This window comes from Pseudomonas sp. NMS19W, from assembly GCF_051554255.1.
GTDB classification, from domain to species: domain Bacteria; phylum Pseudomonadota; class Gammaproteobacteria; order Pseudomonadales; family Pseudomonadaceae; genus Aquipseudomonas; species Aquipseudomonas kribbensis.
Genome location: NZ_CP136718.1, coordinates 921,777 through 1,036,490, shown reverse-complemented (window position 1 = coordinate 1,036,490; position 114,714 = coordinate 921,777). Strand labels below are relative to the sequence as shown.

The 114,714-nt window shown below is 60.9% G+C and carries 105 protein-coding genes and 4 pseudogenes (2 of these 109 running past the window's edge); 57 read left to right on the top strand and 52 right to left on the bottom strand.

The window, feature by feature from the left end; translation table 11 throughout:
- From rnc to lptF, 5 genes are all read right to left on the bottom strand, one after another.
- On the bottom strand, positions 1-605 hold the 5' portion of the coding sequence (gene rnc / locus R1A29_RS04560) for a ribonuclease III (RefSeq protein WP_085711665.1). 85 nt of this gene lie to the left of the window's left edge; only the first 605 of its 690 coding nucleotides appear in the window; it begins with the start codon at positions 603-605; its stop codon lies off the left edge, out of view.
- Between the two features lie 182 nt (positions 606-787).
- A complete protein-coding gene (gene lepB / locus R1A29_RS04555) occupies positions 788-1,642 on the bottom strand; it encodes a signal peptidase I (RefSeq protein ID WP_065261873.1) in 855 nt (284 codons plus the stop codon).
- A 9-nt stretch (positions 1,643-1,651) separates the two neighbouring features.
- Positions 1,652-3,448, bottom strand: coding sequence for a translation elongation factor 4 (lepA, locus tag R1A29_RS04550; RefSeq protein WP_085711666.1), 1,797 nt, complete (start codon positions 3,446-3,448; stop codon positions 1,652-1,654).
- 173 nt (positions 3,449-3,621) lie between these two features.
- Entirely contained in the window at positions 3,622-4,683 is a 1,062-nt protein-coding gene (gene lptG / locus R1A29_RS04545; protein ID WP_305836765.1) for an LPS export ABC transporter permease LptG, read from the bottom strand.
- Positions 4,676-5,797, bottom strand: coding sequence for an LPS export ABC transporter permease LptF (lptF, locus tag R1A29_RS04540; protein ID WP_438300775.1), 1,122 nt, complete (start codon positions 5,795-5,797; stop codon positions 4,676-4,678). The genes lptG and lptF overlap by 8 nt, the downstream gene beginning before the upstream one ends.
- A 308-nt stretch (positions 5,798-6,105) precedes the next feature.
- On the opposite strand from lptF, the gene R1A29_RS04535 reads away from it, so the two are divergent.
- The 5 genes from R1A29_RS04535 to rlmF all read left to right on the top strand — a co-directional run bounded on the left by R1A29_RS04535 (position 6,106) and on the right by rlmF (position 12,688).
- Positions 6,106-7,596, top strand: coding sequence for a leucyl aminopeptidase (locus R1A29_RS04535; RefSeq protein WP_114881502.1), 1,491 nt, complete (start codon positions 6,106-6,108; stop codon positions 7,594-7,596).
- 60 nt (positions 7,597-7,656) lie between these two features.
- Entirely contained in the window at positions 7,657-8,085 is a 429-nt protein-coding gene (locus R1A29_RS04530; RefSeq protein WP_438300774.1) for a DNA polymerase III subunit chi, read from the top strand.
- 8 nt (positions 8,086-8,093) lie between these two features.
- Positions 8,094-8,501 (top strand): DNA polymerase III subunit chi, encoded by a 408-nt coding sequence (locus tag R1A29_RS04525; RefSeq protein WP_438300773.1) that lies wholly within the window; start codon positions 8,094-8,096, stop codon positions 8,499-8,501.
- A gap of 184 nt (positions 8,502-8,685) precedes the next feature.
- The gene (locus tag R1A29_RS04520; protein WP_438300772.1) at positions 8,686-11,532 is read left to right on the top strand and encodes a valine--tRNA ligase; all 2,847 of its coding nucleotides are present in this window, start codon (positions 8,686-8,688) and stop codon (positions 11,530-11,532) included.
- A 133-nt stretch (positions 11,533-11,665) separates the two neighbouring features.
- A complete protein-coding gene (gene rlmF / locus R1A29_RS04515; RefSeq protein WP_085711673.1) occupies positions 11,666-12,688 on the top strand; it encodes a 23S rRNA (adenine(1618)-N(6))-methyltransferase RlmF in 1,023 nt (340 codons plus the stop codon).
- Between the two features lie 122 nt (positions 12,689-12,810).
- Here the strand turns inward: rlmF and R1A29_RS04510 are convergent, their stop codons facing one another.
- Positions 12,811-13,092, bottom strand: a complete 282-nt coding sequence (locus tag R1A29_RS04510; RefSeq protein ID WP_003221909.1) for an HU family DNA-binding protein — start codon at positions 13,090-13,092, stop codon at positions 12,811-12,813.
- 395 nt (positions 13,093-13,487) lie between these two features.
- Here R1A29_RS04510 and yejK point away from each other — a divergent pair, with 395 nt between their 5' ends.
- Together yejK and R1A29_RS04500 are read left to right on the top strand one after the other, a co-directional pair.
- Positions 13,488-14,492 carry a nucleoid-associated protein YejK gene (gene yejK / locus R1A29_RS04505; protein ID WP_438300771.1) on the top strand — a complete coding sequence of 335 codons (1,005 nt, stop codon included), beginning with the start codon at positions 13,488-13,490 and terminating at the stop codon, positions 14,490-14,492.
- A complete protein-coding gene (locus R1A29_RS04500; RefSeq protein WP_423204961.1) occupies positions 14,492-14,842 on the top strand; it encodes a glutaredoxin family protein in 351 nt (116 codons plus the stop codon). The genes yejK and R1A29_RS04500 overlap by 1 nt, the downstream gene beginning before the upstream one ends.
- A gap of 31 nt (positions 14,843-14,873) precedes the next feature.
- On the opposite strand, the gene R1A29_RS04495 is transcribed toward R1A29_RS04500, so the two are convergent.
- From R1A29_RS04495 to R1A29_RS04475, 5 genes are all read right to left on the bottom strand, one after another.
- Positions 14,874-15,809, bottom strand: a complete 936-nt coding sequence (locus R1A29_RS04495; protein WP_438300770.1) for a glutathione S-transferase family protein — start codon at positions 15,807-15,809, stop codon at positions 14,874-14,876.
- 740 nt (positions 15,810-16,549) lie between these two features.
- The gene (locus R1A29_RS04490; RefSeq protein WP_085647749.1) at positions 16,550-16,852 is read right to left on the bottom strand and encodes a GIY-YIG nuclease family protein; all 303 of its coding nucleotides are present in this window, start codon (positions 16,850-16,852) and stop codon (positions 16,550-16,552) included.
- 39 nt (positions 16,853-16,891) lie between these two features.
- Positions 16,892-17,365, bottom strand: coding sequence for a nuclear transport factor 2 family protein (locus R1A29_RS04485; protein WP_438300769.1), 474 nt, complete (start codon positions 17,363-17,365; stop codon positions 16,892-16,894).
- Between the two features lie 100 nt (positions 17,366-17,465).
- Complete coding sequence (locus tag R1A29_RS04480) at positions 17,466-18,770, bottom strand: CynX/NimT family MFS transporter (protein ID WP_438300768.1); 1,305 nt, start codon at positions 18,768-18,770, stop codon at positions 17,466-17,468.
- Positions 18,760-19,419 carry a FadR/GntR family transcriptional regulator gene (locus R1A29_RS04475; RefSeq protein ID WP_438300767.1) on the bottom strand — a complete coding sequence of 220 codons (660 nt, stop codon included), beginning with the start codon at positions 19,417-19,419 and terminating at the stop codon, positions 18,760-18,762. The genes R1A29_RS04480 and R1A29_RS04475 overlap by 11 nt, the downstream gene beginning before the upstream one ends.
- A gap of 165 nt (positions 19,420-19,584) precedes the next feature.
- On the opposite strand from R1A29_RS04475, the gene R1A29_RS04470 reads away from it, so the two are divergent.
- Complete coding sequence (locus tag R1A29_RS04470; RefSeq protein WP_085711681.1) at positions 19,585-19,893, top strand: type II toxin-antitoxin system MqsR family toxin; 309 nt, start codon at positions 19,585-19,587, stop codon at positions 19,891-19,893.
- Complete coding sequence (locus R1A29_RS04465) at positions 19,890-20,378, top strand: type II toxin-antitoxin system MqsA family antitoxin (protein ID WP_085711682.1); 489 nt, start codon at positions 19,890-19,892, stop codon at positions 20,376-20,378. The genes R1A29_RS04470 and R1A29_RS04465 overlap by 4 nt, the downstream gene beginning before the upstream one ends.
- A gap of 52 nt (positions 20,379-20,430) precedes the next feature.
- Here the strand turns inward: R1A29_RS04465 and R1A29_RS04460 are convergent, their stop codons facing one another.
- The 4 genes from R1A29_RS04460 to R1A29_RS04445 form a co-directional block, all read right to left on the bottom strand.
- Positions 20,431-21,195 (bottom strand): amino acid ABC transporter ATP-binding protein, encoded by a 765-nt coding sequence (locus tag R1A29_RS04460; RefSeq protein ID WP_003221897.1) that lies wholly within the window; start codon positions 21,193-21,195, stop codon positions 20,431-20,433.
- A gap of 11 nt (positions 21,196-21,206) precedes the next feature.
- Positions 21,207-22,304 carry an amino acid ABC transporter permease gene (locus R1A29_RS04455; protein ID WP_438300766.1) on the bottom strand — a complete coding sequence of 366 codons (1,098 nt, stop codon included), beginning with the start codon at positions 22,302-22,304 and terminating at the stop codon, positions 21,207-21,209.
- Between the two features lie 10 nt (positions 22,305-22,314).
- Complete coding sequence (locus R1A29_RS04450; protein WP_085711684.1) at positions 22,315-23,496, bottom strand: amino acid ABC transporter permease; 1,182 nt, start codon at positions 23,494-23,496, stop codon at positions 22,315-22,317.
- A 65-nt stretch (positions 23,497-23,561) separates the two neighbouring features.
- Positions 23,562-24,593 carry an amino acid ABC transporter substrate-binding protein gene (locus R1A29_RS04445; RefSeq protein WP_265812250.1) on the bottom strand — a complete coding sequence of 344 codons (1,032 nt, stop codon included), beginning with the start codon at positions 24,591-24,593 and terminating at the stop codon, positions 23,562-23,564.
- A 467-nt stretch (positions 24,594-25,060) separates the two neighbouring features.
- Between R1A29_RS04445 and R1A29_RS04440 the strand changes: the two genes are divergently transcribed.
- The 5 genes from R1A29_RS04440 to R1A29_RS04420 all read left to right on the top strand — a co-directional run bounded on the left by R1A29_RS04440 (position 25,061) and on the right by R1A29_RS04420 (position 30,252).
- Positions 25,061-25,717, top strand: a complete 657-nt coding sequence (locus tag R1A29_RS04440) for an alpha/beta hydrolase (RefSeq protein ID WP_085711686.1) — start codon at positions 25,061-25,063, stop codon at positions 25,715-25,717.
- A gap of 110 nt (positions 25,718-25,827) precedes the next feature.
- Positions 25,828-27,306, top strand: coding sequence for an ATP-dependent RNA helicase RhlB (gene rhlB / locus R1A29_RS04435; RefSeq protein ID WP_085711687.1), 1,479 nt, complete (start codon positions 25,828-25,830; stop codon positions 27,304-27,306).
- A gap of 124 nt (positions 27,307-27,430) precedes the next feature.
- Complete coding sequence (locus R1A29_RS04430; RefSeq protein WP_438300765.1) at positions 27,431-28,375, top strand: ornithine cyclodeaminase family protein; 945 nt, start codon at positions 27,431-27,433, stop codon at positions 28,373-28,375.
- Between the two features lie 14 nt (positions 28,376-28,389).
- Positions 28,390-29,517, top strand: a complete 1,128-nt coding sequence (locus R1A29_RS04425) for an NAD(P)/FAD-dependent oxidoreductase (RefSeq protein ID WP_438300764.1) — start codon at positions 28,390-28,392, stop codon at positions 29,515-29,517.
- Positions 29,518-29,610: 93 nt separating this feature from the next.
- A complete protein-coding gene (locus R1A29_RS04420; protein ID WP_438300763.1) occupies positions 29,611-30,252 on the top strand; it encodes a helix-turn-helix transcriptional regulator in 642 nt (213 codons plus the stop codon).
- 40 nt (positions 30,253-30,292) lie between these two features.
- Here the strand turns inward: R1A29_RS04420 and R1A29_RS04415 are convergent, their stop codons facing one another.
- From R1A29_RS04415 to R1A29_RS04390, 6 genes and pseudogenes are all read right to left on the bottom strand, one after another.
- Positions 30,293-31,069 carry an ABC transporter substrate-binding protein gene (locus R1A29_RS04415; RefSeq protein WP_085711691.1) on the bottom strand — a complete coding sequence of 259 codons (777 nt, stop codon included), beginning with the start codon at positions 31,067-31,069 and terminating at the stop codon, positions 30,293-30,295.
- Between the two features lie 187 nt (positions 31,070-31,256).
- On the bottom strand, positions 31,257-31,709 hold the full coding sequence (gene moaE / locus R1A29_RS04410) for a molybdopterin synthase catalytic subunit MoaE (protein WP_119429970.1): 453 nt from the start codon (positions 31,707-31,709) through the stop codon (positions 31,257-31,259).
- A 3-nt stretch (positions 31,710-31,712) separates the two neighbouring features.
- On the bottom strand, positions 31,713-31,955 hold the full coding sequence (gene moaD, locus R1A29_RS04405; protein ID WP_438300762.1) for a molybdopterin converting factor subunit 1: 243 nt from the start codon (positions 31,953-31,955) through the stop codon (positions 31,713-31,715).
- Positions 31,952-32,425: a cyclic pyranopterin monophosphate synthase MoaC gene (gene moaC, locus R1A29_RS04400; protein WP_007957321.1), complete on the bottom strand. Its 474-nt coding sequence runs from the start codon at positions 32,423-32,425 to the stop codon at positions 31,952-31,954. Before moaC ends, moaD begins: the two co-directional genes overlap by 4 nt.
- Positions 32,426-32,610: 185 nt before the next feature.
- Positions 32,611-34,004 (bottom strand): annotated as a pseudogene (locus tag R1A29_RS04395) (PhoH family protein).
- A gap of 351 nt (positions 34,005-34,355) precedes the next feature.
- Complete coding sequence (locus tag R1A29_RS04390) at positions 34,356-35,480, bottom strand: polysaccharide deacetylase family protein (protein ID WP_438300761.1); 1,125 nt, start codon at positions 35,478-35,480, stop codon at positions 34,356-34,358.
- Between the two features lie 139 nt (positions 35,481-35,619).
- On the opposite strand from R1A29_RS04390, the gene yaaA reads away from it, so the two are divergent.
- The 16 genes and pseudogenes from yaaA to R1A29_RS04310 all read left to right on the top strand — a co-directional run bounded on the left by yaaA (position 35,620) and on the right by R1A29_RS04310 (position 56,549).
- Positions 35,620-36,399 (top strand): peroxide stress protein YaaA, encoded by a 780-nt coding sequence (gene yaaA, locus R1A29_RS04385; protein ID WP_438300760.1) that lies wholly within the window; start codon positions 35,620-35,622, stop codon positions 36,397-36,399.
- Positions 36,400-37,209: 810 nt separating this feature from the next.
- Entirely contained in the window at positions 37,210-38,526 is a 1,317-nt protein-coding gene (locus R1A29_RS04380; RefSeq protein WP_438300759.1) for a nucleotide sugar dehydrogenase, read from the top strand.
- A gap of 106 nt (positions 38,527-38,632) precedes the next feature.
- A pseudogene (alg8, locus tag R1A29_RS04375) lies at positions 38,633-40,113 on the top strand (mannuronan synthase).
- 35 nt (positions 40,114-40,148) lie between these two features.
- On the top strand, positions 40,149-41,318 hold the full coding sequence (locus R1A29_RS04370; protein WP_438300758.1) for a PilZ domain-containing protein: 1,170 nt from the start codon (positions 40,149-40,151) through the stop codon (positions 41,316-41,318).
- A gap of 9 nt (positions 41,319-41,327) precedes the next feature.
- The gene (algK, locus tag R1A29_RS04365; protein ID WP_438300757.1) at positions 41,328-42,734 is read left to right on the top strand and encodes an alginate biosynthesis TPR repeat lipoprotein AlgK; all 1,407 of its coding nucleotides are present in this window, start codon (positions 41,328-41,330) and stop codon (positions 42,732-42,734) included.
- The gene (locus tag R1A29_RS04360) at positions 42,731-44,212 is read left to right on the top strand and encodes an alginate export family protein (protein WP_134825559.1); all 1,482 of its coding nucleotides are present in this window, start codon (positions 42,731-42,733) and stop codon (positions 44,210-44,212) included. The genes algK and R1A29_RS04360 overlap by 4 nt, the downstream gene beginning before the upstream one ends.
- Positions 44,213-44,238: 26 nt before the next feature.
- Positions 44,239-45,825, top strand: coding sequence for a mannuronan 5-epimerase AlgG (gene algG / locus R1A29_RS04355; RefSeq protein WP_085711702.1), 1,587 nt, complete (start codon positions 44,239-44,241; stop codon positions 45,823-45,825).
- Positions 45,826-45,835: 10 nt separating this feature from the next.
- Positions 45,836-47,287 (top strand): alginate O-acetyltransferase, encoded by a 1,452-nt coding sequence (locus tag R1A29_RS04350; protein WP_438300756.1) that lies wholly within the window; start codon positions 45,836-45,838, stop codon positions 47,285-47,287.
- Positions 47,288-47,295: 8 nt separating this feature from the next.
- A complete protein-coding gene (locus R1A29_RS04345; RefSeq protein ID WP_438300755.1) occupies positions 47,296-48,420 on the top strand; it encodes a mannuronate-specific alginate lyase in 1,125 nt (374 codons plus the stop codon).
- A 283-nt stretch (positions 48,421-48,703) separates the two neighbouring features.
- Positions 48,704-50,269, top strand: coding sequence for an MBOAT family O-acyltransferase (locus tag R1A29_RS04340; RefSeq protein ID WP_438300753.1), 1,566 nt, complete (start codon positions 48,704-48,706; stop codon positions 50,267-50,269).
- Positions 50,270-50,279: 10 nt separating this feature from the next.
- Entirely contained in the window at positions 50,280-51,455 is a 1,176-nt protein-coding gene (locus R1A29_RS04335; protein ID WP_438300752.1) for an alginate O-acetyltransferase, read from the top strand.
- A gap of 14 nt (positions 51,456-51,469) precedes the next feature.
- Entirely contained in the window at positions 51,470-52,126 is a 657-nt protein-coding gene (locus R1A29_RS04330) for an alginate O-acetyltransferase AlgF (RefSeq protein ID WP_085711707.1), read from the top strand.
- 95 nt (positions 52,127-52,221) lie between these two features.
- Entirely contained in the window at positions 52,222-53,673 is a 1,452-nt protein-coding gene (locus R1A29_RS04325) for a mannose-1-phosphate guanylyltransferase/mannose-6-phosphate isomerase (RefSeq protein WP_438300751.1), read from the top strand.
- 135 nt (positions 53,674-53,808) lie between these two features.
- Positions 53,809-54,273, top strand: a complete 465-nt coding sequence (locus tag R1A29_RS04320) for a multidrug transporter (RefSeq protein ID WP_438300750.1) — start codon at positions 53,809-53,811, stop codon at positions 54,271-54,273.
- Positions 54,274-54,308: 35 nt separating this feature from the next.
- Complete coding sequence (locus R1A29_RS04315) at positions 54,309-55,136, top strand: SDR family oxidoreductase (RefSeq protein ID WP_438300749.1); 828 nt, start codon at positions 54,309-54,311, stop codon at positions 55,134-55,136.
- Positions 55,137-55,304: 168 nt separating this feature from the next.
- Complete coding sequence (locus tag R1A29_RS04310; RefSeq protein ID WP_438300747.1) at positions 55,305-56,549, top strand: hypothetical protein; 1,245 nt, start codon at positions 55,305-55,307, stop codon at positions 56,547-56,549.
- A 140-nt stretch (positions 56,550-56,689) separates the two neighbouring features.
- On the opposite strand, the gene R1A29_RS04305 is transcribed toward R1A29_RS04310, so the two are convergent.
- The 4 genes and pseudogenes from R1A29_RS04305 to R1A29_RS04290 form a co-directional block, all read right to left on the bottom strand.
- Positions 56,690-57,556, bottom strand: coding sequence for an efflux RND transporter periplasmic adaptor subunit (locus R1A29_RS04305; RefSeq protein ID WP_438300746.1), 867 nt, complete (start codon positions 57,554-57,556; stop codon positions 56,690-56,692).
- Positions 57,557-57,566: 10 nt separating this feature from the next.
- Positions 57,567-57,767, bottom strand: a complete 201-nt coding sequence (locus R1A29_RS04300) for a DUF1656 domain-containing protein (RefSeq protein ID WP_003221811.1) — start codon at positions 57,765-57,767, stop codon at positions 57,567-57,569.
- Positions 57,757-59,950 (bottom strand): annotated as a pseudogene (locus R1A29_RS04295) (FUSC family protein). The gene R1A29_RS04300 and the pseudogene R1A29_RS04295 overlap by 11 nt, the downstream one beginning before the upstream one ends.
- 10 nt (positions 59,951-59,960) lie before the next feature.
- Positions 59,961-61,472, bottom strand: a complete 1,512-nt coding sequence (locus tag R1A29_RS04290; protein ID WP_438300745.1) for an efflux transporter outer membrane subunit — start codon at positions 61,470-61,472, stop codon at positions 59,961-59,963.
- A gap of 182 nt (positions 61,473-61,654) precedes the next feature.
- Between R1A29_RS04290 and R1A29_RS04285 the strand changes: the two genes are divergently transcribed.
- From R1A29_RS04285 to R1A29_RS04275, 3 genes are all read left to right on the top strand, one after another.
- On the top strand, positions 61,655-62,623 hold the full coding sequence (locus R1A29_RS04285; RefSeq protein ID WP_085711718.1) for a LysR family transcriptional regulator: 969 nt from the start codon (positions 61,655-61,657) through the stop codon (positions 62,621-62,623).
- Positions 62,624-63,223: 600 nt separating this feature from the next.
- Positions 63,224-64,198: a 2-hydroxyacid dehydrogenase gene (locus tag R1A29_RS04280; RefSeq protein ID WP_438300744.1), complete on the top strand. Its 975-nt coding sequence runs from the start codon at positions 63,224-63,226 to the stop codon at positions 64,196-64,198.
- Positions 64,199-64,389: 191 nt separating this feature from the next.
- The gene (locus R1A29_RS04275) at positions 64,390-64,893 is read left to right on the top strand and encodes a DUF2165 family protein (protein ID WP_438300743.1); all 504 of its coding nucleotides are present in this window, start codon (positions 64,390-64,392) and stop codon (positions 64,891-64,893) included.
- Between the two features lie 2 nt (positions 64,894-64,895).
- Here the strand turns inward: R1A29_RS04275 and R1A29_RS04270 are convergent, their stop codons facing one another.
- On the bottom strand, positions 64,896-65,798 hold the full coding sequence (locus R1A29_RS04270; protein WP_438300742.1) for a DMT family transporter: 903 nt from the start codon (positions 65,796-65,798) through the stop codon (positions 64,896-64,898).
- A gap of 143 nt (positions 65,799-65,941) precedes the next feature.
- Between R1A29_RS04270 and R1A29_RS04265 the strand changes: the two genes are divergently transcribed.
- The gene (locus R1A29_RS04265; protein ID WP_438302008.1) at positions 65,942-66,817 is read left to right on the top strand and encodes a helix-turn-helix domain-containing protein; all 876 of its coding nucleotides are present in this window, start codon (positions 65,942-65,944) and stop codon (positions 66,815-66,817) included.
- On the opposite strand, the gene R1A29_RS04260 is transcribed toward R1A29_RS04265, so the two are convergent.
- The 4 genes from R1A29_RS04260 to R1A29_RS04245 form a co-directional block, all read right to left on the bottom strand.
- Positions 66,818-69,247, bottom strand: coding sequence for a TonB-dependent siderophore receptor (locus tag R1A29_RS04260; RefSeq protein WP_438300741.1), 2,430 nt, complete (start codon positions 69,245-69,247; stop codon positions 66,818-66,820).
- Positions 69,248-69,351: 104 nt separating this feature from the next.
- On the bottom strand, positions 69,352-70,341 hold the full coding sequence (locus tag R1A29_RS04255; protein WP_438300740.1) for a FecR family protein: 990 nt from the start codon (positions 70,339-70,341) through the stop codon (positions 69,352-69,354).
- On the bottom strand, positions 70,338-70,904 hold the full coding sequence (locus tag R1A29_RS04250; RefSeq protein ID WP_119426751.1) for an RNA polymerase sigma factor: 567 nt from the start codon (positions 70,902-70,904) through the stop codon (positions 70,338-70,340). Before R1A29_RS04250 ends, R1A29_RS04255 begins: the two co-directional genes overlap by 4 nt.
- A 66-nt stretch (positions 70,905-70,970) precedes the next feature.
- Positions 70,971-71,276, bottom strand: a complete 306-nt coding sequence (locus tag R1A29_RS04245; protein WP_134825537.1) for a DUF3649 domain-containing protein — start codon at positions 71,274-71,276, stop codon at positions 70,971-70,973.
- Between the two features lie 175 nt (positions 71,277-71,451).
- Between R1A29_RS04245 and R1A29_RS04240 the strand changes: the two genes are divergently transcribed.
- The 3 genes from R1A29_RS04240 to fecA all read left to right on the top strand — a co-directional run bounded on the left by R1A29_RS04240 (position 71,452) and on the right by fecA (position 75,291).
- Complete coding sequence (locus tag R1A29_RS04240) at positions 71,452-71,940, top strand: sigma-70 family RNA polymerase sigma factor (protein ID WP_438302007.1); 489 nt, start codon at positions 71,452-71,454, stop codon at positions 71,938-71,940.
- Positions 71,937-72,866, top strand: coding sequence for a DUF4880 domain-containing protein (locus R1A29_RS04235; protein WP_438300739.1), 930 nt, complete (start codon positions 71,937-71,939; stop codon positions 72,864-72,866). Before R1A29_RS04240 ends, R1A29_RS04235 begins: the two co-directional genes overlap by 4 nt.
- A 91-nt stretch (positions 72,867-72,957) precedes the next feature.
- Positions 72,958-75,291, top strand: coding sequence for a TonB-dependent Fe(3+) dicitrate receptor FecA (fecA, locus tag R1A29_RS04230; RefSeq protein WP_438300738.1), 2,334 nt, complete (start codon positions 72,958-72,960; stop codon positions 75,289-75,291).
- A gap of 116 nt (positions 75,292-75,407) precedes the next feature.
- On the opposite strand, the gene R1A29_RS04225 is transcribed toward fecA, so the two are convergent.
- Together R1A29_RS04225 and R1A29_RS04220 are read right to left on the bottom strand one after the other, a co-directional pair.
- Positions 75,408-75,815 (bottom strand): HPF/RaiA family ribosome-associated protein, encoded by a 408-nt coding sequence (locus R1A29_RS04225; RefSeq protein ID WP_085711730.1) that lies wholly within the window; start codon positions 75,813-75,815, stop codon positions 75,408-75,410.
- A 200-nt stretch (positions 75,816-76,015) separates the two neighbouring features.
- A complete protein-coding gene (locus R1A29_RS04220) occupies positions 76,016-76,963 on the bottom strand; it encodes a LysR substrate-binding domain-containing protein (protein WP_438300737.1) in 948 nt (315 codons plus the stop codon).
- A gap of 135 nt (positions 76,964-77,098) precedes the next feature.
- On the opposite strand from R1A29_RS04220, the gene R1A29_RS04215 reads away from it, so the two are divergent.
- The 3 genes from R1A29_RS04215 to R1A29_RS04205 all read left to right on the top strand — a co-directional run bounded on the left by R1A29_RS04215 (position 77,099) and on the right by R1A29_RS04205 (position 80,357).
- Positions 77,099-78,475, top strand: a complete 1,377-nt coding sequence (locus R1A29_RS04215; RefSeq protein WP_438300736.1) for an L-serine ammonia-lyase — start codon at positions 77,099-77,101, stop codon at positions 78,473-78,475.
- Between the two features lie 63 nt (positions 78,476-78,538).
- Entirely contained in the window at positions 78,539-79,840 is a 1,302-nt protein-coding gene (locus R1A29_RS04210; RefSeq protein ID WP_408986665.1) for an HAAAP family serine/threonine permease, read from the top strand.
- A 199-nt stretch (positions 79,841-80,039) separates the two neighbouring features.
- Positions 80,040-80,357, top strand: coding sequence for a DUF3509 domain-containing protein (locus R1A29_RS04205; RefSeq protein WP_085711734.1), 318 nt, complete (start codon positions 80,040-80,042; stop codon positions 80,355-80,357).
- Here the strand turns inward: R1A29_RS04205 and R1A29_RS04200 are convergent.
- A complete protein-coding gene (locus R1A29_RS04200; protein ID WP_003221775.1) occupies positions 80,354-80,854 on the bottom strand; it encodes a phosphate-starvation-inducible protein PsiE in 501 nt (166 codons plus the stop codon). The genes R1A29_RS04205 and R1A29_RS04200 overlap by 4 nt on opposite strands.
- 292 nt (positions 80,855-81,146) lie before the next feature.
- On the opposite strand from R1A29_RS04200, the pseudogene R1A29_RS04195 reads away from it, so the two are divergent.
- A pseudogene (locus R1A29_RS04195) lies at positions 81,147-81,404 on the top strand (YebG family protein); the annotation flags it as partial.
- A gap of 153 nt (positions 81,405-81,557) precedes the next feature.
- Here R1A29_RS04195 and R1A29_RS04190 read toward each other — a convergent pair.
- On the bottom strand, positions 81,558-82,577 hold the full coding sequence (locus R1A29_RS04190) for a Glu/Leu/Phe/Val dehydrogenase family protein (RefSeq protein WP_085711736.1): 1,020 nt from the start codon (positions 82,575-82,577) through the stop codon (positions 81,558-81,560).
- Positions 82,578-82,761: 184 nt separating this feature from the next.
- On the opposite strand from R1A29_RS04190, the gene R1A29_RS04185 reads away from it, so the two are divergent.
- Complete coding sequence (locus R1A29_RS04185; RefSeq protein WP_438300735.1) at positions 82,762-83,565, top strand: SirB1 family protein; 804 nt, start codon at positions 82,762-82,764, stop codon at positions 83,563-83,565.
- Here R1A29_RS04185 and R1A29_RS04180 read toward each other — a convergent pair.
- The 4 genes from R1A29_RS04180 to hmgA form a co-directional block, all read right to left on the bottom strand.
- Positions 83,489-84,886 carry an MFS transporter gene (locus R1A29_RS04180; RefSeq protein ID WP_438300734.1) on the bottom strand — a complete coding sequence of 466 codons (1,398 nt, stop codon included), beginning with the start codon at positions 84,884-84,886 and terminating at the stop codon, positions 83,489-83,491. The two genes, R1A29_RS04185 and R1A29_RS04180, sit on opposite strands and share 77 nt — an antisense overlap.
- 81 nt (positions 84,887-84,967) lie before the next feature.
- Positions 84,968-85,606, bottom strand: coding sequence for a maleylacetoacetate isomerase (gene maiA / locus R1A29_RS04175; protein ID WP_438300733.1), 639 nt, complete (start codon positions 85,604-85,606; stop codon positions 84,968-84,970).
- 12 nt (positions 85,607-85,618) lie between these two features.
- Complete coding sequence (gene fahA / locus R1A29_RS04170) at positions 85,619-86,923, bottom strand: fumarylacetoacetase (RefSeq protein WP_438300732.1); 1,305 nt, start codon at positions 86,921-86,923, stop codon at positions 85,619-85,621.
- Positions 86,924-86,926: 3 nt separating this feature from the next.
- Entirely contained in the window at positions 86,927-88,222 is a 1,296-nt protein-coding gene (gene hmgA, locus R1A29_RS04165; protein ID WP_438300731.1) for a homogentisate 1,2-dioxygenase, read from the bottom strand.
- A gap of 163 nt (positions 88,223-88,385) precedes the next feature.
- Here hmgA and R1A29_RS04160 point away from each other — a divergent pair, with 163 nt between their 5' ends.
- The gene (locus R1A29_RS04160; RefSeq protein WP_438300730.1) at positions 88,386-89,168 is read left to right on the top strand and encodes an IclR family transcriptional regulator; all 783 of its coding nucleotides are present in this window, start codon (positions 88,386-88,388) and stop codon (positions 89,166-89,168) included.
- Positions 89,169-89,172: 4 nt separating this feature from the next.
- Here the strand turns inward: R1A29_RS04160 and R1A29_RS04155 are convergent, their stop codons facing one another.
- The 8 genes from R1A29_RS04155 to R1A29_RS04120 form a co-directional block, all read right to left on the bottom strand.
- A complete protein-coding gene (locus R1A29_RS04155) occupies positions 89,173-91,719 on the bottom strand; it encodes a LuxR C-terminal-related transcriptional regulator (protein ID WP_438300728.1) in 2,547 nt (848 codons plus the stop codon).
- Positions 91,720-91,857: 138 nt separating this feature from the next.
- A complete protein-coding gene (locus tag R1A29_RS04150; protein WP_413038517.1) occupies positions 91,858-93,225 on the bottom strand; it encodes a DUF1329 domain-containing protein in 1,368 nt (455 codons plus the stop codon).
- Positions 93,226-93,248: 23 nt separating this feature from the next.
- The gene (locus R1A29_RS04145; RefSeq protein ID WP_265812292.1) at positions 93,249-95,042 is read right to left on the bottom strand and encodes a DUF1302 domain-containing protein; all 1,794 of its coding nucleotides are present in this window, start codon (positions 95,040-95,042) and stop codon (positions 93,249-93,251) included.
- A gap of 533 nt (positions 95,043-95,575) precedes the next feature.
- Positions 95,576-96,487, bottom strand: coding sequence for an SDR family oxidoreductase (locus R1A29_RS04140; protein ID WP_438300727.1), 912 nt, complete (start codon positions 96,485-96,487; stop codon positions 95,576-95,578).
- 152 nt (positions 96,488-96,639) lie between these two features.
- Positions 96,640-97,542: an alpha/beta fold hydrolase gene (locus R1A29_RS04135; RefSeq protein WP_265812294.1), complete on the bottom strand. Its 903-nt coding sequence runs from the start codon at positions 97,540-97,542 to the stop codon at positions 96,640-96,642.
- A complete protein-coding gene (locus R1A29_RS04130; protein WP_438300726.1) occupies positions 97,542-98,324 on the bottom strand; it encodes a class II aldolase/adducin family protein in 783 nt (260 codons plus the stop codon). The genes R1A29_RS04135 and R1A29_RS04130 overlap by 1 nt, the downstream gene beginning before the upstream one ends.
- A 131-nt stretch (positions 98,325-98,455) precedes the next feature.
- The gene (locus R1A29_RS04125) at positions 98,456-99,142 is read right to left on the bottom strand and encodes an LrgB family protein (protein WP_438300725.1); all 687 of its coding nucleotides are present in this window, start codon (positions 99,140-99,142) and stop codon (positions 98,456-98,458) included.
- Positions 99,132-99,518, bottom strand: a complete 387-nt coding sequence (locus R1A29_RS04120) for a CidA/LrgA family protein (RefSeq protein ID WP_438300724.1) — start codon at positions 99,516-99,518, stop codon at positions 99,132-99,134. Before R1A29_RS04120 ends, R1A29_RS04125 begins: the two co-directional genes overlap by 11 nt.
- Positions 99,519-99,613: 95 nt before the next feature.
- Between R1A29_RS04120 and R1A29_RS04115 the strand changes: the two genes are divergently transcribed.
- Entirely contained in the window at positions 99,614-100,501 is an 888-nt protein-coding gene (locus R1A29_RS04115; RefSeq protein ID WP_438300723.1) for a LysR family transcriptional regulator, read from the top strand.
- Here the strand turns inward: R1A29_RS04115 and R1A29_RS04110 are convergent.
- Positions 100,491-100,946 carry a flavodoxin gene (locus R1A29_RS04110; protein WP_408986652.1) on the bottom strand — a complete coding sequence of 152 codons (456 nt, stop codon included), beginning with the start codon at positions 100,944-100,946 and terminating at the stop codon, positions 100,491-100,493. The two genes, R1A29_RS04115 and R1A29_RS04110, sit on opposite strands and share 11 nt — an antisense overlap.
- 150 nt (positions 100,947-101,096) lie before the next feature.
- On the opposite strand from R1A29_RS04110, the gene R1A29_RS04105 reads away from it, so the two are divergent.
- Together R1A29_RS04105 and R1A29_RS04100 are read left to right on the top strand one after the other, a co-directional pair.
- On the top strand, positions 101,097-101,573 hold the full coding sequence (locus R1A29_RS04105; protein ID WP_438300722.1) for a PAS domain-containing protein: 477 nt from the start codon (positions 101,097-101,099) through the stop codon (positions 101,571-101,573).
- Positions 101,574-101,627: 54 nt separating this feature from the next.
- Positions 101,628-102,233 carry a hypothetical protein gene (locus R1A29_RS04100; RefSeq protein ID WP_114881443.1) on the top strand — a complete coding sequence of 202 codons (606 nt, stop codon included), beginning with the start codon at positions 101,628-101,630 and terminating at the stop codon, positions 102,231-102,233.
- A 3-nt stretch (positions 102,234-102,236) separates the two neighbouring features.
- On the opposite strand, the gene R1A29_RS04095 is transcribed toward R1A29_RS04100, so the two are convergent.
- Complete coding sequence (locus R1A29_RS04095) at positions 102,237-103,196, bottom strand: MerR family transcriptional regulator (protein WP_438302006.1); 960 nt, start codon at positions 103,194-103,196, stop codon at positions 102,237-102,239.
- Between the two features lie 213 nt (positions 103,197-103,409).
- Between R1A29_RS04095 and R1A29_RS04090 the strand changes: the two genes are divergently transcribed.
- The 6 genes from R1A29_RS04090 (at position 103,410) to R1A29_RS04065 (ending at position 106,430) form a co-directional block, all read left to right on the top strand.
- Positions 103,410-103,979: an antibiotic biosynthesis monooxygenase gene (locus tag R1A29_RS04090; RefSeq protein ID WP_438300721.1), complete on the top strand. Its 570-nt coding sequence runs from the start codon at positions 103,410-103,412 to the stop codon at positions 103,977-103,979.
- 56 nt (positions 103,980-104,035) lie between these two features.
- Entirely contained in the window at positions 104,036-104,746 is a 711-nt protein-coding gene (gene folM, locus R1A29_RS04085; RefSeq protein ID WP_438300720.1) for a dihydromonapterin reductase, read from the top strand.
- Between the two features lie 22 nt (positions 104,747-104,768).
- Positions 104,769-105,329: a GTP cyclohydrolase I FolE gene (folE, locus tag R1A29_RS04080; protein WP_085711759.1), complete on the top strand. Its 561-nt coding sequence runs from the start codon at positions 104,769-104,771 to the stop codon at positions 105,327-105,329.
- Positions 105,330-105,701 (top strand): dihydroneopterin triphosphate 2'-epimerase, encoded by a 372-nt coding sequence (gene folX / locus R1A29_RS04075; protein WP_007957207.1) that lies wholly within the window; start codon positions 105,330-105,332, stop codon positions 105,699-105,701.
- Between the two features lie 101 nt (positions 105,702-105,802).
- The gene (locus R1A29_RS04070; RefSeq protein ID WP_438300719.1) at positions 105,803-106,099 is read left to right on the top strand and encodes a DUF1244 domain-containing protein; all 297 of its coding nucleotides are present in this window, start codon (positions 105,803-105,805) and stop codon (positions 106,097-106,099) included.
- Complete coding sequence (locus R1A29_RS04065; RefSeq protein ID WP_438300718.1) at positions 106,092-106,430, top strand: HopJ type III effector protein; 339 nt, start codon at positions 106,092-106,094, stop codon at positions 106,428-106,430. The genes R1A29_RS04070 and R1A29_RS04065 overlap by 8 nt, the downstream gene beginning before the upstream one ends.
- A 64-nt stretch (positions 106,431-106,494) precedes the next feature.
- Here R1A29_RS04065 and trxB read toward each other — a convergent pair whose 3' ends face one another.
- Positions 106,495-107,457 carry a thioredoxin-disulfide reductase gene (gene trxB, locus R1A29_RS04060; RefSeq protein WP_085711762.1) on the bottom strand — a complete coding sequence of 321 codons (963 nt, stop codon included), beginning with the start codon at positions 107,455-107,457 and terminating at the stop codon, positions 106,495-106,497.
- A gap of 312 nt (positions 107,458-107,769) precedes the next feature.
- On the opposite strand from trxB, the gene cysZ reads away from it, so the two are divergent.
- Positions 107,770-108,522, top strand: coding sequence for a sulfate transporter CysZ (cysZ, locus tag R1A29_RS04055; RefSeq protein WP_114881439.1), 753 nt, complete (start codon positions 107,770-107,772; stop codon positions 108,520-108,522).
- A 42-nt stretch (positions 108,523-108,564) separates the two neighbouring features.
- Positions 108,565-109,785, top strand: a complete 1,221-nt coding sequence (locus tag R1A29_RS04050; RefSeq protein WP_438300717.1) for a glycosyltransferase family 4 protein — start codon at positions 108,565-108,567, stop codon at positions 109,783-109,785.
- On the opposite strand, the gene R1A29_RS04045 is transcribed toward R1A29_RS04050, so the two are convergent.
- The 3 genes from R1A29_RS04045 to R1A29_RS04035 form a co-directional block, all read right to left on the bottom strand.
- On the bottom strand, positions 109,754-110,857 hold the full coding sequence (locus tag R1A29_RS04045; protein ID WP_438300716.1) for an NADH:flavin oxidoreductase: 1,104 nt from the start codon (positions 110,855-110,857) through the stop codon (positions 109,754-109,756). The two genes, R1A29_RS04050 and R1A29_RS04045, sit on opposite strands and share 32 nt — an antisense overlap.
- A 158-nt stretch (positions 110,858-111,015) precedes the next feature.
- Positions 111,016-111,498, bottom strand: a complete 483-nt coding sequence (locus R1A29_RS04040; RefSeq protein ID WP_007959082.1) for a glutathione peroxidase — start codon at positions 111,496-111,498, stop codon at positions 111,016-111,018.
- Between the two features lie 122 nt (positions 111,499-111,620).
- Positions 111,621-112,106, bottom strand: a complete 486-nt coding sequence (locus R1A29_RS04035) for an FKBP-type peptidyl-prolyl cis-trans isomerase (protein WP_085711766.1) — start codon at positions 112,104-112,106, stop codon at positions 111,621-111,623.
- Here R1A29_RS04035 and R1A29_RS04030 point away from each other — a divergent pair.
- From R1A29_RS04030 to R1A29_RS04020, 3 genes are all read left to right on the top strand, one after another.
- A complete protein-coding gene (locus R1A29_RS04030; protein WP_085711877.1) occupies positions 112,075-112,401 on the top strand; it encodes a DUF3565 domain-containing protein in 327 nt (108 codons plus the stop codon). The genes R1A29_RS04035 and R1A29_RS04030 overlap by 32 nt on opposite strands.
- Before the next feature lie 61 nt (positions 112,402-112,462).
- A complete protein-coding gene (gene pta / locus R1A29_RS04025) occupies positions 112,463-114,562 on the top strand; it encodes a phosphate acetyltransferase (RefSeq protein ID WP_119426715.1) in 2,100 nt (699 codons plus the stop codon).
- A 4-nt stretch (positions 114,563-114,566) separates the two neighbouring features.
- Positions 114,567-114,714, top strand: the start of a protein-coding gene (locus R1A29_RS04020) for an acyltransferase (protein ID WP_438300714.1). Its footprint extends 758 nt past the window's final position; the window shows 148 of its 906 coding nt (coding positions 1-148); its start codon is at positions 114,567-114,569; its stop codon lies beyond the right edge, outside the window.

Sequence of the window (114,714 nt, the reverse complement as noted above, 5' to 3'; positions counted from 1 at the left end):
CCCCGGCTTTTTTCATTCAATAGGACAACTTCGCACTCGACGAAGAAGGTACGGCAGTGCGGCTCGCCCTGGATATCCACGACTTCGTAGCGCGGCAGCTCGCAACCGCGCGATTGCAGGAATTCCTGCAGGCGGGTCTTCGGATCCTTGTTGGTGTCGACCAGCGTCAGGCCTTCGAACTCGCCGGCCAGCCAGGCCAGGACGCGCTCGCGGGCGACTTCCATGCCGGCGTCGAGGTAGATCGCGCCGATCAGCGCTTCCAGGGCATCGGCCAGAATCGACTCGCGACGGAAACCGCCGCTTTTCAGCTCACCGGAACCCAGACGCAGGTATTCACCCAGATCGAACCCACGGGCCAGTACAGCCAGGGTCTCGCCCTTCACCAGACGTGCGCGCAAACGCGACAACTGGCCTTCGCGGGCCAGCGGGAAGCGCTCGAAGAGGGCTTCACCGGCGACGAAGTTGAGGATCGCATCGCCGAGGAATTCCAGACGCTCATTGTTGCGTCCGGCAAAACTGCGGTGCGTAAGGGCCAGGACCATCAGTTCCTGATCCTTGAAGGTGTAACCGAGCTGACGCTCGAGACGGCTGAGAGAAACGCTCACGGTTTGACCACGCTGAGTTCGTGGCTGGATTCCACCGCCATCGCCGGGATACGGCGCAGGCCTGGGACAATTAACGCTGTGTTCAAAAATGACGTCCTGAATATCGTGGCTTCATGCCCCGGAGCCGGTTGTGCCGACGCCAGAAATGCATTCGGCGCTGTGGTCAACAGCGCCGTGATTGTTTACTTGATCAGGCCGACCCGCGAGAAATTCGGCAGGTGGCTGAGTTTCGGTTCCGGCCAGCTCATCCAGACCGCGAAGGCCTTGCCGACGATGTTCTGGTCGGGAACCATGCCCAGCAGATCCTTGGGAATGTTCGGGTCATCCCAGTAGCGACTGTCGTTCGAGTTGTCGCGGTTGTCGCCCATCATGAAGTAGTGCCCGGCCGGCACGGTCCAGGTATGGTCCGGCGTGGCGCGGTAGCGGCTCATTTCCTTGCGGATCAGGTGCTCGGCGGCGCCGAGTTTTTCCTTGTAGAGTTCCGCACTGCCGAGGGTGCCCGGCTCGGAGCCGACCAGTTGCTCGGCAATCGACTCGCCATTGACGAACAGACGCTTGTCGGCGGTGTAGCGCACCGTGTCGCCCGGCAGGCCAACCACACGCTTGATGTAGTTGACGTTCGGGTCGCTCGGGTAGCGGAACACCATCACATCGCCGCGTTGCGGATCACCGACTTCGATGACTTTCTTGTCGATCACCGGCAGGCGGATCCCGTAAGAAAACTTGTTCACCAGAATGAAGTCGCCGACGTCCAGGGTCGGTTTCATCGAGCCGGACGGAATCTGGAACGGTTCCACCAGGAACGAACGCAGCACCAGCACGATGAACAGCACCGGGAAGAACGACTTGCCGTATTCGACCAGCAGCGGCTCCTTGTTCAGCTTCTCCACCACCAGCACATCAGGCTGGCTGACGCTGCCCTGATAGGAAGCGATGGCGGCGCGCCGACGCGGTGCCAGGATCAACAGATCGAGCAACGCCAACAGGCCGCAGACGAACACGGCGATAACCAGCAACAGCGGGAAATTTAGTGACATAGGACCTGACTATTCCAACCTGAGCACAGCAAGGAAGGCTTCTTGTGGAATTTCCACGTTGCCGACCTGCTTCATGCGTTTCTTACCGGCCTTTTGCTTCTCGAGCAGTTTCTTCTTACGACTGACGTCACCGCCGTAGCATTTGGCCAATACGTTCTTTCTGAGCGCCTTGACGGTTGTCCGGGCGACGATCTGACCGCCAATGGCAGCCTGGATGGCCACGTCGAACATCTGACGAGGAATCAGTTCTTTCATCTTCTCGGTCAACTGACGACCTTTGAAGTGCGAATTGTCACGGTGCACGATCAACGCCAGGGCATCGACCTTGTCGCCGTTGATCAGCACGTCCAGTTTCACCAGATTAGCCGATTGGTAACGATCGAAATGGTAGTCCAGCGAAGCATAGCCGCGGCTGGTGGATTTCAGACGGTCGAAGAAGTCCAGGACCACTTCGTTCATCGGCAGGTCGTAGGTCACCTGGACCTGATTGCCGAGGAACAGCATGTCGACCTGGACACCGCGTTTTTCGATGCACAGGGTGATGACGTTGCCCAGGTGCTCCTGCGGCACCAGGATGTTGGCCCGCACGATCGGCTCGCGCATGTCTTCGATGGACGACACGTCCGGCAGCTTCGACGGGTTGTCGACGTAAATCGTTTCACCGGTTTTCAGCACCAGTTCGAAGATTACCGTCGGCGCCGTGGTGATCAGGTCCAGGTCGTATTCGCGCTCCAGGCGCTCCTGGATGATTTCCATGTGCAGCATGCCGAGGAAGCCGCAACGGAAGCCGAAGCCCAGGGCGTCGGAGCTTTCCGGGGTGTACTGCAGCGACGAGTCGTTAAGGGTCAGTTTCTGCAGCGCTTCGCGGAAATCCTCGAAGTCGTCGGAGCTGACCGGGAACAGGCCGGCGTAAACCTGTGGCTGGATGCGTTTGAAGCCTGGCAGCACTTCAACGTCCGGGGTGGAGCTCAGGGTCAGGGTGTCGCCGACCGGTGCACCGTGAATGTCCTTGATGCTGGCGATGATGAAGCCCACTTCGCCGGCCTTCAGGTCAGCGGTGGCGGTGTGTTTCGGGTTGAACACACCGACGCTGTCGACTAGGTGCACCTTGCCGGTGGACTTCACCAGGATCTTGTCGCCCTTCTTCACGCGGCCATGACGCACGCGCACCAGGGAAACAACGCCCAAGTAGTTGTCGAACCAGGAGTCGATGATCAACGCTTGCAGCGGATCTTCGATGTTGCCGGTCGGCGCAGGAATGGTCGCGACCAGACGCTCGAGCACTTCATCGACACCCAGGCCGGTCTTGGCGCTGCAGGTGACGGCGTCGGTGGCGTCGATGCCGATGATCTTCTCGATCTCGTCCTTGACGCGGTCAGGCTCGGCCTGTGGCAGGTCAATCTTGTTCAGTACCGGCATGACCTCAAGGCCCTGCTCGATGGCGGTGTAGCAGTTGGCCACGGACTGGGCTTCTACGCCCTGACCCGCGTCGACCACCAGCAAGGCACCTTCACACGCGGCCAGGGAACGGCTGACTTCGTAGGTGAAGTCGACGTGGCCCGGGGTGTCAATGAAGTTCAGCTGGTAGGTGACGCCGTCTTTGGCCTTGTAATAGAGGGTAACGCTGTGGGCCTTGATGGTGATCCCGCGTTCGCGCTCCAGCTCCATGGAATCCAGTACCTGGGCTTCCATTTCACGCTCGGCCAGGCCACCGCACATCTGGATGAATCGGTCAGCCAGCGTCGACTTGCCATGGTCAATGTGGGCGATGATGGAGAAATTGCGGATATGACTCAAATCACTCACGGATCAACACTCAAAAAGGCTGCAGGCTTGGCCCGCCGAAAAATAGCCGGGAATTGTACCTGATACACGGCGCAAGCGTCACGTTCGCCTGTCACCCGGATTGCATGCAAAAACGCCCCGGTCTGGCGACCGGGGCGTTTTTCAAGGTTGAAGCAAGGGTGAAACCTTGTTCATCAACCGGCTCGACGCAGCAACCAGACACCCGCCAGCGCACAGACGCCGGCCGGCACCAGCACCGCGAACAGCGGCGAGAAGCCGAACACCAGACTGGATGGACCCAGCAGATCCTGGACGATCCGGAAGGTGAACCCCACCAACACACCGGTGAACACTCGCTGACCCAGGGTCACCGAACGCAACGGACCGAAAATGAAGGAGATCGCCATCAGCACCAGCGCAGCGGTCACCAGCGGCTGCAACACCTTGACCCAAAACGCCAGCCAGTAACGGCCGTTGCTCAGCCCCTGATCCGCCAGGTAATGGATATAACCCCACAGGCCACTGATCGACAGCGCTTCCGGCGCCATGACCACAGTATTCAGCAGTTCCGGACTGATAGAAACATCCCAGTCTTCCGTCGGCTTGTTGACGACTTCGGTGCTGCGTTCGTGGAACAGCGTGGTGGTGACATCGGTGAGCTGCCAGCGCTTGCCATCGAATTCGGCGCGTTTGGCGAAGCTCGAACTCTGCAGATGACGCTCCTTGTCGAAGTGATAGCGGGTCACGCCATACAGCAGGCCATCGGGCTGAACGGCGTTGATATGGATGAACTCGTCACCCTGACGGTGCCACATACCGTGCTTGGCGCTCTGTGCGTCGCCGCTGCCCTGAGCCAGCGAGCGATTGGCCTGGGCCATGCTCTCGGTGGCCGGGGCAACGTATTCACCGATCAGCACGCCGGCCAGCATCAGAACCAGCATCGGCTTCATGACCGCCCAGACGATACGCCCGATGGACACACCGGCGGCACGCATGACGGTCAGTTCGCTGCTGCTTGCCAGACTGCCGAGGCCGATCAGGCAACCAATCAGCGCCGCCATCGGCAGCATGTCGTAGAGCCGGCGCGGTGCGGTCAGCAGTACAAAGCTCAGCACATCGACCAGCGTGTAGGTTTCGCTGACGTCGCCCATTTCGTCGATGAAGGCAAACAGGGTGGCCAGGCCAAGAATGATCGCCAGCACCGCGATGATCGCGATGAATACGCTGCTGCCGATGTAGCGGTCGAGTTTAACCACGGGCCACCTCCAGCGCAGCGCTGCGACGGCTGGCCATTTTCAGGCGCAGCGGTTCCCAGTACAGCAGGCCGATACCGATGGCCAGGAAGATCCCGTGCACCCACCACAGGCCCAGGCTCGCCGGGATCTTGCCTTTTTCGAGGGCGCCGCGGGCGGCAATCAGGATGGTCAGGTAAGCCATATAAAGAAGAATCGCCGGCAGCAACTTGAGGAAGCGCCCCTGGCGCGGATTGACCCGCGACAGCGGAACCGCCATCAGGGTCACGATAAATACCAGCAGCGGCAGCGACAGGCGCCATTGCAGTTCGGTTTTCGCACGGATGTCGTCGCTGGCCATCAGGGTCGAGGTCGGCATCGCGTCACGATCAGTGACTTCCTCGCTGACATCAGGCTTGGGCAGCAGCACGCCATAGGTTTCGTAATGGATGGCACGGTAGTTGGCCAGTCCCGGGCTGCCGTCGTAGCGGTAGCCGTTGTGCAGGATCAGGTAACGGTTGCCGTCGGGACGGATTTCCTGCCGGCCTTTTTCGGCCACCAGCACGGAAATCCCGCGATCCGCCTGGTTGGCGCCGAGGTTTTTCTGCGAGATGAACACGCTGCCCAGATTGACCCGGTCATCGCTCAGGGTTTCGGTGTAGGTCACCCGGGTGCCGTCGCGCAACGCCTGGAAACGGCCCGGCTCGAGGGTGTCGAACTCGGTCAGGGCATCCTGCTTGTTCAGCAGCAGCTGGAACTGGTTGGCGCCTTGCGGGGCCAGGCTCAGGCTGAGCCATGCCACCACCAGTGCCACCAGGGTGGCCGGGAACAGGGTCATGCGGAACAGGCGCTGCTGGCTCATGCCAGTGGCCGACAGCACGGTCATTTCGCTTTCCAGATACAACCGGCCGTACGCCAGAAGGATCCCGAGGAACAGGCCCAGTGGCAGGATCAATTGCATGAAACCCGGCAGACGGTAGCCCATGATCAGGAACAGCGATCCCGGATCGAGCTGGCCCGCAGCGGCCTGGGCAAGGTATTTGATGAAGCGACCGCTCATGATGATGACCAGCAGCACGGCGCTTACCGCACTCAGGGTCAACAGGACTTCGCGGGACAGATAACGGAAGACGATCAAACCAGACACTCCAGGGTTGTCAGGCTAAGGCGGCCAAACAAGCAAACGTATCGACAGGCCCGCAAGGCAGAGCCGTCGAAAAAAGATGCGGCATTATCCTGTGATTGAGGGCGCCTGTCACTGCGCACACTCACGCAAGCGTGCAATCCGTTGAAGATCGTACAACCGAGGGTTGTCAGGCGCGGTGAGCGAGGTTCAAACTGCCGCCTCTGTCGCAGGCACTGGCCTGCGCCTCTTCTCTCTATAAGCAGGCGACGGCGGACACCGTCGAACGCCTGCGTGTTGACCATTCATTCAGGGATCCGGACATGGAACTGGTTGTAAAAAGCGTTAGCCCAGAAACGTTGAAAACCGCCACCCTGGTGGTTGCCGTCGGCGAAGGCCGCAAACTCGGCGTCGCGGCCAAGCAGGTCGACGAACTGAGCGGCGGCGCCATCAGCGCTGTCCTTAAGCGTGGCGACCTGGCCGGCAAGGTCGGTCAGAGCCTGTTGCTGCACAGCCTGCCAAACCTGAAAGCCGAGCGCGTGCTGCTGGTCGGCGTGGGCAAGGATGAAGAATTGGGCGACCGCCCGTTCCGCAAGATCGTTGCCGGCATCCTCAACACCCTCAAGGGCCTGGGCGGCAGCGATGCTGTGCTGGCGCTGGATGAAATCATCGTCAAGGGTCGCGACAGCTACGGCAAGACCCGCCTGCTGGCCGAGACCCTGGTCGACGGCGAATACACCTTCGACCAGTTCAAGAGCCAGAAAGCCGAACCCCGCGCCCTGAAGAAAATCACCCTGCTGACCATCAAGGCTGCACAAGCCGAAGTGCAACGCGCCGTGAACCACGCCACCGCAATCGCCAACGGCATGGCCTTCACCCGCAACCTGGGCAACCTGCCGCCGAACATCTGCCACCCGACTTTCCTCGGCGAGCAAGCCAAAGACCTGGGCAAAGAGTTCAAGGATCTGAAAGTCGAAGTCCTCGACGAGAAGAAGATCAAATCCCTGGGCATGGGTTCGTTCTACGCCGTCGGCCAGGGCAGCGCCCAGCCGCCGCGCCTGATCGTCATGCAATACAACGGCGGCAAGAAATCCGAGAAGCCATACGCGCTGGTCGGTAAAGGCATCACCTTCGACACCGGCGGCATCAGCCTGAAGCCGGGCGCCGGCATGGACGAGATGAAGTACGACATGGGCGGCGCCGCCAGCGTGTTCGGCACACTGCGTGCCGTGCTGGAACTGAAGCTGCCGATCAATCTGGTGTGCATCCTGGCCTGCGCCGAGAACATGCCGAGCGGCACCGCTTCGCGTCCGGGCGACATCGTGACCACCATGAGCGGCCAGACCGTGGAAATCCTCAACACCGACGCCGAAGGCCGTCTGGTGCTGTGCGACGCCCTGACCTACTCCGAGCGTTTCAAGCCGCAAGCGGTGATCGACATCGCCACCCTGACCGGTGCCTGCGTGGTTGCCTTGGGCGCCCACACGTCGGGCCTGCTGGGCAACAACGACGAACTGATCGAGCAACTGCTGAGCGCCGGCAAGGCTGCCGACGACCGCGCCTGGCAACTGCCGCTGTTCGATGAGTATCAAGAGCAACTGGACAGCCCGTTCGCCGACATCGCCAACATTGGCGGGCCGAAGGCCGGCACCATTACTGCTGCATGCTTCCTGTCGCGCTTCACCAAGAACCTGAACTGGGCGCACCTGGACATCGCGGGCACCGCGTGGACCAGCGGCGGCAAGGACAAGGGCGCCACCGGCCGTCCGGTTCCTCTGCTGACCCAGTACCTGCTGGATCGCGCCAAGGCCTGAAACCGATGACGGCAAGCGCCGCACCTTTCGAGGGGCGGCGCTTGCTGCTCAGGAACCGCAATGACCAAAGTCGACTTCTATATCCTGCCCAGTGCCGATCCTTCGGCGCGTCTGGATTTTGCCTGCAAGCTCACCGAGAAAGCCTGGCGCATGGGCCACCGCATCTACCTGCATTGCAGCGATGGCGCCCAGCGTGATGACCTCGATGCGCGGCTGTGGGCGTTCAAGGGCGAAACCTTCGTGCCCCACGGCCCGGCCGAGAGCGAACCGGAAGGTTTGATCGTGCTCGGACTGGGGGATGACTGCGGCCAGCATCAGGATTTGCTCGTCAACCTGGACCTCAAAGTCCCGGCCTTCGCCAGCAAGTTCGCCCGCGTGGCGGAAGTGGTGGTGGAAGATCCGACGATCCGTGCGGCTGCGCGGGAGAGTTTCCGTTTCTACCGGGAACAGGGCTATCCTCTGCAAGACCACCGTTTACAGCGACTCTGAGTACGCCGATGGACACTCCAAAACCGCTGCAAAAACCCGCGCACCTGCTGGATGACCTCGAGTCGATCCGCCAGTTGCTCGGCGATGACAACCTGCAACCGCCGCTTTTGACCGACACGGTCGATGATGGCGAACAGGAACAGATTCCGATGCTGTTCGACTCGGTCACCACCGAGCCACCCGCTGTAGAACCGCCGCCAGCCCCCGTCGCGAAACCCGCCACCGCGCCCGCCGCATCTGTGGATAAAGGCCCCGACGCCCTATTGCACCTGGACAGCGAACTGCGCGCCGCCGCGCAATTGATCATGCAAGACGTGATCGACGACTTCGCCCCGCACATTGAAAATGAAATCAAACGTCGCCTCGAGGCGCGGATGGAACGGCTGGTCGCCGCAGCTTCGAGCGGCAAGCTCTAAGCTGCAAGCAAGAGCCGGAACAGACCCGCCACTCTACTCTTGCAGCTTGTGGCTTGCAGCTTGTGGCTTGTGGCTTGTGGCTTGTGGCTTGTGGCTTGTGGCTTGTGGCTTGTAGCTTGCAGCTGTCCCCGCGGCTATACTTCCCGGCTTTTCCTGAATAAATGCCAATAGGGTCCCGCCGCGCATGGATAAGACCTACCAGCCGCACGCCATTGAAACTTCCTGGTACAACACCTGGGAGTCCGAGAACTACTTCGCCCCGCAAGGCGCGGGCGACTCCTACACCATCATGATCCCGCCGCCGAACGTCACCGGCAGCCTGCACATGGGTCACGGTTTCAACAACGCGATCATGGACGCCCTGATCCGTTTCCGCCGCATGCAGGGTCGCAACACCCTGTGGCAGCCGGGCACCGACCACGCCGGTATCGCCACGCAGATGCTGGTGGAGCGTCAACTCGAAGCCCAGGGCCAGAACCGCCACGATCTGGGCCGGGAAAAATTCCTCGAGAAAGTCTGGGAATGGAAGGATCAGTCCGGCGGCAACATCAGCCGTCAGATCCGCCGTCTCGGCTCGTCCGTGGACTGGAGCCGCGAGCGCTTCACCATGGACGACGGCCTCTCGGAAGCCGTTAAAGAAGCGTTCGTGCGCCTGCACGAAGACGGCCTGATCTATCGCGGCAAGCGCCTGGTCAACTGGGACACCAAGCTGCACACGGCGATTTCCGACCTCGAAGTGGAAAACCACGACGAGAAAGGTTTCCTGTGGAACCTGAAGTACCCGCTGGCCGACGGCGCGAAAACCGCTGAAGGCAACGACTTCCTGATCGTCGCGACCACCCGTCCGGAAACCATGCTCGGCGACTCCGCCGTCGCGGTGAACCCGAACGACGAGCGCTACAAAGCCCTGATCGGCAAGTTTGTCGAGCTGCCGCTGGTCGGCCGCCGCATTCCGATCATCGCCGACGATTACTGCGACCCTGAATTCGGCACCGGCTGCGTGAAAATCACCCCGGCCCACGATTTCAACGACTACGAAGTCGGCAAGCGTCACAACCTGCCGCTGCTGAACATCTTCGACAAGAACGCCAACGTGCTGCCGGCGGCCCAGGTGTTCAACCTCGACGGCACTCTGAACGACAGCATCGACGGCAAGATTCCGGCGGAGTACGCCGGTCTCGAGCGTTTCGAAGCGCGCAAGCAGATCGTGGCCGCGTTCGACGCTGCCGGCCTGCTGGTCAGCGTCGACGATCATGGCCTGAAAGTACCGAAAGGCGACCGCTCCGGCACCGTCATCGAGCCGTGGCTGACCGACCAGTGGTACGTGTCCACCAAGCCGCTGGCCGAGCCTGCGATTGCCGCCGTTGAAGACGGCCGCATCCAGTTCGTGCCGAAGCAGTACGAAAACATGTACTTCTCGTGGATGCGCGACATCCAGGACTGGTGCATCAGCCGTCAGCTGTGGTGGGGCCACCGGATCCCGGCCTGGTACGACGAGTCGGGCAAGGTCTACGTCGGTCGCGACGAAGCCGAAGTGCGCGCCAAGCACAACCTGGGCGCCGACGTTGCGCTGCAACAGGACAACGACGTTCTCGACACCTGGTTCAGTTCGGGCCTGTGGACCTTCTCCACCCTGGGCTGGCCGGAAAAGACCGAGTTCCTGAAGAAATTCCACTCCACCGACGTGCTGGTGACGGGCTTCGACATCATTTTCTTCTGGGTTGCCCGGATGATCATGCTGACCATGCACCTGATCAAGAACGAGGACGGCACGCCGCAGGTTCCGTTCAAGACCGTTTACGTACACGGTCTGGTACGTGATGGCCAGGGCCAGAAGATGTCCAAGTCCAAGGGCAACGTCCTGGATCCGCTGGACATCATCGACGGCATCGAGCTCGAAACCCTGGTGCAGAAACGCACTTCCGGTCTGATGCAGCCAAAACTGGCGAAGAAGATCGAGAAGCAGACCCGCGAAGAGTTCGCCGACGGCATCGCCAGCTACGGCACCGACGCCCTGCGCTTCACGTTCTGCTCGCTGGCGTCCACCGGCCGCGACATCAAGTTCGACATGGGCCGCGTCGAAGGCTATCGCAACTTCTGCAACAAGATCTGGAACGCTGCGCGCTATGTTCTGGACAAGGGCGAAGACTGCGGCCAGAACGGCGAAGCCTACGAGCTGTCGCTGGCGGACCGCTGGATCATCTCGCAACTGCAACGCACCGAAGCCGAAGTGACCCGTCAACTGGATCAGTTCCGTTTCGACCTGGCGGCGCAAGCGCTGTACGAGTTCATCTGGAACCAGTACTGCGACTGGTACCTGGAATTGTCCAAGCCTGTGCTGTGGGACGAAAACGCACCGGTCGAGCGTCAGCGTGGCACCCGTCGCACCCTGGTTCGTGTACTGGAAGTGGCGCTGCGTCTGGCGCATCCGTTCATGCCGTTCATCACTGAAGAAATCTGGCAGCGCATCGCGCCGCTGGCCGGCATTCAGGGCAAGACGATCATGCTGCAAGCGTGGCCGGTGGCCAACGAAGAGCGCATCGATCCGGCGGCCGAAGACGACATCGAATGGCTCAAGGGCCTGATGCTCGGCACCCGCAACATCCGTGGCGAAATGAACATCGGCCCGGGCAAACCGCTGCCGATCTATCTGAAAAACGTCACCGCTGAAGACCAGCGCCGCCTGACCGAGAACGAAGCGCTGCTGAAGAAGCTGGCGCGTCTGGAATCGATCACCGTACTGGCGGCCGGTGAAGAAGCGCCGCTGTCCGCCACCGCGCTGGTTGGCGAGATGGAAGTGCTGGTGCCGATGGCCGGTCTGATCGACAAGAACGCCGAGCTGGCGCGTCTGGACAAGGAAATCCTGCGTCTGCAGGGCGAAGTCCAGCGGGTCGGCGGCAAGCTGTCCAACGCCGGTTTCGTTGACAAGGCCCCGGCCGAAGTCATCGAGAAGGAACGCGCCAAACTGGCCGAAGCCGAACAGGCTCTGGGCAAACTGGCCGAACAGCACGCGCGGATTGCCAGCCTGTAACGGCAAATCGCACTGAAAAAGGGAGGCCCGCAACGGCCTCCCTTTTTTGTGCCCGGCACTTTTCCGGCCAACGACACGGCTCCCTGTGGGACAATGGCCGCCACTTTCAGCCCTACCCGAATCGACCACGCCCATGAACGCCCCACGTACACCGAAACCTGCGCGCAAGAAGCCTGACTCCGCCACCCCGGCCAAGCCCGTGGAACCGCGTAAAGAAGCCAGCCTGCACCCGCGCAATCGCCATCAGGGTCGTTACGACTTCCCGGCGTTGATCAAGACCACGCCAGAACTGGCGAAATTCGTGATCACCAACCCGTACGGCAAGGAAAGCATCGACTTCGCCAGTCCCGATGCGGTGCGTGTGTTCAACCGGGCGTTGCTCAAGTCGTTCTACGGCATCCAGCATTGGGACATCCCGGCCGATTACCTCTGCCCGCCGGTGCCGGGGCGTGCCGACTACATCCACTTCCTGGCCGACCTGCTGGCCAGCAACAACGACGGCGTGGTTCCGCGCGGCGCCATCGTCAATGTGCTGGACATCGGCATGGGCGCCAACTGCGTGTACCCGTTGATCGGCAACAGCGAATACCGCTGGCACTTCCTGGGCTCGGAAATCGACCCGACGGCCGTGGCCGCCGCCAGGGCCATCGTCCAGTCCAACGATCTAAGCAAGGTCATCAAGCTGCGCCAGCAAGAGAACCGCAAGCACATCCTGATCGACCTGCTGGAGCCCGGTGAGCGTTTTGACCTGACCATGTGCAACCCGCCGTTCCACGCCTCGATGGAAGAAGCCACCAAGGGCAGCGAGCGTAAATGGCGCGCCTTGGGCAAGGCCGATCCGAAACGCAAGTTGCCGGTGCTGAACTTCGGCGGCCAGTCTGCCGAACTGTGGTGTGAAGGCGGCGAAGCCCGTTTCGTGACGCAACTGATCGCCGAAAGCGCGACCCTTGCGCACAAGGTGTTGTGGTTCAGCACCCTGGTCTCGAAAGCTTCGAACCTGCCCGCCATCGAGACAGCGCTGAAAAAGGCCGGCGCGCTGGAAAGCCAGGTAGTGGAGATGTCCCAGGGCCAGAAGCAGAGCCGCTTCGTCGCTTGGACCTTCCAGACCAAGTCCGAGCAGCAGATCTGGCGGCGTGAGCGCTGGGTGCGCAAGTAATACGTTTCAACCGGGGCGGCGCTTGATCGGAAGCAGCCGCCACTACTGCCGAACACAATCGGCAGGCACAAAAAAACCGTGCCCGGATCACTCCGGCGCACGGTTTTTTTTATCGCTGCGTCTTACTTGTTCACAGCGTCGGTCAGGCCTTTGGCCACAACCAGCTTGATCACTTTCTTGGCAGGGATTTCGATGGCAGCGCCAGTCGATGGGTTACGGCCAGTGCGGGCAGGACGCTCGGTCACTTTCAGCTTGCCGATACCTGGCAAGGTGATTTCGCCGCCGTTTTCCAGCTGATCAGCAACGATTTGGCCCAGTTGGTCCAGAGCGTTACGCGCGGTGGTTTTCGGCGCGTCGATAGCTTCAGCGATGTCGGCGATCAGTTGGTCTTTAGTAAGAGCCATGTAGTGTTCCTTCCCTATCAAATTCATATGGATTGCAGAGTGCAGTGTCAGCCATCGAGCCCGATCTTCTGGATCTGGCACCCTCGGCGATAACCACGACGAGTCGGGGTTATAGATGCCGAAATCAGGGTTTGGTTCGACCTGACAAATGCTGAATGCACGCTTAACGCAGTGACTACGCGTAAGACCGGGCAAAACTAGCACAGAGACAAGGAAATATCCGCCTCTAGCTAGCCAAATGGTCAGGTTTATTGCGCTAAATCGGTAAATAAATGCATAAGCGCCACCCCATGACCCCGAATTGCCCTTCAACCCGCGCCAAAACCAGTGGTTGCGGTACACTGAGCGCTTTTTCGGGGAGCCCGCCCTCCTCCCTTTCACTTGCCGAGAAGCCCATGCCGATCCGTCATTGCATCGTCCACCTGATCGACAAAAAACCCGATGGCACGCCCGCAATCCTGCATGCCCGTGACTCTGAACTGGCCGAGTCCGCCGCCATCGAGAACATGCTCGCCGACCTCAACGAGAGCTATAACGCCAAACAGGGCAAAGCCTGGGGCTTGTTCCATCCGGAGTCCGGTGCGTTCCCGTTCAGCGGCTGGCTGAAGGAATACATGGAAGGCGGCAAGGACTTCACCGCGTTCAGCAAAGTCGCGGTCGAGCACCTGCAAAAGCTGATGGAAGAGTCGAACCTCTCCGTCGGCGGCCACGTGCTGTTTGCCCACTACCAGCAAGGCATGACCGATTACCTGGCCATCGCCCTGCTGCACCACAGCGAAGGCGTGGCAGTGACCGATCAACTGGACGTGACCCCGTCGCGCCACCTCGACCTCGGTCAACTGCACCTGGCGGCGCGGATCAACGTTTCCGAGTGGCAGAACAACAAGCAGTCCAAGCAATACATCTCGTTCATCAAGGGCAAGAACGGCAAGAAGGTCTCGGAATACTTCCGCGACTTCATCGGTTGCCAGGAAGGCGTCGACGGTCCGGGCGAGACCCGTACGCTGCTCAAGGCCTTCAGCGACTTCGTCGAGAGCGAAGACCTGCCAGAAGATTCCGCCCGCGAGAAGACCAAGACCTTGGTCGACTACGCCAGCAGCCAGGCCAAGCTCGGCGAGCCGATGGGTCTGGAAGAACTCTCGGAGCTGATCGACGAAGAACGCCCGAAAGCCTTCTACGACCACATCCGCAACAAGGATTACGGTCTGTCGCCGGAAATCCCGGCGGACAAGCGCACACTCAACCAGTTCCGCCGCTTCACCGGCCGCGCCGAAGGCCTGTCGATCAGCTTCGAAGCGCACCTGCTGGGCTCGAAGATCGAATACGACGAAGAAGCCGGCACGCTGGTCATTAAAGGCCTGCCAACTTCGCTCACCGATCAGCTGAAGCGTCGCAACTGATGCTCGGCAATGTGCTGAAGAAGGTCGCACTGGTTCTGCTGGTGGTCGTGGTCTATCAGAACTGGGGCAAGATCGAGCGGGTGTTCAACCCGTCTCAGATGGCGTCCGAGCAGGTTCGCGCCAACGCCAGGGTCGTGTTGTACACCACAGACTGGTGCGGCTACTGCAAGCAGACCAAGCGTTTTCTCGATCAGAAAGGCATTCCGTTCAAGGAATTCGATATCGAGAAGGACGCCGAGGCACGCAAGGCGTACGAAGCGCTGGGCGGACGCGGGATCCCGCTGATCGACGTCAATGGCACGCTGATTCGCGGATTTGATCCGGACGACATTCTCGCCGCACTGAAATGAACGAGGGAGCCAATCGGCTCCCTCGTTCATTTCAGCGTTTCTCGATCCGGAAACCGAATCGCGGGAAGTGCACATGCACCACGCCACCGCGTTCGTCTTCACGGCGCAGGATCAACTCTTCACGACCGGCAAATACCAGCTCTCCGGCAACCGGATCAACGCCATAGTCAGTGGCCGCAATCACGACTTGCTGACCCGCTGCAAATCCGTTCGGATCGACAAACTGCTCATCAGGCAATGCCGCTGGTGTCGAGTCGCGCGCAATCTCCAGTGCCTCTTCGGAGCTCATCGCACTCGCCGCACCATGGCCGAAGCCCAGCACCCGCCCAAGCCACGCAGACACCGCCGGGTAGTCATCCACCAACGGCGCCGTCACATGCGTAGCCTTGAGGAACCACAGTGGATGCGCCATGGCGAAGTCGGCAATCGACGGCTCACCGAACAGGAAGTCACCCTCCTCGCGCTGCAGCTGCTGCTCCAGGCGCGCCATGATGGTCGGCCACTGATGTTTGGCTTGCTCGGCCGACAGCTTGGTTGCGCTGCCACCGCTGAACAGTCCGGCACGATCGGCGAGAAACGCCTTGATCGCTTCCGGCGGCAACTTGCCGAAACGTACCGCCACCGATTCCGGCTGGAACACCAGGCTCACTGCGTGCTGGAACACCACAGAATCAGCCCAGGCTGCAAAACTGGCGGCGATCATTTCCTGACCTTCCGGGAAGAACGAAGGCTGGGCCTTTTCCTGCTCCAGACGACGAGCGATCAGCGAAGTGTCGCAATAGATATCGGCGCCAATCTGCAGGACCGGGGTCTTGCGGTAGCCACCGGTCAGGGCCGTCAGGTCCGGCTTCGGCATCACCGGCGAAATGTGCACCGAACGCCAGGACAAGCCCTTGAAACCCAACAGCAAGCGGGCCTTTTCGGCGAATGGAGAGGTCGGGTAATGATGGAGGATCAACTCGGACATGCTCGGCTCCGCCGCACAGAAAGTGAACCAGCAGCTTAGCGCGCAATTCGTTCGCAGCCTACGGATCCGGCTGATGGGAACTGATCAGTCAGGTTGATAAGGCACCTGAGAGTTCTCGAAAAAAACCGTCTCAGCCGAAACCGAGACGGTTTTTCCACTGCAATGGCCTTACATCAGGTCATCGAAGTGATCTCGCAGGAACTCGTAAAAACGAAACGCTTTGAACGACCTCCATGCGAGGCTCAGAGTACGCAGCAAAAGCTTCATACGTTTTGGCCTCCGGTTGGGGGCCAAACCTCCAGCGTGCTTACCGGACCACATACGCCTTCGGAATACACGCTAGTGTGTCCAGTGAGGCGGCCGGTTGTGACACCCTCTGAAATATCATTCCGGCACGGGAGCAACTCCGTGTCAGAGGGCATGAAACCGTTACGCCAATCGGCCAGACCTCAATGGTTGCACTGTCATGCGAGCGGACAGATCGTAATCGGGTTTCTGACCCGTTGCTTAAACAAATGAATAAAAAACCGCATTTTTCCGAATGAGTGTTTTTAGGCTTGCTCGATGACATAAAGACGAATAATCTTCGCCCACGCTAGTGTGTCCGGTGAGACACAGTAAGCCCGGCCGCAAACCGAGGCTTACAGAAAAAACCGCCCCGCAAAGGCGGTTTTTTTTCGTCTGTCATTTGTCAGAACGCGCCGCCTCGACGTGCAGGTATTTCTACCGCTCGCACCCGATCAATCAGGCCGATAAGACGCCACCAGACACTCCTTCGCACTCTTCCTGAGCTTCTTGATCAACCGCTCCTGGCGCAACGCATCACTCTTGTCGCGGCAACGCTCGGTGTAGACCAGCGCCATCGCCGGGCTTGAGAGAAAGAATCGCGCACCCTTGCCGCTCTGGTGCTTGGCGAAACGGCGCACGGGATCATCACTGATCCCGCAGTACAGCGAACCGTTGGCGGCACGAACGAGGTAGACGAACCAGGACTTGCTCACTGGAACGTCGGCATCGAGGGGATTTTCGCTGAGGCTGGTCACTGGGCAATAAAGGAGTGTGAAGAACAGGCCGCGATCTTATCAGCGACTCGCCTGAAATGCCTTCAGCCCTTTCAGCGCCTGGGCGCGGACGGCGTTGCGCACCAGCGGCGTCCAGCCCAGCAGCAGGCCTTTGAAACCCAGGGCCTGGCGCGACCAGCGCCACAAGTCGAAGTGGTCATGGTGTTCACAGATCTTGCCGTCGCGGAAGACGAAGCGCGCCTGGATGTCGTTGATCACGACGTTGCCGGTCTGGCTGAACAGGTAGGTTGCGACCCAGTGGGCGCCGCCGCTGCGCTCGTCGGCGCGGACGTTGTCGAAGGTCAGGGAGAAGTCCTTGGCCCGGGTGGTGAGCATGCGCCACATGTCGCCGGCATCACGGCCGCGCAGCTCGCCGAAGGCCGGGTCGCTGAACACCACGTCGTCGGTGTAGCAGGCGGCCATGGCCTCGGCGTCGAGGCGCTGGAAAGCCTGGTAGAAACGGGTGATCAAGGCGCTATTGGCTTCTTCGCTCATGGGCAATCTCCAGGAAATGTACAGATTGCCAGCACGATAATCCGCAAACGCCCGAAACACTATCGGCATTCGCATTCCGAATACCGACAGTGTGTGCACATCAGACCTTTTCGCTTTCAACCTGCACGTACAACGCACGCCCGGCACCGAGACCGGCAAGGATCGCACCGGCACCGACGATGCCGAAGATCCAGCCCACGGCGTTCCAGCCGCCGGTCCAGTCGTGCACCACGCCGACCGCGAAAGGGCCCATGGACGCGAGGGTGTAACCGAAGCCTTGGGACATGCTCGACAGGTTCGCCGCGACATGGGAGTCCCGCGAGCGCAATACAATCAGGGTCAGCGCCAGGCTGAACGTACCGCCCTGCCCCAGGCCCAGCAGGATCGCCCAGCCCCACAGGCCTTCGATCGGCGCATAGAGGCAACCGAACAGGCCGCCGAGGGTCAGCGCCATCACCACCACGATCGCCAGCCGCTGATCCTTGCCGCGCGTGGCCAGCCACGGCGCCGCCAGCGAACTGGCGAGCTGGATGATCACCGAGCCGGACAACACCAGACCGGCCTGGGTCGGCGTCAGCCCGCGACCGATGAGGATCGACGGCAACCAGCCGAACACGATATAGGCCAGCGACGATTGCAGGCCCATGTACAAGGTCACCTGCCAGGCCAGTGGATCTCGCAGCAGCCCGCGCACTCGGTACGCGACGTTGTGCGCGCCGTGCTTCTGGCCGATTTGTGGCAACCAGAACACTGCAGCAACCAGCGCCGGAATCACCCAAAACCCGAGGCCCATGGCCCAGCTGTGATCGAAGTGCTCGCTCAACGGCACGGTCGAACCCGCCGCCATTGCCGCGCCCAGGCACAGGGCCATGGTGTAGACACCGGTCATGGTGCCGGCATGCCTGGCGAAGTCACGCTTGACTATACCCGGCAGCAACACGCCGATGATGCCGATGCTGGCGCCGCCCAGAACGCTACCGGCGAACAGACCGATTTCGCCGAAGTTGCTGCGCAGGATGATGCCACCAGCCAGAGTCAGAAGGATCCCCAGCACCACCCGCTCGGCACCGAAACGCCGCGCCAGCACCGGAGCCAACGGAGCGAACAGACCGAGACACAGCACCGGCAACGTCGTCAGCAACCCCGCTTGCGCAGCAGTCAGACCAAGACTTTTCGACACTTCACTGAGCAGCGGCGCCATGCTCGACAGCGCCGGGCGCAGGTTCAACGCCACCAGAATCAGCCCCAGCAGCAACAGCCACGGGCGCCGCACCAGCGGATGACTTTGCTGCACCTGCTCATCGTCAGCCTCGGCATCGATCAGCAGCTCCTCCAGTTCGGCGGTGCGCTTGGGGGCGTTGGAAGCTTCAGAGCGGGACATGGTTTTCTCGGTTTCAGGGTTCATTGATCAGTTGCCTCGACAGGGCCTTGGCCCGTTCCGGATCACGCTGTTCGACGGCTTCGAACAAGGCGATGTGCAAATCGAAGACTTCCTGTCGACGAGGGACGATGTTCAGGGTCTGGCGCAATTGCGCGCCGACGATGCTGGAGAAATAGCGATACAGCTCGCTGAGGGTCGGGTTGTGCGCGGCGTCCACCAGACGGCGGTGAAACACCAGGTCACAGGCGATGTAGCTGTCGAGGTCACCGTGATAGTGGCTGCCGGCAACGCCAAGCGCCTCGCGCAAACCGGCCAGATCCTCATCGGTGCGACGTAACGCCGCCAGGCCGATGGCCTCGACTTCAAGGATGTGCCGGGTTTCCCGGGCCTGATCCAGCGAGCACCTGGACAGCGCCTTGAGCGTGTCCATCGGATCGACCACCGCCCGCAGATAGCTGCCGTCACCCTGGCGGATTTCGATCAGCCCGGAGAACGCCAGCACCCGCATCGCCTCGCGCACGGTATTGCGACTGATGCCGAGCTCGGCGCACAGCTCGGGCTCGGTTGGCAGACGCTGTCCGACCTGCCAGGTGCCATCGGTGATGCGTTGGCGCAATTGATCCAGGGCCTGATCGACCAGGGATCGCTTAATGAGTGGAGAAATGTCTGACATAGGATTCGCCCTTTCATCCAATCATGGGATGAATTTTCTGACATGTTAGTCAGCTCCGTGTAGGACGGCAACCACCTAGGTTGATTGGGAGGGAAATGAAGCGGGATTTTCGATTGGTCAAAATTACCCTTTAAGGGTAATTTCAGGGACAGGGTTTGGTTTCTTATGGAAAAGAACACACCCCATTACGACTTGGTGGTGATCAAGGCTGAGGTCAGGCGACTTGGCAAAAAAGCCTTCACCAGGTCTTCGGCAAAATCCGGTGAGAAGCTCGGCTTCAGCTTCAGAGAGATGCAAGAAATCGTTTTCGAGTTACAGAACAGGATGTTGTACAAATCCATGACCACTTATGACGATCATCGAGTCTGGCAGGACGTGTATCACATCACTTCACAAGATCAGGAGATTTACATCAAGGTGACCTACCGCCCAGGCGGCCCACCGGTAATTTCCTTCAAGGAGAAAAACCCATGAAAACCCAGCAATGTGTCAGCTGCGGTGCACGTGAGGGAATGAGGCATTTCGAGGGTCGCGCCGAAACCTTGAGTGTCAAAGGCATGGAGCGCCGTGTAGATAATCTTTCTGGCTGGGAGTGCCAGAAGTGCGGTGAGGTCGAGTGGGACTTCGACACTGACAGCGCAGAACGTTTTGGGGAAGCAGGGGATGAACTGGTATTCGCTGCCAGGCAAATGATCGGTGACGAGATGAGGCGTATCCGTCGAAAATTGCACCTTACGCAAAAAGAGACGGTGCAATTATTGTCGGGTGGTGGACATAACGCTTTCTCTCGCTACGAGCGCGGCGAAATATTGCCGCCCAAAGCACTGATACTGCTGATGCGACTGTTGGATCGTTACCCGTACTTGCTGACCGATGCAAAGTCTCTCGGTGAAGGGGCAGACTTGAGAGGCTTCACGCACACCGTCCACAAAGAACACGAAACCCTCACCGTGTCCTGATCCCCAAAAAATCAACCCGGCACAAGGCCGGGTTGGTTTTATGCATCAGATCTCAATGCAAAATCTGACTCAGGAACAGCTTGGTCCGATCATTCTGCGGATTGTCGAAGAAGTCGTTTGGTGCCGCCTGCTCGACGATCTCGCCCTTGTCCATGAAGATCACGCGGTTGGCCACGGTGCGGGCGAAGCCCATTTCGTGGGTCACGCAGAGCATGGTCATGCCGTCTTCGGCCAGGCCGATCATGGTGTCGAGAACCTCTTTCACCATCTCCGGGTCGAGTGCCGAGGTCGGCTCATCGAACAGCATGATTTTCGGTTTCATGCACAGCGCACGGGCGATAGCCACACGTTGCTGCTGACCGCCGGACAGTTGCCCCGGAAACTTGTGCGCCTGCTCCGGAATGCGTACGCGCTCCAGATAGTGCATGGCGATTTCCTCGGCCTTGCGCTTGGGCATCTTGCGCACCCACATCGGCGCCAGGGTGCAGTTCTGCAGAATGGTCAGGTGCGGGAACAGGTTGAAGTGCTGGAACACCATGCCGACTTCACGGCGGATCGCTTCGATCTGCTTGAGGTCGTTGGTCAGTTCCACACCATCGACCACGATGCGGCCCTGCTGGTGCTCTTCCAGACGGTTCAGGCAGCGAATGGTGGTGGACTTGCCGGAACCCGACGGGCCGCACAGCACGATACGCTCGCCCTGTTTGACGTTGAGGTTGATGTCTTTCAGCACGTGGAACTGGCCGTACCACTTGTTCACGCCCTGCATCTGAATGATGCCTTCAGGGCCCACTGGCTTTTTGATTGCTTCGCTCATCGAAAAAACTCCTAACGCTTGTGGCCAGTGTCGAGCTTGCGTTCCAGGTGCATGGAATAGCGCGACATGCCAAAACAGAAAATCCAGAACACCAGGGCGGCGAACACGTAGCCTTCGGTGGCCATGCCCAGCCATTTCGGATCGGCAGCGGCTTGCTTGACACTGTTGAGCAGGTCAAAGAGGCCGATGATGATCACCAGGCTGGTGTCCTTGAACAGCGCGATGAAGGTGTTGACGATGCCGGGAATCACCAGCTTCAGGGCCTGCGGCAGAATCACCAGGCCCATGGCGCGCCAGTAACCGAGGCCCATCGCGGCCGCGGCTTCGTACTGGCCTTTGGGGATCGCTTGCAGACCGCCGCGCACCACTTCGGCGACGTAGGCCGACTGGAACAGGATCACGCCGATCAGTGCCCGCAGCAGCTTGTCGAAATTCATGCCTTCAGGCAGGAACAGCGGCAGCATCACCGAAGACATGAACAGCACGGTGATCAGCGGCACGCCGCGCCAGAACTCGATGAACGTCACGCAGACCACACGAATGGCCGGCATGTTCGAGCGTCGTCCCAGAGCCAGCATGATCCCCAGCGGCAGCGCGCCGGCGATACCGACGGTGGCGATCACCAGCGTCAGCATCAGGCCGCCCCACTGGCTGGTGGCAACGGCGCTCAGGCCGAACACGCCGCCATGCAGCAGGCACCAGGCAACGATCGGATAGATCACCAGGAAGCTCAGCCCGTACACCGCTTTACGCGGCACACGCTTGATGAACAGCGGCGCCACGCCGATCACCGCCAGCCACACAGTCAGATCCACGCGCCAGCGCAGCTCCGCCGGGTAGTAGCCGTACATGAACTGGCCGAAACGCTGCTCGATGAACACCCAGCAGGCGCCTGCCTTGGTGCAGTCGGCGCGGGTGGTGCCGACCCAGTTGGCATCGAAGATCGCCCAGCTGAGCAGTGGCGGAATCACCAGGTAAATCAGATAGAACGCAAACAGGGTCAGCAGGGTGTTGAGCCAGCTGGAGAACATGTTTGCGCGGATCCACGCCATCGGGCCGAAGACCTTGGCCGGCGGTGGCATGTCGGGTTTGAAAGTATGAGTACTCATGCGCTATTCCTTACCGCTCGATCAGCGCAATGCGCTTGTTGTACCAGTTCATCAGCAGGGAAATGCTGATACTGATCGCCAGGTACACGCTCATGGTGATGGCAATGACTTCGATCGCCTGGCCGGTCTGGTTCAGCACGGTGCCGGCGAACAGCGAAACCATTTCCGGGTAACCGATACCGGCCGCCAGCGAGGAGTTTTTCGCCAGGTTCAGGTATTGGCTGGTCAGCGGCGGAATGATCACCCGCAGCGCTTGCGGAATGATCACCTTGCGCAGGGTCGGGCCGTTGCGCAGGCCGAGGGAACGGGCCGCTTCGGTCTGGCCGTGGCTGACCGACTTGATCCCCGAACGCACGATCTCGGCGATGAACGCCGCGGTGTACACGGTCAGGGCCAGGGTCAGGGCCAGCAGTTCCGGGATCAGCACCCAGCCACCGACGAAGTTGAAGCCTTGCAGCTTCGGCATTTCCCAATGCAGCGGAGCGCCGAAGATCAGCGCGCACAGCGTCGGGATCACCAGGAACATCGCCAGGCCGACCCAGAACTTGTGGAACGGCTCGCCGGTTTCCTCGAAACGTTTGGTGGCCCAACGGCTCATCAGCACGATGGCGACAATAGCCACCACGACACTGATCACAAACGCCCAGAAGCCGTCAGCCATTTGCGCGGCCGGCATGTTCAGGCCACGGCTGCTGACGAAGAAGGTGTCGCCGAAGTTGTGACTGTTGCGCGGCCCCGGCATGGTCAGGAACACCGCGAAATACCAGAACAGGATTTGTAGCAGCGGCGGAATGTTGCGGAAGACTTCCACATACACGGTCGCCAGTTTGCTGATGATCCAGTTCGGCGACAGCCGCGCCACACCGATGATGAACCCCAGCAAAGTCGCCAGGATCACGCCGATGAAGGTCACCAGCAAGGTGTTGAGCAGGCCGATCACGAACACGCGGGCATAGCTGTCCGCTTCGGTGTAGGAGATCAGGTGTTGAGCGATGCCGAACCCGGCACTGCGCTCCAGAAAGCTGAACCCGGACGTGATGCCCCGGTGCTGCAGGTTGGTCTGGGTGTTGTCGAACAGATACCAGCCCATGGCGACCACCGCCACGACGGTGATGATCTGGAATAGCCACGCACGCACACGCGGATCGCTGAGGCTGAACCTCTGCTTTGGTGCGCCGATTGAATTTTGCATGAAGTGCCCCGCAAGAAATGGAACAGAACATCACCCGGCGGTTGGCCCGCCGGGTGATAGAACCATTAGCGCACTGGTGGTGCGTACTGAATGCCGCCGTTGTTCCACAGCGCGTTCAGGCCACGGTCGATTTCCAGCGGAGTGCTCTTGCCGAGGTTTTTCTCGAAGATTTCGCCGTAGTTACCCACCTGGGAAACGATTTTCACCACCCAGTCCTTCGGCAGTTTCAGGTCCTTGCCGTACTCGCCGTCGCCACCCAGCAGACGGGCAACGTCCGGGTTCTTGGTGGACTTGGCTTCATCGAGTACGTTTTTCGAAGTGATGCCGGCTTCTTCAGCGTTGAGTAGCGCGTAGCCGACCCAGCGCACGATCGCCAGCCACTCGTCGTCGCCGTTACGCACGACCGGGCCCAGCGGTTCCTTGGAAATGGTTTCCGGCAGAACCACGTAGTCTTTCGGCGAAGCCAGCTTGCTGCGCTGGGCGAACAGCTGGGACTTGTCGGAGGTCAGCACGTCGCAACGACCGGATTCCAGCGACTTGGCGCTTTCATCGGAGGTGTCGAAAGTGATCGGGGTGTACTTCAGGCCGTTGGCGCGGAAGTAGTCGGACACGTTCAGCTCGGTGGTGGTACCGGCCTGAATGCAGATGGTTGCACCGTCGAGCTCCTTGGCACTTTTCACGCCCAGCTTGTTGTTGGCCAGGAAGCCCACGCCGTCGTAGTAAGTGATGAAGCCAGGGAATTTCAGGCCCATGCCCGCGTCACGGGAGCTGGTCATGGTGGTGTTGCGCGACAGGATGTCGATCTCGCCGGACTGCAGCGCGGTGAAGCGCTCCTTGGCGTTCAACTGACTGAACTTGACCTTGGTCGCATCGCCGAACACGGCAGCGGCCACGGCACGGCAGACGTCGGCGTCGATGCCGAGAATCTTGCCGGTCGAATCCGGTACGGAGAAGCCTGGCAGACCGTCGCTCACGCCACACTGCACGAAACCTTTCTTCTGTACCGCATCCAGGGTTGCACCCGCCTGAGCGAACCCGCTGACACCCAGTACTGCAGCAGCAGTCACGATCGCCAGCGTGGATTTCAACATCTTCATTCAAACCTCCAGTTTTGCTCTTGTTGTGTCGGAGCTTGAGCCCAGTCGCACCCTTTTGAGGCGTTGTTGACCCGTGTTGGCTTTTTATGGGGTCAACCGACGCAGGACCTTCGCTATGAGTCTAGTAGGAGAAAATCCACATCATGGACAACTCACTTCTCACCAGTCGGCCGAACGGGCGGTAGCCCTTTCACGTTCGCTAAGCCCGTTGCGGCCATTGGCGAACATCCATCACCGGATTCTTTGCTATCCCGTCGCCGGGCGTTCACTGATAGTGTTACCGCCAGGCGCGAGATCGATTGCACGACTACCTCATAGCAAAGCCCGTACCACACCGCTCGCTGAAGCGATTGAGCGACAGGTCAATAGCAAAACTTGTAGCCTTGCGACATCTTCTTAACGGATCAACCGGGCGCGCACCCCAATCACGCACTTAATGAGAGCGCCCGCACATTTTTGGAGCAGCCATGACCGAGCCCTTGATTCTTCAGCCTGTTAAGGCAGCCGACGCCTGCGTGATCTGGCTGCACGGCCTCGGCGCCGACCGCTATGACTTCCTGCCGGTGGCCGAGGCCCTGCAGGAAAGCCTGCTGAGCACCCGCTTCGTCCTGCCTCAGGCACCGACCCGCCCGGTGACCATCAATGGCGGATATGCCATGCCGAGCTGGTACGACATCAAGGCCATGAGCCCGGCACGGGCCATCGACCGCGATGAGCTGGAAGCATCCGCCGATCACGTCATCGAATTGATCGAACAACAGCGCGCCAGCGGAATAGACGCTTCGCGGATTTTCCTCGCTGGTTTTTCCCAGGGCGGCGCCGTGGTCTACCACACCGCGTTTCTGAAATGGCAGGGACCGCTGGGCGGCGTGCTGGCGTTGTCGACCTACGCGCCGACCTTCAGCGACGAACTGGAGCTGTCCGCGAGCCAGCAACGGATTCCGGCGCTGGCGCTGCACGGCCAGTTCGACAACGTGGTGCAGAACTCCATGGGCCGCACGGCGTATGAGTATCTGAAGGCCCATGGTGTCACCGTGACATGGCAGGAATACCCAATGGAGCACGAAGTGTTACCCGAAGAAATTCGCGACATCGGCGTATGGCTGAGCGAACGTCTGCGCTGATCGTCCGGGGCTCGATTTTCCGGTGGTCGGGCCCCTTTGATCATCCCACTACGCCGCGCCCGTTTCTTGCATTACACTGGCCGGCGTACATTCCTTAACCAATTGATGAGATGACCGTGCTCAAAGCACTCAAGAAGATGTTCGGTAAAAGCGAGGCTGAGCAGCTCGCGCCCGCTCCCAGTGCGCCGTCGCACGCCCCCGGCCATCGCAGCGATGGCAAACAGGCCGACCGCCAGGCTCCCGTAGCCACACCGAAACGCGAACCGAAAACCGACCCTGTCGCCGCACCGGTCACTGAACCGGCCCGCAGCGAAGCACCCAAACCGGCCAAGCCACGCCGCGAACCGAAGCCCAAGGCGCCGGTCATTCCCTGGAAACTCGAAGATTTCGTCGTCGAGCCACAGGAAGGCAAGACCCGTTTCCACGATTTCAAACTCGCCCCGGAACTGATGCACGCCATCCACGACCTGGGTTTCCCCTATTGCACGCCGATCCAGGCCCAGGTGCTGGGTTTCACCCTCGCCGGCAAAGACGCCATCGGCCGCGCCCAGACCGGTACCGGCAAGACCGCCGCGTTCCTGATCTCGATCATCACCCAGCTGTTGCAGACCCCGCCGCCGAAAGAGCGCTACATGGGCGAGCCTCGGGCGCTGATCATCGCGCCGACCCGTGAACTGGTGGTGCAGATCGCCAAGGACGCCGCCGACCTGACCAAGTACACCGGCCTCAACGTCATGACGTTCGTCGGCGGCATGGACTTCGACAAGCAGCTCAAGCACCTTGAAGCCCGCCACTGCGACATCCTCGTCGCGACCCCGGGCCGTCTGCTCGACTTCAACCAGCGCGGCGACGTGCATCTGGACATGGTCGAAGTGATGGTGCTGGACGAAGCCGACCGCATGCTCGACATGGGCTTCATCCCGCAGGTACGGCAGATCATTCGCCAGACCCCGCCGAAAAGCGAACGCCAGACCCTGCTGTTCTCCGCGACCTTCACCGATGACGTGATGAACCTCGCCAAGCAGTGGACCACCGACCCTGCCATCGTCGAAATCGAGGTCACCAACGTGGCCAACGAAAACGTCGAGCAGCACATCTATGCGGTGGCCGGCGCCGACAAATACAAACTGCTCTTCAACCTGGTCAACGACAACGGCTGGGAGCGGGTCATCGTGTTTGCCAACCGCAAGGACGAAGTGCGCCGCATCGAAGAACGCCTGGTACGTGACGGCATCAACGCCGCGCAACTGTCCGGTGACGTGCCGCAGCACAAGCGGATCAAGACCCTGGAAGGCTTCCGCGAAGGCAGGATCCGCGTGCTGGTCGCCACCGACGTGGCCGGTCGCGGCATCCACATCGACGGCATCAGCCATGTGATCAACTTCACCCTGCCGGAAGTGCCGGACGACTACGTGCACCGCATCGGCCGTACCGGTCGCGCGGGCGCCGATGGCGTTTCGATCAGCTTCGCCGGTGAAGACGACTCCTATCAGTTGCCGTCCATCGAAGAAAAACTCGGTCGCAAGATCAGCTGTGAAACCCCGCCGACCCATCTGCTGCGGGCAGTAGAGCGCAAGCGTCCACAGTAAACGACGCCATAAAGAGAAGCGCAGCCGGCAATGGGCTGCGCTTTTTTTTCGCCCGGATATTGTTCAACAAAACTAAAAGTCCATAATGGACAAATTAGTTTAGCAACTGTCTCCGGAGTCCGACATGTCCAGCACGCCGTACGTGATTGATCAAACCCAGGCCTGGGCGCTTCTGGCCCGGATCGATGTGATGCAGATCCTGCGCAAGCTGTTCCGCGATCTGGCGGCCGGGCATGCGGTGCAACCGGCGCAGCAACTGGTGGAGTTTCCCCAGGGCGCCGGAGACTTCATCAACTATCTGGGCGTACTGGCCGAAGACGGCGTGTACGGGGTCAAGACTTCGCCCTACATCGTTCGCGAGCAAGGCCCGCTGGTGACCGCGTGGACGCTGCTGATGTCGATGCAGACCGGCCAGCCGCTGCTGCTCTGCGATGCCGGCGAGCTGACCACCGCCCGCACCGCGGCAACCACAGCGGTCGCGGTCGATGCCCTGGCCCCTTCGAACGCAAAGCGCCTGGCAATCATCGGCAGCGGCAAGGTCGCCCAAGCGCATCTGCATTACGCCAGGAATCTGCGCGAGTGGCAGAGCATCAATGTGTACTCGCCCACTCTGAGCGAAGACTCGAAAACCGCCAGCCTGCTGCAAACCCTCGATCCACGGGTGAGCATCGCCGACAGCCGCGAAACCGCCATTGCCGACGCAGACGTGATCATGCTCTGCACCTCCTCCGCAGGACCTGTGATCGACCCGGCAACCCTGAGCAAACCGGCGCTGATCTCCTCGATCAGCACCAACGCACCACGCGCCCACGAAGTACCGCCACAGAGCCTCAACGACATGCAGGTGTTCTGCGACTATCGTCTGACCACACCGGGTTCGGCCGGCGAAATGCTGATCGCCAGCGAACAGCATGGCTGGGACAACGGCGCGATCCTCGGTGACCTCGCGGACCTGCTCAGCGAAAAAGTGCCGCGTCCGGATTACAACCGTCACGTGTTCTTCCGCTCCATCGGCCTGGGCCTGGAAGACATCGCCCTGGCCAACGCCGTCTATCAATTGCAGCGCTGACACCGGAGATTTTCATGAGTCATGCAGATTTCATCATCATCGGCGGCGGGATTGCCGGCGCGTCCACCGGTTTCTGGCTGTCGCAGCACGGCAAGGTCGTGGTGCTGGAACGTGAATCGCACCCGGCCTATCACTCCACCGGGCGTTCGGCTGCGCTGTTCACCGCTGCTTATGGCACTCCGCAGGTTCGGGCGCTGACCCAGGCCAGCCGGGCGTTTTTCGATCACCCGCCCAGTGGTTTTTGCGAACATCCGCTGCTGACCCCGCGCGGCGAAATGACCGTGGATTTCACCGGTGACGCCGCCGAGCTGAACAATCAATACCTCAGCGCCAAAGCCACAGTGCCGGAGATGCAATTGCTCAGCGCGGAAGAAGCCTGCGTGCGATTGCCGATCCTGCGCCGGGAAAAGGTCCACGGCGCGATCTACGACCCGACCGCCAGCGACATCGACACCGATGCTCTGCATCAGGGCTATCTGCGTGGTATCCGTCGCAACAACGGGCAAGTCCTGACCGATTGCGAAGTGCTCGGGCTGAGCCGTGATGCCGACGGCGTCTGGCAAGTGCAGACCAACGGCCAGACCTTCAGCGCTCCCATTGTGATCAACGCGGCAGGTGCCTGGGCCGACAAAATCGGCGCCCTCGCCGGCGCCCGGTCGCTGGGCCTGCAACCGAAACGCCGTGCCGCGTTCATCTTCGCCGGCCCCGAAGGCGTGGATATTCATCACTGGCCGATGCTGGTCAGCCTCGACGAATCGTTCTACATGAAGCCCGACGCCGGCATGTTCCTCGGCTCCCCGGCCAACGCCGATCCGGTCGAACCCCACGACGTGCAGCCTGAAGAACTGGACATCGCCATGGGCATCTACCAGATCGAAGAAGCGACGACCCTGACCATCCGCCGCCCGACCCGCACCTGGGCCGGCCTGCGCAGTTTCGTGGCCGACGGCGACTTGCTGTCCGGGTTCGATCCGCAGGTGCCGGGGCTGTTCTGGGTCGCGGCCCAGGGCGGCTACGGCATCCAGACTTCGCCGGCCATGGGCATGGCCAGCGCAGCGCTGGTGCGCGGTGACTCGTTGCCGGAGCACCTCAAGCAGTTCGGCCTGAGCGCCGCCATGCTTTCCCCTGCCCGCCTGTCCTGACCGCCCACCCGGATGACTCGCCCAACGGATTACGGCACACTCGCAACGCCCCCGGACCACGGGGGCGTTGACGTTGCCTGGAGCTCCACAGTTATGACCGCCCCCGAACAAACGCCCGAGCCGAATGACGCCGCGCTGGATAACTACCACGCCATCGCCGATGCCATCGCGACCCTGTTCTTTCCCCACGCCGAAGTGGTGCTGCATGACTTGCGCACGCAGAAGGTCGACTACATCGCCAACAACCTGTCGAAACGGGTGATCGGTGATGAATCGTCGCTGGAAGAAATGCTCAGCGACGACGTCAGCGAACGGAACATCGGTCCGTACGAAAAGCTCAACTGGGACGGCCAGAAGATTCGCAGCCTGAGCACCGTGCTGCGCGACAGCGAAGGGCGTCCGCTGGCGGTGCTGTGCATCAACCTGAATATTTCACTGTTCGAGAACGCCAAGGCTGCGCTGGATCTGTTCCTCTCGCCGAGCAAGCTGATTCCGCAACCGGACTCGCTGTTTCGCGATGACTGGCAGGAGCGGATCAACACTTTCCTGCACGCCTGGCTGCGCGAGCGGCAATTGAGCCTGAACCTGCTGACCCGCGATCACAAACGCGAACTGGTGCTGGCGCTGCACGCCGAGGGGGCGTTCAAGGGCAAGAGCGCCTCGAACTACGTGGCCAATGTGCTGAACATGGGGCGGGCGACGGTGTACAAGCATTTGAAGGAATTGAAGGGCTGAAAGCGTGCAGCCTGCGATGGCAGGCTGCACATTTTGAAACTCAGTCGCCGTAGATGTCGGACTTGAAGTACTTCTCGGAAATCTTCTGATACTCGCCACTGGCGCGAATACCGTCGATGGCCGTGTTCAACTGGCTGACCAGCTCGGTGTTGCCCTTGCGCACCGCGATCCCGGCTCCCTCACCCACGTATTTCGGGTCTTTAAGCTCAGGCCCGACAAAGGCGTAACCCTTGCCGCGCGGCATCGACAGGAAATCGGTCAGCGGAATGGTGTCGGCGAAAATCGCGTCGAGACGGCCGGCCGCCAGGTCCATGTAGATTTCTTCGTTGTTGCCATAGCGCTTGACGTTGATGCCCTTGGGCTCGAACACCTCGGTGGCGTAACGGTCGGTGGTGGTCGCACGCTGCACGCCGACGGTCTTGCCCTTGAGGCTGGCGTACTGATCATCCACCGTGGCGCCTTCCTTCATCACCAGCCGCGACGAGGTGAAATAGTACTTGTGGGTGAAGTCCACGGACTTCTTGCGGTCCTCGTTGATGGTCATAGACGACAGCGCCATGTCGATTTTCTTCACTTTCAGGGAAGGAATCAGACCGTCGAACTCGCCCTCGACCCACACGCACTTGACCTGCATCTGCGCGCACAGGGCATTGCCGATGTCGTAGTCGAAACCGACGATTTCACCCTGGTCGGTCTTTGAGGCGAAGGGCGGATAGGCCGCTTCGATACCGATGCGCAGGGTTTTCTCGGCGGCGAACACGCTGCTGCACGCCAACAGGCTCAGCGCCAGACCGGTGATGAGGGGGAGTTTCTTCATGTTCGTTCTCTCGCGGGTTGTTGTTGGTTTGGCAAGACGAAGAAGTGCAGCTGCAAGCAGCAAGCCTGGAGCTTCAAGCATGAGACTATTTTTGTACTTGGAAATCCATATTGGACTTTCATGTACAAATCGTCAATCAGGCAAAAGCCAATGGTCGGCTGATGCACTAGAGGGGATAAAAGAAGATTTACTGCTTCCAGCGATCCGCCGCCGCATGATCGCTGTCACGGCCTTCGACCCAGCGCGGGCCGTCGCTGGTGTTCTCTTTTTTCCAGAACGGTGCGCGGGTCTTAAGGTAATCCATGACAAAGGCGCAGGCGTCGAATGCCGCCTGACGGTGGGCGCTGGCGGCGCCGACGAACACGATCGGTTCGCCCGGTTCCAGCGCGCCGATGCGGTGCAGCACTTCCAGCTTCAACAGCGGCCAGCGCTGTTCGGCCTCGACGGCGATCTTGCCCAGGGCCTTTTCGGTCATGCCCGGATAGTGTTCGAGGAACATTCCGGCGACATCGAGGCCATCATTGAAGTCGCGCACATAGCCGACAAAACTCACCACCGCGCCGACGCCGACATTGGCCGCGTGCATCGCGTTGACTTCAGCGCCCGGATCGAACGGTTCGGACTGCACCCGAATGCGCATGGCTCAGCCTCCGGTCACGGTGGGGAAAAACGCCACTTCGTCGCCATCGACCACTGGCTCGTCGAGCTGGCACAGGTCTTCATTGCGCGCGCACATCAGGTTCTGTTCGCTCAGCACCTCGGCGCCTTCACGCTTGGCGAGCAAGGCGCGTACGTCTTCGACCGTCGCGAAATCCCCCTCGACCTTCACCGAATCCACGCCCAGCGCCTCGCGGTAACGGGCAAAAAACTTCACGGTCAGGTTCATGGCTGCTCCGCCTGGAAATGCCCGCTTTTGCCGCCGACTTTCTCCAGCAGGCGCACGCTTTCGATAGTCATGCCGCGATCCACGGCCTTGCACATGTCGTAGATCGTCAGCGCGGCGACGCTGGCGGCGGTCAGCGCTTCCATCTCCACGCCGGTCTGCCCGGACAGCTTGCAACGGGCCACGATGCGCACGGCGTCGTCGCCTTCGGCGCTGAGTTCGACCTTGACGCCGGTGAGCATCAGCGGATGGCACAGGGGAATCAGGTCACTGGTTTTCTTCGCCGCCTGAATGCCGGCGATGCGCGCCACGGCGAACACGTCGCCCTTGGGATGGCCGCCGCTGACGATCATCTGCAGGGTGTCGGGCAGCATGCGCACCAGCGCTTGGGCCGTCGCCTCGCGGAACGTCACGGCTTTTTCGGTGACGTCGACCATGTTGGCGCGACCTTGGGAATCGAGATGAGTCAGCACGAGGCCTCCTTGAGGCAGCTACAAGCGGCAAGCTACGAGCGGCAAGTGAAAAGCGCAGTAGTCTGTAGGTATGGAATGGCTGCATTTAAGCAGCTGCAAGCGGCAAGCGGCAAGCTACAAGGCAAGAGAGAAACACTCCCTGCGCGTGTAACTTGCCGCTCGTCGCTTGTGGCTCCTAGCTGCTTTTAGAGGTGGGATTCGGCGTATTCGGCCAGAATCGAGCGAGGCACCCCTTGCAGGGTGATGTGCACTCCGTTGGGGAAGTCTTTGAAGCGTTCAGTCAGGTAGGTCAGCCCGGAACTGGTCGCGGACAGGTAAGGGTGTCGATCTGTGCCAGGTTGCCCAGGCACACCACTTTGGAACCGGCGCCGGCCCGGGTGATGATGGTTTTCATCTGGTGCGGCGTGAGGTTCTGGCATTCGTCGATCAGGATCAGGCTCTGCTGGAAGCTGCGACCGCGAATGTAGTTGAGCGATTTGAACTGCAACGGCACTTTGCTGAGGATGTAGTCGACGCTGCCATGGGTGTTTTCGTCATCCATGTGCAAGGCTTCGAGGTTATCGGTGATGGCGCCCAGCCAGGGCTCCATTTTTTCCGCTTCGGTGCCGGGCAGGAAGCCGATTTCCTGGTCCAGGCCCTGCACGCTGCGGGTGGCGATGATGCGGCGATAACGCTTGCTGACCATGGTCTGCTCGATTGCAGCGGCCAGCGCCAGGATGGTCTTGCCGGAACCGGCGGCGCCGGACAGGTTGACCAGGTGGATGTCCGGGTCGAGCAAGGCGTACAGCGCCAGACTCTGATAGATGTCACGCGGCTTGAGGCCCCAGGCTTCCTGATGCAGCAGCGGTTCCTGGTGCAGATCGAGGATCAGCAGACGGTCCTCTTCAATCTCCTTGATCCAGCCGACAAAACCCTGCTCATCGATGATGAACTCGTTGATGTGCACGGCCGGCAGGTTGTCGATCAGTTGCACCTGATGCCAGGTGCGGCCATGGTCCTGACGGGTTTCGACCTTGCTCACGCGGTCCCAGAAGGAGCCGGTCATGTTGTGATAGCCGTTGGGCAGCAGGGACACGTCATCGACCAGCTGGTCGGTGCTGTAGTCCTCGGCGTCGATCCCGCAGGCCCGCGCCTTGAGACGCATGTTGATGTCTTTGGTGACTAGCACCACCGGTTTCTTCGGATCGCGGGTGTGCAGGTCGATCAACTGGTTGATGATTTTGTTGTCGTTCAGGTGCTCGGGCAGAATCAGGTTCGACTCTGCCTGTTTGCTCATCAGAATTGACAGCAAGCCCTTCGGTCCACTCTTGCCGCGCTGGATCGGCACCCCTTGCTCGACGTCTTCGGGCGAGGCATCGCCCAACGTCTTGTCGATCAGCCGGATGGCCTGACGGCATTCGGCGGCCACGCTGTGATGCCCGCTCTTGAGCTTGTCCAGCTCTTCAAGCACGGTCATCGGGATCGCGACGTGGTGTTCTTCGAAATTCAGCAGGGCATTTGGATCGTGAATCAGTACGTTGGTATCGAGTACATAAAGGATTGGCTGGTTGGAGGAAGGGCTACGTCCGTGATCATCCATACTCGGTCACCTTTGTGGGAGCCATTCGACGCAATACCTGGGCGGTGCTGCGCCTCGAAGTGACTGCCGAATCCACCTGCGAAGCTTTTGTTCGGAATAGCAGGTGAATTGCACACAAAATGGGTCTTGGAAGACGCCACCTGTGTTGCAGGTTTCGGCGGTCTGACTTCGTAATACTCCAAAACCCGTGACAGAAAAAAGCACTTTGACGCTTTTTTTGAAGTTTATTTTGCAAAGTGACGAAAAGCCCTTGGCGGACCGCCGCGCCCCCGTTAGAGTCGGAAGTCCGCTCGCATCGAATCCTGCAAAAAATTCACCCCAAGCCCAATGTTTCCGGGCTCTTGCCGTTTGTCAGCGAAACGCGTCCTGACAGTCTTCCCAGCCGATGCCGCTTTGCGAGGTTTGCGCGATCAGCCACGGCAACGCAGTCTTCACCGCATCCTGCTTCATGTTGAAATTGATCACTCCGTGGCGCCACAACAGCATCAGGGTCAGCACCCGCTGTGCGCTCGGATTGCCCTTGAGTTTGCCGGCGCCGTCCTGGGCATCAATGTCCCACAGCGCCACTTGCAGGCCCTGATTGCGCAAGAAACCGCCCGCATCGCTGCGACGCTGGCCATCTGGCGGTCGGAACAGCGGAACGTAGTTTTCCGGCAGTTTGCTCTTCACCAGATCGCTGCTGCGGCGCACCGAGTCCTGCCAGTCCTGCCAGTGGCTGTGGGAGCGGAATTCCCAGCCCTGCACGCCCACGCAGAGTTTCGAGAATTCCGATTGCAGGTTGTTCACCGAGCGATCCGCCAACCGTGCCTGCACATCCTTGCCCAGCAAAAAGAAGGTGCCGCTCAGACTGGATTTGCGCAGGTAGTCGGCGATCCAGTCGGTGTTGTCCGGCTGCAGGTTGGCGGCGCTGTCGAAACTCAGCAGGAACAAGCGGTCATGCATGTCGTCGCCGTTGCGCTCGTAGTCACCGAAATGATCGACTTCGCTGGTGGTCTGCGGCGACAGCGCCGCCTTGCGCAGCAGTTCATCCAAATACTGCTGATGGAAGATCCGGCTCGGCTCGGCCCACTTCGTGTAATAACTTTCATCGCTGACCACGAACTTGGCAGCCTGCTCGCGCAGGGTCGGCAGGTCTTCGACGAGGAAGCAGAACGAAGCGTCCTGATCACAGCTCTGCTGGGCGTAGTTGTAGCTGGTCAGCAACCGCTGCCACAGACGCTCGCGCAGGCTGTTGATCGCGTCCAGATTGACCGTGCGCAGCCCCAGACGCTGGGCCAGCGCGGCCTCATCCAGTGCTTCGCTGCCCAGCAGGCCCCGGGCGAACATCAGGACTTCCGCCCGGGAGGCGACGTCGAACAGGGTCGGGTTGTCGAGTTTCTCCGGCCAGGTGCTGCGATCGAGCGTGGCAATATCGCCCGGCGCCGCAACGGCCCCGAAGCTCAACAGCCACACGGTGAATAAAAGAACAATGCGCAAAGGGGTGTCTCCATAACAAAACCCGCGCGGCACTATAGCTGATCCGGCTGGTGAACCGCCGATCACCTATGGACCTGATAGCTGGAGTCATCCGCCCCAACCCCCTAGAATCGCCCCCACGATTAAAGGAGACGACTTCATGCTGATGGTGATTTCCCCCGCCAAGACCCTCGATTACGAAACACCGCCGGCGACCCAGCGCTTCACCCAGCCGCAATACCTCGACCATTCCCAGGAACTGATCCAACAGCTGCGCGAACTGAGCCCGGCACAAATCAGCGAACTGATGCATGTCTCCGACAAGATCGGCGGCCTCAATGCTGCACGCTTCGGCAGCTGGACTCCGGCGTTCACCCCGGCCAACGCCAAGCAGGCACTGCTGGCCTTCAAGGGGGACGTCTACACCGGCCTCGACGCCCAGAGCTTCAGCGAAGCCGATTTCGATTACGCGCAACAGCACCTGCGCATGCTCTCCGGTCTTTACGGCCTGCTGCGCCCGCTCGACCTGATGCAGCCGTATCGGCTGGAAATGGGCACCAAACTGGCCAATGCCCGGGGCAAGGACTTGTACGCGTTCTGGGGCACGCGCATCAGCGAATGGCTGAACGAAGCGCTGGTCGATCAGGGCGATGACGTGTTGCTGAACCTGGCGTCCAACGAGTACTTCTCGGCGGTCAAGCGCACAGCCCTGAACGCGCGGATCATCAACACCGAGTTCAAGGACCTGAAGAACGGCCAGTACAAGATCATCAGTTTCTACGCGAAAAAGGCTCGAGGCCTGATGAGCCGCTTCGTAATCCAAGAACGCATCAACGATCAGGCGGCCCTCAAACAGTTCGATGTGCAGGGCTATCGCTACAGCGCCGAGCAATCAAAACCGGACAATCTGGTGTTTCTGCGCGATCACGCACCCGAATAAAGCATGCCCATTGCACGACTCTTTATATAAAGAGTCGTGCACCTCGCACGACGTCAAAAAAACCTCCCCTCTTTTCGCCGACTTCTTGGCGCCATAAAAACATCACCCTCATTTCTATCTTTTCTTTCACTCGACAGTTGTCATTTTTTTCAGTAGTGGCACCCAAATTTTTTCCGGGTAGTGGCACAAAACCATCTAACGCGATTATCTGCCTATTAATAAAGGGCGAAATGGAAAGTGCTATCAATATGAGAGCAGTGCCATCTTTCTCAATATTTCAAAAAATTTCAGATTTCGCGATGAGTGGACAGGAACTATGTCCAAATGCATAGCTCATACCACCGGTAACGATTCTCGCCGACTATGTACGAGATAACTTACGCAGAGATAAAAACCATGTAACCAAGTTGTCACAGCAACTTGCCTGAATGGATAACAACTCTGAACAACTAGCGAAGGACAGGAGATACGCACCATCAATATCCCCTACAAGGCCAAGGCCGCGCCCTTATAAACGTGCTCGCCTGAGCACCCAACCGCCCGTTCTACAGGCCTGCGCCTGACATCGGGCGCGCAATACGAGATTGCACAAGAGTCCTCTTTCCGGAGGATCCGCTGCATAACAGGGCATGTCACAACAATAAGGCCTGGTTGCGCACATCTTGAGTGCACTTATTTAGACACTCGAAACTTAGTATGCCTGCACACGGCATTGTGACGCCTGCAAGTCACACTTTCGAGTGCACTAAGACCGCTGAACACCATTAACTCCGGCCCTCTAACGGCCTGATATATACAGAGGTAATTGCGATGCGCATCAGCATATTTGGTTTGGGTTACGTCGGTGCAGTATGTGCCGGTTGCCTGTCTGCTCGGGGCCATGACGTGGTTGGCGTCGATGTTGCCAAAGACAAGATCGACATGATCAACGCTGGCAAATCCCCCATTGTCGAACCGGGCCTGGGCGAGTTGCTGGCGCAAGGGATCGAGACCGGTCGTCTGCGCGGTACGACCAACTTCGCCGAGGCGATTCGCGACACCGACCTGTCGATGATCTGCGTCGGCACGCCGAGCAAAAAGAACGGCGACCTGGAACTGAACTACATCGAGGCGGTGTGCCGCGAGATCGGTTTTGTCCTGCGTGAAAAATCCACCCGCCACACCATCGTCGTGCGCAGCACCGTGCTGCCGGGCACCGTGGCCAACGTCGTGATCCCGATTCTTGAAGACTGCTCCGGCAAGAAGGCCGGCGTCGATTTCGGCGTAGCGGTCAACCCTGAGTTCCTGCGTGAATCCACCGCGATCGCCGATTACGACTTGCCACCGATGACCGTCATCGGCGAATTCGACAAGGCTTCGGGCGACGTTCTGCAATCGCTGTACGAAGAACTCGACGCGCCGATCATCCGCAAGGACATCGCCGTCGCCGAGATGATCAAGTACACCTGCAACGTCTGGCACGCGACCAAAGTGACCTTCGCCAACGAGATCGGCAACATCGCCAAAGCGGTGGGCGTCGATGGCCGTGAAGTGATGGACGTGGTCTGCCAGGACAAGACCCTCAACCTGTCCCAGTACTACATGCGTCCGGGCTTTGCCTTCGGCGGCTCGTGCCTGCCGAAAGACGTGCGTGCCCTGACCTACCGCGCCGGTTCGCTGGACGTCGAAGCACCGCTGCTCAACTCGCTGATGCGCAGCAACGAATCGCAAGTGCAGAACGCCTTCGACATCGTTGAAAGCCACGACAAACGCAAGGTCGCCCTGCTCGGCCTGAGCTTCAAGGCCGGCACCGACGACCTGCGCGAAAGCCCGCTGGTGGAACTGGCCGAGATGCTGATCGGCAAGGGTTACGACCTGAGCATCTACGACAGCAACGTCCAGTACGCCCGTGTCCACGGCGCGAACAAGGATTACATCGAGTCGAAGATCCCTCACGTGTCGTCCCTGCTCAATGCGGACTTCGACTCGGTGATCGACAACTCCGACGTGATCATCCTCGGCAACCGCGACGAGAAGTTCCGTTCCCTGGCTCAACAGGCACCGCACGGCAAACAGGTCATCGACCTGGTCGGCTTCATGGCCAAAACCACCGATGCCGGCACGCGCACCGAAGGGATCTGCTGGTAAAGCAGCCCCAAGCGGCAAGCCTCGAGCTGCAAGCCAAAGCGTTTCACTTGCAGCTCGAAGCTTGAAGCTTGTCGCTTAAAGCTCCCATTACCTTCGGATGACGGTCATGTCCAAGCTCAAACATTTTTTTCTGCAATCCGCCGGCTGGCTTTTTTTCTGAGCCTGCTGATGGGCCTGGCCCTGATGCTGCCCGAGTCCACGTTCGACTCCGAGTCGAAGGACTTCATTTTCCTGATTGGCGCCGTGGGTATCTGGCGCTACTCGATGGGTGCCACGCACTTTGTGCGCGGCATGATTTTTCTCTACATCGTCTACCCGCACCTGCGCCGCAAGGTTCGCAAGCTGGGCAAGGCGGCGGACCCGTCCCATGTGTTTCTGATGGTCACCAGTTTCCGCATCGACGCGTTGACCACCGCGCAGGTCTACAGCTCGGTGATCCGCGAAGCCATCGACTGCGAATTGCCGACCACCGTGGTCTGCTCCATCGTCGAAATGTCCGATGAACTGCTGGTCAAGGCGCTGTGGGCGCGGATGAATCCGCCGGACCGAGTCAAGCTCGACTTCGTGCGCATTCCCGGCACCGGCAAGCGCGATGGCCTGGCTTACGGCTTCCGCGCGATCTCCCGTCACCTGCCCGACGACCGCGCCGTGGTCGCCGTGATCGACGGCGACACCGTGCTCGGCGAAGGCACCGTGCGCAAGACCGTGCCGTGGTTCCAGCTGTTCGGCAACGTCGGCGGCCTGACCACCAACGAATTCTGCGAAGTACGCGGCGGCTACATCATGAGCGAGTGGCACAAGCTGCGTTTCGCCCAGCGCCACATCAACATGTGCTCGATGGCCCTGTCCAAGCGCGTGCTGACCATGACCGGGCGCATGTCGGTGTTCCGCGCCACCGTGGTGACCGACCCTGAATTCATTGCCGACGTCGAAAGCGACTCGCTGCAACACTGGCGTCTGGGCCGCTTCAAGTTCCTGACCGGCGACGACAAGTCGAGCTGGTTCAGCCTGATGCGCCTGGGCTACGACACCTTCTACGTGCCGGACGCGGCGATCAACACCGTTGAGCACCCGCCGGAAAAGAGCTTCATCAAGGCCAGCCGCAAACTGATGTTCCGCTGGTACGGCAACAACCTGCGGCAGAACTCGCGAGCCCTGGGCCTGGGTGTGAAACGCCTCGGCGCCTTCACCTCGGTGGTGCTGTTCGACCAGCGTGTATCGATGTGGACCTCGCTGCTCGGCCTGACCGTGGCGATCATCGCCAGCTTCAAATACGGCGGCGCGTTCATTCTCGCGTACCTGCTGTGGATCGGCATCACCCGCCTGATCCTGACCCTGCTGCTGTCGTGCTCCGGCCACCGCATCGGCCCGGCCTACCCGGTGATTCTCTATTACAACCAGATCGTCGGTGCGCTGGTGAAGATCTACGTGTTCTTCCGCCTCGACCAGCAATCCTGGACTCGCCAGCCCACTTCCCTGACCCGTGATCTCGCCAGCTTTCAACGTTGGTTCAACACCTGGTCGTCTCGGACCATGACCTTCTCCGCCGGCAGCATTTTCGTCGCCGTGCTGCTGATGATGGTCTGACCTGCCCCTCTTGAATTAACAAGGAAATCGCCCCCATGAATACCGCCGTCAACGTCAACGTAGTGCATGAATCCGAAGCCCAGCGCCAGCACGCCCGGGTGAAAATCCCGGCCAAGCTGCGGTTCTTCGGCCCTGACCGCACACCCGTCGAAGCGCGGGTCATCGACCTGTCCGCCGGTGGTCTGGCGTTCAACGCCGGGCAACTGCCGCTGACCATCGGCCAGGTGTACAAGGCGCGCCTGCAATTCGTCATCGACAACCTCGGCATCGCCATGGACGTTGAACTGCAAGTGCGCTCCTACGACCGCCAGACCGGCCGCGCCGGTTGCCAGTTCCAGAACCTCGAACCGCAGGACATTTCCACCCTGCGCCACCTGATCACTTCGCACCTGGCCGGCGACATCGTCAGCATCGGCGAAGTGCTGGCGACCCTGCAGCGCGACAACTTCACCAAGGCACGCAAAACCAAGGACAGCGGCCACGGCATGACCCCGTTCGGGCGTCTGAAAGCCGTGACCTTCAGCGCCGGTATCTTCGCGATCGGTCTTGTGGCGGCGGGTTTCGTTTTCAAGTCGGTGTACAGCATGTACTTCGTCAGCCATGCACAGGCCGGTCTGGTCAGCGTGCCGGGGATGAACATCACCATGCCCCGCGACGGCACCGTGCAGAGCCTGGTGAAGTCCGACGGCGTCGCCGCCAAGGGCGCACCGCTGGCGACGTTCAGCACCAGCATGCTCGACGTGCTCAAGGGTCATCTGGACGAAGATCAACTGCAACCGGCCAAGGTTGAAGAACTGTTCGGCAAGCAAATGACCGGCACCCTGACCTCGCCGTGCGACTGCACCGTGGCCCAGCAACTGGTGGCTGACGGTCAATACGCGAGCAAGGGCGACGTGATCTTCACCCTCGTACCGCGCAACACCCAGGCCACCGTCGATGCACGTTTCTCCTATCGCCAGTTCGGCGACGTGCGTCCGGGTACTCCGGTGAGCTTCCAGATCGCCGGCGAAGACAAGACCCGTACCGGCAAGATCATCAGCAGCACCAGCCTGAAAAGCGCCGATCTGTCCTCCGACATCCGCGTGCAGATCCAGCCGGACGAGCCGCTGGACAGCACCTTCGCCGGCCGTCCGGTGGAAGTGAACAGCGACCGTGGCCCGAACCTGAACTGGCTGATCGACAAAGCCATGGCTGCCGGTCTTTAAGTCGAGGACATGCCCGTGACGAGCCCTATCAGAATCCTGCCGGTCCCGCTGACCCTGGCCATGGCAATCGCTTTGGCCGGTTGCGCCGGCCTGCCCGACCAGCGTCTGGCCAACGAAGCGCTGAAGCGCGGCGACACCGCGACCGCCGCGCAGAACTACCGTGCGCTGGCCGATCTGGGTTACAGCGAAGCTCAGGTGGGCCTCGCCGACATCCAGGTCGACAGCCGCGACCCTGCGCAGATCAAACAGGCGGAGGCGACCTATCGCGCAGCCGCCGATGTGTCGCCGCGTGCCCAGGCCCGACTCGGTCGCTTGCTGGTGGCCAAGCCCGGCTCCACCGAAACCGAGCATCACGAAGCCGAAACCCTGCTGAAGAAAGCCGCTGCCAACGGCGAAGGCAACACGCTGATCCCGCTGGCGATGCTCTACCTGCAATACCCGCACAGTTTCCCGAACATCAACGCCCAGCAGCAGATCGACCAGTGGCGCAAATCCGGTTACTCGGAAGCAGGCCTGGCGCAGGTGCTGCTGTATCGCACCCAGGGCACTTACGACCAGCATCTGGATGACGTGGAAAAGATCTGCAAGGCCGCGCTGCACACCACCGACATCTGCTACGTCGAACTGGCCACGGTCTATCAGAAACGTGCCCAGCCGGACCAGCAAGCCGAGCTGATCAAGCAACTTCAGGCCGGTTACAGCCGTGGCAGCGTCACGGCCCAGCGCGTGGACTCCGTTGCCCGTGTGCTCGCCGATTCGACCCTCGGCAAGACCGACGAAAAAACCGCGCAATCGTTGCTCGAACCGATCGCACCGGGCTACCCGGCATCCTGGGTGACGCTGGCGCAACTGCTCTACGACTTCCCGGAACTGGGCGATGTCGACCAGATGATGAAGTACCTGGACAACGGCCGCGCCGCCGACCAGCCCCGCGCCGAACTGTTACTGGGCAAGCTCTACTACGAAGGCAAACTGGTGCCGGCCGACGCGAAAGTCGCCGAGGAACATTTCCAGAAAGCCGTTGGCCGCGAAGTCGCCGCCGACTACTACCTCGGCCAGATCTATCGCCGTGGCTACCTGGGCAAGGTCTACCCACAGAAGGCCCTCGACCATCTGCTGACCGCTGCGCGCAACGGCCAGAACAGCGCCGACTTCGCCATCGCCCAGCTGTTCTCCCAAGGCAAGGGCACTCAGCCCGACCCGCTCAACGCTTACGTATTCAGCCAATTGGCCAAGGCCCAGAACACGCCGCAAGCCGATGAACTGGCGACCACCCTCGCGGCGCAATTGCCCCCCGAGCGCCTGGCCGAAGCCCAGCGCCTGTTGCAACAGGAACAGGCCAGCCGTGGCGCCCTGAATCAGAACACGCTGCAACTGCACGCCCTGCAAGAAGAAGACGGCGAGGAAAAATTATGAAGTTGAATCCATTCGTGAAGGCCGGCATTGGCCTTACGTTCGCGCTGATCTGGTCTTGCCCGACACTGGCCGCGATCACTGAAACCAAGAACTTCGGCCTCGAAGTAAAAATCACCGGCCAGTCCGAAGACGACCGCGATCTCGGCACCGCGCCCGGCGGCGACGTCAACGGCGTCGGCCTGGATCTGCGCCCGTGGATCTACGGCGAAAGCGGCGCCTGGAGCGCCTACGCCATGGGCCAGGCCGTGACCTCGACCGACATCATCGAGACCGACACCCTGCAACAGTCCGACGGTGCCGAAACCACCGACAGCGGTGATCGCAAGACCAAGAAAAACTACCTGGCGATGCGCGAGTTCTGGGTCGGCTACAGCGGCCTGACGCCCTACCCCGGCGAGATCCTCAAGTTCGGTCGCCAGCGCCTGCGCAACGACGACGGCCAGTGGCGCGACACCAACATCGAAGCGCTGAACTGGACCTTCGACACCACCCTGCTGCGCGCCAACGCCGGTGTCGCCGAACGCTTCAGCGAATACCGCACCGACCTGAAAGAGCTGGCGCCGAAAGACAAGGATCGCCTGCACGCCTACGCCGATGCGGCGTATCAGTGGACACCGGGCAACTGGGTCGGCATTCGCGGCCATCACACCCACGATAACGGCAAACTCGATTACGCCGAGCCGGGCGTGCCCCGCGACACCCTCGACAAAACCCAGAACGGAGACATCAGCTGGCTCGGCCTGACCGCCGACAGCGACGCCTACAACTGGCGCAACACCAACACCGTTAACTACTGGGGCAGCATCACCGGCATGAGCGGCGACCGCGATACGGTCAACCCGCTGAACGCCGACGGAACCCGCCCGGCACAAGCCAAGCGCAGCGAAGACATCAACGGCTGGGCCACCGACATCGGCGTGCGCCTGCGCCTCGATCCGCAGTGGCAAGTCGGTGCGGCCTATGCCCGCGCCAGCGCCGATTACCAACAGAACGGTCTTGAGAGCAACCGCTCGAACTACACCGGTACTCGCTCGCGGGTTCACCGTTTCGGCGAGGCGTTCCGGGGCGAAATGAACAACATGCAGACCGCCACGCTGTTCGGTTCCTGGATGCTCAATGACCAGTACGACGCCAGCCTGATCTACCACAAGTTCTGGCGCGTGGACGGCAACAAACCGGTGGGCAGCAACGGCATCAACGCTGTGGAAAACAACACCGACGACGTGACCGGCGCAATCCTCTCCAGCACCTCGCTGCCACTGCAGGACGGCAACAAGGATCTGGGCCAGGAAATGGATCTGGTGGTCACCAAGTACTTCAAGCAAGGCCTGCTGCCGGCGGCGTTGAGCCAGTCAATCGACGAGCCTTCGGCGCTGGTGCGTTTCCGTGGCGGCGTGTTCAAGCCGGGTGACGCCTATGGCAGCCAGGTCGATTCGTACATGCACCGCGCGTTTATCGACGTGATCTGGCGCTTCTGATGCAAACCGCGAAGGGAGTGCCCGACATGAACAACCCAAGGAAAGGCTCGCTCAGCCTGTTGGCCGGCGCGATGCTGCTGGCCTCGACTGGCGCCTTCGCCACGGTCGAACCGGCGGCCCCTCAGCCAGGCAAGCCGGTCACCATCGCCAAGGAGCTGCAACAGGCCAAGACCTACACCGTCAGCAGCGCGCCAACTGAAGCGCTGGAGCTGGCCAAGCCGAAACTGCCCGACCTCTCCGGCTTCACCGCCGAGGCCGCTGCCGCGAAGATCGTGCGCAGCAAACCGGGCAAGATCAGCGTGCGCCGGATGATGCAGGAAGACGCCCTGAAGGACTTCATCGGCGGCGACAACAAGATGGCCGAATGGGTGGTGCGTCAGCACGGCATCCCGCAGGCGATCTTCGTCGACGACGGCTACATGAACCTGAAAGAGCTGGCGCAGAAACTGCCCAAGCAGTACTTCAGCGAAACCTCGCCGGGCGTGTACCTGGCCAAGTTGCCGATCGTCGTGGGCCGCAAAGGCATCCTCGAAATCGACGGCCAGACCCAGGAATTGCGCCTGTCCCAGGAGGCCGGTTCGTTCCTGGTCAACGACGGCCAGTTGTTCGTGCGTGACACCAAAGTCACCGGCTGGCGCGAGAAGGACAACGGCCCGGCGACCTTCCGTTCGCCGAAAGAATTCCGCCCGTTCCTGCTGGCCTGGGGCGGCACCGAGACCTACATCGTCAACAGCAAGATGGCCAGCTTCGGCTACGCCAACAGTAAGTCCTACGGCGTGAGTATTTCCCAGTACACGCCGAACATGGCCAAGGTGCTCAAGCGTCCCGAGCCGACCGGCTGGATCGTCGGTTCCGAGTTCTCGGACATGTGGTACGGCTTCTACTGCTACGAGACCCGCGACTTCGTGGTCAAGGGCAACACCTACAAGGACAACATCGTCTACGGCATCGACCCCCACGACCGTTCCCACGGCCTGATCATTGCCGAGAACACCGTCCACGGTACGAAGAAGAAGCACGGGATCATCATTTCTCGAGAGGTGAACGACAGCTTCATCTTCAACAACAAAAGTTTCGACAACCACCTCTCGGGCCTGGTGATCGACCGTAACAGCGTGAACAACATCGTTGCCTACAACGAGATCTACAAGAACCACACCGACGGCATCACGCTTTACGAGTCCGCCGACAACCTGCTGTGGGGCAACAAGGTCATCAGCAACAAGCGCCACGGCATCCGCATTCGTAACAGCGTGAACATCCGCCTCTACGAAAACATCGCCATGGCCAACGGCCTGACCGGCGTCTACGGCCACATCAAGGACCTGACCGACACCGACCGCGACATCAAGCTCGACCCGTTCGATGCTCAGGTTTCGTTGATCGTGGTCGGCGGCGAACTGGCGGCCAACGGCAGCGGCCCGATGGCCATCGACTCGCCGCTGAGCGTCGAGCTGTACCGCGTGTCGATGCTGGCGCCGACCAAATCCAGCGGCATCAGCTTCAACGGCGTGCTGGGTGACCGACAGGATGAAATTCTCGACCTGCTGGTGCGCCAGCAGAAAGCCGTGCTGATCGACCCCGTCGAACGCCAGACCGAAATGCGGGACTGAGGATAATTTTATGCACCCACACCTGATCAAATTACTCAGCCTGTCGGCCCTGACCGTGGGCATTCTGGCGGCCAGCAATGGCGCCCGCGCGGATGAGGTCCAGCCACCGAAATTCACCGCCGAACCCTGCTGCAGTCTGTGTCCGGCCGCTCATGACGCGAAGAACTACACCACGCGTTATCAGCAGAACTTCACCACGCTGGTGCAAGCCCAGGGCGACTGGCTGTTCCGGACCCAGGAGGACCTGCGCACCGAGTTCAACACCACCCCGGCCGGCTACAAGCGCCTGCAACAGCTGCACGATGCGTTCAAGGCCAAGGGCGTCGAACTGGTGATCGTCTACCAGCCGACCCGTGGCCTGGTGAACCGCAACAAGCTCAACCCGGCGGAAAAAGCCGCGTTCGATTACGAGAAGGCGCTGGGCAACTACAAGACCATGCTCGGCCGTTTCGCACAGATGGGTTACGTGGTGCCGGACCTGTCGCCGCTGACCAACGAATCGCTGCCAGACACCCTGCCCGCCCACGATTTCTACTTCCGTGGCGACCAGCACTGGACGCCGTACGGTGCGCAGCGCACGGCGAAAATCGTCGCCGAGAAGGTCAAGCAGATCCCGGCCTTCGCCGACATTCCCAAGCGTGAATTCGAAACCAAACGCTCCGGGCGCATGGGCAAGACCGGCACCCTGCACAACATGGCCGGGCAGCTGTGCGGCACCAGTTACGCGATCCAGTACATGGACCAGTTCACCACCGAGCCGAAAGGCGAAGCCGGTGACGGCGATCTGTTCGGCGATTCCGGCAACCCGCAGATCACCCTTGTGGGTACGTCCCACAGCGGCAAGAACTACAACTTCGCCGGCTTCCTCGAAGAAGCCATCGGCGCCGACATCCTCAACGTCGCCTTCCCCGGCGGCGGTCTGGAAGGTTCGATGCTGCAATACCTGGGCAGCGACGAATTCCAGAAGACGCCGCCGAAAATCCTCATCTGGGAATTCTCGCCGCTGTATCGCCTCGACCAGGAAACCATCTATCGCCAGATGATGTCCCTGCTCGACAACGGCTGCGAAGGCAAAGACACGCAAATGTCCGCCAGCACCACGCTCAAGCCCGGCGGCAAACAGGAACTGCTGGTCAACAGCAAGAACCTGAACCTGCAGAACAGCGGCCATCAGGTCGACATCCGCTTCGCCGACCCCTCGGTGAAGAAACTGCAAGCCACCCTCTGGTACATGAACGGTCGCCACGAGGACATCAAGATCGAGAAACCGGAAACCTCCGACACCGACGGTCGTTTCGCCTTTGAGTTGCGCACGGACGAAGACTGGGCCTCGCAGAACCTGCTGGCAGTCGAAGTCCAGGGCCCGGATGCGGGCACCGCGCCACAGAAAGTCGAAGCGAAAATCTGCAAACGCAACGTATTCCCGGGCGCTGGGCAACAAACCGCTCAGCTCGGGCAATGAGGTCTGCCATGCGAAACCGAACGATCAAACACCTGCTTGCGCCGTCCCTGCTGACCCTGGCGATGTTCGCCGGGGCCACTCAGGCCGCCGCGCCACTGCGTCCGCCCCAGGGCTACTTCGCTGCCGTGGATAAATTCAAGACCGGCGACAAGAGCGAAGGCTGCGATGCGATGCCGGCGCCCTACACCGGCCCGCTGCAATTTCGCAGCAAATACGAAGGCTCGGACAAGGCCCGCGCCACGCTGAACGTGCAGTCGGAAAAAGCCTTTCGCGACACCACCAAAGACATCACCACGCTGGAACGCGGCACCGCCAAACGGGTGATGCAGTTCATGCGCGACGGTCGCCCGGAGCAGTTGGATTGCACGCTGAACTGGCTGACCGCGTGGGCCAAGTCCGACGCATTGATGTCCAAGGACTTCAACCACACCGGCAAGTCGATGCGCAAATGGGCGCTGGGCAGCATGGCCTCTTCGTACATTCGCTTGAAGTTCTCCGACTCCCATCCGCTGGCCCAGCACCAGCAGGAAGCGCAGTTGATCGAAGCCTGGTTCAGCAAGATGGCCGATCAGGTGGTCAGCGACTGGGACAACCTGCCGCTGGAAAAAACCAACAACCACTCGTACTGGGCAGCGTGGTCGGTGATGGCGACGTCCATCGCCACCAACCGCCGCGACCTGTTCGATTGGGCGGTCAAGGAATACAAGGTCGGCGTCAATCAGATCGACGCCGACGGCTACCTGCCGAACGAACTCAAGCGCCAGCAACGCGCCCTCGCCTACCACAACTACGCCCTGCCGCCGCTGGCGATGATTGCCAGTTTTGCCCAGGTCAACGGCGTCGATTTGCGTCAGGAAAACAACGGCGCATTGAAGCGTCTGGGTGACCGGGTGCTGGCCGGGGTGAAAGATCCCGAGGACTTCGAGAAGAAGAACGGCAAGGAACAGGACATGACCGATCTGAAAGAGGACATGAAATTCGCCTGGCTTGAGCCGTTCTGCACGCTCTACACCTGTTCGCCGGATGTGCTGGAGAAGAAACACGGGATGCAGCCGTTCAAGACGTTTCGGCTCGGTGGCGACCTGACCAAGGTTTATGACCCGTCCCATGAAAAGGGCAACAAGGGATCGTGAAAAGCGAAAGGCAAAAGCCCCTCACCCTAGCCCTCTCCCGGAGGGAGAGGGGACTGACCGAGGTGCTTATGAGAAATCCGCCGACCTGATACATCGAGTCGATCTCGATATTGGCAGCACCAGAGATCAGGCTCCCTCTCCCTCCGGGAGAGGGCGGGGGGTGAGGGTTGCGGTCGCAAGGCCACCCACAACCTTCGAAGAAACACCGTTTCACCCCTCCAACACCACGGGGGTTTGGGGGGCTTTGGCCCTTGACTGTTGGTTCAAACATGGAGAGATCGGGATGGTATTTTCATCCAACGTGTTCCTGTTTTTGTTCTTGCCGATCTTTCTCGGCTTGTACTACCTGAGCGGGCAACGCTATCGCAACCTGCTGCTGCTGATCGCCAGCTACGTGTTTTATGCGTGGTGGCGGGTGGACTTCCTGGCGCTGTTCGCCGGCGTCACCCTGTGGAACTACTGGATCGGCCTGAAAGTCGGCGCCGCCGGCGTGCGCACCAGACCGGCCCAGCGCTGGCTGTTGCTCGGCGTGGCGGTGGACCTGTGCATCCTCGGCTACTTCAAGTACGCCAACTTCGGCGTCGACAGCATCAACGCGATGATGACGTCGGTCGGTCTTGAGCCATTCATCCTGACCCACGTACTGCTGCCGATCGGCATCTCGTTCTACGTCTTCGAGTCGATCAGCTACATCATCGACGTCTACCGCGGCGACACCCCGGCCACCCGCAACCTGATCGACTTCGCGGCGTTCGTGGCGATCTTCCCGCACCTGATCGCCGGTCCCGTGCTGCGCTTCCGTGACCTGGCCGACCAGTTCAACAACCGCACCCACACCCTCGACAAGTTCTCCGAGGGCTGTACGCGGTTCATGCAGGGTTTCATCAAGAAGGTGTTCATCGCCGACACCCTCGCCGTGGTCGCCGACCATTGCTTCGCCCTGCAAAACCCGACCACGGGCGATGCCTGGCTCGGCGCGCTGGCTTACACCGCGCAGCTGTATTTCGACTTCTCCGGCTACAGCGACATGGCCATCGGCCTGGGCCTGATGATGGGTTTCCGTTTCATGGAAAACTTCAAGCAGCCGTACATCAGCCAGTCGATCACCGAGTTCTGGCGCCGCTGGCACATCAGCCTGTCGACCTGGCTGCGCGACTACCTCTACATCACCCTCGGCGGCAACCGCAAAGGCACGCTGATGACCTATCGCAACCTGTTCCTGACCATGCTGCTCGGTGGTCTGTGGCACGGCGCGAATATCACATACATCGTCTGGGGTGCGTGGCACGGCATGTGGCTGGCGATCGAGAAAATGCTCGGCCTCAACACCTCGCCGCGCAGCCTCAACCCGATCCGCTGGGCGCTGACCTTCCTGCTGGTGGTCATGGGCTGGGTGATCTTCCGCGCCGAGAACCTGCACGTCGCCGGGCGCATGTACGGCGCGATGTTCAGCTTCGGCGACTGGTCGCTGTCGGAACTCAACCAGGCCAGCCTCACCGGTCTGCAAGTGGCGACGCTGGTGGTGGCTTACGTGACCCTGGCGTTCTTCGGTCTGCGTGATCTGTACACCCATCAGCCTCCGGTGAAGACCAAACCTGTGGTCAACGTCGAAAGCGACGGCCCTGCCGGTGCTCAACCGGGTCTGATCAAGGCTGCCCCCGGCGAAAACCCGGCGAGCATCCACGAACCTGGCTACACCGTCGGCGTCGACGCCCAGGTGCAACCGGCGTACTGGACGGCGGACTGGTCGCGCTACGTGATGCGCGGGCTGATCCTGCTGCTGTTCATCGCCTCGATTCTCAAACTCTCGGCGCAAAGCTTCTCGCCGTTCCTTTACTTCCAGTTCTGAGGGATCTGCCATGACCCGCTCATTACGCATCTTCTACATCGCGCTGTTTCTGGTGACCCTGCTGGTGCTCGGTCTGTGGTCGGTGCGCAGCTTCTTCGGCTTCAGCACCAACGCCGACGCGACGGTGCTCAACGGTCGCTGGACCAAAGCCGTGGAAACCCATTACGACGATGAGTTCCCGATCAAGCGTCTGGGCACCAACCTCTGGGCCGCGCTGGATTTCAAACTGTTCAACGAAGGTCGTCCGGGCGTGGTGCTCGGTCGTGATCAGTGGTTGTACAGCGATGAGGAATTCAACCCGATCGTCAACGAAGAGCTGAATCTGCAAGGCAACTACGCGCTGGTCGAAGGCGTGCGCCAGACCCTGAAAGAGAAAGGCGTGAAACTGGTGATGGCGATCGTGCCAGCCAAGGTTCGCCTGTACCCGGAACACCTGGGTGAAGTGAAACCGGCGAGCATCCACGCCAACCTCTATCAGGACTTCCACGCCCGTGTCGCGGCCGACAAGATCCTCGCCCCCGACCTGCTCGGCCCGCTGCAAAAGGCCAAGCAGAACGGTCAGCAAGTGTTCCTGCGCACCGACACCCACTGGACCCCTGAAGGCGCGGAAATCGCCGCCAACACCCTGGCGAAAACCATCGCCGACAAGTTCCCGCTCAGCGGCGAGCCGCAGCGTTTCGTCACCACTCCGGCGGAGAAAGTCACGCACAAGGGCGACCTGCGTCTGTTCCTGCCGCTGGATCCGCTGTTCGAAAACCTGATGCCGGCCAAAGAGCCGCTGCAAAAGCGCAACACCGTGGCCGCCGCCGAGCAGCCTGCCGGTGATGACGCGCTGTTCGCCAACAGCGAAGTGCCGGTCGCGCTGATCGGCACCAGCTACAGCGCCAACCCCAACTGGAACTTCGTCGGTGCGCTCAAGCAAGCGCTGCACAGCGACGTCGTGAATTACGCCGAGGACGGCCACGGCCCGATCCTGCCGATGCTCAGCTACCTGAAAAGCGATGACTTCAAGAACAGCCCGCCACAGGTGCTGATCTGGGAGTTTCCTGAACGATATCTGCCTGTGAACAACGAAATCGGCGACGCCGACCCGCAGTGGGTCGCAGAGCTTAAACAAGCCGGCGCGCGCCAACAAAACGTAGCAAGCAACACTAACTCCGAGACGCCCGATCGGGCGCAAAACTGAAAGAGAGGTACACCATGACTTTCACTACAACTCCTCGTCGTCTCGCCAAACGCATTGCTCTGGTCGCTGGACTCAGCGTGCTGTCGGTCCAGGCCTTTGCCGGTGGCGACGCCGCGCTGTACGGCCCGACCGCACCGAAAGGCTCGACCTTCGTGCGGGTCTACAACGCCAGCAACGCCGAAGTCAGCGCCACCGTCGGTAGCACCAATCTGAGCGACGTTGCGCCGCTGGCCAGCAGCGACTTCAGCTTCATGCCGGGCGGTGACTACAGCGCCAAGGTCGGCAGCCAGACCTTGCCGGTGAAACTCGCCGGTGACCACTACTACACCCTGGTCAACAACGCTTCCGGCGCACCGCAACTGATCGAAGAACCGCCGTTCAAGAACAAGCAGAAATCCCTGGTCCGCGTACAGAACCTCAGCGACAAGCCGCTGACCCTGAAGACAGCCGACGGCAAGACCGACGTGGTGCCGAACGTGGCCGCCAAGGGCCGTGGCGAACGTGAAATCAACCCGGTGAAAGTCAGCCTCGCGCTGTACGAAGGAGACAAGAAAGTCGGCGATGTGAAACCGGTCGCCCTGGAGCGCGGTGAGGCCGCGGTGCTGTACGTCACCGGTAACGGCAGCAACCTGTCGCCAGTCTGGGTGAAACGCCCGGTGTCGACTCGCTAATCGCTCGAGCTATTAGCTACAAGCCTCAAGCTGCAAGTGAAGTGTTTCTAACTCGCCGCTTGCAGCTCCCAACTGCATTTTTAGGAGTAAACAATATGATTCCGGTGATCTTGTCAGGTGGTAGCGGTTCACGTCTTTGGCCGCTTTCGCGCAAGCAGTTTCCCAAGCAGTTTCTCGCCCTGACCGGCGAACACACACTGTTCCAGCAAACCCTCGAGCGTCTGGTGTTCGAAGGCATGGATACCCCGATCGTGGTCTGCAACAAGGACCATCGCTTCATCGTCAACGAGCAGTTGGCCAACCGCAATCTGGAATGCCAGCGCATCCTGATGGAACCGTTCGGTCGCAACACCGCGCCGGCCGTGGCGCTGACCGCGATGATGCTGGTCAATGAAGGTCGCGACGAACTGATGCTGGTGCTGCCGGCCGACCACGTCCTCGAAGACCAGAAAGCCCTGCAACGCGCGCTGGCCCTGGCCACCGTGGCGGCAGAAAACGGCGAGATGGTGCTGTTCGGCGTGCCGGCCACCAAACCGGAAACCGGCTACGGCTACATCAAGTCCACCGGCGATTCACTGCTGCCGGAAGGCGTCAGCCGCGTCTCGCACTTCGTGGAAAAACCCGACGTCAAACGCGCCACCGAGTACGTTGAGTCCGGTGGTTACTACTGGAACAGCGGCATGTTCCTGTTCCGCGCCAGCCGCTTCCTCGAAGAGCTGAAAAAGCACGATCCGGACATCTACGACACCTGCCTGCTGACCCTGGAGCGCAGCGCTCAGGACCCGGACACCATCACCTTCGACGAAGCCACTTTCGCCTGCTGCCCGGACAACTCCATCGACTATTCCGTGATGGAAAAAACCCAGCGCGCCTGCGTGGTGCCGCTGACCGCCGGCTGGAGCGATGTCGGTTGCTGGTCGTCGCTGTGGGAAGTCAACGAGAAGGATGCCAACGGCAACGTCAGCAAGGGCGACGTGGTGATCCAGGACAGCAAGAACTGCATGATCCACGGCAACGGCAAACTGGTGTCGGTGATCGGTCTGGAAAACATCGTCGTGGTCGAAACCAAGGACGCCATGATGATCGCCCACAAGGACAAGGTTCAGGGCGTCAAGCAGATGGTCAACACCCTCAACGAGCAGGGCCGCAGCGAAACCCAGAACCACTGCGAGGTCTACCGTCCGTGGGGCTCCTACGACTCGGTGGACATGGGCGGTCGCTTCCAGGTCAAGCACATCTCGGTCAAACCGGGCGCGTGCCTTTCGCTGCAGATGCACCACCACCGCGCCGAACACTGGATCGTGGTCAGCGGCACCGCCGAAGTGACCTGCGACGAGAACGTGTTCCTGCTCTGCGAAAACCAGTCGACCTACATCCCGATCGCCTCGGTCCATCGCCTGCGCAACCCGGGCAAGATCCCGCTGGAAATCATCGAAGTGCAGTCGGGCTCGTACCTGGGCGAAGACGATATCGAGCGCTTCGAAGATATCTACGGTCGCTCCACCCCGATCGAACGCGGCGTGTCGGTGAAAACCATCGCGCAGTGATCGCTCTGTAATAAAAAGCCCTCGCCCGCCCCACTGCGTCCCCTATCCGCAGTGGGTTGGGCGGGGGCTTTTTTTTCGCCAACCTCATTCAGGCTTAGGTAGGATGAAGCTTCCCTGCCCACGAGGTTTCGCGACATGTTCATCGGCGTCTTGCTGGTCATCACCTGGCTGATCCTGCTGTTGCGCTATCCGGCCAAAGCCTTGCCGGTGTCCATGGCGGCCGCCGTCGGCCTCGGGCTGGTGGCGATGTGGGTGGTGTGGCTGGACAACCGCGAGATCAAGCAACTGGCGCGGCTCGAGTTGCGCATCAGCTATTCACCCGGGCAATGCCCGGCGGACCGTCCGCTGCAACTGAAGATGAACAACGGCAACGACGTGCCGCTGACCGAGCTGCGCTGGCGTATTGCAGCTTATGCGCCGGGCGACACGGTGAATCTGGCCGACAATCAATACGCCGCCCCGCGCTATCGCGGCCCCGGCGAACTGCAGGCCGGCGGCAACTGGGAAGACTGCTTGCCGCTGCCACCGCTGCGTCCCGGCTATCGCCCGCAAACCCTGGAGTTTCGCGCCGAGCGATTGCAGGGTAGTTTCTCCGACTGATCCCCTCCCCTCACACTTTGCACAAGGAATGCGCCATGCCCGTTGCGTTGATTACCGGTTGTTCCAGCGGCATCGGCCGCGCCCTCGCCGATGCCTTCAAAAGCGCTGGCTACGAGGTCTGGGCCAGTGCGCGCAAGGCTGAAGATGTCGCGGCGCTCAGCGCCATCGGGTTCACGGCGGTGCAACTCGACGTCAATGACAATGCAGCGCTGGAACAACTTGCCGAACGGATCAACCAGCAACACGGCGGCCTTGATGTGTTGATCAACAACGCCGGGTACGGCGCCATGGGGCCGTTGCTCGACGGCGGTGTTCCTGCCATGCAGCGCCAGTTCGAAACCAACGTGTTTTCGATTGTCGGCGTGACCCGCGCCCTGTTCCCGGTGCTGCGCCGGGCCAAAGGACTGGTAGTCAATATCGGCAGTGTTTCCGGGGTGCTGGTCACGCCGTTCGCCGGCGCGTATTGCGCCTCGAAAGCGGCCGTGCATGCGTTGAGCGATGCATTGCGCATGGAACTGGCGCCGTTCGGGATTCGCGTGATGGAAGTACAGCCGGGGGCGATTCAGTCCAGTTTCGCCAAGAATGCCGGTCATGAGGCCGAACAGTTGATCAACGAACAATCACCGTGGTTTCCGTTGCGTGAAGGCATTCGGGCGCGGGCCAAGGCCTCTCAGGAGCACCCGACCCCGGCTGCCGATTTCGCCGCAGTCGTCCTCCGGGCCGTGCAATCAAAAAACACGCCACGACTGTTGCGCGCCGGCAACGGAAGTTCAACCCTGCCATTACTCGCCGCCCTGATGCCCACCGCCTTACTTCAACACATAATCTCCAGAAAATTCGGACTCAGCAAAAAACTTAACTAAACAACAACTAACACCAAGCAGGAAACATCACAAAACAAACTCCACAAACATAAAAATAGACAAACCAAAGACCTCACTATAAGTTCATCTTCAGCGAGCAAAAACACCGCTCGCCTTTTTTAAAAAGTTGGCAACTCAACTTTAATCATGGACAGAAAGAGAACTTATATGGACATTTCAAAACTGCTTGACCGCACCTTTGCATTCAATGGCGTTGCAACTTTGATGGACCTCCCGGACACGATTGACTCCGATCGCCACATCAAGGACATCAAAGTAACTACAAATGACAAGATTGTTGTCAGCGCCCAGTTTGCAATAGAGCTGATTGGCCTGCGGGGCCTCACCCGTCTGACCGCCGATGGCCAGATCGATCGCACTTTTGGAGTCGATGGCCTGGCAGCCAACAGCATCCCTTCTAGCGAGTATGTCGCCGCAGGCAAAATCGCTCTGCAGCCAGACGGCAGTATCGTCATGCTGGTAGGCCTCTACCCACACGGAGCTTCGGGCCTGATCCTCGGAGTCGAGCGCTATGACAGTGAGGGTATTCTGGATCAGCAATTCGGTGATAACGGCCTCGTTATTCTTGACGATTCTCCCGTTGGCGAACTAGAGATTGATCTGTGCCAGGTCAGCGTGCAAGCCGATGGCCAAATTCTGGTCTGCGCTACTTACTGGGATAGTTTCGAAGTTTCGTCCTGCTATATCACACGCCTGACCTCCACCGGTCAGCTGGACAAAACTTTCAATGGGTCCGGCCGGGTTAAAGTAGAAAACCGTGCCTATGTTTCGACTCAAATCCATACTCTGCAAAACGCTGATGACAACTCTTGCCTGGTGGCCGGTGGTGCGCAGATGCTGGGTATCCAGTGCGGCTTCGTGGCCAAATATAACGGCAAGGGTAAACTCGATTACAGTTTCGGCACCCCGGGAACTGCCGGTTTTACCGATATCACCATCCAGAATCATCAGGTTGTCATTCACGAAGTTTTAACCAAGGCCAATGGCAAGTTGGTAGCCGTTGGTATTGCGACTACGAATGACCTTGGAAAACGTTTTGGATTAATGGTGGGCTTGAACGCCGATGGCACGACAGATCACGAATTCAACGGTGGCCTGCCACTGCTGACCAGCATTGACCGGACTCATGGCAATGAATGGGTTTGTGCGCACTTGCAAGACGATGGAAAGATCGTTGTCAGTGGCGGCTCCAAGCGTTTGTACATTGCCAGGTTCCATGAACAGGGTGTGCTGGACACAACCTTCGGTTCGAAGGGTTTCATCGAACTCGACACCTATCTGGTCACCCGTCCGGCCAGCATGCAGGTTCAGAAAAAGGGACGCACGCTGATTTCGGGTAACGCCCTTGGCCTGGGTGTCGGCTATGGCCAGGTCTTCGCCTGCTCGGTCTGATTTAGCATGGCAAACCTCGATTACAACCGGCGAAACTGCCAGACCGGTTGATTCTCGTTGAATGCACCGCACTTGAAGCGCTCCGCGCTTCAAGTGTCACCGTTGGCGACAGGGAGTCTGTCGGTCAGCGATGTAGTCTGTCAGTGATCCACAGCGTCCTGCTTCACCACCACGGTGCAGGTAATCCCCGCCGCCAACAGCACACCCTCCGGCACTTCATCAATGTGAATCCGCACCGGCACCCGCTGGGCCAGACGCACCCAGTTGAAGGTCGGGTTCACATCGGCGATCAATTCACGGCTTTCCGGGTTATCACGGTCGTAGATGCCGCGGGAAATACTTTCCACGTGGCCCTTCAGGACTTCGCCACTCATCAGTTGCATGTCGGCTTTGTCGCCGACGCGCACGTGAGGCAGTTTGGTTTCTTCGAAGAAGCCGTAGACCCAGAACGAGTTCATGTCGACCACGGCCATTTTCGCCTCGCCGATGCGGGCGTAGTCGCCGCGATGCACATTGAGATTGGTCACATAGCCGTCCACCGCCGCCCGCACTTCGGTGCGCTTGAGGTTGAGTTCGGCCGCTTCCAGTTGCGCCTGGGCCTGTTGATAATCGGCGAGTGCCGAGTCGGCGATGTTGCTGGCGTCGTCGCGGTTTTCCTTGGAGATCACCAGGTTGTCCAGATCGGCACGGCGATGGGCGTTGACCTTGCGCATCTCCCACGTGGCCTTGCGCGAAGCCACTAGCGACTGCGCCTGCTTCACCGCGAGGCGATAGTGCTCGGGGTCGATCTGCATCAGCAGATCACCCTTCTTCACCAATTGGTTGTCACGTACCGGCACATCGACCACTTCACCGGTGACGTCGGCGGCGACGTTGATGATGTCGGCGCGCACCCGGCCGTCGCGGGTCCACGGGGTGTTCATGTAGTGCTCCCACAACGTGCGGCCGATCCACAGCGCCAGGGCCAGCACCAGCAGGGTCGCGAGCAGGCTGAAAAACTTTTTCATCAGAACGTTCTCAACGGTAGACAGTCAGCGCCATCGCGCCGAACAGACAGGTAAACAGGCTCAGGCGCAGCAGCGCCGGGTGCCAGAAAAAGCGATACAGATCGAACCCGGACAAGAATCGATCCAGCGCCCAGGCCAGTGCCGCAGCGACGAAAAACATCAGGGTCATGGTCGGCATATACACGCCGTGGAAGGCGATTTCACGAGGCATGGGCAAGTCCTTCGGGCTTGGCGATGGCGTAGGCAGCAAGGGGCGATTGCGGGTCGAGCAACGAGGTGCGGATGAAGTGCAGGTAGCTTTTCACCCGCCGCAGTGCCGAGGTATCGAAATGCGGCGCGAACGGCTCGTCGGTAGCGGCGACACGGCTGATCGCGTGATCGACGGCGACGAGTGCGCGTTCCAGATTGCTCGCATTCGGTTGCAGGAACAGCCGCACCAGCGAACGCCCCATGACCCGGATCGCCTGGCGCCATGGCTGGGATTCGGCATAGGCCGGGTGCACCGGCAGGATCGCTTGCTCCTTGCGCAGCTCGATGATCGCGTGACCGACTTCCAGCACCACGAACATCCAGCGCAGCAGGTTTTTTCTGCACCTGCGGCTGACCGGCCGCGAGACCGTAAGCCTGATGCATCAGATCGCGGGTACGGCTTTCGAAACTCGACGCCAGGCCCTTGAGCTTGCCGCTGATCGCATACACCACTTGCCCGCGCAGGTCCTGCTCCAGGCGCTGCCACAACCAGCGGCTGTTCGGCGGCAGAATGATCGCGCCCGCCGCCGCACAGACCAGCATGCCCATGACCATGGCGATGTAATCGTTGATGAAGGTGTAGGGGTTGTAGATCGTCAGGTTGTCCGGAACCGAACCGGTGCTGAAAAAGATCAGCAGCCCCAGGCCGACACCGGCGTATTGCGGCCGTGAGGCGAGGAACGAACCGAGCACGATCACCGGCGCGAGCATCACGCACAGCAGCGGGAAACCATCGATCCACGGGAAGATGAAAAACATCTCGACGAAGCCGATCAACGCCCCGAGGAACGTACCGCAGGCCATCTGGAACGCCATGCGTTTCGGGTTCGGCGTCGCCGCCGACAGGCCCACGGTGGCGGCGGCAATCAGGGTCATGGTCGCGCCGCTCGGCCAAGCGGTGGCGACCCAGTAACTGCCGAGCACGACCAGGATGAACGCGGCACGAATCCCCGAAGCCGCAGCCGCCCACCAACTGGTCTGCGGGGTGAACGGCTCGTCCCAGCGCTCGCGTTCGTGGCTGTGATCGGCCAGCGACGCGTGGGTCTGTGCATAACCGTGCAGGTCATCGACGAAGCGATAAAGCAGTTCGTACGCGGTGTGGAAATCCAGCAGCTCGGCCTCGCTCGGCCCACTCTCCTGGAAGGCCGCCCGCAGACTGCGCACCCGCGCCGGCAAACCTTCCTTGTACGCCGTCAGTGCCGTCACCAGACGCGCCGCATCCGGGCTGGTCAGGGCTCGGCCACTGAAGCCGTCGAGCACTTCGGCCAGATCCTGCAGGCCCGGCTTGATCGCCGCCACGACATGCTCTTCATCATTGACGCGCAGGCGTTCAAGCAACTGATGCAAGGCGTTGAAACGCGTGGTGATGCCCATGAACTCGCTGTTCAAACGACTGAGCCGGCCATTGCGTCGCCGCATATGCGGATCTTCGAAAACGGTCACGCTGCGCAGCCCTTCCAGCCCCACCGCTTCGGCGATGAAGCGCACGTTGCTGGCCTCGAACGACTCCGGTTTGCTGCGTCCGCGCAGGCCATCGGTGACGAACAAGGCGAACACGCCGAAGCGCTGATACAAGGCGTTGCGCATCGCCGCGCTGGCGGTCTGCGGCAGGATCGCGGCGCTGACCAGGGTCGAGCAGAGAATCCCCAGCGAAATCTCCAGCACCCGCCATACCGCCGCCATGAACGCGCCATCGGGATGGGCCAGTGCCGGCAGGCCGACCATCGCGGCGGTATAGCCGGCCAGCACAAAACCGTAGGCGCGGAAGTTGCGGCAACGGGCGGCGCCGGCCGAGCAGATGCCGACCCAGATCGCCAGCGAACCGAGGAACAGTTCGGTGTTCTGGGCGAACAGTGAAATCAGCGTGACCATCATGGCCGACCCGGCCAGGGTGCCAAGGAAGCGATAGAAACTCTTGGCGAACACCTGACCGCTCTGCGGCTGCATGACGATGAACACGGTGATCATCGCCGTGCGCGGTTGCGGCAGTTCCAGGCGCATCGCCAGCCACAGGGTCAGAAATGCGGCGATCAACACCTTGAAGATGTAGACCCAGGTCACGCCGTCGCTGCGCGCCCAGTCGAAGAAACCCCGGCGCCATTCCAGGGAGTAGAGCCAGCGCAAAGGTGCGGGCAAGGGAGTCATTAAGGCTTGCTCAGTGGTCGAGGGCTTGAAGAAGGGCCGGGGTTTTCGGTGCGGCGGTCTGTTCCGCAGTCGGCACGTCTTTACCCGCGCCAAGACCACCACCCAATGCCGTCACCAGTTCCGCATGGGCGCTCAAACGCGCCGCCTGTACCTGCTGCTGAACCTGCTGCTGTTTGAACAGCAAGGTCTGGGCGTTGAGCACGTTGAGGTAATCGGTCAGGCCGCGCTGGTAGGCGATCATCGCGATGTCGTAGGTCTTTTGCGCCGTGGCCACGGACTCGGTGGCGAACGTCTGCTGCTTGTCCATCGACTCGCGGCGGATCAACTGGTCGGAGATGTTCTTCAGCGCATTGACCAGGGTCTGGTTGTAATGCGCGACGGCGATGTCATATCCCGCCGAGGCTTCACCGAGTTCGGCACGCAGTCGCCCGCCGTCGAAAATCGGCAGCGAGATCGCCGGCCCGACGTTGTAGTTGAGCTTCTTGCCGGTCAAAAACTCCAGCGCACCACCGCCGGTGGCCATGTAGCCGAGGCTGCCGACCAGGTCGACGTTGGGGTAGAACCCGGCATGCGCGACATCAATCCCGCGCGCCTGGGCCGCCACTTGCCAGCGACTGGCGACCACGTCCGGACGCTGGCCGAGCAGCTCGGCGGGCAGCGCCGACGGCAGCTTCAGCGCCGCGCCGAGGGACAGGGTCGGACGCTGCAATTGCGCGCCGGCGCCTGGGCCTTTGCCGGCCAGCGCGGCGATCTGGTTGCGGCTCAGGGCGATTTCTTCGTCCAGTGCATCCAGTTGCCGATGGGTTTCCGGCAGCGGCGTTTCGGCCTGACTGACTTCGAAGTGCGTGCCGATCCCGCCGTTCAGGCGCTTCTGCGCCAGTTCGAGAATCTGCTGTTGCTGCTTGAGCGTCGCCGCGACGATGTCGCGCTGGGCGTAATGTAACGACAACTCGATGTAGGCGCGCACGATGTTGTTCTGCAATTCGAGCTGCGCCTGACGCGCCTCGGCAGCGCTCATGTGCGCAAGGTCTACCGCACGTTCGGTGCTGTTGCTTTCACGGCCCCAGAGGTCGAGGGCGTAACTGAAGCCCAGTGCGGCGTTATTGTCCCAGGTCGTGGTATTGGCCAGCTCGCCGGGACCGTAGAACTGGTCGGTGGGCCAGTTGTGGCGCTTGAGGGTCGACTCGCCATTGATCTGCAACGACTCGGCGGCTTCAGCGACACCGGCCATAGACCGGGCCTGACGCACTCGCGCGGCGGCCATGGCCAGGGTTGGGCTGCCCTGCACGGCCAGGTCGATCCAGTGATTGAGTTGCGGGTCGCCGTAGGCTTGCCACCATTGAGCGGTGGGCCAGTTTGCGTCACGGGCGGCGTGGGCGATGGCCTCGTCGGTGGCCAGTTCATTGGCCTCCAGAGCCTTGCCCTGCGGGGCAATCCCTCCAGTTCCGATGCAGCCGCTGAGACCTAACGAAATAGCCAGAACACTGAGCGGCAAAAGCGCTCTGTTGATGCGACGCGGCACTGCTGCGAATTCCTGAGGTGGGGGATGTTTCGAGGTGGGCGCAATTCTAGGGGGCGCCCTGAACGGCGATAAGCTGGGTTTTCTGCGAATCTTTGTTACGGTTAACGAGATAATCCCTTGGTCGGGGGTCTCAGCCCCTGAAACTTCGTGTCACAATTTGCCATCTCCCTTGAGAGCACCCCATGGACACTTTGCAAAACATGCGCGCCTTCAGTTGTGTGGCCGAAGCCGGCAGCTTCACCGCCGCCGCCGTGCAACTCGATACCACCACTGCCAACGTCTCGCGCGCGGTCTCCAATCTGGAAGCCCACCTGCAAACCCGCCTGCTGAACCGCACGACCCGACGCATCGCCCTCACCGAGGCCGGCAAGCGCTACCTGCTGCGCTGCGAGCAGATCCTCGCCTACGTCGAAGAGGCCGAAGCCGAAGCCAGCGAAGCCCATGCGCGCCCGGCCGGTCAGTTGAAAGTGCACACCATGACCGGCATCGGCCAGCACTTCGTGATCGACGCCATCGCCCGCTACCGCAAGACCCACCCGGACGTGACCTTCGACCTGACCATGGCCAACCGCGTGCCGGACCTGCTCGACGAAGGCTACGACGTGTCCATCGTCCTCGCTCGCGAACTGCCGGACTCGGGCTTCGTCTCGCAACGCCTGGGCATCACCTACAGCATCGTCTGCGCCTCCCCGGCCTACGTGAAAGCCAACGGCTGTGCACAGAAACCCAGCGACCTGCTGAACCACGCCTGCCTGCGCCTGGTGAGCCCGGTGATCCCCCTGGAAAAATGGGCCTTCGACGGCCCGGAAGGTCAGGAAATGGTCACCATCAACAGCTCGCCGTTCCTGGTGAACTCCGCCGACGCGATGAAAACTGCGATCACCAGCGGGATGGGTGTCGGTGTATTGCCGGTGTACGCCGCGATCGAAGGTTTGCGCAACGGCTCGCTGGTGCGGGTGATGCCGAACTACCGCTCACAGGAACTGAACCTGTATGCGATCTACCCGTCGCGGCAGTATCTGGATGCGAAGATCAAGACCTGGGTCGAGTATCTGCGTGGGTCGTTGCCGGAGATTCTGGCGGGGCATCAGGCGGAATTGGCGGCTTATGAAATGAGTGGGAGTCTGGCGGGGGTTCGGGTGGCGAATTGATTTGGCTGGCCTGAAAAATGAGGTGATGTTGAGGGCGCCAACCCCTCACCCTAGCCCTCTCCCCGAGGAGAGGGAACTGACCGAGTTGTTTGGGGGAGGTACGCCGACGTGACATACCGAGGTGAACTCAGGTATTAAAAAGCCCACATCCCGCACCTGCTTTGGCTTTGGCTTTGGCTTCCCACCACTCAACACAATGAGCGTTAGCTCGAGTACCGCTTTTGACTTGCCGGCCCCTTCGGCCGGCTGAGTGGAGGGATTCATCCGGGGGTGGGAGCGCAGCGACCGTGCGGCGCAGCCGCATGCATCGAGAGGAGGTGCAGCGAAGCAAACCGTAGGCGATGCCCCCGGATGAATCCCGGAACGAAGGAACCCCGAGCCAAAGCGAGGGGCCGAACGCAGGGGCCCAGACCTTTGCTTCCTTTGGGGCGTTTGCCAAAGGGAGTCGCTGTAAGAGCGAAACCGCCGGTGGCAGCACCCGCAGAAACGGATATTCACCCAAAACCCCAAAAGCCTGGTCGGCCCAGAGGCCGCCAAGACAACCCAAAACAGAAATGTTAGCTTGCTTGGCAATAAAGCCCCGAAGCCGAGCCCATAGCGATGAAAAAAACAGTCCTGGCCTTCAGCCGCATCACCCCGCCCATGATCGAACGCCTGCAACAGGACTTCGACGTCATCGTCCCCAACCCAAAGAACGGCGACATCAACGCCCAGTTCAACGAAGCCCTGCCCCACGCTCACGGCCTGATCGGCGTCGGTCGCAAACTCGGCAAGGCCCAACTTGAAAACGCCGCGAAGCTTGAAGTGGTCTCCAGCGTTTCGGTCGGCTACGACAACTACGACCTCGCCTACTTCAATGAACGCGGGATCATGCTCACCAACACTCCGGACGTGCTGACCGAAAGCACCGCCGACCTGGCCTTCGCCCTGATCATGAGCAGCGCCCGCCGCGTCGCCGAACTGGACGCCTGGACCAAGGCCGGCCAGTGGCAAGCCAGCGTCGGCGCACCGCTGTTCGGCTGCGACGTGCACGGCAAGACCCTGGGCATCGTCGGCATGGGGAACATCGGCGCCGCCGTCGCCCGTCGCGGGCGCTTCGGTTTCAACATGCCAATCCTCTACAGCGGCAACAGCCGCAAGACCGGACTGGAACAGGAGCTCGGCGCGCAGTTCTGCAGCCTTGACCAACTGCTGGCCGAAGCCGATTTCGTTTGCCTGGTGGTACCGCTGAGCGACAAGACCCGTCACTTGATCAGCCATCGCGAACTGGCGCTGATGAAGCCGAGCGCGATTCTGGTGAATATCTCCCGTGGCCCGGTAGTCGATGAACCGGCACTGATTGAAGCGTTGCAGAACAACCGCATTCGCGGCGCCGGCCTCGACGTCTACGAAAAAGAACCGCTGGCCGAATCGCCATTGTTCCAGCTGAAAAACGCAGTGACCTTACCGCATATTGGCTCTGCTACTCACGAAACCCGTGAGGCCATGGCTAACCGTGCAATGGCCAACCTGCGCAGCGCCCTGCTCGGCGAGCGGCCACAGGACCTGGTCAATCCGCAAGTGTGGAAGGGCTGAATACATGAGGGGCTGGAACAGTATTGTCCGGCCCCGATTATATCGATCTTATTTAAAAACATTCCGGCCTATTCCACTCTCGATATAGTTACACAACTTGAAAACGACTCTTTGCCCTCTCCTGTCATGCACTCTATAGAATCCCGCAAAACAGCCTGGCAATAGCCGGGCATAATAAGCGGAGAAAGTGGATGAACAGCCTCACAACGTCTCAAATAATTCGAAGAAGCAAAGTGGCAATAGTTCTCATGGTAGGCATACTGGGTATTCTTATCGTTTTCAGCAATGCGACCGACTACAACTCAAACTACATCTACATAAGCCATATCCTGAGCATGGATACGACAAATAGCCACCTGACATATCGCTCAATCAACTCGGAAATGATGCATCACCGAATCTACTGGATGATCATGACGCTGGAGACTATTTTCACGTCATCCTGCCTGATGGGTGCTTATCAACTTGCAAAAAACATCAATGCATCGGAAGAGCAGTTCCACGAAGCAAAAAAATTTGCCGTACTTGGGTTTCTGGTTGCACTGTTTGTTTATTACCTCTGTCTTCAGGTCATTGGCAACGAGTGGTTCGACATGGACCGCTCAAAAGACTGGAATGCCATGAAGTGGGCACAAAGTATTGTCGACTTTCTGGTGCCGGCTCTTATCTTTCTGGTCATGAAAGTCGACAGCTAAAATCAATGTACCGGTTTTGCGAACATTGCAACGCCGGGTTTTGGTTTACGAAACACCAGTACATTGCCCAGCATCACCAGAACCAAACCTGCCAGCGCCGGCGCCGTCCATTGATAGCCCTCGGCAAAGGCCGAAACGTTCAGCGCCACCACCGGGAACAGCACCGTGCAATAGGCCGCGCGTTCCGGCCCCATGCGACCGACCAGCGTCAGATACGCGGTGAAACCGATCACCGATCCCGGAATCACCAGATACAACAACGCGCCGATGTAGCGCGACGTCCAATCCATCTCGAACGGAATGCCTTTGACCAGGCACCACCCCGACAACATCGCCGCCCCATAGGCCATGCCCCAGGCGTTGGTGGTGAGCGGCTTGAGGCCGGCCTTCTGTTGCAGGCTCGACAACATATTGCCCGCCGAAAAACACAGGGTGCCGCATAGCGCCAGACCGAGACCTAGCAGGGTTTGCGGGCTGGCGTGATGCCCGGCCAGTTCAGGCCAGAACAACAGGCCCAGGCCAAACAGCCCCAGCGCCCCACCCATCAACACATTGCGCGCAATACGTTGGCCGAAGAACACTCGCGCATTCAGGGCGTTCCACAAGGTCGCAGTGGAAAACACCACCGCCACCAGACCGCTGGGGATCCATTGGCTGGCCGTCAGGAAACACATGAAGTTGACGCAGAACAGGCACAAGCCCTGCGCCACACAGATCAGATGCCCGCGCCGGTTCATCGGTTGCAGACGGCGGCTGAGCAGCAACAGCGCAAACAACACCAGCGCGGCGAGGCCGAATCGATAGACGATCGACACCGGAATGGCGACCACGCCCAGTTGCCACTTGAGGGCGATCCAGGTGGTGCCCCAGATCAGTACGGTCAACAAATACAACGACAGGTTCATGGCAGACACTCCTCGATTGGGTTTCAGTGTCCGTCCCAGCCATCTTCCAGCGCTTGCATAAACTTGCGCTTTTGTCGGGCCGCAGGCTGGCAGCGCAAAATCTACGGAGTAGGATGCAAGGCGTTGAAGAGAACCGACTGACCATGGCCGCCATCGATACCCTGCAAGTCTTTCAAGCGTTGAACAGCTCGCCGAACGCACGTCTTGTGCACAGCGCCGAGTTGGGTGACGGCTTGTCTGCCGCGTTGTGGACCAACCACCACGATGCACAGGATTATGAAGCACCGAGCCATCACACCCTGTCCTGCTACATCGCCGGCGGCACCGGTACGTTCCGTCGCGATCAACCCGGGCAGAAAGGCGGGCCGGACAAGCTCTGTATCCTGCCGGCCGATCACGAGTCGGGCTGGGTGATCAACGGCGATATCCGGCTGGCACATCTGTATTTCAGCGCCGAACAATTTGCCCTGGGTTGCGTCACACTGCTGGATCGCGAGCCCCGGGAAATGCAGTTGCGCGAACAGACCTTCCTCGAAGACCCACAACAAGCACAACGCTTCCGGCAGTTGCTTACGCTGAATTGGGACGAACCCGCCGAACGTTTGCTGACCAGCAGCCTTGCCCATGAACTGATCAGCCACACCCTGCTCAGTCAGGTCGGTGTGCGTCAGGGTCTACGTTTGAAAGGCGGACTGGCGCCGCATCAGCGCCGGCAACTGGTGGAGTTCATCGACAGCCAACTGGCCGAGCCGATCAGTCTCGGGCAACTGGCCGGGTTGTGTGCGTTGTCGGAATACCACTTTGCGCGGATGTTCCGGGTGAGCTTCGGCCTGCCGCCGCATCAGTATGTGCTGGCGCGGCGCTTGAGCCGGGCGCGGGAGTTGTTGCGCGGGACGGGTTTGCCGTTGGGCGAGATTGCCCTGGCGTGCGGGTTTGCCAGTGCCAGCCACTTCACCAACCGCTTTCGCCAGGTGCTGGGTGGAACACCCGGCGAATATCGCCAGGCGTTCTTGCGCTGATCAGAACTCCAGCGTGCTCGACAACGAAATCTGCCGCGAATCGCCCATCGACACGAAGAACCGGCTGGCCGCCGAGGTGTAGTAGGTGCGGTCGAACAGGTTCTTCACGTTGAGCTGAAATTTGACCTTCTGCCCTTCAACCTTGGTGTCGTACGTGGCGAACGCATCGGCCACGGTGTAGCTCGGCAGCTCGAAATCATTGACCGCGTTGCCTGCCCGCTCACCGACATATCGCGCGCCCGCGCCGACCCGCAGTTGATCGCCACCGATCACGCTGCCGAAGTCGTAGACCGCCGACAGCGAACCGGTGTTCTTCGCCACGTTTTGCAGCTTGTTGCCTTTGTAGTCCGGGTCTTCCGTGACCTCGGCGTCGGTGTAGGCGTAGCTGCCGATCATGCTCCAGCGGTCGCTGAGCTGACCGGTCAGGTCCACTTCCAGACCTCGGGAACGCACTTCACCGGCGGCACTGTAAATCGTGGTCGGGCCTTCGGCGTTGGCCACCAGCACGTTGCGTTTCTTGATATCGAACAAGGCGATGTTGCCGGTGACGCGGCCCGGAATATCGAGGCGCGCACCCAACTCCCAGGACTTGGCTTCTTCCGGCGCGATGCTGCCGTCGAGCACGGTGCTGCTGCCGCTCAGCGGAGCAATGGTGGAGTTCGGTTTGAACGACTCGGTGTAGCTGCCGTAGAACGACAACGCGTCGGTGTAGCGATACACCAGACCGGCGCGCGGCACCCACTTCTGGCCGTTGCTGTCGGTGTTGGCCTTGAATGGCACGCCTTTGCCGGCGTACTGGTCGTACTCCTGAAAGCGCCCGCCGGCCACCAGAATCCACTGGTCGTTGAGGTGAATCGAGTCCTGCAGGAACACCGAGTCGCTGCGCAGCAGATCGGTCTGCGCACTGTCCGCCGGGCTGACGGTGGAGCCGGCAACTTCACGACCGTACACCGGATTGACGTAACTGAAGGTACTCAGACTTTTCTGGCGGATCAGGTCGGCGCGGTAGATTTTGCGGTACTCGTCGTCGACGCCGAACACCAGGTCATGTTGCATGCCCAGCACCTTGACCTTGCCTTCGAGGCTGGCGGTGGTGAAACGGTCGGTGCTGATCGCGCCCTGGGTGCCGTCCATGCTGCGGGTCAAGGTGCCTTTTTTGGTGTCGATCGCTGTTACGCGAACCTGGCTGGCGTCGTAGGTTTCGCGGTTCCAGCTGTAGCCGAAGTGGGCTTTCCAGTCGTCGTTGAGTTCATGGTCGGCCTCGAAGTGGTAGAGATCCGAGCGCCCTTCCATGTCGTTGAATTTCTCATCCAGACGTTCGTTGCGCGAGATGTCCAGCGGATGGTTGGTGCGTGGGTCGATCAGCGTGCCACGATCGAACGGCGTCAGGAATTCCCGATGCTCATACGCGAACAACAGCTTGGTGCGCTCGCCGTACCAGGCCAGCGACGGTGCGATCAGGCTTTCACGGTGGGTACCGAAATTGCGCCAGTAATCTTCGTCTTCATGATCCAGCACCATGCGATAGGCCAGACCGGAGTCACCCAGCGCACCCGTGCTGTCGAACGAGCCGCCGCTGCCATTCTTGCCGTCGCCGTAGGTCGAGCCGCGCAGGGTCAGGGCGTTGTACTGAGTCAGTTCGGGTTTCTTGCTGACCATGTTGACCACGCCGCCCGGGTCCTGAATCCCGTACAGCAGCGAGGCCGGGCCCTTGAGCACTTCGACGCGATCCACGGTGGCGTTCATGCCGCGCCCCTGCACCACCGGCATGCCGTCGCGCATGATCGAGCCGTTGCGGTTGTCGCCGAAGCCGCGGGTCATCACCGAATCCTGGGTGCTGCCCAGCGTGTTGCCCTGAGTGATACCGCTGACGTTGGCCAGTGCATCATCGAGATTGCGCGGTGCCTGGTCGCGAATGACCTGGGCCGGGATCACGTTGACGGTCTGGGGGATTTCCTGGAGCGACGCCGAGGAACGCATCACGGAACTGGTTTCCGGCGGCTGGTAACTCAGCGGCTGGTTTTCCATCGAGGTGATGGTGGTCGCACCGAGGTTCAGTGTGCCCTCGATGGGCTGCGGTTCGAGCATCAAGGTATGACTGTCGGTGCGACGGAAGGTCAGGCCGGAACCGCTGAGCAATCGTTGCAGTGCCTGTTCGGCGCTCATCTGGCCATTGACCGCCGGCGCATTGAGGCCGTACGGCGCCTCGACGGTGTAGACCACGCTCTGGCCGGTCACGCGACTGAAATCGCTCAAGGCCTGCGGCAGCGGTTTGGCAGCCAGGGAAAAACTGAACTGTTTCTGTGGCTGGCTGCTGTTGCTTTCAGCGGCCTGCGCCACGCTCATCGGCAGCAATGCCAACGCCGCAAAACCCAGTGCCGAGGCACCGAACCACTGTTTGACCGAACCCGATTTTGCCCTGGACTTCATTGCTCATGACCTGTGTAGAACCGCAACGGATGCGAATGACTCGCAGTTTCAGTCACTACACGGATGGCGCCGGAATTTACCTCACTACAAATCTGAAAATATTTTCAGCGCAGGATGATCAGCTTGCCCAACACCTGATGCTGCTCGAATCCCAGAACCCCTTGCAGCGAATTCAACACCACTTGCGGATCCTTGCTCGGGAAACTCCCGCTGACCTTGCGCGCGCCCAGTTCATCGTCGAGCAACACGATGCGCCCCGGGTAATAACGCCGCAGATCCTGCACCACATCGGCCAGTGTCGACTTGTAGTAAGTCAGCCAACCCTGACGCCAGGCCAGTTGCGCTTCGCTGTCCACGGCGTGCAGTTTTTGCGCTGACCCTTCGCCATACGCCACCTGCTGGCCGGCGGTGAGAATCTGTTGTTCGGCGTCTCTTGCCGCCGTCACGCCGACGCGCCCGGACAGCACGGTGACTTGTGCGCCGTGTGGCTGCAGACGCACTTCGAACTGCGTGCCGAGCACCCGCGCCTGGCCCTTCTCGGCCTCGACCACGAACGGCTCGCCGGTGTGGGTCACGCTGAAAAATCCGGCGCCCCGACGCAGTTGAACATGCCGCTCGCCGTGACTGAAATCCACGGCGATGGCGCTGTCGGCGTCCAATGTCACTTGCGATTGATCGGCGAGAGTCACCGTGCGGATCTCACCCGGTGCCGAAACATAATCAGCGCCCAGATCTTCAATCCAGCGCTGCGGCTGCCAACCGGTGCCGAGGCTGATCATCAACAACAGGCAGGCCGCCATCGCCAGCGCTCCGGCCCAGCGCCGGACCTGTGGACGGCGCGGCCGGTCCATCGCATTCAGGTAACCCTGCAAGGCGAACGCATCTTCATCGGCCAGGGTGCGGGCCGGCCCTTCGCTCAATTCCCAGATGACTTGCGCCTGGGCATAAGCCTCGGCGTGGGCGGGATCGGCATGCAGCCATTGGCTGAAGGTCAGTTGATCGCCGGTGCTCGGGCGGTCGTGCAACAGGCTCAGCCAGGCAAAAGCCGCCTGTTCCTGAGCAGGCGTCGGCGTGACGCGGTCGGTGTGATTCACGGTGCTTTCCCTGGCAGGCGTGGCGCGGGTTCGCGCAGGCTGGCCTTGCAGGCCTCGAGGGCGCGCATCATATGTTTTTCCACGGCGCTTTGGGACAGGCCCATGGCTTTGGCGATCTCGGCGTACTTGCGCCCGTGGATGCGATTGAGCAAAAAGATCTGCCGCGTGCGCTCGGGCAAGGCACGCAACGCCGCCTCGACGTGGCGCAGATCATTACCTGCTTCTAGTGCGGCTTGCGGCTCGCTGGCGCTGCTGTCCGGTTCATCCGGCTGCCAGCCTTCGTTGACCCGCACTCGCGTGCCTTCGCTGCGCAGATGGTCGATGGCGATGTTGCCGGCGCAACGCAACAGGTAGGTGCTGAGTTCTTCGACCTGCACCAGCGGCCGGCGCCAGAAACGCAAGAAAAGATCCTGCACCAGGTCCGCCGCGGTTGCCCGACAGCCGACGCGGCGGTTCACCAAAGCTTCCATTTGTGAACGCTGGGACAAAAACACCTGCAGAAAATGCGCACGGGCGCCGTGGGGTTCGTCGTCGCGGGACTCGGGCGGATGGCTGATCAGCATGTCAGTTCAAGAACCCTGCGACAGGGCGCGGCAGCGGGCCGGTCATTGCCTGGCTTAAACCCTCTTTCATGCGTAGCCCAGGCCTCGGGCAGCGCCGGAGATCGTCGCCAGAATCACACTCGGCACCAGCAGACCGACCCACGCCGACCATGCGCTGCGACAGGCGAAGCACCAGAGCACCGCCACCAGATAGACCAGGAACGAGACGGTCATGCCGGTGACGACCGCTTCGGCGCGGTTCAGCGGCAACCACAGGGTCAGCGTGACACTGGCCAGCGCCGCGACCAGATAGCCGCCGAACACCGCCGCGAGCACACGCGACGTGACGGCCAGACGATAGGACATGGGGAGTTCGGCGAGTTTGGCTTTCATGTTTCGGCCCTGAAACGGTTAACGCCCGGCCAACGAGCCGAGACGACAGATGAGCGATATTAATGATAAATATTCTCATACGCAAAAGAGTCTGATTGCCGGCGTGCATTCGCAGCCATACAATGCGAACCATTCTTGTTCTCTAACGCATCCGCATGCGCCCGGAGTGATGCCGTTGTCGTCCGCCCACCCTGTCGAATCGCTGTATCAGGCCCATCACAGCTGGCTCACCGGCTGGCTGCGGCGCAAACTCGGCTGCCCGGACAGCGCCGCCGATCTGGCCCAGGACACCTTCATCCGGGTGCTGACTGCCCGCGAACCGCCGGTCATCATCGAGCCGCGCGCATTCCTCACCACCCTGGCCAAGCGCGTGTTGTTCAACCATTACCGTCGCCAGAATCTGGAGCGCGCCTACCTCGACACCCTCGCGCAGATGCCGGAAGTGGTCGCGCCTTCGGAAGAAGAGAAGGCGATCATTCTGCAAACCTTGATGGAGCTGGACCAATTGCTCGACGGTCTGCCGCGCGCAGTCAAACGTGCCTTTCTGCTGGCGCAGGTCGATGGCCTGACCTATCCACAGATCGCCGTTGAATTGGGCATTTCCGTGGCCACGGTCAAACGTCATCTGAATAAAGCGGCGATGCGCTGCTACTTCGCCCTGTGAACCCGCCGATGGATTTTTCATCGCAGGTCGCCGAGCAGGCCGTGCACTGGCTGCTGGAAATGCAGCAGGGCCCGTTGAACACGCGCCAGCAACAAGCCTGGCAGCAATGGATCGACGCCCACAGCGAACATCGCCGCGCCTGGGAACACATTCAGCGGGTCAATTCGCGGTTGCGCGGGTTGTCGTCTCCACTGGCCCACGCCGCGTTGAACGCGCCGAAGTCCGCCAGCCGGCGTCAGGCACTGAACCTGTTGCTGATTCTCGGCGCAGGTTCTGCGGTCACCTGGGGGATGCGCGAGCACAATCCGTTGCCATCGCTGCTGGCCGATTACCGCAGCCCGGTCGGTCAGCGACGCAAGATTTCGCTCGGCGCCGGCGGCCAGTTGCAGCTCAACACCGCAAGTGCGGCAGATGTCCGGGGCGATGGTCTGATCCGTCTGCTCGAAGGCGAAATGCTGCTGACCGCCACTCAACCCTTCGAAGTGCAAACCGCCCAAGGCCTGCTGAAAACCCGAGGGGCACGGATCAATGTGCGGCAGTTTGCCGACCACACGCAGGTTGCGTTGTTTGAAGGTCGGGTCGAGTTGAGCACACAGGGTCGCGCGCCGATGTTGCTGCCGGTCGCACGGCAATTGAGTTTCAGCGCCACCTCTGTCGGCGAAGCCAAACCGCTGGATGCCAACAGCGGCGCCTGGGCCGACGGCATGCTGGTGGCCGCGCACATGCGCCTGGGTGACTTCCTCGACGAACTCGGCCGTTATCGTCGCGGGCAACTGCATTGCGATACGAAAGTGGCTGACCTGCTGATCTCCGGGACTTATCCACTGGACGACAGCGAGCGGATTCTCGACCTGCTGGAAATCAGCCTGCCGGTAAAAGTGAAGCGCTTTACCCGCTACTGGGTGACGGTCGAAGCCAAGGTTTGATCCATCGCAAAAAATAAATGAGCCGTTTTTCAGATCTGGCGTGACAGAGAAGGAAAGCCCCCTTGATTCAACCTTCTCAGGACCGTCCTCCATGCACCCCACCCGCCTCACGCCGCTGGCCCGAACCCTGCGCAATCTTGTCCTCGGCGCCAGCCTGAGCTTCAGCGCCCTGCCCCTTGCGCAGGCTGCCGACACCAAGGCTTACCACATCGCCCCGTCGTCGCTGGAAAACGCCCTCAACCAGTTCGGCCGTGAAGCCGGCGTGCTGATCTCGTTCGGCTCGCAGGTCACCAGCGGCGTGCAGAGCCGTGGACTGGAAGGCAACTACACAGCGGAACAAGGTCTAAACGCGCTGCTCGAAGGCACCGGCCTGCAAGCTCGCGCCGAAGGTGGCAATGCTTTCAGCCTGCAGCCGTCGAGCGATACGGCGCTGGAGCTGGACACCTCGAAAGTGGTCGGCGACTGGCTGGGTGAAGCCGCGCAGGTCAACGTCTTCGAACATCCCGGTGCCCGTGACGTGATCCGCCGCGAAGAATTCGAACGTCAGGGCGCGACCCAGGCCCGCGACGTGCTCAATCGCATTCCCGGGGTCAACGCCCCGGAAAACAACGGCACCGGCAGCCACGACATGGCGCTGAACTTCGGCATTCGCGGCCTCAACCCGCGCCTGGCCGCGCGCTCGACCGTTTTGATGGACGGCATTCCGGTGCCGTTCGCGCCTTACGGTCAGCCGCAGTTGTCCTTCGCGCCGATCAGCATGGGCAACATGGACGCGGTGGATGTCGTGCGAGGCGGCGGCGCCGTGCGTTACGGCCCGCAGAACGTCGGCGGCGTGGTCAACTTCGTGACCCGGGCGATTCCGGACGAGCCGACCGTCAAGGGCGGCTTCCAGACCGAAACCAGCCCATCGTCCAGCCATGACGGCTTCAAGACCAGCGCCAATCTGCTGGCCGGCGGCACCAACGAGAACGGACTGGGCGGTGCCCTGCTGTACTCCGGCACGCGCGGTGGCGACTGGCGCGAACATAGCGACACGGAAATCGACGACCTGATCCTCAAGGGCAAATACCAGCTCGACGAAGCCAACAGCTTCAACGCCATGGCCCAGTATTACGAAGGCAAGGCCGACATGCCCGGCGGTCTGAATGTCGCCGACTACGATGCCGACCCGTATCAGTCGACCCGCCCGAAAGACCAGTTCTGGGGCCGTCGCACGATGTTCAATTTCGGCTATCGCTATCAGGAAGATCGCCGCGAGTTCACCGCCAACACCTTCTTCACCAAGACCCTGCGCAGCGGTTATCTGGATCAGGGCACGTTCCTGTCGCTGTCGCCGCGCGAATACTGGGTTCGCGGTCTGGAAACCCGTTTCGCCCAAGGTTTCGACCTCGGCCCGACCAGCCATGAAGTCGGCGTCGGCTATCGCTACATCAACGAGGCCGGTCACGAACTGCGCTATCGCACGCCGATTGCCAGCAACCAATACCCGACCACCAACAGCCGCAACGACCGCGACACCCGTGGCGGCACCGAAGCCAATGCGTTCTTCGTCGATGACCGCATCGACATCGGCAAGTGGACGATCACGCCGGGCGTGCGCTACGAGATGATCGAGTCGCAACAGACCAACAACCTGACCAACGTCAAATACAAGGGCGACTACAACACCGCACTGCCGGCGCTGAACGTGCTGTATCACCTGACCGACAGCTGGAACCTGTACGCCAACACCGAGGGCTCCTTCGGCAGCGTGCAATACAGCCAGATGCCCAACCGCGTCAGCAGCGGTGAAGTGAAACCGGAGAAGGCCCGTACCTGGGAACTCGGCACCCGTTACGACAACGGTGCATTGCGCGCGGAAATCGGCGCGTTCCTGATCAACTTCGACAACCAGTACGAAAGCAACCAGACCAACGATTCGGTGATCGCCCGTGGCGAAACCCGCCATCAGGGCATCGAGACCAGCGTCAATTACGCGCTGGATGACTTGAGCCCGGCGCTGGCCGGCTTCGATGTCTACGCCACTTACGCCTATGTCGACGCGACCATCCGCGAAGACGGCCCGAACAAGGGCAACCGTGTGCCGTTCTCGTCCAAACACAAAGGCACGATCGGCGTCGGTTACACCGAAGGGCCGTGGAAACTCAACCTGGACAGCAGCTTCCAGAGCGACCAGTTCGCCGACAACGCCAACACCTCGAAAGAAAGCGCCGACGGCAGCACCGGCAAGATCCCGGGCTACATGCTGTTCAGCAGCCGTGCCGGGTATGACTTCGGCCCGCAGCTGTCGGACCTGAACGTGGCGGTGGGGGTGAAGAACATCTTCAACACCCAGTACTTCACCCGTTCGTTCGATGACAACAACAAGGGCAAGTATGTCGGTGAGCCGCGCACGGTGTATGTGCAGACATCCGTTGCCTTCTGATAACAACATGCACCTTGCCCTCTCCCCAAGGGAGAGGGGTTTCAAACCCGCCACAAACAAAAACGGGCCTGCAATTGCAGGCCCGTTCTCATTGGGTGACTTATAAAATCAGCGCATCAACTGTTGATCGCTGCCTGTTCGTTTTCCAGAAACTCTTCCTCCAGCAACCGGTCATTCGCCTTTCTTTCGAACGGCACCACAGCGGCTCGCGGTTTGCCCCGCAGTTTGCCAAACAGGTGCTCCAGCGCGTGCTCCAGTTTTTCGGCTGCACCATCGATCGCCTGTTCCAGCGAATCGGCTTTGTGGGTGACGGAAATCGGTTGATGGCCTTTTGGCCGCGCCTCCAGCTGGCAGCGCAAGTCATGGGGACCCGGCTTGTCACCGTTCTCGTCGCTCAGATGGACTTCGACACGGGTCAGGTCTTCCTCATAACGGTCGAGCGTGCTCTCAATTGTGGTTCGTACCCACTCCTCCAGTCGTTTGCTGCTTTGAATATGGTTGTCGCTGTTGACTTGGATTTGCATAGTTCATCCCTTATTTCAGCTAGCTCGCAAGAGGCCTTGAACAGGATTTCGTGACCTCTTGATTACAACAATCGGCCCGCTTGACGAACATTTCAACCCCTGAAAAAAGATAAATATTCATACGCAAAAAAAGCCGGACAACCGAGTGAAGCGCTGGTAAGGTCGGGAGTTGGGTCGCCCCGTCACCCTGAAAAATCTGCTCACAATTGGCCATCACCCAACGGGTGCAGGCTACGAAAAATCTCCGCCTCTTCCACCAGCCAGTCATGCACCGCGCGCACGCCCGGATGGCTCAACGCCCCCGGCGCATAGAGCAAGACATAGCGCTTGTGATTGGGCACCGAAATCCCGAACGGCACGATCAACGTCCCCCGCTCCAGCTCGTCGTTGAGCAACGTGCGCCGGGCAATCGCCACGCCCATGCCGGCAATCGCCGCTTCGATGGTCAGGTGGTTGCGGTTGAACGTGTGCCCACGCCGTACGTCGGCACCCTCGAAACCGACAGCGTTGAGATAGAACTCCCACTCCGCATACTCATAACTGCCGCGCCACGCGGTGATGTCGTGCAGCAACGGGAAATGCACCAGATCCGCCGGCCCGTGCAGCGGTGGCCGCCCGCGCAGCAGGCCCGGCGCGCACACCGGGAAAATCTGCTCGTCGAGCAAGGCTGTGGATAACAGGCCCGGATAACTGCCGTCGTTCAAGTCGATGGCCAGGTCGAAATCCCCTTCATGCAACGGCACGCTGCTGTCTTCGGCCACCAGCCGCAGCTGGATGTCCGGGTAACGTTGTTGCAGGCGCGGCAGGCGCGGGGTCAGCCATTTGCTGAGAAACGATGGAATCGAACGGACTCGCAGAATCCCGCTGATCATCCCCGCATCCAGGCGACGCAATTCCGCATCGATGCTGCCGTAAGCCTCGTTGACCGTAATCGCCAGTCGCTGCCCTTCCGCGCTCAGCTCCACACCCCGCGCGCGACGGTGAAACAGGCGAAAGCCCAGGCGCTCTTCCAGTTGTCGGATTTGTTGGCTGACCGCCCCCGGCGTGATGTGCAGTTCTTCGGCACAACGGGTGAACGACAGGTGCCGCGCGGCACAGGAAAACACCTGCAGCCAGACGTAAGTCTGGGCATGCAATTGACGGCTCATGGTTTAGTCCTGCTAAAGGCTTACTTAGGAAGTTTCGTTAGTCACGCTGAAGCGAGGTAGGCAGTATCGCCGACATTGCGCTTGTCCTACAAAAAATGGCGGCGATTCCTACTCCATTGCTTGTAAGGCTTTAGCATGGCTATCAGTGTTTTCGATCTATTCAAAGTCGGCATCGGTCCGTCCAGTTCCCACACCGTCGGCCCGATGCGCGCCGCCGCGACCTTCGCACAGGCCCTGATCGACCAGCATTTGCTGGTGGATGTGAAGCGGGTCGAAATTCGCTTGTATGGCTCGCTCTCGGCCACCGGCGTCGGTCACGCCACCGACCGCGCAACGGTCATGGGCCTGATGGGCGAGTGGCCGGACAGCATCGATCCGTCGACCATCGACCCGCGTATCCAGCAACTGCGGGAAACCGGCCAACTCTGCCTGGCCGGGCAGCGAAACATTGCCTTCAACTGGCAACACGATCTCCTGCTGCTGGACGAGAGCCTGCCCTACCACCCCAACGCCATGTCGCTGACAGCCTTTGGCGAAACCGCCGAGCTGTTCACGCAAACGTACTACTCGGTCGGCGGCGGTTTCATCATCGAGGCGGCCGAAGCCGAATCCGGCGTAGCACCGACCGGTGACGTCGAGTTGCCCTACGATTTTTCCAGCGCCGTCGAACTGCTGGCGCTGTGCAAGCAGCACAACCTGCGGGTTTCCGAACTGATGATGGCCAACGAACGGGCCTGGCGCAGCGATGCCGAGATCCGTCAGGGCCTGCTGCATATCTGGTCGGTGATGCGCGAATGCGTCGAGCAAGGTTTGCGTCACGAAGGCGTGCTGCCTGGTGGTCTGAATGTTCCGCGCCGTGCGGCGAAATTGCACCGCAGCCTGCTGGAAATCGGCAAACCGAACGTCATCAGTTCGACTCTGTCGGCGATGGAGTGGGTCAACCTGTTCGCCCTTGCCGTCAACGAAGAAAACGCCGCCGGCGGGCGCATGGTCACCGCGCCGACCAACGGTGCTGCCGGGATCATCCCGGCCGTCCTGCACTACTACATGAAATTCAATCCGGACGCGTCGGACGATGACGTGGTCGCGTTCTTTCTGGGCGCGGCCGCCGTCGGCATCCTGTGCAAGAAAAACGCCTCGATCTCCGGCGCCGAAGTCGGCTGCCAGGGCGAAGTCGGCTCCGCTTGTGCGATGGCCGCTGCGGGTCTGGCCGATGTGCTCGGTGCTACGCCGGAGCAACTGGAAAACGCCGCCGAAATCGGCCTGGAACACAACCTCGGCCTGACCTGCGACCCGGTCGGCGGCCTCGTGCAGGTGCCATGCATCGAGCGCAACGCCATCGCTGCGGTGAAGGCGATCAACGCTACGCAAATGGCTCTGCGCGGTGATGGCAAACACTTCATTTCCCTCGACCGGGTGATCCGCACCATGCGCGATACCGGCGCCGACATGCATGACAAATACAAAGAGACTTCACGGGGTGGCCTGGCCGTGAGCTGGGTGGAGTGCTGAGGAGCGCTCCCTGACCGCCTGTAACACGTGAGCCCGAGCAAGAATAATAACGAGGCAAAAACGATGACCGATGTACGTACACCTGCTGCCGAAAGTCCTGCTGTAGACCGCACACGCAATAACGAAACCGCCCACAAGGGCTGGAGCAAATTCGACACCACCTGGATGCTCGGCCTGTACGGCACCGCCATCGGTGCCGGTACGCTGTTCCTGCCGATCAACGCCGGTGTCGGCGGCTTCTGGCCGTTGCTGATCCTGGCATTGCTCGCGTTCCCGATGACCTTCTTCGCGCACCGGGGCCTGACCCGCTTCGTGCTGTCGGGCCGCTCCGGTGACATCACCGAAGTGGTGGAAGAACACTTCGGCATCGGTGCCGGCAAACTGATCACGCTGCTGTATTTCTTCGCGATCTTCCCGATCCTGCTGGTGTACAGCGTGGCGCTGACCAACACCCTGAGCAGCTTCCTCGAACATCAATTGCACATCGCTCCGCCGCCGCGCGCGGTGCTGTCGCTGGCCCTGATCCTCGGTCTGATGGCCATCGTGCGTTGCGGTCAAAGCGTCATCGTCAAAGCCATGAGCGTGCTGGTGTATCCGTTCGTCGCCGCGTTGCTGCTGCTCGGCATCAGCCTGATTCCGAACTGGAACGGCGCATTCTTCGCCAGTGCTCAAGAACCGATGGAAATGTCGGTATTCCTCAAGACCCTGTGGCTGGCGATTCCGGTGATGGTGTTCTCGTTCAACCATTCGCCGATCATTTCCGCGTTCGCCGTCGAGCAGAAACAACGCTACGGCGATCAGGCCGAACGCAAGAGCAGCGGCATCCTCGCCATGGCCCACGGCATGATGGTGGTGACGGTGATGTTCTTCTGCTTCAGCTGCGTGCTGGCGCTGTCGCCGGCGGATCTGGCAGCGGCCAAGGCGCAGAACATTTCGATCCTGTCGTACCTGGCCAACCACTTCCAGACCCCGGTCATCGCCTACGCCGCGCCGCTGATCGCGCTGGTGGCGATCACCAAATCCTTCCTCGGCCACTACATCGGCGCCAGCGAAGGATTCCAGGGCATGATCGTCAAAAGCCTGCGCGGTCGTGGCCGGGTGATGTCGGCGAGCTGGCTGAACCGCGCCACTGCGCTGTTCATGATCCTCAGCTGCTGGGCCGTGGCGACCTTCAACCCAAGCATCCTCGGCATGATCGAAACCCTCGGCGGGCCGGTGATTGCCTGCCTGTTGTTCCTGATGCCGATGTACGCGATCCGCCGCGTGCCAGCCTTGCGCCAGTATTCGGGCCAGGTGTCCAACGTGTTCGTGGTGCTGATCGGCCTGATTGCACTGTCAGCGATCATCTACTCGGTTCTGCCCTGAATCGGGCCGCAAACGAAGAAGGCGAGCCATGGGCTCGCCTTCTTTTTGGCCGGTTTCATTGTTCGACAATATTCCCGGCATGTCCCTTGCTACATCGCTGAAGGAGACAGGACCACGGAATGGCCGACGGTCAGGTTTGGCGAACCAACCCGATCAAGGCCGGTCAACAACTGCACGTTCAATCAGGCGGTGACGCATCATGGACAATCCTTTTCAGATCATTACCGATGCTTTCGCGCCGGACTATCAGATCAACCTGAGCATTCAGGGCCTCGACGGCAGCATCATGCTGACCCTTTCCAACGGCGGCCGGATCGTCGCCAAACGGATGATCAGCGCCGAACAGCGCAACGATCCCAAACGCCTCAAGCGACTGGTGCAAAGCATCCAGTTCGGCATCGCCATCGAACAGGGCCACAGCGCCATGGCGATCCTAGAAGCGATGACCCGTGGCGACGGGCTCACCCCGCCACCGCGGCAGATCAAGGGCCAGCATCGACCCTCGATCGGTCTTTAGAGCTCGCCCTTCTCGATTTCCGGGTGTTCACCGGAACCCGCACCGAGCTTGCGTTGCGGCTTCTCGATTTTCACCGAAGGAAATTGCGACGAGGCGTAGCGCACCACCAGGATCGAGAACGCCAACAGCAGAATCCCGCCGCACAGGTAGATGATGCCCATGTCCGGCGGATTGTGGTGCGAGACGTTGGAGATCAGCAGGCGCGTCAGTGCGGTGATCGCCACGTAGATCAGGAAGCGCACCGGCATATGGTTGGTCTTGAAGTAAATCCCGACCATCGCCCCCAGTTCCAGATAGATGAACAGCAACAGAATGTCATCGATCTTGATATGCCCTTCCTCGAGCATCCCGAGAAATTCCATCACCGCCGCCCAGGCGGTCACCGCACCAATGGCGAACAGCGCCAGGTAGTGGAAGGTCTCGACGAACAGGTTGCCCAGGGACTCGGCCAGTTGATGCACGTTTTGCCGCAGTTTCTCGGCCCAGTTGATTTTCACGATGAAGGTTCCTTAGCCCGGTTCGAGCGGATGTTGCTTGCTGGACGTGACGGTTATTGCGCACGTACACAGATGCATGCAGAAAAGAGGCCACGCCATCATGGCGAGGCGCCGCGAAACCTGCGCCGTGGCGTTTGGTCGCACCTGTGCACAGGCGTCAGGCTGACAAAATCCGAATCCGGTCTACATTAAAAAGCCACTACCCAAAGCGCAGGGATTCGCTTATCCTTTCGCTGTATATAGATACAGTAGTCGCAAAGACAACTTAATGTGAAGGCATGTGAGGTGGTGAATGGCCGTCGAAGTGGTATACCGCAGCAGCCGAGATCTGGAGCGCTTGTTCATGGATAAAGCCGAAGCTGACCGTCATGACAAAATGCTCGAACTGGCCGAACTGTTGGCCGAAGTGCTGGAAAAAGCCGTTCCCTCGTTGAGCGAGCAGCAAGTGGAAGAAGTCGGGATCTACATGGCGAAGAACCGCGATGTGTTCGCCCGGGCGTTCAAGAGCCAGCCTGATGCCCTCTCGGAGCTGATCAACGCACCGGTGGCACCGGTTGTAGCGACCGAGACGGCAGACGCAGCCGAACCGGCAGAAGCGCCGGCCAAACCCGCCAAGGCGGCGAAGGCTGCAAAGTAAGCGACACTTGAATTGAATAGCCCCTGAGTTGAATGACTCAGGGGCTTTTTCATGTCCGGACAAATCTCAGCGATACAACACTTTCTCCGCCAGCTCGTCCGCCACCCGCGCCGGTGAACGCTTTTCTGCCTGGGCGTGAGCAAACACTTCGGTCAGCCGCGAACTGATCTTCGACAGGTGCGCGGTGATGGTTGTCAGCTCTTCGCCCCGATGCTTGAGGGAAACGTAGATCAGCCCGCCGGCATTGATCACGTAGTCCGGCGCATACAGGATGCCCCGCCGCTCCAGTTGATCGGCGACATCCAGATGTGTCAGCTGATTGTTGGCCGAGCCTGCCACCGCCGAGCAGCGCAACTGGGTGACCGTGTGGCTGTTGAGCACACCGCCCAGTCCGCACGGTGCAAGGATGTCGCACGGCGTGCTGAGCAAGGCGTCGTTGGCAATCGGATGAGCATTGAGCTGTTCCATCGCCAGTTGCACCTTGCCGTGGTCGATGTCGCTGACCAGCAGTTCGGCGCCGGCGGCATGCAGTTGTTCGGCCAGTGCGTAACCGACATTGCCCAACCCCTGAATCGCCACGCGCAAGCCTTCGAGGTTGTCGCTACCCAACCGCGCCATGGCGGTAGCGCGGATGCCAGTGAACACGCCCATTGCCGCGTGTGGCGCAGGGTCGCCGGCGGACGTGGTGCTGGTGACATGCTGGGTCTGCTGGGCGATGCAGTCCATGTCCGCCACCGAAGTACCGCTGTCGATGGCGGTGATGTAGCGGCCGTCGAGTTGATCGATGCAACGTCCGAATGCTTCGAACAGCGCACCACGATTTTCCACATGGGCCGGCCGCACGATCACGGCCACCCCGCCGCCCTGGGCCAGGCCGGCCAGTGCTGCTTTATAACTCATGCCCTGGGCCAGGCGAATGGCGTCCGCGACGGCGGATTCATCGTTCGGATAGGCAAGATAACGACACCCGCCCAGGGCTGGCCCGAGGCGACTGTTATGGATGGCAATGACCGCCTTCAATCCGGACACCGGATCAACGCTAAGGTGCAGCGATTCCAGGCGAGTGCTTTGCATGAGAGCGAACATCGGCAGGCTCCCGAATCACTTCTGGTAGTCGCCAGTATAGGCTTGCGCCCAAAAATTGCTGAAGCGCACGGGAATAAGGCCCGACAGCGACCAATGCGTTGCGGCATAACCCGATGGCAGAGCGGCGCGGTACTGGACGAATGTCAGAGACGGGGCTAAAACGAGGCATTCTCCGGAGATTTCGATGAGTCCGCGCCAACGTTTTTTCGAGTGTCTGCACCGTTCACCGCCTGCGCTGCTGGAGGCAGCGTTGTGGATGGCCGCCGAGCACGATAAGCACGTCGATCCCGATGCGCTGTTGCAGGATTTCATCGAGCTGCAACAACGGGTCAGCTTTGGTTTGCCGTTGTTGCCGGTCAGCGAACTCGCGCAACCGCTGTTGCGGCGCATGGTCGAGCTGGGCTTCGCGCAGGATGACTTTGCTCCAGTACGCCCGCAGGCCGCGCTGCTGAACAAGGTGTTACAGACCCGCCGCGGTCAACCGCTGGCCCTGGCGCTGATTGCGCTGGAACTTGCCCGAGGCCTGGAGATTCCGCTGGTGGGCGTGAACTTCCCCGGGCATTTCCTGCTGAAGGTCCCCGGCGCCGATCACCTGCTTGATCCGTGCGGTGGACGGCGCCTGTATCCGAACGATTGTCGCGAGCTGCTGCATCGCCAATACGGCCACCAGATGCAACTCAAGGCCGACCACCTGCTGACCGCCACGCCGCTGCAAATGCTACAGCGCCTGTCGCGCAACCTGCGTCAGTTGCATCTGACCCACGATGACTACATCGCGGCGCTGATCGATGCCGAACGCGTGCTCGAACTGGGCAATGCCAGCGCCGCCGACTACCTGGCCCGGGCCAGTCTGTATCAGCGTCTCGACTGCCCGAACGCCGAGCGTTTCGACCTGGAACACGCGCTGCTGCTCAGTGACGACCCGATTCAGCGGCTTCGCCTGACGGAGCGGCTGGGGCATCTGCCGCCCAATTCGGTGGTGCACTGACTGACGCCGCTGAAGGCGAACGCACCTGAATGATCAGCAACGCCGCGATCACGGCCGGAATCGCGCAGAAGAAGAAAATCTGCTCCACCGGAATGTGCATTGCCAGCAACAGGCTGCCGAACAGCGGCCCGAGAATCGAGCCGAACCGCCCTACCCCCAGCGCCCAACCGGTGCCGGTGGCACGTACGTGGGCCGGATAGAAATTGCTGGCGAACGCATTGAGCGTCAGTTGCCCGCCGATGATGCAGAAGCCCGCCGCAAACACACAGGCCACCAGATAGCGCGGGTTGTCGTGATTCAGGCCCAGCAGAATGGTGCACAGCGCTGCACCGGCCAGTACCCCGGACAGCAGACGCACCTTGCGTTTCAAACGGTCGGCGAACCACGCCATGCAGATCGCGCCCAGCGTACCGGCGAACAGGAACATCGACGTCACCAGGTTCGCTTCATTGAGTTTCAGGCCACTTTCCAGCAGCAGTGACGGCAGCCAGCTGATCATGAAATACAGCAGGATCAGGCTGACGAAAAAGGTCGACCAGATCAGCAAGGTCGGACGCGCATAACCGTTGCGGAACAATTCAACCACGGTCAGTTTGCTGCCCTGCTCGCGCTCGTTTTGTTCGACCGATGCGGCGGGCGGTTGCCAGTCCGGCAGCATTCGCGCGGTGACCTTGCGCAGGCGCGCATACGGCGGTGCGTCACGCAGCAGACGCGGCAAGGACTCCGGCAGCATCCACCAGAGGAACGGGAACAGCAGCAACGGCGTGACACCGCCGGCGAGGAACACCGCTTGCCAGCCAAAACGGTCGATGAACCCGGCCGCCACAAAACCGCCTGCCGCCCCACCGAAAGAAAAACCGCACGCCGCCAGCGTCACCATCAGCGTACGCAGGCGTGGCGGCGAATATTCCGACATCAACGCCATGGCGCTGGGCATCGCGCCACCCATTCCGATGCCGCAGATGAAACGCGCGATCATCAGGGTGTTCAGGGAATCGGCGAACACCATCAGCACGGTGAGGCTGGCGTAGATCAGTACACAAGCGAGCAGAATCCGCCGCACGCCGAAACGGTCGGCCAGTGGCGTCACGGCAAGCGAGCCAAGCGTCAGGCCCAGCAGGTTGGCGCTGAACACCGGGCCAAACGCCGACTTCTCCAGGCCCCAGTCCTGCGCCAGCGCCGGCACCACGTAACCGAGCACCTGGGCGTCATAGCCGTCGGTGACCAGCAGCAAGGCGAGAAGAATCAGGAGCAACCACTGAAAGCGGGACACAGGACGGGCGTCGAGTGCCGCCCGGAAGCTGGCAATCTGGTTGTGCATCGCAAGGTACCTGTTTTGTTTTTATGATTTTTTGCAGGTAACCGGAATGGCTCCCGTGCGTTGCGCGGGAGCCATCAAATGCTACTTCGGCGTGTCCGGCTGATTCGCCGGATGCGCCGCAATGAACGCCGGATGTTCAGCGGCCAGCGCTGCCACGCGACGAATCCGTGGGTAGGCCTCAAGCGAAACGTTGAAACGCTCGGCCGCGTACAACTGCGGAATCAGGTACACGTCAGCCACGCACGGCCACTCGCCGAAACAGAAGCCGCTATCGCCGATCAACTGCTCCACCGTCGCCAGCCCCTGACCGATCCAGTGAGCGATCCACTCGTTGACCTGCGGCTCGTCATGGCCCAGACCCCGCAGGCGATTGAGCACGCTGACGTTGTGCAGCGGATGCGCATCGCAGCCGATCACCGCCGCCACGCCACGCACCCGGGCGCGGGCAACGAGGTCTTCGGGCAGCAACGGCACCTGTGGATAACGTTCTTCCAGATACTCGATGATGGCCGGCGACTGAATCAACAACTTGCCGTCGTCAGTGCGCAAGGCCGGCACCCGGCCCTGGGGGTTGATCGCCAGATACGCCGGTTGCCGATGTTCGCCTCCGGGCGGTGCGATCAGGTTGACCGGCAGCGCCTGATAGTCGAGGCCCTTGAGTGCCAGCGCGATCCGCACCCGGTACGACGAGGTGGAGCGGTAATAGGTATAGAGATCCATGTGCCGCTCCTGTCAGCGCGCCGCCAGCACGGTGCCACGGCATTCGCCGAAACCGATGGAGGCAAAACCTTCGCGGGCACAGCGGGCGCGCAGGATGATTTCGTCGCCGTCTTCAAGGAATTTGCGCACCTCACCGGACGCCAGTTCAATCGGCTTTTTGCCGCCCTCGGTGATTTCCAGCAGGCTGCCGAACTGGCCGTTTTCAGGGCCGGACAAGGTGCCCGAACCGAACAGATCACCGGCCTGCAACTGGCAGCCATTGACGCTGTGGTGCGCGACCATTTGCGCGACGGTCCAGTACATGTAGCGGGTGTTGCTCAAAGTCAGGCGATGGGCCGGCAGGTTCTGCTCGCGCATTTTCTCGGTGAGCAGCAGCACTTCCAGCTCGATGTCGAAACCACCGCCATCCTGATCGCGCTTGTCGAGCAGGTACGGCAGCGGCTGCGGATCGCCTTGCGGACGCGCCGGTTGCGCGGTGCGGAATGGCGCCAGCGCTTCGGCGGTCACCACCCATGGCGAGACGCTGGTGATGAAACTCTTGGACAGGAACGGGCCGAGCGGCTGGTATTCCCAGGCCTGGATGTCACGGGCCGACCAGTCATTGAGCAGGCAGAAACCGGCGATGTGTTCGGCAGCATCGCCAATGGCAATCGGCTCGCCCATCTCGTTGCCCTGACCGATCCAGATGCCCAGTTCCAGCTCATAGTCCAGACGAGCGCACGGGCCGAAGGTCGGCTCGGTCGCACCCGCCGGTAAGGTCTGGCCTTTCGGACGGCGCACGTCGGTGCCGGAGGCGCGCACGGTGGAGGCACGACCGTGGTAGCCGATCGGCACGTGTTTGTAGTTCGGCAGCAGCGGGTTGTCCGGGCGGAACAGTTTGCCGACATTCTGCGCATGCTCGATGCCGACGTAGAAGTCGGTGTAGTCACTGATGCGCGCCGGCAGGTGCAGCTGGCAATCGGTGGCCAGCGGCAGCAGTTTTGCGCCCTGGGCTTCGATGTTGCCGCGATGGGTGCTGCCTTCGCTGAACAGTTCCAGCAGTCGTTCGCGCAACGCAACGCGAGCTTCGCGGCCGAGCTCGAAGAATGCGTTCAACTGACCGCCCTGCATGGCTTCAACTGCACTGCGCGCGGCGCCGTCGAACAGCCCCGCCTCCAGCGCCACTTGCAGATCGAAGATGTGCTCGCCGATCGCCACGCCCGCGCGCGGTGCCGAGCCATTGAAGCTGAACACGCCCAGCGGCAGGTTCTGCAACGGGAAATCGGTGTGGCCGTTGGCCGAAGCGACCCAACTGCGGGTGATGGAATTCTGAGTCATGGATTATCTCCGGGTCGGGTCGAACGTGGCGGGCAGCGTGGCCCAGCAGGCGTCGTAAGTGGATTGCAGTTGCGGACAGTCGAGGGCGAAGCGGCTTGGGCGCAGTACCTGGCTGGTCTCGAACATGAAGGCCATGGTGTTGTCGATCTTCGCCGGTTTCAGGTCCGCGTTGATGGCTTTGGTGCAAGTCTCGCCGTCCGGTCCGTGAGCGCTCATGCAGCTATGCAGGGACGCGCCGCCAGGCAAGAAACCTTCGGCCTTGGCGTCGTATTCGCCCTGGATCAGACCCATGAATTCGTTCATCAGGTTGCGGTGGAACCACGGCGGACGGAAGGTGTTCTCGGCCACCATCCAGCGCGGCGGGAAGATCACGAAGTCGAGGTTGGCCAGACCGTGGACGCTGGTCGGCGAGGTCAGCACGGTGAAGATCGACGGGTCCGGGTGATCGAAACTGACGGTGCCGATGGTGTTGAAGCGGCGCAGGTCATATTTGTACGGCACGTTGTTGCCGTGCCAGGCGACCACGTTCAGCGGCGAGTGATTGAGTTCGGTGCCCCACAACTGGCCAAGGAATTTCTGCACCAGCGTGGTCGGTTGTTGCAGGTTTTCGTAAGCCGCGACCGGGGTCAGGAAATCCCGCGGATTGGCCAGGCCGTTGCTGCCGATCGGTCCCAGATCTGGCAGGCGCAGCGGCGCGCCGTGGTTTTCGGCGATGTAACCGCGTGCCTGCGCATCGAGCAATTCGACGCGGAATTTCAGGCCCCGTGGCAGCACGGCGATTTCCAGCGGCGCCACTTCCAGCACACCGAGTTCGGTGGCGATACGCAGACGCCCCAGTTGCGGCACCAGCAGCAGCTCGCCGTCGGCGTTGAAGAACACCCGTTCCATCGAACGGTTGGCGCAGTAGTGATAGATGCTGATGCCGGCTGGTTTGTCGGCACCGGAATTGGCCGCCATGCTCACCAGTCCGTCGATGAAATCGGTCGGCTCGGACGGGATCTCCAGCGGGTTCCAGCGCAGGCGATTAGGGGTGACTTCACCCAACGGGCCGCCCGCCAGCTGCCGCTCCAGTTTGACGAATGCCGGGTGATTGGCCGACGGCTGGATCCGGTACATCCAGGTGCGCCGCGCTTCGCTGCGGGTCATGGTGAACGCGGTGCCGGAGAACAGTTCGGTGTACAGACCGTACGGGGCTTTCTGCGGGGAGTTCTGGCCGACGGGCAGTGCGCCGGGCAACGCTTCGGAGCTGAATTCGTTGCCGAAACCGGACTGGTAAGCCAGGGCTGAATCGAGGTTCATGGAGCCTCCTGAACAGGGAGTCGGCATGGCCGGACGCTCTGGATCAGAGGTCTTGGCACGCCGGGGTTATTTTTATCGTAATTCAATTACGCATAACGTAATTTGCTCGCTATCCAGCGTCAAGCTATAAAGACGCCCATTCGTTCCGGGACACGGCAGCACCATGGAAAAAACCAGCGACAGCAACGGCAAACAGAAAGTCCGCTCCGCCGAAGTCGGCACCGACATCCTCAAGGCCTTGGCCGAGTTGTCGCCGTCCACTTCGCTGTCGCGCCTGGCCGAACATGTGCAGATGCCCGCGAGCAAGGTTCACCGCTATCTGCAGGCATTGATCGCCAGTGGTTTCGCCGAACAGAACACCGCCACCAACCACTACGGCCTCGGCCGCGAAGCGCTGCGCGTGGGCCTGGCCGCACTCAACAGTATGGACGTGCTGAAAGTCGCCGCCCTGCCGCTGGCCGAACTGCGCGACGAACTCAACGAAACCTGTTTCCTGGCGGTCTGGGGCAATCAGGGTGCGACCGTGGTGCACATCGAGCCGGCGGTGCGCGCGGTAACCGTGGTGACGCAACTGGGCTCGGTGCTGCCGCTGCTCAGTTCTTCGACAGGTCTGGTGTTCGGCGCCTACCTGCCGCACCGGGAAACCGACGAATTGCGCGAACAGGAAATCGCCAGCGGCGGCCATCCGCTGGCGGACGAAAAAACCTATGCGGCCTTGTGCGAACAGATCCGCGAACGCGGCCTGCATCATGTGCATGGTTTGCTGATGCCCGGCGTCGATGCCTTGTCGGCACCGGTGTTCAACGCCCTCGGGCAGATCGCGGCGGTGTTGACCATCGTCGGCCCGACCTCACTGTTCCACGCCGACGAAAACGGCCCGGCGGCGCAGCGGTTGCTGGCGGCGACGCGGGCCGTGAGCTGGCGGATGGGGTATCAGCCCGCCTGAATGTTCATTGGCATAAACCGAGCGTTCTCGCCCGCGCTACGGCGTGAGTCCTGCGCTCGACACCCAGTTTCGCGTGAATTCGCCGGACATGCGTTTTGACTGTGTGCAACGAGATGAACAACGTGTCTGCAATTTGCTGATTGGAGCTTCCCGATGCGATCAACCCAAGCACCTGTGATTCTCTGAAACTCAGTGAACCTTCGTTTTCCCCTTCCTCAAAAAGTGGAGCAGCCAACGTTGAGCCAGGACATGCGTTCAGCACTTTCTCATCAAACTTCATCGCTAAACGCTGCAAGTTGAAATGATTGGCCAAGGTTCGCCCGTGGTCGAAGTAACTCCGGGCAGATTCAGGATCATCGAGCGTCCTGGCCACCTCGCTCACTGCCAATAGCAACTCGGCTTCAAGCCCAATCATCCGGCTGGCGTGAGCCTGTTCGATCAAACACTGCAAACGTGCCATCGGCTGGTGCGCCTGCCGCAACCGGGTCTCGGCCAGAACCAGCAGGCACTCGATGCGCGGAATCAACTCCAGAGTCGCCGGCGGGGCCTGTCGTGCGTGTGGGCCGCGATAGTGCCGGAGCACTCGGCTCAAGGCCTCACGAGCCAGTTCGGGTCGTCCTTGCTGCAGCCAGAACTCGCTGCTGACCTGCAACAGAACGCCGCGATAAACCGTGTCCGGAATCTGCCGCTGCTGCATCAACCGTTCAGCATCGCGCAGACGCATGAAAGCCTGTGGGTAATCGCCCTGATCGGCGGCCAGTTGTGCCTGTCCGAGAAAGCCGTAAAGCACCCGTTTGTCAAAGCTGCGCAGACAGTCGTCGAGCCCCTGTTGAAAGAACTCGGCCGCCCGTTCCTGTTGCCCCATGTTCAATGCCAGCCGCCCCCGGCGCAGAGCGATACGCCCCAGCAGCGGCGTCGGTCGCTCGACGGACGAACCCAGCATCTCGCAAAGATTGGCCAGCAACTCTTCGGCGCGAGCCGATGCCCCTCGCTGTTCCAGCAATTGGGCGTGATCAAGTTCCAGCAGCGCCTCGAACAGCAATGAACCCTCTGCCCGGGCCATGCACAGCGCTTCACGATTGATCGAATGCGCCAGCTCCAGCTCACCGCACAGCAACGCCTGCTGTGTACGTCCCGAGAGGCACAGCAGACGCGCAGTCCAGGCCTTCGGCGACAGATCGCTCAACGCTTGCTCGAAGTGATCACGTGCCTCATCCATCCGTCCTTGCAGATGCAACAGCCAGCCTTGCTGAGCCTGCCAGCGGGCGATCAGTTGCCGTTGCTGGCCAGCCGACGGTGGCGGCAAAAAACGCGACAGTTGCCCGATGCAATCCGCCGCCTGGGTAAATCGTCCGGCGAACAGCAGCGCTGCCGTAATCAACCCGACCAGTTGCGCCGAACCCAACAGCAGTTCCTCGCCGCGTTGTTCATAAAGACGCAGCAACAGCACGACCGTCTGTTCCTCGAACAAATGCTCGAAACTGAAATGCTGTAACAGGCTCACTGCGACCTCGTACTCTTCAGCCAGCAATGCCTGCTCGAAAGCACATTTCCAATGTTGCCCGGCGGCAAACCACTGACAGGCCCGGCGATGCCAGGAGCGCCCGGCAGGCCAGGGTTCGTCACGCATCAGGCGCGACAGTGGAGCACACACCTGCAACCAGTCCGGAGATCCACGCCAGGGTTCGATGAAACACCCGAGGTTTTGCAGACTGCGCATCCATTGCGCCCCGTCCCCGGCACCGAACAGGTGATCGCACAGGCCGGTATTGAAGCGCGGCAAATGCGCCAGCACCCGCCAGGCTTCGGCCAGTTCCGGGCTCAGGCCGCTGAACAGTTCGTGTTGCAGGTAGTCGAGCAAGGTGTCCATGCGTTGCTGCGGCAAGGTCTTTTGCGACCAGTCGCATTTTTGCATCATCAGCATCCGCACTCCGGCGCACCAGCCACCGCTGCGCAGATGAATACGAGCAGCCACGCTGTCGGCCTGGGCCGGCGGCAAGTGACGCAACACTTGTGCGATTTCTTCCCGGGTCAGCGCCAGCGTCGCAACTTCACATTCGTACAAGGCATCATCGAGCAGCAGACGCGGCCAGTTACAGGGTGGACGCCGCCGCGTACCGATCCACCATGTCAGGGCCGGACTGCTGATCGCCAGCATTCGGTCGAGCAGTGCATCCAACGCAGGTTCCGGACTCCGGCAGTAATCGTCGATCACCACCCAGGTTGCCGAGGACCTTCGCGCCAGTTCATAAAGCAGCGAAGCCTCGTCCGAGGCCGTCAGTCCCATCGCACGCGCAAGCCGTTCGCAAAATTCACCGACACTCAAGGAAGCCCCTGCCAGCGGCAACCAGCAGACGGTGCAACTGACGGGCGCCTGCAGCAGGCATTCGGTGAGCAACGCGGTTTTACCGCTGCCAGCCGGCGCGCAAATCAGTTTGACCCGGGCCGCCGAGTTGAGCAGTGCCTCGTAAAGGCGCGGGCGTGACAGATGTTGGGGAGACAGTCTCGGGAGAAAGTCCGGTCGGTCCAGACAGGGTGTCATGGCGGTCATCGGGGGCGCCTTTTTATCGTTATACGTTCACCCTAGCCCTCTCCCCGACGCTTGTTGATGAGTATTCAGGTCGCTGATTGCGGCCCATAAAAAAGGCGACCGCCCGGTCGCCTTTTGTCCCACGAGTGTATCGATCCCTTACCGGACACCCTCGGCACGCAGGGCGGATGGGGTGAAGTCGGCGACCTTGGCTTCAAAGCCGAATTCGAAGCTGTGCTTCTCCTCGTTCTTCATGCCCAGGGCGATGTAGCGACCGGCGATGATGTCGTAGAGCGCTTCCAGGGTGTAGGCCTGGGCCTGGTGATCGTAGTAGTACTGGGCATGCCCTTCGGCCACGCGCCAAAGCTGCCCGCGACCGTCATAGTGATCGACCAGTGCCACCTGCCAGCTGTCCTCGTCGATATACATATGGCGCTTGGCGTAGATGTGGCGCTCGCTCGGCTTGACCGTACCGATCACCTCCCAGACGCGATGCAATTCATAACGGGTCAGGTCCTGATTGATGTGCCCGGCCTTGACGATATCGTCGTACTTGAGCTTCGGCGAATCGAGTTTGTAGCTGTTATACGGAATGTACATTTCCTTCTTGCCGATCAGCTTCCAGTCATAACGATCGGGCGCGCCGGAGAACATGTCGAAGTTGTCCGAAGTCCGCAGGCCATCGGCCGCAGTGCCAGGCCCGTCATACGCCACTTGCGGCGCACGGCGAACCCGACGCTGCCCGGCGTTGTAGATCCACGCCAGACGCGGCTCCTTCACCTGGTCGAGGGTTTCGTGCACCAGCAGCACATTGCCGGCCAGGCGCGCCGGCGCGGTCACTGACTGTTTGAAGAAGGTCAGCACGTTGGCTGCCTGCTGCGGGTCCAGATCCTTCATCAACTGCGGCACGGCGATCTCTTCCTCGAAGCGGATCGGCGTGTAGCTGCCATTGGTCTGCGGTGTCACCTGGGTAATGATCCGCCGCAGATTGCCGCCGTGATAACGGGTGATGTGATTCCAAAGCACCTCGACGCCGTTCTTCGGAATCGGAAAGGCGTAGTAGCGATTGCCGGTGAAATTGGCCAGTCCGTTGCCGTCGTTGATCGTGGTCACGTTCAACGCGCTGCGCTTGGCCGATTCGTAGATTTCCGGTGGCACGGCGACGGTGCGGTGGGTCGGGTAGACCGGAATTTTGTAGGTTTCCGGGTAGCGTTTGAACATCGCCACCTGCCCCTCGGAGAGTTTGGCCTTGTACTGATCGACGTTGGCGGCGGTGATGGTGAACAGCGGTTTTTCATTGGCGAACGGGTCGGCAAGAAAGCCCTTGCTGTCCACCGCCCCGGCGTTTTTCGGAATGCCGCCGGTCCAGGCCGGAATCGAACCGTCGGCGTTACCGGCCTTCTCGGCGCCGAGTGGCGTCAGGCTGGTGCCGAGCTTGTCGGCCTCTTGCGGCGACACCGCCGCGATCACGTTGGCAGCCAACAGGCTCAGGGCCAGGACACCGCATTGCAGAATCATCTTGCGCATGGATTTCATCCTTCTCGGGCAGATCAGAAGTTCACGCCGAAGCTCAGGGCCACGAAGTCACGGTCAGTGAGGACGTTGTAATCGCCGCCAAAAAAATCGGTGTAACTGAGGCTGGCGGTGTAGGTGTTGCGGTAGTCGGCATCGACGCCGACGCTGATGGCCTTGGCGCCTTCGTTGAACAGCCCGTTGGGGCCGTAACCGGAAACGTCATGGGACCAGGACAGGTTGGGCTTGAGGTTGATCCCGCCGATCACGTTGGCGTAATCGAGGATGGCCCGGGCGCGGTAACCCCAGGAGGTCGACGTGACGAAACCGCCGGTGTCACCGCCGAAACCGTACTGGCCGTACACCGAATCGCGGCCGTAACGCAGCTTGCTGCGCGACTCCAGTCCGCCGACCCGCACCACCGCCGCCTCGCCGACCACCGTCAGGCGTTCGGCACCCAGCACCTGATCGAAGAAGTGCGTGAGGGTGCTCTGCAGCTGCGTCACTTCCTTGCGCCGGTAGCCTTTGTTGTCGGCGCCAGGTGAAGTGGTCAGTGGCGACGCCGCACCGCCGGCAATCGGGTTGAGCAGTGCCAGCGTCAAGTCGTTGGTGTTGACCTGCACCGGGGCGTTGGGCCGGTAGCTGAGCTCACCGGTCCACGCGGTGCCGGTAGGCAGGGTGGTGGCGAAGCTTGCGCCATACAGGCGGATGTCCTCCGGGTATTCGAGGTAGTACTGACCACGCCCGAGCATCACGCTTTGCGCCAGCCCGGAACCGCTGCCGGGGGCCAGGCGGTTGGCGGTGCTGACCATCCCCGGCAGGGCCGACAGGGTCGACAGCCCGGCGGTGGTGGTGCCGACCGTAGGTGTGCGGCTGTGGTAATTCATGAAGTACAGGCCATATTCGGTATCGTCGCCGAGCCAGCGCAACGCCGTCCCCCACTGCCCGGAATCCCGCGCATCGCGGTCACCGCCACGGGGCACGACCACGCCTTCGCGAGTGACCTGGATGGGTTGCCCGAAGGCAGCGGCCAGCGGCGCCAGCGGAGCAATCGCCGGACTGCCGACGGTGTAACCGTTGTTGCAACCATCCGCCGCCACGTCGACACCGAAGAAGGTCCCGCAGTTGTCGAGAACGGTCTGATCCCATTCCAGTTGATAGAAGCCTTCGACCGAGAGCTTGTCCGTCAGGCTTTGCGAGCCGAACAGCATGTTCACCGGAATCAGGCCTTCCTTGATCTCCGCGCCGGGCCGGCGAAACGCCGAGACGTCGATCGGGTTGATGCTGTTGATCGAGTTGCCGATGAAGGTACTTTCACCCCAGCTCACCACCTGCTTGCCGGCGCGCACGGTGCCCGGCAGATCGGCGATGGAGTAGTTGTGATAGACGAACGCATCGAGAATCTGCCCGCCGGAAGACTTGGCGCCCTCCTTGCGACCCTTGTCGCTGATCGGCTTGAACTCGCGGTCTTCATCCTTGAGTTCGAAGTCGTACCAGTACTTGCCGCGCACGAACACACCGGTGTCGCCGTACTTCAATTCAAGGTCGTGGATGCCCTTGAAGATCTTGGAAAAGGTCTCGCCCTTCTTGAAGTTCAAGCGCCCGTCATCACCGGTCGAAGACTGGCCCGTCCCGCCATTGACCGTGCCGACCAGCGACTTGTCGGCATCGCGCATGCCCCAGCTCGCGCCGACCGACAGCGACGAGTCGAACGTGCCTTCGATTTCGCCGATGTTGAAATCCACGGCATGGGCCTGGGCCCAGCAACCCAAGGCGACCGCAGCGGCCAGCGCCTGCGGTTTGAAGATGGCGCGCATTGTTGTTTTTGTCATGCGTCTTCCCCGGTGAGTGACAGAAGGCCCCACCCTACTGCCGCCACACGGGGACGATAAGCGCACCAAGGAGGTATTCGCGCTGTCGCTCGAAAGGATGAATCCCCGCCTGGGACAAGGCTTTGCGCACGCCATGAACAGGCTGGATGGGCCACTATCAACGCAACGGATGATGGCCCTTCGAATCACCGCACTGTTACATGCCCCGTAACAGTGCATGTCCGGAATCGCTATTTTTCCTTTGGCCTCAGGCGCTTATTCTGAACGGGCTTTCACGGCAGCCCCGCCACGAAGCAAAAAGTCCGCGACCGAGTCGTCGGCAACCGATTTCTGATGGACCGAAGCGTTTTTCGCTCCATCGCCCAGGTGTTCACTGACGTTGATTTGTAGCTCCTTGATCCAACGTCTTACCTTGGCCGCTGCGTTTGCAGCGGCCTTTTTTATGGGCGGTGTTTTTTGCAGGAACTCTAAGGCGAGGATGTTTGGCGGGAGCGGCAGGACCCGGACGAGTCCTGCCAGACGATGCAAAGGTGTCAGAGCGAATACTTTTGCAGATTCGCCATCATTTCTTTCAGCGCCTCGATATTGTCCTTCGGATGCACTGCGCCTTCGAAATCACAGATCTGCTGCCAGTGCGCCGCGACGTCTTCCGGGGAAAACCCGACGCGAGGATCGAACCCGGCCCCCAGACTCCGCTCCCAGCGCACCTTGCCCATCCAGCCGCCGCCGACTTCGAACAGTCCCGAGGTTTCCTGGCATTGTTCGCTGGCCAGGTACACCACCAGCGGGCTGACCAGTTCCGGTTTGAGCTGTTCGAACACTTGCGGCGGGATCAGGCCTTCGGTCATGCGCGTGCCGCCAGTGGGGGCGATGGCGTTGACCAGGATGTTGTTCTTGCGCCCCTCGATCGCCAGGGTGCGGGTCAGACCGTAAAGACCGAGCTTGGCCATGCCGTAGTTGGACTGGCCGAAATTGCCGTAGATACCGGAGGTCGATGCGGTGAAGATCACCCGGCCGTAGTTCTGCTCGCGCAGGTGTGGCCATGCGGCGCGGGTCACTTTGTAGGCGCCTTCGACGTGGACGCGATAGACCAGATCCCAGTCGGCGTCCTCCATTTTGTGGAAAGTCTTGTCCCGCAGGATGCCGGCGTTGTTGACCACCACATCGACGCGACCGAATACATCGAGGGCGTTCTGCACCAGTTTGCCGCCGTCGGTCACCGAGTCATGGTTGGCTTCGGCAATGCCGCCGGCCTCGCGGATTTCCGCTACCACGCGGTCGGCGGCCGAAGCGTTGGCGCCTTCGCCCTGGGTCGAGCCGCCGAGGTCGTTGACCAGCACTTTGGCGCCCTGTTTGGCGAACAGCAAAGCATGAGCGCGCCCCAGGCCACCACCGGCTCCGGTGACGATCACGACTTTATCTTCGAAACGCACAGACTCATTCATCGAGGCAACTCCAGCAGGCCTGAGGGACAGTGTCCCCGAGTGTCAGGCACAGAGCGTGCGGTCACAACGAACACGGCTGAGGCTGAATGGTGCGCGATAAGGCTGGGGGATGATGAAACCGTGCAGAGGCGCAACGCGCCCCCGCCCGACGATCAGGAGCACGCCACCTTGCGCGGCGGCAGCACGAAGTGATCACGAAATTCCAGGTAGTGCTTGAGCACCTGCACCGGCGCTTCGCTTTGCGGGTAATGACCGATGCCCGGCAGCAGCACGGTGTCTGCGTCGGGAATCAACTCGCGATAACGCTCGACCATGTGTGCGCCGGAGATCGGATCGACTTCGCCATCGATCACCCGCAGCGGCACCTCGCCACGCTGCATCGCCGCGACCCAACGATCACGCTGCACCCGGCGTTCCGGAATGTAGGTGATCAGCTTGTGCATGATGCGCGGCCCGCGATTGCATTCGACCAGGCTCCAGAAGTCGTCCATTTCACTTTCACTGGGCCGGGTGTCCGGGCCGAAGATCTGCCGGAAGCTTTTCACCAGGGCATCGCGGGTAAACGCTCGGCCGATCATCCAGCCCAGCGGGCTGAGCAACAGTTTTTGCGCCAGCAGCGGACGATGGGTTTCCGGGAACAGACCACCGTTGAGGAACACACAACTGGCGACTTCGATCTTCTCTTCGTAATGCCGGGCCAGCAGTTCCTGGGCAACGCTGTCGCCGTAGTCATGGGCCAGGAGATGCACCGGTTGCTCGACTTGAAGATGCGCGAGCAAGGCCTGTTGCAGATCGGCTTGCTCCAGCAGGCTGTAGGTGTGGTTCAGCGGTTTGGCCGAGTCGCCGAAGCCGAGCATGTCGCAGGCGATCACCCGAAAGCGCTGGGCCAGCGGCTGCCAGAGGTAATGCCAGTCCCAACTGGCCGTCGGGAAGCCGTGGATCAGCAGCAACGGTTCGCCCTGCCCGGCCGTCCAGTAACGGATCGGCTGGCCACGAAAGACAAACGACTGGCTGCGTTTGCGCCAGGCACTCAGAGGAATCTCGGCGAGAGGCATTAGAGTTTATACCCCGGGTCTTGTTTATCGAGTTTGCGCAGCAGCGCCGGCCAGGCCAGCGCGCCGCCCATGCCTTGAGCACTTTTGGTGACGCCGGCAATCATTGCTTTAGCGCCCGCCAGAATCTGCGGTTCGATGGCGATCAGTTCGGCACCGCCGGTCTGCGCCATGACCTGAATGTCACAGGCACGCTGGAAGGTGAACATCATCAGGAACGTGTCGGCGATGGTGCCACCGCAGGTCAGCAGACCGTGGTTGTGCAGCATCAGGAAATTGTTTTCGCCAAGGTCAGCCTGCAACCGGGCCTTCTCTTCGTGGTTGAGTGCTACGCCTTCATAGGCGTGAAAGGCCAGGCTCGACAGCACGAACAACGATTGCTGACTGATCGGCAGCACGCCCTGCTTCTGCGCCGACACCGCAACACCGGATGCCGTGTGGGTATGCAGCACGCAGGTCACATCATGGCGCACTTCGTGGACGGCGCTGTGGATGGTGTAGCCGGCAGGGTTGATCTCGTAGGGGCTGTCCATGAGTTTGTTTCCGGCCTGGTCGACCTTCACCAGGCTGGACGCGGTGATCTCATGGAACATCATCCCGAACGGATTGATCAGAAAATCTTCGGTGCCCGGCACCTTGGCCGAGATGTGGGTGAAGATCAAATCGTCCCAGCCATGCAGGGCGACCAGTCGATAGCAGGCGGCGAGATCGACCCGGGTCTGCCACTCCGCGGCGCTGACCTGATCTTTGACATTCAAGGAAGAAGGGACGGGGGCTACGCTCACTGTATGCACCTCTGTTTTTGTTTTTTTCGGCAGGTGTCAGCAGTCTAGTCAGCCCCGGGGTTTCGCGTAGTTGCATTGGCAGCCAGCTTGATGACTGAGCGAGTCAGCTGCGCAAACCGCTTGGATCCATGTCAAAGCAACGACGCCAACAAAGGTGCGGCGAACAGATTGAGCAGCCCGGTGAGCACCATCACCAGCCCCGCCACCGAGCCTTCTTCGCCACCCACTTCATGGGCACGACTGACGCCCGCACCATGGGCGCCGACGCCAAACAACGCGCCACGTGCCAGAGCACTGCGCAGCGGCAGCCACTTGAGCAGTACACCACCCAGCATCGCGCCGAAGACCCCGGTGAACATTACGAACACCGCCGTCAATTCAGGCACCCCGCCGAGATCCTGCGCCAGCGGCATGGCAAACGGCGTGGTGATCGAGCGCGGCACCAGCGACAGCGTGACCGAACTGTCCAGCGCCAAAGCCCTGGCCAGACCGAACGAGGTGGCAATCGATGCGGCACTGCCGGCCAGCATGCCCAGCAGCAACGCCGACCAGTGCCGCACCAGCAAACGTCGCTGTTGCCAGATCGGCACTGCAAACGCGACGGTGACCGGCCCGAGCACCAGCATCAGCCAGTGGGTGTTGCTGGAGTACTCGGCATAAGCGGTGTGCATCGGCACCGCGATCGCCAGCAGCAACGCGGGGACCAGAATCAGTGGCGACAGCAAGTAACGCCCGGTCCGGCGATACAGCCAGCGACTGAACAGGTAGGCCAGCAAGGTGAACGCCAGCCAGAACATCGGCATCAGTTCAAGCTTCATGGGACCGCCTCAGGCGCACGGCCAGTTCAACGGTGAACGCCGTCACCAGCATCACCATCAGCGTGCTCGCCGCAATCACCAGCAGAATCCGCCAGCCGTCGTCACGCAACAAGGTGCCGTAATCCAGCAGGCTCATCAGCGCCGGTATGAAAAACAGCAGCATCTCGGCCATCAGCAATCCCGCGCCCATTTGCAGCGCCGCCGGCTTGACCCAGCCGAATGCAAACGCCAGCAGCAACAGCGCCATGCCTATCACCCCGCCGGGGATCGGCCACGCCAGCCACGTCGCCAATTGGCAGCCGAGCAGGTAGAGACCGAGCAGCACGGCCAGTTCGGCCAGCAGGCGAGAGAGATATTTGAGGGTAGAGGGTTTCATCGGTGGGCTCCTTTCAGGTGCCTATTTTACGAACCCGACTGCCATCTCCGAAGCGAATTGTTAGACTCAAAGCCATTCCAATCCGGAATCAGGCCATGGAATTCAAACAGCTCAAAAGCTTCGTCGAAGTCATGCATCAGGGTGGTTTCACCCAAGCGGCGAAAACCCTGCACATCAGTCAGTCCGCCGTGAGCAAGCAGATCGCCCAGCTCGAACAGAGTCTCGGCACCCCGCTGCTCGATCGCCTGGGTTCGCAATTGCGCCTGACCGCCGCCGGCAGCGTGGTGTTGCAACGGGCCGAAGGCATGCTGCGCCTGCGCGATGAATTGCTCACGGAACTGGATGATCTCAGTCATCTGGCGCGGGGCGAGTTGCGCCTCGGTTTGCCCTTGCTGGGCAGCGATGCGCTGTTCGCCGGGCTGTTCGCCGAATACCGACGGCGTTACCCGAACATCAGCGTGCAATTGCTCGAAGGCGGCAGTCGCCATATCGAACAAGCCGTGTTGAGCGGTGAACTGGAGCTGGGTGGCAGTCTGCTGCCGAAGGATCCGCAGTTCGACTTCCAGCCGTTCTGCGATGAGCCGCTCGACGCGCTGCTGCCGGTGGATCACCCGTTGGCGACGAAAGGTGAAATCGGTCTGGAGGAACTGGCCGACACGCCGTTCCTGCTGTATCAGCGCAGTTTCGTGCTCAATGACCGTTTGCTTCAGGCGTGCCAGCAGATGGGCTTCACCCCGAAGGAAGGTGGCCGTAGCGGTCAGGCGGATTTTCTCGCGGCGCTGGTGGCCGCCGGGCAAGGCGTGGTGCTGCTGCCCAGCGTGGTGGCCCGCGGTCTGGTGCGGCCAGGCGTGGTGCGCCTGGCCTTGAACGCGCCGGACTACCTGCGCTGGGACATCGCCTTCATCTGGCGCCGCGGCGCCTATCTGTCGAAGGCGGCGCAGGCCTGGCTCGCACTGCTGCGCGAGCCAGGGATCAGCCCTTGAGCGTGGCGATCAACTGTTCCAGCCAAGGCTCTGCGTCGGTTTCCGGAGTGACGCTTTCGCTGGCGTCGATGCGCAACATGTCCTGCACTTCACGCACGCCCAGCTCACCGAACAGTTCACGCATCTGCTCACCACCGCCGCAGAACGTGTCGCCGTAACTGGCGTCGCCCAAAGCGATCACCGCGCCAGGCAAACCGCGCCAGGCCGCCGGCAACTGGTCGCGAATGCTCGAGTACAGCGGTTGCAGGTTGTCCGGCAACTCGCCCATGCCGGTGGTCGAAGTCACGGCGAGCAAGGCCTCGGGGGCAAAGGCCTGGAGATCGGCGAGGCTGGCGCGCGAGTTGTAGAAGGTTTCAAAACCGGCGGCTTTCAGCAGGCTTTGCGCGTGGCGAGCGACTTCTTCGGCCGTGCCGTACACCGAGCCGGAGAGGATGGCGACTTTCATCAATCTGATCCTGAAACTGAAAAAAAGAGCGGCGATAGTAACAGCCACCGACGCAATGTTGCGATTGGCTCTCGATAAGCGCTGATGGCCAGTAGACAGCGCCGATTGATCTTCTAGAATGCCAGCCACCGAAGCTGAAAGGGTTCACTGATGATCAATGCCAGTCTGCTGCAAATGGTGATCAATGCGTCGAACGATGGAATCGTGGTCGCGGAAAAGGAAGGCGACCAAGACAACATTCTGATCTACGTAAATCCGGCATTCGAAAAAATGACCGGCTATACCAGCGAAGAGATTCTTTATCAGGATTGCCGTTTCCTGCAGGCCGGTGATCGCGACCAGGCCAGCCTGGCGCTGATTCGCGACGTACTGAAAAAGGGTGGATCCTGTCGCGAAGTGCTGCGCAATTACCGCAAGGACGGCACGCCATTCTGGAACGAACTGTCGCTGTCGACGGTAAAAAACGCTGATGATGGACAGACGTACTTCGTCGGCGTGCAAAAGGACGTGACCGTTCAGGTCAAGGCGCAGCAGCGGGTTGCACAGCTGGAGGCCCGGATCGCGGCACTTGAGGCAGAACTCGCAGCTCTGAAAGCGACGAACGGCGCAAACAAAACTGCGAACTAAGTGTCATTAACTACAATCACCAATGACTTTGTAATTATTTATTTCGAGCTAGCCATGCAACGCGACGCCCTCCTGACCCAGGATGAGCTGGACTTCATCCAGACCATGCAACACAACCCGCAGCTCAATGTGCGGGATGCGACGTCGAGCCTGCTGGTCAATGGTGGTTCGCAGATCCGTGATCTGCTCACGCGCCTGGCGGCCCATGAGCAGGTCACCATCCAGGCTAACTTCGAAAACCAGCAGATGACCTTTCCGCTGCATCTGGTGGAAGACGAATTCCATGCCCTGCATTTGCGCCTGGGTGTGCCGAGCATCTACGAAGACGGGCCGATGGTGCGCCCATGGCGTCTGGCCCTTGAAGAACCGGTAGCTCTGGAGAATGCCAAGGGCCAACCGGGGATGCTGTGGGTTCACGAGGTTTCGCATAAAGGCGTGCTGCTGGAAGTGCGCAACAAGACCAAGCCACCAAAGCATTTCGCCCTGTGGTTCAGCCCTTCAGGCTATGAGCGGATTTCCCTGCGCGGCACCTTCGAACGGGAAACCGAAAGCGGTTTCTTCGCCTACGACCTGAGCCAGAGCGATGCCGACGAGACCGAGCGGCTGCGCCAGTTCATCCTTCAGCAACATCGCCTGACCCACCCTGCCCTGCACACCTGAACTTCAGGTATCCAGCGTCCCCGCGAGAAACTGGTTCAGACGCTGGCGCATGGTTGCCCCTTCGTTGCCCAGACAGCCCACCGATGATCCGGCCAGGCTGTCCTGCGCCAGATCCGCTGCATCACCTGCCAGCATCAGCTGACAATCCAGGCTCAGGGCGAGACGATTCAAGCGTCGTGGCAACTCCGCGGTAGGCGCATGATTGGAAAACAGCACCAGCGCCTGAGGCCGGGTCTTTTCACACACCAGCGTCAGCTCATCGAACGGCTGGCCGGTGGTCAGCACCCGAACGCCTGCATCGTTGCCACTGAGAAACAGCGCCGCCACCAGCAATTCGAGCTCACGGCATTGCCCGGCCAGGGCACTGACGATCACTTTGCGTGGCTGCGAGCCTCGCAGCATGACGATGCGTTGCAGCACCCGCGCCCTCAGGAAACCGTCGAGGAACAGCCACTCGCTGGTTTGCCCGAATGAGTCCTGGCGCTGCAACAGCTGCAGCCACAGCGGCATCAGGATGTCCTGGAACACGACAGGCAGCGTGTAGGAAGAGAAAATCTGGCTGTAGACCCGATCCAGCTCCTGGTCATCGAACGAACTGACCGCCCGCTGAACCTGCTCCTGCCATTGCAGGTAGTCAGCCTGCACCAGGTCATCGGGAATGATGTGTGCCAACGCCTTCATCGGCTCGGTCTTGGCCAGGATCCTGCCGACCTTGCTCACCGAGACACCACGATCGATCCAGTCGACGATGCTGCGAACGCGCTCGATATCGGTCATCGAATACAGCCGGTGCCCACTTTCGGTGCGTGTCGGCTGGATCAGACCATAGCGCCGCTCCCATGCGCGCAGCGTGACCGGGTTCACGCCGGTCAGACGCGCCACCTCGCGTATGGGGAAAAGCTCCTCGCGCTCAAGCGCAACAGATGCCTGTGAAGCAGGGCGAACCTCGGTAATGACAGGCATGTGCGCGGACACGTCCATGTTGGCGTAGTTGGATCCCATTCTACCTCTGATGCCCCATTCCGGTTCAAGCGATGAAATGGGACGAAAGTCTCTGGTTTCGTCACAATAATCGGGAATAATCCTTGCTTGTCGAAAAGCGCAGCCCTCTACCCCGGCGCTGTGTCAGGCGAAACTCCTACCCGGAGCGACGCAAATGCAATACGGAGATACACAATGTCTACTTCCCCCGTCACGCTGATGGTCGCCCGTCGCGTCGCCGATGGCCGCTATCAGGACCTGATCGCCTGGCTGCGCGAAGGCGAACAACTGGCCACCGATTTCCCCGGTTATCTTGGCTCCGGCGTCCTGGCTCCGCCTCCCGGCGACAATGAATTCCAGATCATTTTCCGCTTTGTCGACGAACAGACCCTGCACGCCTGGGAGCACTCGGCATCGCGCACCGCGTGGCTGTCCCGTGGCAGTGATCTGTTCGCCCATCCGAAGGAACACCGGGTCAGCGGCATCGAAGGCTGGTTCGGCGCAGCAGGCGTCCGCCCACCACGCTGGAAACAGGCCGTAGCCATCTGGCTGGCGTTCTTTCCGGTGTCGCTGCTGTTCAACTTCGTGCTGGGTCCGCTGCTCGCTGAGATGAGCCTGTTGCCCCGCGTATTCATCAGCACGCTGTGCCTGACACCGTTGATGGTCTATTTCTTCATTCCGCTGTCGACGCGTCTGCTGACCGGCTGGCTCAACGGCGCCCAGGCCCGTCCATTGCCCGGTGCGGCGCCCGCGCAAAATCGCTGAAACCATCGCTCGCGTCGCTGTTATAGTTTTTACACTGACCTCGACGCGAGCCGTTCATGACCCCTTCCACAGCTTCCATTCTCATCACTGGCGCCGGCCAGCGCGTCGGGCTGCATTGCGCGCAGCGGCTGTTGGAAGACGGCCACCGGGTCATCTTCACCTACCGCAGCGAACGCCCGGGGGTGAAAACGTTAAGGGATCTGGGGGCCATCGGTGTATTCGCGGATTTTTCCAGTGAGACCTCGATCCTCGCTTTCATCGCCGAACTGAAAACCCACACCGACAGCCTGCGGGCCATCGTGCACAACGCCTCCGAATGGCTGGCGGAAAACGGCGACGGCGAAGCCGAAGCCTTCACCCGCATGTTCAACATCCACATGCTGGCGCCGTACCTGATCAACCTGCACTGCGCCGATCTGTTGCAACGTTCGAGCCCCGCCGACATCATCCACATCAGCGACGACGTCACGCGCAAGGGCAGCAGCAAACACATCGGCTATTGCGCCAGCAAGGCCGGGCTCGACAGCCTCACACTGTCCTTCGCCGCGCGTTACGCGCCGTCGATCAAGGTCAACGGCATCGCGCCGGCCCTGCTATTGTTCAATCCCGACGACGACGCGGCATACCGCGCCAAGGCGCTGGCCAAGTCCGCGCTGGGCATCGAGCCGGGCAGCGAAGTGATCTATCAGAGCCTGCGTTATCTGCTCGACAACCCTTATGTCACCGGCACCACCCTGACCGTCAACGGCGGGCGGCACGTCAAGTAAAACGCCCCCGCGAGGATGCTCCATGACCCGTTCCCTGCCCGAAAACTACCGCGAGATCCTCATCGGCCTCGGTGAAGATCCCGACCGTGAAGGCTTGCTCGACACGCCGGTGCGCGCGGCCAAGGCCATGCAGTATCTGTGTCACGGCTATGAACAGAGCGTCGACGAGATCGTCAATGGTGCACTGTTTGCTTCCGACAGCGACGAGATGATCATCGTCGCCGACATCGAGCTCTACTCGTTGTGCGAACATCACCTGCTGCCCTTCATCGGCAAGGCCCATGTGGCTTATATTCCGACGGGCAAGGTGCTGGGACTGTCGAAGATCGCACGGCTGGTGGACATGTTCGCCCGCCGCCTGCAGATCCAGGAAAACCTCACTCGGCAGATCGCCGAGGCGGTCCAGCAAGTCACCGATGCCGCCGGTGTCGCGGTGGTTATCGAAGCCCGGCACATGTGCATGATGATGCGCGGTGTCGAGAAACAGAATTCGACCATGAACACCTCGGTCATGCTCGGCGCCTTCCGCGAGTCGAGCAACACCCGCCAGGAGTTCCTGCAATTGATTGGACGGAGCAAGTAAATGCCACAACTTCAACCGGGAATGGCGCGCATCCGGGTCAAGGATCTGCGCCTGCGCACCTTTATCGGGATCAACGAGGACGAAATCCTCAACAAGCAGGATGTGCTGATCAACCTGACCATCCTGTACGCCGCGCAGGAAGCGGTGCGTGACAACGACATCGACCACGCGCTGAACTACCGCACCATCACCAAGGCGATCATCGCCCATGTGGAGGGCAACCGTTTCGCGCTGCTCGAACGCCTGACCCAGGAGTTGCTGGATCTGGTGATGGCCAACGAATCGGTGCTGTACGCCGAGGTCGAGGTCGACAAGCCTCACGCCCTGCGTTTTGCCGAGTCGGTGTCGATCACGCTCGCGGCAAGCCGCTGAGCTTCAAGCTTCGAGCTGCAAGCGGTAAGCTAAGGGCACCCCATATTTCAGAATCTTGCAGCTCGGAGCTTGCCGCTCTCAGCTGTCTCGAAGAGACTTCCATGACCGAACAACAACGCCTCGAACTCGAAGCCGCCGCCTTCCGCCGGCTGGTCGCCCACCTGGACAGCCGCAAGGATGTGCAGAACATCGACCTGATGAACCTTTCCGGGTTCTGCCGCAATTGCCTGTCGAAGTGGTACAAGGCCGCCGCCGACGAGCGCCAGATCGAGGTCAGCCTCGACGATGCCCGGGAAGTGGTTTACGGCATGCCGTTCGCCGAGTGGAAAGCCCAATATCAGCAAGAAGCCAGCGCCGAACAACAAGCGGCGTTCGCCAAAGGAAAACCCAATGAGTGATCTGAACACCCTGCGCGCCAGCCTCAAGAGCGGCGAACACGTTTTTGCCGACACCTTGTCCTTCATCGCCGCCGGCTACGATTATCAGCCTCAGGCGTTCAACAACGGCGGTGTGGAAAACGCCGCCGGGCAGAACGAAGGCTCGTGCAAGACGTTGGGTCTGGCGCTGCTGGAAGGCTTGAGCGATGAAGAAGCGCTGCTGGCGTTCGGCGAACACTACCGTTCGGTTGTGGCAACGCCTGAAGGCAGCGATCACGGCAATATCCGTGCGCTGATCCAGCACGGTCTGGCCGGTGTGAAGTTCGACGCGCAGCCGCTGACCCGCCGCTGATTCCCGAGCGAATCGCAGGTACAAAAAAACCGGCCAATTGGCCGGTTTTTTTATGTCTTCGATCTTAGAACGAAGCGTTCTGCAGATCGTCCAGGTAACGCTCGGTGTCCAGTGCCGCCATGCAGCCGGCGCCGGCCGAGGTGATGGCCTGACGGTAAACGTGGTCGGCCACGTCGCCGGCAGCGAAGATGCCTTCGACGCTGGTCGCGGTGGCGTTGCCTTCACGGCCGCCCTGAACCACCAGGTAACCGTCCTTCAGCTCCAGCTGACCTTCGAACAGCGAGGTGTTCGGGGTGTGGCCGATCGCGATGAACACGCCGTCGACCTTGATTTCGTCGAAGCTGCCGTCGTTGTTCTTCAGACGCGCACCGGTCACGCCCATGTTGTCGCCCAGCACTTCGTCCAGGGTCGCGTTCAGTTTCAACTCGATCTTGCCTTCGGCCACACGGGCGTTGAGCTTGTCGATCAGGATCTTCTCGGCGCGGAAGGTTTCGCGACGGTGGATCAGGGTGACCTTGCTGGCGATGTTGGCCAGGTACAGGGCTTCTTCGACAGCGGTGTTGCCGCCACCGACCACGGCCACCGGCTTGTTGCGATAGAAGAAACCGTCGCAGGTCGCGCAGGCCGAAACGCCTTTGCCCATGAACGCTTCTTCCGACGGCAGGCCCAGATAACGAGCGCTGGCGCCGGTGGCGATGATCAGGGCGTCGCAGGTGTAGGTGCCGCTGTCGCCGGTCAGGCTGTACGGTTTGGAAGCGAAGTCCACGGCGTTGATGTGATCGAAGACGATCTCGGTTTCAAAACGCTCGGCGTGCTCGCGCATGCGCTCCATCAGCACCGGACCGGTCAGGCCGTGGACGTCGCCCGGCCAGTTGTCGACTTCGGTGGTGGTGGTCAGTTGACCGCCGGCCTGCATGCCGGTGATCAGCAGCGGCTTGAGGTTGGCACGGGCAGCGTAGACAGCAGCGCTGTAACCGGCAGGGCCGGAACCGAGAATGATCACTCGCGAATGACGGACTTCAGACATGAACCTGTCTCCTGTTGACCGGCCGATACATCAGGCGCGGACGCCGGACTGCCGGCGAGAATAAAAAAGGACTGTGGATAACCTTGGGGAAGGCGTGAGCTCGACAGTCCTGTAAAAAGTTGGGTGCAGCGTATCGAGGGGGGCAAGATTAAGGAAATACGGTTTAACAATCCAGCTCATAGGTGGTCTCTATGCCGACACACTGACGAGATGGACGTCTTTGTTACAGTGAATGTCGATCCCGCTGCCGCGCTTTCACGCCTTGAGCAAAGTCGGTAAGGTCGGCGCGTTTTCCCTTGCTCGGAGCACCCTATGCCCGCCCCTGTTCTCTCCGGCCCGCAATACCTGCGCGAAGGCCTGAAACTGGTCCTGAGTCCTGGCCTGCGCCTGTTTGTGCTGCTGCCGCTGGCGATCAACCTGGTGCTGTTCGTCGGATTGATCTATTTCGCCGGCCACCAGTTCAGCCTGTGGGTCGATTCCCTGATGCCGTCACTCCCCGACTGGCTGAGCTTTCTGAGCTACATCCTGTGGCCGCTGTTCGTGGTGCTGGTGGCGTTGATGGTGTTCTTCACTTTCACCATGCTCGCCAACGTGATCGCCGCGCCGTTCAACGGCTTTCTCGCGGAGAAAGTCGAAGTCGTGGTGCGCGGCACCGACGATTTCCCGGCCTTCAGCTGGGGCGAACTGATTGCAATGATTCCGCGCACCCTCGCCCGTGAAATGCGCAAGCTCGGCTACTTCCTGCCCCGGGCCATCGGCCTGTTCATCCTGTCGTTCATCCCGATGGTGAACATTATCGCCGCGCCGCTGTGGCTGCTGTTCGGCGTATGGATGATGGCGATCCAGTACATCGACTACCCGGCGGACAACCACAAGCTGGGCTGGAACGAGATGCTCGCCTGGCTGCGCCAGAAGCGCTGGCAGAGCATGAGCTTCGGCGGGATCGTTTACCTGGCGCTGCTGATCCCGGTGGTGAACATCCTGATGATGCCCGCTGCCGTGGCCGGGGCTACGCTGTTCTGGGTGCGCGAACGCGGTGCCGAAAACCTCGTGACTCAACGCTGAGCGCACGTCACAAATCCATCATCCGAACGTCACAAGCGCGACATGGCCTCAGCCGACACTGAGGCCATGACGACAGCTCTACATATCACCCTGATCAGCGAAACCTTCCCACCGGAAATCAACGGCGTGGCCAATACCCTTGGCCGCTTGTGCGACGGCTTGCGCGCGCGCGGGCATCGGGTGGAACTGGTGCGGCCGCGTCAGGGGGACGATCCTCAGCGCACTGAGGACGACGCGCTGCTGTTGTGCCGCGGCTGGCCACTGCCGGGTTATCCGGGGTTGCAGTGGGGTCAGTCGTCGATGCACAAGTTGCTGCGCCGCTGGACACGTCAGCGCCCGGACGTGCTGTACATCGCCACCGAAGGTCCGCTCGGGTTGTCGGCACTGCGCGCGGCACGTCGTCTGGGCATCGCCGTGGTCAGTGGTTTCCACACCAATTTCCAGCAGTACACCAATCAGTACGGTCTCGGCCTGCTGACGCGTTTGCTGACCCACTATCTGCGCTGGTTCCACAATCGTTCGGCACTGACCCTGGTGCCGAGCGTCAGCCAGCGACTGGAACTGGAACGGAGGCATTTCGATCGTCTGGCGCTGCTGTCGCGGGGCGTCGACAGCCAGTTGTTCCACCCGACCAAACGCCTGAACGGCTTGCGTGAGCAATGGGGACTGAACGAGCAGGACATTGCCGTGATTCACGTAGGACGCCTGGCGCCCGAGAAGAACCTTGGCCTGCTCAAGCGCTGCTTCGACAAGCTCGCCAGTGCTTATCCACAGCGCAATCTGAAACTGATCATCGTCGGTGACGGACCGCAACGGGTGGCACTGGAAAAGGAATTGCCCGACGCGATCTTCTGCGGCTCGCAACGCGGCGAAGCCCTGGCGGCGCACTATGCGTCCGGCGATCTGTTCCTGTTTCCGAGCATGACCGAGACCTTCGGCAACGTCGTGCTGGAGGCACTGGCCTCAGGTCTTGGCGTGGTGGCCTACGATCAGGCAGCGGCTGCGCAGCACATTCGCCACGGCTACAACGGCGTGCTGGCAATGCCGGGGGATGAAGAGGCGTTTTGCGATGCAGCGCAGTGGCTGCTGGAAGAGGGTGAAACCTTGCGCTGCGTCCGATTGAACGCCCGCCAACATGCCAGTCGTCAAGGCTGGGCGGCCATCATCGAGCAGTTTGAAAACCATTTGCAGGGAGCTTGCCGCGACCTGCGCGACAAGCCCCCCACGGCAATCAAACCAGCGTCATCAACGCCTCACGGCTGAACGGCAGAATGTCCTGCTCGCGGCCTTCGCGCACTTTCTGCGCCCAGTCCGGATCGACCAGCAGCGCACGGCCCACGGCCACCAGATCGAACTCGTCGTTGTTCAGGCGCTCCAGCAGCTTTTCCAGGCTGGCCGGTTGCGCCACTTTGTCGGTGTTGACCATGAACTGCAGGAACTCGCCATCGAGGCCGACGCTGCCGACGGTGATGGTCGGTTTGCCGGTCAGCTTGCGGGTCCAGCCCGCCAGGTTCAGTTCGGAACCCTCGAATTCCGGTTCCCAGAAACGGCGCGTCGAGCAGTGGAAAATGTCCACGCCAGCGTCGGACAACGGCTTGAGGAACTCGCCCAGCGCCTCCGGGGTTTGCACCAGACGCGCGGTGTAGTCCTGCTGCTTCCACTGCGAGAAGCGGAAGATGATCGGGAAGCCCTCGCCCACGGCAGCACGCACAGCCTGGATCAGCTCGATGGCGAAACGCGAACGGTTGGCCAGGCTGCCGCCGTATTCGTCGGTGCGCTGGTTGCTGCCTTCCCAGAAGAACTGGTCGATCAGGTAACCGTGGGCGCCGTGAATCTCCACGCCGTCCATGCCGATGCTCCGGGCATCTTTGGCGGCCTGGGCGAAAGCCGCGATCACGTCCTGGATGTCCTGCCTGGTCATGCCGTGCACCACGACCTGACCGTCCTTGAGTTTCTCGGTCGGGCCATAACCCGGCACGCTGGCATCCGGCTCAGTGCCGATGCGGCGAACGCTGCCGACGTGCCACAGTTGCGGGACGATCTTGCCGCCCTCGGCGTGCACCGCGTCGACGACTTTCTTCCAGCCGGCCAGTGCCGCGGCACCAAAGAACTGCGGCACATTCGGGTAGCCGTTGGACGCCTGATGCCCGACAGTGGTGCCCTCGGTGATGATCAGGCCGACACCGGCCGCCGCGCGACGACGGTAGTACTCGATCACTTTGGAATTGGGTACGCCACCCGGAGAGAACGAACGGGTCATCGGCGCCATGACCACACGGGTCGGCAGTTCGAGGGCACCGAGCTGGAACGGTTTGAACAAGGCTTGAACAGGCATGGGAGGCTCCACGAAAAATTGATCGACGGGCATTGAATTCAATATGACGGCGATAATATGCGGAGTTCCAACAGTGTCATAGCACTATTGATCTGAATGATTAAGGGTCAAAAGGCAGGCAAAAAAAATCGCAGCTCGATGGCTGCGATTTTCGCGTTTCAGCTCAGGGCTTTTTCAATCGCCGTGATCACCGAAGGATCATCCGGCGCCGTGCGCGGCGAGAAACGGGCCAGTACGCGACCGTCCTTGCCGAGCAGGAATTTCTCGAAATTCCAGGTGATGTCGCCGGGAAATTCGGCGCCCTCGCCCGCCAGCAGACGGTAGAGCTGATGGCGATCGTGGCCGTTGACTTCGAGCTTCTTCGACAACGGAAAACTCACGCCATAGTTGAGGCTGCAGAATTCCTGAATTTCCTGCTCGCTGCCCGGTTCCTGACCGGCAAACTGGTTGCACGGCAGGCCCAGCACGCTGAAGCCTTTGCCCTTGTATTGCTGATAGAGGTTTTCCAGCGCCGCGTACTGTGGGGTCAAGCCGCATTTGGAGGCGACGTTGACCACCAGCACGACTTGGCCCTTGAAGGGTGCCAGCGGTAGCTCCTGACCATCCAGGGCTGTCAACTTAAGGTCGTGAAAAGCACTCATGACGAACTCCAGATTCCCGTGTTCTACTCGAAACAGCCACTTGGCGAGACTACCAAGGACAGCCGCGGACTAAAAAGGCGCCCTCGGGCGCCTCTCCAGTTCTCTGAGCTTAGCGCAGAAAATCAGTGGTGATGGCCACCTTCGCCATGGACGTGACCATGAGCGACTTCTTCCTGGCTGGCGTCACGGATGGCAACGACCTTCACTTTGAAGTTCAGGCGCTGACCGGCCAGCGGGTGGTTGCCGTCGACGGTCACGTCGTCGCCGTCCAGATCACGGATGGTGACGATCTGCATCTGGCCGTCCGGCGCCGAAGCGTGGAACTGCATGCCGACTTCCAGCTCGTCGACGCCTTCGAACATGCTGCGGCTCAGGGTGCTGACCAGTTCGGCCGAGTACTCGCCGTAGGCATCTTCCGGCTCAACGGAAACTTCCAGCTCGTTGCCGACTTCCTTGCCTTCCAGGGCTTTTTCCAGGCCCGGGATGATGTTGCCTGCGCCATGCAGGTAAACCAGCGGAGCGCCGCCGGCGGAGCTGTCGATGACCTCACCAGCGTCGTTGGTCAGGGTATAGTCGATGGAGACAGCCTTATTGGCGGCGATCAGCATGGGGCGAGACCTTTTGCATAAGAATATAGAAAGGCCAAGTTTAGCGAAGCAATCGCTCGAAAGCGAACACAACCCTGACAAACGGGATTCGACGATCACAGGCTTCCATCAGGACGAGGACGGTCACTGGGTGGCCGAGCTCTCCTGCGGCCACACCCAGCATCTGCGCCACCAGCCACCCTGGCAGTCGCGGGCATGGGTGCTGGATGCAACGCAACGTATTGAAAAAATAGGCCAACCCTTTGCTTGCGGTTGGTGCGCTCAAGGCGCGGTTAGCGCTAACCTTGACGCCTGAAAAATCGGTGGAAGGCCAGCCATAGGCCCACGCCCTTGCCATGCACCCTTAGAGAATCCGCATGCAAACTTTTTTTATCGCGCCCACCGATTTTGGTGTGGGTCTGACCTCCATCAGCCTCGGGCTGGTGCGTACCCTGGAACGGGCCGGGCTGAAAGTCGGCTTCTTCAAACCGATTGCCCAGCCGCATCCGGGTGATACCGGCCCTGAGCGCTCCACCGAACTGGTGGCCCGCACCCACGGCCTGAAACCGCCGCAGCCGCTGGGTCTGGCTCACGTCGAACGGATGCTCGGCGACGGTCAGCTCGACGAGTTGCTCGAAGAAATCATCGCGCTCTACCAGCAGGCAGCCATCGGCAAAGATGTACTGGTCGTCGAAGGCATGGTGCCGACCCGCAGCGCCAGCTATGCCGCACGGGTCAACCTGCACCTGGCCAAGAGTCTGGATGCCGAGGTAATTCTGGTCTCGGCCCCGGAAAACGAAGTGCTGACCGAACTGTCCGGCCGCGTCGAGTTGCAGGCGCAATTGTTCGGCGGTCCGAAAGACCCGAAAGTCCTCGGCGTGATCCTCAACAAGGTCAAGACCGACGAAAGCATGGACGCCTTCGCCGCGCGCCTGAAAGAGCATTCGCCCTTGCTGCGCAGCGGTGATTTCCGCCTGCTGGGCTGCATTCCGTTCCAGCCCGAACTCAACGCCCCGCGCACCCGCGACGTCGCCGACCTGATGGGCGCCCAGGTGCTCAACGCCGGCGACTACGAAACCCGGCGCATGACCCGGACCATCATTTGTGCGCGCACGATGCGCAACACCGTGGACCTGCTCAAGCCCGGCGTGCTGGTGGTGACCCCGGGTGACCGCGACGACATCATCCTCGCCGTCAGCCTCGCCGCCATCAATGGCGTACCGCTGGCCGGCCTGTTGCTGACCAGTGACACCCTGCCCGATCCACGCATCATGGACCTGTGCCGTGGCGCATTGCAGGCTGGCTTGCCGGTGTTGTCGGTGAGCACCGGCTCCTACGACACCGCCAACCTGCTCAACGGCCTGAACAAGGAAATCCCCGTCGATGACCGCGAACGCGCGGAGATCATCACCGATTTCGTCGCCAGTCACCTGGATGCCAAGTGGCTGCATCAGCGCTGTGGTACGCCGCGAGAAATGCGCCTGTCTCCAGCCGTGTTCCGCTATCAATTGATTCAACGCGCCCAGGCCGCCAACAAACGCATCGTCCTGCCCGAAGGCAGCGAACCCTTCACCGTGCAAGCGGCGGCGATCTGTCAGGAGCGTGGCATTGCCCGTTGCGTGCTGCTGGCCAAACCGGCAGATGTCGAAGCCGTCGCCCGTGCCCAGGGCATCGTGTTGCCGCCGGGGCTGGAAATCCTCGATCCGGATCTGATCCGCGAGCGCTACGTCGAACCGATGGTGGCCCTGCGCAAGAGCAAAAGCCTCAACGCGCCGATGGCCGAGCAGCAGTTGGAAGACACCGTGGTGATCGGCACCATGATGCTGGCGCTGGATGAAGTCGACGGACTGGTTTCCGGCGTCATCAACACCACCGCCAACACCATCCGCCCGGCCCTGCAACTGATCAAGACGGCGCCGGGCTGCACCCTGGTGTCGTCGGTGTTTTTCATGCTCTTCCCCGAAGAAGTGCTGGTCTACGGCGACTGCGTGATGAACCCGCACCCGAGCGCCGCCGAACTGGCAGAGATCGCCCTGCAAAGCGCCGACTCGGCCGCCGCGTTCGGCATCACGCCACGGGTGGCGATGATCAGCTACTCCAGCGGTGAATCCGCCACCGGCGAAGAAGTCGAGAAAGTCCGCGAAGCCACCCTGCTCGCCCACGAACAACAGCACTCGCTGCTGATCGACGGGCCGCTGCAGTACGACGCCGCCGCCAACGAAACCGTGGCCCGGCAACTGGCGCCGAACAGCCAGGTGGCCGGCCGCGCCACGGTATTCGTGTTCCCCGACCTGAACACCGGCAACACCACCCACAAAGCCGTGCAACGCAGCGCCGACTGCGTCAGCCTCGGCCCGATGCTGCAAGGCCTGCGCAAACCGGTGAACGATCTGCCGCGCGGCGCGCAGGTCGACGACATCGTCTACACCATCGCCCTGACTGCGATTCAGGCTGCCAACCGACCTCTGGATATCTGACCCGATGCTGGCTTTTCTCCCTGCCCCTCTGCGCGGCGTGATCGCCGCGCTGCTGTTGGCGCTGAACACGATCCTGCTGTGCTCGTTCCTGTTTCTGGTCGCACTGATCAAAGTGCTGCCGTTCGACCTCGCACGCCGCGCCTCGCGCTGGC

Excerpts from the sequence above, each read along its gene's own strand:
- lepB (WP_065261873.1), bottom strand. The coding sequence starts at position 1,642 with ATGTCACTAAATTTCCCGCTGTTGCTGGTTATCGCCGTGTTCGTCTGC.
- R1A29_RS04535 (WP_114881502.1), top strand. The coding sequence starts at position 6,106 with ATGGAACTGGTTGTAAAAAGCGTTAGCCCAGAAACGTTGAAAACCGCC.
- R1A29_RS04530 (WP_438300774.1), top strand. The coding sequence starts at position 7,657 with ATGACCAAAGTCGACTTCTATATCCTGCCCAGTGCCGATCCTTCGGCG.
- R1A29_RS04525 (WP_438300773.1), top strand. The coding sequence starts at position 8,094 with ATGGACACTCCAAAACCGCTGCAAAAACCCGCGCACCTGCTGGATGAC.
- R1A29_RS04520 (WP_438300772.1), top strand. The coding sequence starts at position 8,686 with ATGGATAAGACCTACCAGCCGCACGCCATTGAAACTTCCTGGTACAAC.
- rlmF (WP_085711673.1), top strand. The coding sequence starts at position 11,666 with ATGAACGCCCCACGTACACCGAAACCTGCGCGCAAGAAGCCTGACTCC.
- R1A29_RS04510 (WP_003221909.1), bottom strand. The coding sequence starts at position 13,092 with ATGGCTCTTACTAAAGACCAACTGATCGCCGACATCGCTGAAGCTATC.
- yejK (WP_438300771.1), top strand. The coding sequence starts at position 13,488 with ATGCCGATCCGTCATTGCATCGTCCACCTGATCGACAAAAAACCCGAT.
- R1A29_RS04500 (WP_423204961.1), top strand. The coding sequence starts at position 14,492 with ATGCTCGGCAATGTGCTGAAGAAGGTCGCACTGGTTCTGCTGGTGGTC.
- R1A29_RS04495 (WP_438300770.1), bottom strand. The coding sequence starts at position 15,809 with ATGTCCGAGTTGATCCTCCATCATTACCCGACCTCTCCATTCGCCGAA.
- R1A29_RS04485 (WP_438300769.1), bottom strand. The coding sequence starts at position 17,365 with ATGAGCGAAGAAGCCAATAGCGCCTTGATCACCCGTTTCTACCAGGCT.
- R1A29_RS04480 (WP_438300768.1), bottom strand. The coding sequence starts at position 18,770 with ATGAACCCTGAAACCGAGAAAACCATGTCCCGCTCTGAAGCTTCCAAC.
- R1A29_RS04475 (WP_438300767.1), bottom strand. The coding sequence starts at position 19,419 with ATGTCAGACATTTCTCCACTCATTAAGCGATCCCTGGTCGATCAGGCC.
- R1A29_RS04470 (WP_085711681.1), top strand. The coding sequence starts at position 19,585 with ATGGAAAAGAACACACCCCATTACGACTTGGTGGTGATCAAGGCTGAG.
- R1A29_RS04465 (WP_085711682.1), top strand. The coding sequence starts at position 19,890 with ATGAAAACCCAGCAATGTGTCAGCTGCGGTGCACGTGAGGGAATGAGG.
- R1A29_RS04460 (WP_003221897.1), bottom strand. The coding sequence starts at position 21,195 with ATGAGCGAAGCAATCAAAAAGCCAGTGGGCCCTGAAGGCATCATTCAG.
- R1A29_RS04455 (WP_438300766.1), bottom strand. The coding sequence starts at position 22,304 with ATGAGTACTCATACTTTCAAACCCGACATGCCACCGCCGGCCAAGGTC.
- R1A29_RS04450 (WP_085711684.1), bottom strand. The coding sequence starts at position 23,496 with ATGCAAAATTCAATCGGCGCACCAAAGCAGAGGTTCAGCCTCAGCGAT.
- R1A29_RS04445 (WP_265812250.1), bottom strand. The coding sequence starts at position 24,593 with ATGAAGATGTTGAAATCCACGCTGGCGATCGTGACTGCTGCTGCAGTA.
- R1A29_RS04440 (WP_085711686.1), top strand. The coding sequence starts at position 25,061 with ATGACCGAGCCCTTGATTCTTCAGCCTGTTAAGGCAGCCGACGCCTGC.
- rhlB (WP_085711687.1), top strand. The coding sequence starts at position 25,828 with ATGACCGTGCTCAAAGCACTCAAGAAGATGTTCGGTAAAAGCGAGGCT.
- R1A29_RS04430 (WP_438300765.1), top strand. The coding sequence starts at position 27,431 with ATGTCCAGCACGCCGTACGTGATTGATCAAACCCAGGCCTGGGCGCTT.
- R1A29_RS04425 (WP_438300764.1), top strand. The coding sequence starts at position 28,390 with ATGAGTCATGCAGATTTCATCATCATCGGCGGCGGGATTGCCGGCGCG.
- R1A29_RS04420 (WP_438300763.1), top strand. The coding sequence starts at position 29,611 with ATGACCGCCCCCGAACAAACGCCCGAGCCGAATGACGCCGCGCTGGAT.
- R1A29_RS04415 (WP_085711691.1), bottom strand. The coding sequence starts at position 31,069 with ATGAAGAAACTCCCCCTCATCACCGGTCTGGCGCTGAGCCTGTTGGCG.
- moaE (WP_119429970.1), bottom strand. The coding sequence starts at position 31,709 with ATGCGCATTCGGGTGCAGTCCGAACCGTTCGATCCGGGCGCTGAAGTC.
- moaD (WP_438300762.1), bottom strand. The coding sequence starts at position 31,955 with ATGAACCTGACCGTGAAGTTTTTTGCCCGTTACCGCGAGGCGCTGGGC.
- yaaA (WP_438300760.1), top strand. The coding sequence starts at position 35,620 with ATGCTGATGGTGATTTCCCCCGCCAAGACCCTCGATTACGAAACACCG.
- R1A29_RS04380 (WP_438300759.1), top strand. The coding sequence starts at position 37,210 with ATGCGCATCAGCATATTTGGTTTGGGTTACGTCGGTGCAGTATGTGCC.
- R1A29_RS04370 (WP_438300758.1), top strand. The coding sequence starts at position 40,149 with ATGAATACCGCCGTCAACGTCAACGTAGTGCATGAATCCGAAGCCCAG.
- algK (WP_438300757.1), top strand. The coding sequence starts at position 41,328 with ATGCCCGTGACGAGCCCTATCAGAATCCTGCCGGTCCCGCTGACCCTG.
- R1A29_RS04360 (WP_134825559.1), top strand. The coding sequence starts at position 42,731 with ATGAAGTTGAATCCATTCGTGAAGGCCGGCATTGGCCTTACGTTCGCG.
- algG (WP_085711702.1), top strand. The coding sequence starts at position 44,239 with ATGAACAACCCAAGGAAAGGCTCGCTCAGCCTGTTGGCCGGCGCGATG.
- R1A29_RS04350 (WP_438300756.1), top strand. The coding sequence starts at position 45,836 with ATGCACCCACACCTGATCAAATTACTCAGCCTGTCGGCCCTGACCGTG.
- R1A29_RS04345 (WP_438300755.1), top strand. The coding sequence starts at position 47,296 with ATGCGAAACCGAACGATCAAACACCTGCTTGCGCCGTCCCTGCTGACC.
- R1A29_RS04340 (WP_438300753.1), top strand. The coding sequence starts at position 48,704 with ATGGTATTTTCATCCAACGTGTTCCTGTTTTTGTTCTTGCCGATCTTT.
- R1A29_RS04335 (WP_438300752.1), top strand. The coding sequence starts at position 50,280 with ATGACCCGCTCATTACGCATCTTCTACATCGCGCTGTTTCTGGTGACC.
- R1A29_RS04330 (WP_085711707.1), top strand. The coding sequence starts at position 51,470 with ATGACTTTCACTACAACTCCTCGTCGTCTCGCCAAACGCATTGCTCTG.
- R1A29_RS04325 (WP_438300751.1), top strand. The coding sequence starts at position 52,222 with ATGATTCCGGTGATCTTGTCAGGTGGTAGCGGTTCACGTCTTTGGCCG.
- R1A29_RS04320 (WP_438300750.1), top strand. The coding sequence starts at position 53,809 with ATGTTCATCGGCGTCTTGCTGGTCATCACCTGGCTGATCCTGCTGTTG.
- R1A29_RS04315 (WP_438300749.1), top strand. The coding sequence starts at position 54,309 with ATGCCCGTTGCGTTGATTACCGGTTGTTCCAGCGGCATCGGCCGCGCC.
- R1A29_RS04310 (WP_438300747.1), top strand. The coding sequence starts at position 55,305 with ATGGACATTTCAAAACTGCTTGACCGCACCTTTGCATTCAATGGCGTT.
- R1A29_RS04305 (WP_438300746.1), bottom strand. The coding sequence starts at position 57,556 with ATGAAAAAGTTTTTCAGCCTGCTCGCGACCCTGCTGGTGCTGGCCCTG.
- R1A29_RS04300 (WP_003221811.1), bottom strand. The coding sequence starts at position 57,767 with ATGCCTCGTGAAATCGCCTTCCACGGCGTGTATATGCCGACCATGACC.
- R1A29_RS04285 (WP_085711718.1), top strand. The coding sequence starts at position 61,655 with ATGGACACTTTGCAAAACATGCGCGCCTTCAGTTGTGTGGCCGAAGCC.
- R1A29_RS04280 (WP_438300744.1), top strand. The coding sequence starts at position 63,224 with ATGAAAAAAACAGTCCTGGCCTTCAGCCGCATCACCCCGCCCATGATC.
- R1A29_RS04275 (WP_438300743.1), top strand. The coding sequence starts at position 64,390 with ATGAACAGCCTCACAACGTCTCAAATAATTCGAAGAAGCAAAGTGGCA.
- R1A29_RS04270 (WP_438300742.1), bottom strand. The coding sequence starts at position 65,798 with ATGAACCTGTCGTTGTATTTGTTGACCGTACTGATCTGGGGCACCACC.
- R1A29_RS04265 (WP_438302008.1), top strand. The coding sequence starts at position 65,942 with ATGGCCGCCATCGATACCCTGCAAGTCTTTCAAGCGTTGAACAGCTCG.
- R1A29_RS04260 (WP_438300741.1), bottom strand. The coding sequence starts at position 69,247 with ATGAAGTCCAGGGCAAAATCGGGTTCGGTCAAACAGTGGTTCGGTGCC.
- R1A29_RS04250 (WP_119426751.1), bottom strand. The coding sequence starts at position 70,904 with ATGCTGATCAGCCATCCGCCCGAGTCCCGCGACGACGAACCCCACGGC.
- R1A29_RS04245 (WP_134825537.1), bottom strand. The coding sequence starts at position 71,276 with ATGAAAGCCAAACTCGCCGAACTCCCCATGTCCTATCGTCTGGCCGTC.
- fecA (WP_438300738.1), top strand. The coding sequence starts at position 72,958 with ATGCACCCCACCCGCCTCACGCCGCTGGCCCGAACCCTGCGCAATCTT.
- R1A29_RS04225 (WP_085711730.1), bottom strand. The coding sequence starts at position 75,815 with ATGCAAATCCAAGTCAACAGCGACAACCATATTCAAAGCAGCAAACGA.
- R1A29_RS04220 (WP_438300737.1), bottom strand. The coding sequence starts at position 76,963 with ATGAGCCGTCAATTGCATGCCCAGACTTACGTCTGGCTGCAGGTGTTT.
- R1A29_RS04215 (WP_438300736.1), top strand. The coding sequence starts at position 77,099 with ATGGCTATCAGTGTTTTCGATCTATTCAAAGTCGGCATCGGTCCGTCC.
- R1A29_RS04210 (WP_408986665.1), top strand. The coding sequence starts at position 78,539 with ATGACCGATGTACGTACACCTGCTGCCGAAAGTCCTGCTGTAGACCGC.
- R1A29_RS04205 (WP_085711734.1), top strand. The coding sequence starts at position 80,040 with ATGGACAATCCTTTTCAGATCATTACCGATGCTTTCGCGCCGGACTAT.
- R1A29_RS04190 (WP_085711736.1), bottom strand. The coding sequence starts at position 82,577 with ATGTTCGCTCTCATGCAAAGCACTCGCCTGGAATCGCTGCACCTTAGC.
- R1A29_RS04185 (WP_438300735.1), top strand. The coding sequence starts at position 82,762 with ATGAGTCCGCGCCAACGTTTTTTCGAGTGTCTGCACCGTTCACCGCCT.
- R1A29_RS04180 (WP_438300734.1), bottom strand. The coding sequence starts at position 84,886 with ATGCACAACCAGATTGCCAGCTTCCGGGCGGCACTCGACGCCCGTCCT.
- maiA (WP_438300733.1), bottom strand. The coding sequence starts at position 85,606 with ATGGATCTCTATACCTATTACCGCTCCACCTCGTCGTACCGGGTGCGG.
- fahA (WP_438300732.1), bottom strand. The coding sequence starts at position 86,923 with ATGACTCAGAATTCCATCACCCGCAGTTGGGTCGCTTCGGCCAACGGC.
- hmgA (WP_438300731.1), bottom strand. The coding sequence starts at position 88,222 with ATGAACCTCGATTCAGCCCTGGCTTACCAGTCCGGTTTCGGCAACGAA.
- R1A29_RS04160 (WP_438300730.1), top strand. The coding sequence starts at position 88,386 with ATGGAAAAAACCAGCGACAGCAACGGCAAACAGAAAGTCCGCTCCGCC.
- R1A29_RS04155 (WP_438300728.1), bottom strand. The coding sequence starts at position 91,719 with ATGACCGCCATGACACCCTGTCTGGACCGACCGGACTTTCTCCCGAGA.
- R1A29_RS04150 (WP_413038517.1), bottom strand. The coding sequence starts at position 93,225 with ATGCGCAAGATGATTCTGCAATGCGGTGTCCTGGCCCTGAGCCTGTTG.
- R1A29_RS04145 (WP_265812292.1), bottom strand. The coding sequence starts at position 95,042 with ATGACAAAAACAACAATGCGCGCCATCTTCAAACCGCAGGCGCTGGCC.
- R1A29_RS04140 (WP_438300727.1), bottom strand. The coding sequence starts at position 96,487 with ATGAATGAGTCTGTGCGTTTCGAAGATAAAGTCGTGATCGTCACCGGA.
- R1A29_RS04135 (WP_265812294.1), bottom strand. The coding sequence starts at position 97,542 with ATGCCTCTCGCCGAGATTCCTCTGAGTGCCTGGCGCAAACGCAGCCAG.
- R1A29_RS04125 (WP_438300725.1), bottom strand. The coding sequence starts at position 99,142 with ATGAAGCTTGAACTGATGCCGATGTTCTGGCTGGCGTTCACCTTGCTG.
- R1A29_RS04120 (WP_438300724.1), bottom strand. The coding sequence starts at position 99,518 with ATGAAACCCTCTACCCTCAAATATCTCTCTCGCCTGCTGGCCGAACTG.
- R1A29_RS04115 (WP_438300723.1), top strand. The coding sequence starts at position 99,614 with ATGGAATTCAAACAGCTCAAAAGCTTCGTCGAAGTCATGCATCAGGGT.
- R1A29_RS04110 (WP_408986652.1), bottom strand. The coding sequence starts at position 100,946 with ATGAAAGTCGCCATCCTCTCCGGCTCGGTGTACGGCACGGCCGAAGAA.
- R1A29_RS04105 (WP_438300722.1), top strand. The coding sequence starts at position 101,097 with ATGATCAATGCCAGTCTGCTGCAAATGGTGATCAATGCGTCGAACGAT.
- R1A29_RS04100 (WP_114881443.1), top strand. The coding sequence starts at position 101,628 with ATGCAACGCGACGCCCTCCTGACCCAGGATGAGCTGGACTTCATCCAG.
- R1A29_RS04095 (WP_438302006.1), bottom strand. The coding sequence starts at position 103,196 with ATGCCTGTCATTACCGAGGTTCGCCCTGCTTCACAGGCATCTGTTGCG.
- R1A29_RS04090 (WP_438300721.1), top strand. The coding sequence starts at position 103,410 with ATGTCTACTTCCCCCGTCACGCTGATGGTCGCCCGTCGCGTCGCCGAT.
- folM (WP_438300720.1), top strand. The coding sequence starts at position 104,036 with ATGACCCCTTCCACAGCTTCCATTCTCATCACTGGCGCCGGCCAGCGC.
- folE (WP_085711759.1), top strand. The coding sequence starts at position 104,769 with ATGACCCGTTCCCTGCCCGAAAACTACCGCGAGATCCTCATCGGCCTC.
- folX (WP_007957207.1), top strand. The coding sequence starts at position 105,330 with ATGCCACAACTTCAACCGGGAATGGCGCGCATCCGGGTCAAGGATCTG.
- R1A29_RS04070 (WP_438300719.1), top strand. The coding sequence starts at position 105,803 with ATGACCGAACAACAACGCCTCGAACTCGAAGCCGCCGCCTTCCGCCGG.
- R1A29_RS04065 (WP_438300718.1), top strand. The coding sequence starts at position 106,092 with ATGAGTGATCTGAACACCCTGCGCGCCAGCCTCAAGAGCGGCGAACAC.
- trxB (WP_085711762.1), bottom strand. The coding sequence starts at position 107,457 with ATGTCTGAAGTCCGTCATTCGCGAGTGATCATTCTCGGTTCCGGCCCT.
- cysZ (WP_114881439.1), top strand. The coding sequence starts at position 107,770 with ATGCCCGCCCCTGTTCTCTCCGGCCCGCAATACCTGCGCGAAGGCCTG.
- R1A29_RS04050 (WP_438300717.1), top strand. The coding sequence starts at position 108,565 with ATGGCCTCAGCCGACACTGAGGCCATGACGACAGCTCTACATATCACC.
- R1A29_RS04045 (WP_438300716.1), bottom strand. The coding sequence starts at position 110,857 with ATGCCTGTTCAAGCCTTGTTCAAACCGTTCCAGCTCGGTGCCCTCGAA.
- R1A29_RS04040 (WP_007959082.1), bottom strand. The coding sequence starts at position 111,498 with ATGAGTGCTTTTCACGACCTTAAGTTGACAGCCCTGGATGGTCAGGAG.
- R1A29_RS04030 (WP_085711877.1), top strand. The coding sequence starts at position 112,075 with ATGGAGACAGCCTTATTGGCGGCGATCAGCATGGGGCGAGACCTTTTG.
- R1A29_RS04035 (WP_085711766.1), bottom strand. The coding sequence starts at position 112,106 with ATGCTGATCGCCGCCAATAAGGCTGTCTCCATCGACTATACCCTGACC.
- pta (WP_119426715.1), top strand. The coding sequence starts at position 112,463 with ATGCAAACTTTTTTTATCGCGCCCACCGATTTTGGTGTGGGTCTGACC.